At 61.3% G+C, this 115,343-nt stretch carries 100 protein-coding genes, 2 tRNA genes and 1 other RNA gene (1 of these 103 running past the window's edge); 52 read left to right on the forward strand and 51 right to left on the reverse strand.

The window, feature by feature from the left end; genetic code table 11:
* Positions 1 to 10 precede the first annotated feature (10 nt).
* Together O2N64_RS07365 and tilS are read left to right on the forward strand one after the other, a co-directional pair.
* Complete coding sequence (locus tag O2N64_RS07365; protein ID WP_271076975.1) at positions 11 to 958, forward strand: tetratricopeptide repeat protein; 948 nt, start codon at positions 11 to 13, stop codon at positions 956 to 958.
* Positions 936 to 1,916, forward strand: coding sequence for a tRNA lysidine(34) synthetase TilS (gene tilS, locus O2N64_RS07370; protein ID WP_271076976.1), 981 nt, complete (start codon positions 936 to 938; stop codon positions 1,914 to 1,916). The genes O2N64_RS07365 and tilS overlap by 23 nt, the downstream gene beginning before the upstream one ends.
* Before the next feature lie 3 nt (positions 1,917 to 1,919).
* Here tilS and O2N64_RS07375 read toward each other — a convergent pair whose 3' ends face one another.
* From O2N64_RS07375 to O2N64_RS07410, 8 genes are all read right to left on the reverse strand, one after another.
* Positions 1,920 to 2,714 (reverse strand): L,D-transpeptidase family protein, encoded by a 795-nt coding sequence (locus O2N64_RS07375; protein ID WP_271076977.1) that lies wholly within the window; start codon positions 2,712 to 2,714, stop codon positions 1,920 to 1,922.
* Between the two features lie 69 nt (positions 2,715 to 2,783).
* On the reverse strand, positions 2,784 to 5,558 hold the full coding sequence (locus tag O2N64_RS07380; RefSeq protein ID WP_271076978.1) for a phosphoenolpyruvate carboxylase: 2,775 nt from the start codon (positions 5,556 to 5,558) through the stop codon (positions 2,784 to 2,786).
* A complete protein-coding gene (gene eda, locus O2N64_RS07385) occupies positions 5,555 to 6,178 on the reverse strand; it encodes a bifunctional 4-hydroxy-2-oxoglutarate aldolase/2-dehydro-3-deoxy-phosphogluconate aldolase (protein ID WP_271076979.1) in 624 nt (207 codons plus the stop codon). Before eda ends, O2N64_RS07380 begins: the two co-directional genes overlap by 4 nt.
* Complete coding sequence (locus O2N64_RS07390) at positions 6,178 to 7,155, reverse strand: glucokinase (protein WP_271076980.1); 978 nt, start codon at positions 7,153 to 7,155, stop codon at positions 6,178 to 6,180. The genes eda and O2N64_RS07390 overlap by 1 nt, the downstream gene beginning before the upstream one ends.
* 30 nt (positions 7,156 to 7,185) lie before the next feature.
* Positions 7,186 to 9,015 carry a phosphogluconate dehydratase gene (gene edd, locus O2N64_RS07395; RefSeq protein ID WP_271076981.1) on the reverse strand — a complete coding sequence of 610 codons (1,830 nt, stop codon included), beginning with the start codon at positions 9,013 to 9,015 and terminating at the stop codon, positions 7,186 to 7,188.
* On the reverse strand, positions 9,008 to 10,450 hold the full coding sequence (zwf, locus tag O2N64_RS07400; RefSeq protein WP_271076982.1) for a glucose-6-phosphate dehydrogenase: 1,443 nt from the start codon (positions 10,448 to 10,450) through the stop codon (positions 9,008 to 9,010). Before zwf ends, edd begins: the two co-directional genes overlap by 8 nt.
* Positions 10,451 to 10,489: 39 nt before the next feature.
* Positions 10,490 to 11,293, reverse strand: coding sequence for a transglutaminase-like domain-containing protein (locus O2N64_RS07405; protein WP_271076983.1), 804 nt, complete (start codon positions 11,291 to 11,293; stop codon positions 10,490 to 10,492).
* Entirely contained in the window at positions 11,290 to 11,721 is a 432-nt protein-coding gene (locus O2N64_RS07410) for a secondary thiamine-phosphate synthase enzyme YjbQ (RefSeq protein WP_271079615.1), read from the reverse strand. The genes O2N64_RS07405 and O2N64_RS07410 overlap by 4 nt, the downstream gene beginning before the upstream one ends.
* A gap of 95 nt (positions 11,722 to 11,816) precedes the next feature.
* On the opposite strand from O2N64_RS07410, the gene O2N64_RS07415 reads away from it, so the two are divergent.
* The 3 genes from O2N64_RS07415 to O2N64_RS07425 are packed head-to-tail and all read left to right on the forward strand — an operon-like array spanning position 11,817 to position 18,012.
* The gene (locus O2N64_RS07415; protein ID WP_271076984.1) at positions 11,817 to 13,133 is read left to right on the forward strand and encodes an amidohydrolase family protein; all 1,317 of its coding nucleotides are present in this window, start codon (positions 11,817 to 11,819) and stop codon (positions 13,131 to 13,133) included.
* A complete protein-coding gene (locus O2N64_RS07420; RefSeq protein ID WP_271076985.1) occupies positions 13,130 to 14,374 on the forward strand; it encodes an amidohydrolase family protein in 1,245 nt (414 codons plus the stop codon). Before O2N64_RS07415 ends, O2N64_RS07420 begins: the two co-directional genes overlap by 4 nt.
* 53 nt (positions 14,375 to 14,427) lie before the next feature.
* The gene (locus tag O2N64_RS07425) at positions 14,428 to 18,012 is read left to right on the forward strand and encodes a class I SAM-dependent DNA methyltransferase (protein WP_271076986.1); all 3,585 of its coding nucleotides are present in this window, start codon (positions 14,428 to 14,430) and stop codon (positions 18,010 to 18,012) included.
* 267 nt (positions 18,013 to 18,279) lie between these two features.
* On the opposite strand, the gene rimO is transcribed toward O2N64_RS07425, so the two are convergent.
* Complete coding sequence (rimO, locus tag O2N64_RS07430) at positions 18,280 to 19,677, reverse strand: 30S ribosomal protein S12 methylthiotransferase RimO (protein WP_271076987.1); 1,398 nt, start codon at positions 19,675 to 19,677, stop codon at positions 18,280 to 18,282.
* Positions 19,678 to 19,751: 74 nt separating this feature from the next.
* Between rimO and O2N64_RS07435 the strand changes: the two genes are divergently transcribed.
* Positions 19,752 to 20,165: a DUF1761 domain-containing protein gene (locus O2N64_RS07435; protein ID WP_271076988.1), complete on the forward strand. Its 414-nt coding sequence runs from the start codon at positions 19,752 to 19,754 to the stop codon at positions 20,163 to 20,165.
* An 18-nt stretch (positions 20,166 to 20,183) separates the two neighbouring features.
* Here O2N64_RS07435 and O2N64_RS07440 read toward each other — a convergent pair whose 3' ends face one another.
* The 6 genes from O2N64_RS07440 to O2N64_RS07465 form a co-directional block, all read right to left on the reverse strand.
* Positions 20,184 to 21,266, reverse strand: coding sequence for a potassium channel family protein (locus tag O2N64_RS07440; protein WP_271076989.1), 1,083 nt, complete (start codon positions 21,264 to 21,266; stop codon positions 20,184 to 20,186).
* Positions 21,267 to 21,292: 26 nt separating this feature from the next.
* Positions 21,293 to 22,048 (reverse strand): 5'/3'-nucleotidase SurE, encoded by a 756-nt coding sequence (gene surE / locus O2N64_RS07445; RefSeq protein ID WP_271076990.1) that lies wholly within the window; start codon positions 22,046 to 22,048, stop codon positions 21,293 to 21,295.
* Between the two features lie 91 nt (positions 22,049 to 22,139).
* Entirely contained in the window at positions 22,140 to 23,543 is a 1,404-nt protein-coding gene (gene serS / locus O2N64_RS07450; RefSeq protein WP_271076991.1) for a serine--tRNA ligase, read from the reverse strand.
* 50 nt (positions 23,544 to 23,593) lie between these two features.
* The gene (locus O2N64_RS07455) at positions 23,594 to 24,313 is read right to left on the reverse strand and encodes a Crp/Fnr family transcriptional regulator (RefSeq protein ID WP_271076992.1); all 720 of its coding nucleotides are present in this window, start codon (positions 24,311 to 24,313) and stop codon (positions 23,594 to 23,596) included.
* A gap of 173 nt (positions 24,314 to 24,486) precedes the next feature.
* Positions 24,487 to 25,527: a LacI family DNA-binding transcriptional regulator gene (locus O2N64_RS07460; RefSeq protein WP_271076993.1), complete on the reverse strand. Its 1,041-nt coding sequence runs from the start codon at positions 25,525 to 25,527 to the stop codon at positions 24,487 to 24,489.
* A 12-nt stretch (positions 25,528 to 25,539) separates the two neighbouring features.
* On the reverse strand, positions 25,540 to 26,874 hold the full coding sequence (locus O2N64_RS07465; RefSeq protein WP_271076994.1) for an MFS transporter: 1,335 nt from the start codon (positions 26,872 to 26,874) through the stop codon (positions 25,540 to 25,542).
* 181 nt (positions 26,875 to 27,055) lie between these two features.
* Between O2N64_RS07465 and O2N64_RS07470 the strand changes: the two genes are divergently transcribed.
* The 3 genes from O2N64_RS07470 to O2N64_RS07480 all read left to right on the forward strand — a co-directional run bounded on the left by O2N64_RS07470 (position 27,056) and on the right by O2N64_RS07480 (position 31,690).
* Positions 27,056 to 29,521 (forward strand): TonB-dependent receptor domain-containing protein, encoded by a 2,466-nt coding sequence (locus tag O2N64_RS07470; RefSeq protein ID WP_271076995.1) that lies wholly within the window; start codon positions 27,056 to 27,058, stop codon positions 29,519 to 29,521.
* 148 nt (positions 29,522 to 29,669) lie between these two features.
* Positions 29,670 to 30,800 carry a glycoside hydrolase family 68 protein gene (locus tag O2N64_RS07475; RefSeq protein ID WP_271076996.1) on the forward strand — a complete coding sequence of 377 codons (1,131 nt, stop codon included), beginning with the start codon at positions 29,670 to 29,672 and terminating at the stop codon, positions 30,798 to 30,800.
* Positions 30,800 to 31,690, forward strand: a complete 891-nt coding sequence (locus O2N64_RS07480) for an ROK family protein (RefSeq protein ID WP_271076997.1) — start codon at positions 30,800 to 30,802, stop codon at positions 31,688 to 31,690. Before O2N64_RS07475 ends, O2N64_RS07480 begins: the two co-directional genes overlap by 1 nt.
* A 133-nt stretch (positions 31,691 to 31,823) precedes the next feature.
* On the opposite strand, the gene O2N64_RS07485 is transcribed toward O2N64_RS07480, so the two are convergent.
* Together O2N64_RS07485 and sppA are read right to left on the reverse strand one after the other, a co-directional pair.
* A tRNA-Val gene (locus tag O2N64_RS07485) sits at positions 31,824 to 31,898 on the reverse strand.
* Between the two features lie 91 nt (positions 31,899 to 31,989).
* Complete coding sequence (sppA, locus tag O2N64_RS07490) at positions 31,990 to 33,891, reverse strand: signal peptide peptidase SppA (RefSeq protein WP_271076998.1); 1,902 nt, start codon at positions 33,889 to 33,891, stop codon at positions 31,990 to 31,992.
* Between the two features lie 158 nt (positions 33,892 to 34,049).
* Here sppA and O2N64_RS07495 point away from each other — a divergent pair, with 158 nt between their 5' ends.
* The 3 genes from O2N64_RS07495 to O2N64_RS07505 are packed head-to-tail and all read left to right on the forward strand — an operon-like array spanning position 34,050 to position 37,058.
* Positions 34,050 to 35,081 (forward strand): aspartate carbamoyltransferase catalytic subunit, encoded by a 1,032-nt coding sequence (locus tag O2N64_RS07495; RefSeq protein ID WP_271076999.1) that lies wholly within the window; start codon positions 34,050 to 34,052, stop codon positions 35,079 to 35,081.
* Positions 35,078 to 36,307: a dihydroorotase gene (locus tag O2N64_RS07500; protein WP_271077000.1), complete on the forward strand. Its 1,230-nt coding sequence runs from the start codon at positions 35,078 to 35,080 to the stop codon at positions 36,305 to 36,307. The genes O2N64_RS07495 and O2N64_RS07500 overlap by 4 nt, the downstream gene beginning before the upstream one ends.
* Positions 36,297 to 37,058 carry an SDR family NAD(P)-dependent oxidoreductase gene (locus tag O2N64_RS07505; protein ID WP_333781555.1) on the forward strand — a complete coding sequence of 254 codons (762 nt, stop codon included), beginning with the start codon at positions 36,297 to 36,299 and terminating at the stop codon, positions 37,056 to 37,058. The genes O2N64_RS07500 and O2N64_RS07505 overlap by 11 nt, the downstream gene beginning before the upstream one ends.
* A 73-nt stretch (positions 37,059 to 37,131) precedes the next feature.
* On the opposite strand, the gene O2N64_RS07510 is transcribed toward O2N64_RS07505, so the two are convergent.
* From O2N64_RS07510 to O2N64_RS07520, 3 genes are read right to left on the reverse strand one after another with little or no spacing between them, the layout of a single operon-like run.
* Positions 37,132 to 38,613 carry an SPOR domain-containing protein gene (locus O2N64_RS07510; protein ID WP_271077001.1) on the reverse strand — a complete coding sequence of 494 codons (1,482 nt, stop codon included), beginning with the start codon at positions 38,611 to 38,613 and terminating at the stop codon, positions 37,132 to 37,134.
* A 15-nt stretch (positions 38,614 to 38,628) separates the two neighbouring features.
* Positions 38,629 to 39,099 (reverse strand): hypothetical protein, encoded by a 471-nt coding sequence (locus O2N64_RS07515; protein WP_271077002.1) that lies wholly within the window; start codon positions 39,097 to 39,099, stop codon positions 38,629 to 38,631.
* Entirely contained in the window at positions 39,099 to 39,809 is a 711-nt protein-coding gene (locus tag O2N64_RS07520; protein ID WP_271077003.1) for a ParA family protein, read from the reverse strand. Before O2N64_RS07520 ends, O2N64_RS07515 begins: the two co-directional genes overlap by 1 nt.
* Positions 39,810 to 40,086: 277 nt before the next feature.
* Between O2N64_RS07520 and O2N64_RS07525 the strand changes: the two genes are divergently transcribed.
* From O2N64_RS07525 to bfr, 4 genes are all read left to right on the forward strand, one after another.
* Positions 40,087 to 41,217 carry an SPOR domain-containing protein gene (locus O2N64_RS07525; RefSeq protein ID WP_271077004.1) on the forward strand — a complete coding sequence of 377 codons (1,131 nt, stop codon included), beginning with the start codon at positions 40,087 to 40,089 and terminating at the stop codon, positions 41,215 to 41,217.
* 75 nt (positions 41,218 to 41,292) lie between these two features.
* Positions 41,293 to 42,570: a DUF418 domain-containing protein gene (locus tag O2N64_RS07530; RefSeq protein WP_271077005.1), complete on the forward strand. Its 1,278-nt coding sequence runs from the start codon at positions 41,293 to 41,295 to the stop codon at positions 42,568 to 42,570.
* Positions 42,571 to 42,619: 49 nt separating this feature from the next.
* Complete coding sequence (locus O2N64_RS07535) at positions 42,620 to 42,838, forward strand: (2Fe-2S)-binding protein (protein ID WP_442866723.1); 219 nt, start codon at positions 42,620 to 42,622, stop codon at positions 42,836 to 42,838.
* Positions 42,839 to 42,984: 146 nt separating this feature from the next.
* On the forward strand, positions 42,985 to 43,437 hold the full coding sequence (gene bfr, locus O2N64_RS07540; protein ID WP_271077006.1) for a bacterioferritin: 453 nt from the start codon (positions 42,985 to 42,987) through the stop codon (positions 43,435 to 43,437).
* A 70-nt stretch (positions 43,438 to 43,507) separates the two neighbouring features.
* Here the strand turns inward: bfr and O2N64_RS07545 are convergent, their stop codons facing one another.
* From O2N64_RS07545 to O2N64_RS07560, 4 genes are all read right to left on the reverse strand, one after another.
* Complete coding sequence (locus O2N64_RS07545; protein WP_271077007.1) at positions 43,508 to 44,014, reverse strand: DUF2721 domain-containing protein; 507 nt, start codon at positions 44,012 to 44,014, stop codon at positions 43,508 to 43,510.
* Positions 44,011 to 45,507, reverse strand: a complete 1,497-nt coding sequence (gene der / locus O2N64_RS07550) for a ribosome biogenesis GTPase Der (RefSeq protein ID WP_271077008.1) — start codon at positions 45,505 to 45,507, stop codon at positions 44,011 to 44,013. Before der ends, O2N64_RS07545 begins: the two co-directional genes overlap by 4 nt.
* 58 nt (positions 45,508 to 45,565) lie before the next feature.
* Positions 45,566 to 46,003, reverse strand: a complete 438-nt coding sequence (locus O2N64_RS07555) for a VOC family protein (RefSeq protein WP_271077009.1) — start codon at positions 46,001 to 46,003, stop codon at positions 45,566 to 45,568.
* Between the two features lie 124 nt (positions 46,004 to 46,127).
* A complete protein-coding gene (locus O2N64_RS07560) occupies positions 46,128 to 46,877 on the reverse strand; it encodes a TorF family putative porin (RefSeq protein ID WP_271077010.1) in 750 nt (249 codons plus the stop codon).
* Between the two features lie 308 nt (positions 46,878 to 47,185).
* Between O2N64_RS07560 and O2N64_RS07565 the strand changes: the two genes are divergently transcribed.
* Positions 47,186 to 48,001 (forward strand): metallophosphoesterase family protein, encoded by an 816-nt coding sequence (locus tag O2N64_RS07565; RefSeq protein ID WP_271077011.1) that lies wholly within the window; start codon positions 47,186 to 47,188, stop codon positions 47,999 to 48,001.
* 41 nt (positions 48,002 to 48,042) lie between these two features.
* Here O2N64_RS07565 and rnpB read toward each other — a convergent pair.
* The 5 genes from rnpB to O2N64_RS07590 all read right to left on the reverse strand — a co-directional run bounded on the left by rnpB (position 48,043) and on the right by O2N64_RS07590 (position 51,156).
* Positions 48,043 to 48,440: RNase P RNA component class A (rnpB, locus tag O2N64_RS07570), an RNA gene on the reverse strand.
* A 30-nt stretch (positions 48,441 to 48,470) separates the two neighbouring features.
* Positions 48,471 to 48,968 (reverse strand): hypothetical protein, encoded by a 498-nt coding sequence (locus tag O2N64_RS07575; RefSeq protein ID WP_271077012.1) that lies wholly within the window; start codon positions 48,966 to 48,968, stop codon positions 48,471 to 48,473.
* Entirely contained in the window at positions 48,965 to 49,672 is a 708-nt protein-coding gene (locus O2N64_RS07580) for an N-acetylmuramoyl-L-alanine amidase (RefSeq protein ID WP_271077013.1), read from the reverse strand. Before O2N64_RS07580 ends, O2N64_RS07575 begins: the two co-directional genes overlap by 4 nt.
* Positions 49,672 to 50,325 carry a histidine phosphotransferase family protein gene (locus O2N64_RS07585; protein ID WP_271077014.1) on the reverse strand — a complete coding sequence of 218 codons (654 nt, stop codon included), beginning with the start codon at positions 50,323 to 50,325 and terminating at the stop codon, positions 49,672 to 49,674. Before O2N64_RS07585 ends, O2N64_RS07580 begins: the two co-directional genes overlap by 1 nt.
* A gap of 138 nt (positions 50,326 to 50,463) precedes the next feature.
* On the reverse strand, positions 50,464 to 51,156 hold the full coding sequence (locus O2N64_RS07590; protein WP_271077015.1) for a Mov34/MPN/PAD-1 family protein: 693 nt from the start codon (positions 51,154 to 51,156) through the stop codon (positions 50,464 to 50,466).
* A 64-nt stretch (positions 51,157 to 51,220) separates the two neighbouring features.
* On the opposite strand from O2N64_RS07590, the gene O2N64_RS07595 reads away from it, so the two are divergent.
* Positions 51,221 to 52,174 (forward strand): RluA family pseudouridine synthase, encoded by a 954-nt coding sequence (locus O2N64_RS07595; RefSeq protein ID WP_442866724.1) that lies wholly within the window; start codon positions 51,221 to 51,223, stop codon positions 52,172 to 52,174.
* A gap of 124 nt (positions 52,175 to 52,298) precedes the next feature.
* The gene (gene rpoH, locus O2N64_RS07600) at positions 52,299 to 53,201 is read left to right on the forward strand and encodes an RNA polymerase sigma factor RpoH (RefSeq protein WP_197922298.1); all 903 of its coding nucleotides are present in this window, start codon (positions 52,299 to 52,301) and stop codon (positions 53,199 to 53,201) included.
* A gap of 50 nt (positions 53,202 to 53,251) precedes the next feature.
* Here rpoH and O2N64_RS07605 read toward each other — a convergent pair whose 3' ends face one another.
* A complete protein-coding gene (locus O2N64_RS07605) occupies positions 53,252 to 53,965 on the reverse strand; it encodes a hypothetical protein (RefSeq protein WP_271077016.1) in 714 nt (237 codons plus the stop codon).
* A gap of 127 nt (positions 53,966 to 54,092) precedes the next feature.
* Here O2N64_RS07605 and mtgA point away from each other — a divergent pair, with 127 nt between their 5' ends.
* The 6 genes from mtgA (at position 54,093) to O2N64_RS07635 (ending at position 58,096) form a co-directional block, all read left to right on the forward strand.
* On the forward strand, positions 54,093 to 54,764 hold the full coding sequence (gene mtgA, locus O2N64_RS07610; protein ID WP_271077017.1) for a monofunctional biosynthetic peptidoglycan transglycosylase: 672 nt from the start codon (positions 54,093 to 54,095) through the stop codon (positions 54,762 to 54,764).
* Positions 54,765 to 54,769: 5 nt separating this feature from the next.
* Entirely contained in the window at positions 54,770 to 55,753 is a 984-nt protein-coding gene (locus tag O2N64_RS07615) for a cation diffusion facilitator family transporter (RefSeq protein WP_271077018.1), read from the forward strand.
* A complete protein-coding gene (locus O2N64_RS07620) occupies positions 55,750 to 56,088 on the forward strand; it encodes a hypothetical protein (protein ID WP_271077019.1) in 339 nt (112 codons plus the stop codon). Before O2N64_RS07615 ends, O2N64_RS07620 begins: the two co-directional genes overlap by 4 nt.
* 61 nt (positions 56,089 to 56,149) lie before the next feature.
* Positions 56,150 to 56,722: a sigma-70 family RNA polymerase sigma factor gene (locus O2N64_RS07625; protein WP_271077020.1), complete on the forward strand. Its 573-nt coding sequence runs from the start codon at positions 56,150 to 56,152 to the stop codon at positions 56,720 to 56,722.
* The gene (locus O2N64_RS07630) at positions 56,719 to 57,459 is read left to right on the forward strand and encodes an anti-sigma factor (RefSeq protein ID WP_271077021.1); all 741 of its coding nucleotides are present in this window, start codon (positions 56,719 to 56,721) and stop codon (positions 57,457 to 57,459) included. Before O2N64_RS07625 ends, O2N64_RS07630 begins: the two co-directional genes overlap by 4 nt.
* Positions 57,460 to 57,550: 91 nt before the next feature.
* Positions 57,551 to 58,096, forward strand: coding sequence for a fasciclin domain-containing protein (locus tag O2N64_RS07635; protein ID WP_271077022.1), 546 nt, complete (start codon positions 57,551 to 57,553; stop codon positions 58,094 to 58,096).
* Positions 58,097 to 58,199: 103 nt separating this feature from the next.
* Here the strand turns inward: O2N64_RS07635 and O2N64_RS07640 are convergent, their stop codons facing one another.
* The 5 genes from O2N64_RS07640 to O2N64_RS07660 all read right to left on the reverse strand — a co-directional run bounded on the left by O2N64_RS07640 (position 58,200) and on the right by O2N64_RS07660 (position 63,453).
* Positions 58,200 to 59,099 (reverse strand): hypothetical protein, encoded by a 900-nt coding sequence (locus O2N64_RS07640; protein WP_271077023.1) that lies wholly within the window; start codon positions 59,097 to 59,099, stop codon positions 58,200 to 58,202.
* A 4-nt stretch (positions 59,100 to 59,103) separates the two neighbouring features.
* Complete coding sequence (locus tag O2N64_RS07645; RefSeq protein ID WP_333781556.1) at positions 59,104 to 59,358, reverse strand: phosphotyrosine protein phosphatase; 255 nt, start codon at positions 59,356 to 59,358, stop codon at positions 59,104 to 59,106.
* A 95-nt stretch (positions 59,359 to 59,453) separates the two neighbouring features.
* Positions 59,454 to 60,722 carry an ATP-dependent Clp protease ATP-binding subunit ClpX gene (gene clpX, locus O2N64_RS07650; RefSeq protein ID WP_271077024.1) on the reverse strand — a complete coding sequence of 423 codons (1,269 nt, stop codon included), beginning with the start codon at positions 60,720 to 60,722 and terminating at the stop codon, positions 59,454 to 59,456.
* Between the two features lie 186 nt (positions 60,723 to 60,908).
* On the reverse strand, positions 60,909 to 61,604 hold the full coding sequence (locus O2N64_RS07655) for an ATP-dependent Clp protease proteolytic subunit (RefSeq protein ID WP_271077025.1): 696 nt from the start codon (positions 61,602 to 61,604) through the stop codon (positions 60,909 to 60,911).
* A 106-nt stretch (positions 61,605 to 61,710) separates the two neighbouring features.
* Complete coding sequence (locus tag O2N64_RS07660) at positions 61,711 to 63,453, reverse strand: methyl-accepting chemotaxis protein (protein WP_271077026.1); 1,743 nt, start codon at positions 63,451 to 63,453, stop codon at positions 61,711 to 61,713.
* Positions 63,454 to 63,678: 225 nt separating this feature from the next.
* Here O2N64_RS07660 and O2N64_RS07665 point away from each other — a divergent pair, with 225 nt between their 5' ends.
* The 3 genes from O2N64_RS07665 to O2N64_RS07675 all read left to right on the forward strand — a co-directional run bounded on the left by O2N64_RS07665 (position 63,679) and on the right by O2N64_RS07675 (position 69,512).
* Positions 63,679 to 65,769, forward strand: coding sequence for a TonB-dependent receptor plug domain-containing protein (locus O2N64_RS07665; RefSeq protein WP_271077027.1), 2,091 nt, complete (start codon positions 63,679 to 63,681; stop codon positions 65,767 to 65,769).
* A 40-nt stretch (positions 65,770 to 65,809) separates the two neighbouring features.
* Complete coding sequence (locus O2N64_RS07670) at positions 65,810 to 67,354, forward strand: amidase (RefSeq protein ID WP_271077028.1); 1,545 nt, start codon at positions 65,810 to 65,812, stop codon at positions 67,352 to 67,354.
* Positions 67,355 to 67,418: 64 nt separating this feature from the next.
* On the forward strand, positions 67,419 to 69,512 hold the full coding sequence (locus O2N64_RS07675; protein WP_271077029.1) for a TonB-dependent receptor plug domain-containing protein: 2,094 nt from the start codon (positions 67,419 to 67,421) through the stop codon (positions 69,510 to 69,512).
* 75 nt (positions 69,513 to 69,587) lie between these two features.
* Here O2N64_RS07675 and tig read toward each other — a convergent pair whose 3' ends face one another.
* Entirely contained in the window at positions 69,588 to 71,189 is a 1,602-nt protein-coding gene (tig, locus tag O2N64_RS07680) for a trigger factor (protein ID WP_271077030.1), read from the reverse strand.
* Between the two features lie 64 nt (positions 71,190 to 71,253).
* A tRNA-Leu gene (locus tag O2N64_RS07685) sits at positions 71,254 to 71,338 on the reverse strand.
* A 138-nt stretch (positions 71,339 to 71,476) separates the two neighbouring features.
* Here O2N64_RS07685 and O2N64_RS07690 point away from each other — a divergent pair.
* On the forward strand, positions 71,477 to 71,761 hold the full coding sequence (locus tag O2N64_RS07690; RefSeq protein ID WP_271077031.1) for a DUF3297 family protein: 285 nt from the start codon (positions 71,477 to 71,479) through the stop codon (positions 71,759 to 71,761).
* Positions 71,762 to 71,853: 92 nt separating this feature from the next.
* On the opposite strand, the gene nhaA is transcribed toward O2N64_RS07690, so the two are convergent.
* Positions 71,854 to 73,074, reverse strand: coding sequence for a Na+/H+ antiporter NhaA (gene nhaA, locus O2N64_RS07695; RefSeq protein ID WP_271077032.1), 1,221 nt, complete (start codon positions 73,072 to 73,074; stop codon positions 71,854 to 71,856).
* Positions 73,075 to 73,219: 145 nt separating this feature from the next.
* Here nhaA and O2N64_RS07700 point away from each other — a divergent pair, with 145 nt between their 5' ends.
* From O2N64_RS07700 to O2N64_RS07720, 5 genes are all read left to right on the forward strand, one after another.
* Positions 73,220 to 74,635 (forward strand): glycosyl transferase family protein, encoded by a 1,416-nt coding sequence (locus O2N64_RS07700; RefSeq protein WP_271077033.1) that lies wholly within the window; start codon positions 73,220 to 73,222, stop codon positions 74,633 to 74,635.
* Positions 74,632 to 75,813: a hypothetical protein gene (locus tag O2N64_RS07705; protein ID WP_271077034.1), complete on the forward strand. Its 1,182-nt coding sequence runs from the start codon at positions 74,632 to 74,634 to the stop codon at positions 75,811 to 75,813. Before O2N64_RS07700 ends, O2N64_RS07705 begins: the two co-directional genes overlap by 4 nt.
* 54 nt (positions 75,814 to 75,867) lie before the next feature.
* Positions 75,868 to 76,785, forward strand: coding sequence for a sulfite exporter TauE/SafE family protein (locus O2N64_RS07710; protein WP_271077035.1), 918 nt, complete (start codon positions 75,868 to 75,870; stop codon positions 76,783 to 76,785).
* Positions 76,785 to 77,555 carry a TIGR02186 family protein gene (locus O2N64_RS07715; RefSeq protein ID WP_271077036.1) on the forward strand — a complete coding sequence of 257 codons (771 nt, stop codon included), beginning with the start codon at positions 76,785 to 76,787 and terminating at the stop codon, positions 77,553 to 77,555. Before O2N64_RS07710 ends, O2N64_RS07715 begins: the two co-directional genes overlap by 1 nt.
* 98 nt (positions 77,556 to 77,653) lie before the next feature.
* Positions 77,654 to 79,372 carry an ATP-binding protein gene (locus O2N64_RS07720; protein WP_271079620.1) on the forward strand — a complete coding sequence of 573 codons (1,719 nt, stop codon included), beginning with the start codon at positions 77,654 to 77,656 and terminating at the stop codon, positions 79,370 to 79,372.
* 273 nt (positions 79,373 to 79,645) lie between these two features.
* On the opposite strand, the gene O2N64_RS07725 is transcribed toward O2N64_RS07720, so the two are convergent.
* The 3 genes from O2N64_RS07725 to O2N64_RS07735 form a co-directional block, all read right to left on the reverse strand.
* Complete coding sequence (locus O2N64_RS07725) at positions 79,646 to 80,377, reverse strand: 7-carboxy-7-deazaguanine synthase QueE (protein WP_271077037.1); 732 nt, start codon at positions 80,375 to 80,377, stop codon at positions 79,646 to 79,648.
* 192 nt (positions 80,378 to 80,569) lie between these two features.
* Complete coding sequence (locus O2N64_RS07730) at positions 80,570 to 81,388, reverse strand: DUF2262 domain-containing protein (RefSeq protein WP_271077038.1); 819 nt, start codon at positions 81,386 to 81,388, stop codon at positions 80,570 to 80,572.
* A gap of 4 nt (positions 81,389 to 81,392) precedes the next feature.
* Positions 81,393 to 84,092 carry a valine--tRNA ligase gene (locus tag O2N64_RS07735; RefSeq protein ID WP_271077039.1) on the reverse strand — a complete coding sequence of 900 codons (2,700 nt, stop codon included), beginning with the start codon at positions 84,090 to 84,092 and terminating at the stop codon, positions 81,393 to 81,395.
* A 101-nt stretch (positions 84,093 to 84,193) separates the two neighbouring features.
* On the opposite strand from O2N64_RS07735, the gene O2N64_RS07740 reads away from it, so the two are divergent.
* From O2N64_RS07740 to O2N64_RS07755, 4 genes are read left to right on the forward strand one after another with little or no spacing between them, the layout of a single operon-like run.
* A complete protein-coding gene (locus tag O2N64_RS07740) occupies positions 84,194 to 85,303 on the forward strand; it encodes an ABC transporter permease (protein WP_271079621.1) in 1,110 nt (369 codons plus the stop codon).
* Entirely contained in the window at positions 85,300 to 86,172 is an 873-nt protein-coding gene (locus tag O2N64_RS07745) for an ABC transporter ATP-binding protein (RefSeq protein ID WP_271077040.1), read from the forward strand. Before O2N64_RS07740 ends, O2N64_RS07745 begins: the two co-directional genes overlap by 4 nt.
* Before the next feature lie 10 nt (positions 86,173 to 86,182).
* Positions 86,183 to 87,130 carry an MlaD family protein gene (locus O2N64_RS07750; protein WP_271077041.1) on the forward strand — a complete coding sequence of 316 codons (948 nt, stop codon included), beginning with the start codon at positions 86,183 to 86,185 and terminating at the stop codon, positions 87,128 to 87,130.
* A 14-nt stretch (positions 87,131 to 87,144) separates the two neighbouring features.
* Positions 87,145 to 87,738 (forward strand): ABC-type transport auxiliary lipoprotein family protein, encoded by a 594-nt coding sequence (locus tag O2N64_RS07755; RefSeq protein WP_271077042.1) that lies wholly within the window; start codon positions 87,145 to 87,147, stop codon positions 87,736 to 87,738.
* A gap of 7 nt (positions 87,739 to 87,745) precedes the next feature.
* Here O2N64_RS07755 and O2N64_RS07760 read toward each other — a convergent pair whose 3' ends face one another.
* Genes O2N64_RS07760 through crcB form a run of 5 tightly spaced genes read right to left on the reverse strand, consistent with a single transcriptional unit; the run spans position 87,746 to position 90,869 of the window.
* Positions 87,746 to 88,441, reverse strand: a complete 696-nt coding sequence (locus O2N64_RS07760) for an ATP12 family chaperone protein (protein ID WP_271077043.1) — start codon at positions 88,439 to 88,441, stop codon at positions 87,746 to 87,748.
* Positions 88,438 to 88,665, reverse strand: a complete 228-nt coding sequence (locus O2N64_RS07765) for a hypothetical protein (RefSeq protein WP_271077044.1) — start codon at positions 88,663 to 88,665, stop codon at positions 88,438 to 88,440. Before O2N64_RS07765 ends, O2N64_RS07760 begins: the two co-directional genes overlap by 4 nt.
* Positions 88,658 to 89,317 (reverse strand): HAD-IA family hydrolase, encoded by a 660-nt coding sequence (locus tag O2N64_RS07770; RefSeq protein ID WP_271077045.1) that lies wholly within the window; start codon positions 89,315 to 89,317, stop codon positions 88,658 to 88,660. Before O2N64_RS07770 ends, O2N64_RS07765 begins: the two co-directional genes overlap by 8 nt.
* Positions 89,317 to 90,459: an RluA family pseudouridine synthase gene (locus O2N64_RS07775; protein WP_271077046.1), complete on the reverse strand. Its 1,143-nt coding sequence runs from the start codon at positions 90,457 to 90,459 to the stop codon at positions 89,317 to 89,319. The genes O2N64_RS07770 and O2N64_RS07775 overlap by 1 nt, the downstream gene beginning before the upstream one ends.
* The gene (crcB, locus tag O2N64_RS07780) at positions 90,456 to 90,869 is read right to left on the reverse strand and encodes a fluoride efflux transporter CrcB (protein ID WP_271077047.1); all 414 of its coding nucleotides are present in this window, start codon (positions 90,867 to 90,869) and stop codon (positions 90,456 to 90,458) included. Before crcB ends, O2N64_RS07775 begins: the two co-directional genes overlap by 4 nt.
* 221 nt (positions 90,870 to 91,090) lie before the next feature.
* Here crcB and rpsU point away from each other — a divergent pair, with 221 nt between their 5' ends.
* From rpsU to O2N64_RS07835, 11 genes are all read left to right on the forward strand, one after another.
* Positions 91,091 to 91,297 carry a 30S ribosomal protein S21 gene (gene rpsU / locus O2N64_RS07785; protein ID WP_176273015.1) on the forward strand — a complete coding sequence of 69 codons (207 nt, stop codon included), beginning with the start codon at positions 91,091 to 91,093 and terminating at the stop codon, positions 91,295 to 91,297.
* A gap of 120 nt (positions 91,298 to 91,417) precedes the next feature.
* On the forward strand, positions 91,418 to 91,990 hold the full coding sequence (locus tag O2N64_RS07790) for an FKBP-type peptidyl-prolyl cis-trans isomerase (RefSeq protein ID WP_271077048.1): 573 nt from the start codon (positions 91,418 to 91,420) through the stop codon (positions 91,988 to 91,990).
* A 23-nt stretch (positions 91,991 to 92,013) separates the two neighbouring features.
* Positions 92,014 to 93,789: a DUF4153 domain-containing protein gene (locus O2N64_RS07795; RefSeq protein ID WP_271077049.1), complete on the forward strand. Its 1,776-nt coding sequence runs from the start codon at positions 92,014 to 92,016 to the stop codon at positions 93,787 to 93,789.
* A gap of 39 nt (positions 93,790 to 93,828) precedes the next feature.
* On the forward strand, positions 93,829 to 94,131 hold the full coding sequence (gene gatC, locus O2N64_RS07800; protein ID WP_271077050.1) for an Asp-tRNA(Asn)/Glu-tRNA(Gln) amidotransferase subunit GatC: 303 nt from the start codon (positions 93,829 to 93,831) through the stop codon (positions 94,129 to 94,131).
* A 105-nt stretch (positions 94,132 to 94,236) separates the two neighbouring features.
* Complete coding sequence (gene gatA, locus O2N64_RS07805; protein ID WP_271077051.1) at positions 94,237 to 95,718, forward strand: Asp-tRNA(Asn)/Glu-tRNA(Gln) amidotransferase subunit GatA; 1,482 nt, start codon at positions 94,237 to 94,239, stop codon at positions 95,716 to 95,718.
* Complete coding sequence (locus O2N64_RS07810) at positions 95,718 to 95,864, forward strand: glutamyl-tRNA amidotransferase (RefSeq protein ID WP_271077052.1); 147 nt, start codon at positions 95,718 to 95,720, stop codon at positions 95,862 to 95,864. Before gatA ends, O2N64_RS07810 begins: the two co-directional genes overlap by 1 nt.
* Positions 95,865 to 96,062: 198 nt before the next feature.
* Positions 96,063 to 96,680: a hypothetical protein gene (locus O2N64_RS07815; protein ID WP_271077053.1), complete on the forward strand. Its 618-nt coding sequence runs from the start codon at positions 96,063 to 96,065 to the stop codon at positions 96,678 to 96,680.
* A 25-nt stretch (positions 96,681 to 96,705) separates the two neighbouring features.
* Positions 96,706 to 98,205, forward strand: a complete 1,500-nt coding sequence (gatB, locus tag O2N64_RS07820) for an Asp-tRNA(Asn)/Glu-tRNA(Gln) amidotransferase subunit GatB (RefSeq protein WP_271077054.1) — start codon at positions 96,706 to 96,708, stop codon at positions 98,203 to 98,205.
* A gap of 104 nt (positions 98,206 to 98,309) precedes the next feature.
* The gene (locus O2N64_RS07825) at positions 98,310 to 98,900 is read left to right on the forward strand and encodes a hypothetical protein (RefSeq protein WP_271077055.1); all 591 of its coding nucleotides are present in this window, start codon (positions 98,310 to 98,312) and stop codon (positions 98,898 to 98,900) included.
* 34 nt (positions 98,901 to 98,934) lie between these two features.
* A complete protein-coding gene (locus tag O2N64_RS07830; protein WP_271077056.1) occupies positions 98,935 to 99,807 on the forward strand; it encodes a hypothetical protein in 873 nt (290 codons plus the stop codon).
* Positions 99,808 to 99,810: 3 nt separating this feature from the next.
* Positions 99,811 to 100,272 (forward strand): tRNA (cytidine(34)-2'-O)-methyltransferase, encoded by a 462-nt coding sequence (locus O2N64_RS07835; protein WP_271077057.1) that lies wholly within the window; start codon positions 99,811 to 99,813, stop codon positions 100,270 to 100,272.
* Here the strand turns inward: O2N64_RS07835 and O2N64_RS07840 are convergent.
* The 4 genes from O2N64_RS07840 to O2N64_RS07855 form a co-directional block, all read right to left on the reverse strand.
* On the reverse strand, positions 100,242 to 101,588 hold the full coding sequence (locus O2N64_RS07840; RefSeq protein ID WP_271077058.1) for an ABC1 kinase family protein: 1,347 nt from the start codon (positions 101,586 to 101,588) through the stop codon (positions 100,242 to 100,244). The two genes, O2N64_RS07835 and O2N64_RS07840, sit on opposite strands and share 31 nt — an antisense overlap.
* A gap of 117 nt (positions 101,589 to 101,705) precedes the next feature.
* A complete protein-coding gene (locus O2N64_RS07845; protein ID WP_271077059.1) occupies positions 101,706 to 102,014 on the reverse strand; it encodes a hypothetical protein in 309 nt (102 codons plus the stop codon).
* Between the two features lie 40 nt (positions 102,015 to 102,054).
* Positions 102,055 to 104,952 carry a M16 family metallopeptidase gene (locus tag O2N64_RS07850; RefSeq protein WP_271077060.1) on the reverse strand — a complete coding sequence of 966 codons (2,898 nt, stop codon included), beginning with the start codon at positions 104,950 to 104,952 and terminating at the stop codon, positions 102,055 to 102,057.
* Positions 104,953 to 105,010: 58 nt separating this feature from the next.
* On the reverse strand, positions 105,011 to 107,161 hold the full coding sequence (locus tag O2N64_RS07855) for an acylase (RefSeq protein WP_271077061.1): 2,151 nt from the start codon (positions 107,159 to 107,161) through the stop codon (positions 105,011 to 105,013).
* Between the two features lie 114 nt (positions 107,162 to 107,275).
* On the opposite strand from O2N64_RS07855, the gene O2N64_RS07860 reads away from it, so the two are divergent.
* Together O2N64_RS07860 and clpB are read left to right on the forward strand one after the other, a co-directional pair.
* Positions 107,276 to 107,779, forward strand: a complete 504-nt coding sequence (locus O2N64_RS07860) for a hypothetical protein (protein ID WP_271077062.1) — start codon at positions 107,276 to 107,278, stop codon at positions 107,777 to 107,779.
* A gap of 147 nt (positions 107,780 to 107,926) precedes the next feature.
* Positions 107,927 to 110,506, forward strand: coding sequence for an ATP-dependent chaperone ClpB (gene clpB / locus O2N64_RS07865; protein WP_271077063.1), 2,580 nt, complete (start codon positions 107,927 to 107,929; stop codon positions 110,504 to 110,506).
* Positions 110,507 to 110,583: 77 nt separating this feature from the next.
* On the opposite strand, the gene O2N64_RS07870 is transcribed toward clpB, so the two are convergent.
* On the reverse strand, positions 110,584 to 113,934 hold the full coding sequence (locus O2N64_RS07870) for a TonB-dependent receptor domain-containing protein (RefSeq protein WP_271077064.1): 3,351 nt from the start codon (positions 113,932 to 113,934) through the stop codon (positions 110,584 to 110,586).
* A gap of 477 nt (positions 113,935 to 114,411) precedes the next feature.
* Here O2N64_RS07870 and O2N64_RS07875 point away from each other — a divergent pair, with 477 nt between their 5' ends.
* A protein-coding gene (locus O2N64_RS07875) for a TonB-dependent receptor domain-containing protein (RefSeq protein WP_271077065.1) crosses the window boundary here: on the forward strand, positions 114,412 to 115,343 show its start. Its footprint extends 2,653 nt past the window's final position; only the first 932 of its 3,585 coding nucleotides appear in the window; it begins with the start codon at positions 114,412 to 114,414; its stop codon lies beyond the right edge, outside the window.

Raw genomic sequence — 115,343 nt, forward strand, 5'->3', positions numbered from 1 at the left:
ATTCGCGGCGATGAAGTGGATTTCTGCACCCAAGGCAGCAACCAACGCCATTCTGGGCTCGCTCTCGGTTGCGCTGATCTTCGTGGCGACGCCTGCCTCTGCGCAGGTCGACAGCCGGCTCGACCGGATCGAGCGACAGCTGAGCGCCCTGCAACGCGCGGTGTTTCCTGGCGGCGACGACCGCTTCTTCGAGCCCGAAATCACGCCAGAGGCGAACACGCAGGGGCAAGTCACCACGCAGCCGCAGGCCACTACCAGTGCGCTGACCGATGTGCTGGTACGCCTCGATGCGATCGAGCAGCAGCTCGCGCGGCTGACCGCAGCGACCGAAGTCAATGAGAACGCGCTCGTCGCGCTCGAAACGCGCATCGCCGCGATAGAAGGCGGAACGCTGGCCGCCGCACCTGCGACCGGAACATCGAGCGCTCCGGCAGCCGAACGCCCCAGCGGTGTGATCCCCGTTCCGGAGGAAACCGCCGAAGTCGATCTCCCCGAACCTCCTGCGCAGACCGCGCCATCGCCCGAGCGCGTGGCGGCGGTGCAGGCTATCGCCAAGCCAGCGACCGGCGATCAGGGCGATGATGAATATACCTATGGCTTCCGCCTGTGGGATGCCGGCTTCTATCCCGAAGCGCAGCAGCAATTGGCGCTGTTCGTCGCGCAATATCCCGATCACTGGCGCACGACCTATGGCCGCAACCTGCTTGGCCGCGCTTTCCTCGACGCCGGCGATCCGCGCGCAGCGGCAACGCATTTCTTCGAGAACTATCAGTCGGATAGCGCCGCCGCCCGCGCGCCGGACAGCCTGCTCTATCTCGCCGAAAGCATGATCGCGCTGGAAGACACGCGTCGCGCCTGCATCGCGCTCGCGGAATTCGGCGACACCTATCCCGCGCTCGCCGTGGGACGCCTTTCCGGCATGTATGAAGGCTTGAGTGGTCGCGTCGACTGCGATTGATCCGGAGCTTGTGGCGCGGTTCAAAGCCGCGCTCGACCGGCTGAATCCCGATGGCGGGAAAATCGGCCTCGCGGTTAGCGGCGGACCAGACTCCATGGCGATGCTGCTGCTGGCTCAGGAAGCGATCCCCGGCCAGTTCGAAGTCGCAACAGTCGACCACGGTCTGCGCTCCGAAGCAACGGACGAATGCGCGCTGGTGGTGGCTGCCTGCAAAGAGCGCGGCGTGCCGTGCGAGGTGCTCACCGTGCAAGTAGGTGAGGGCAATGTGCAGGCCAATGCTAGGGGGAAACGGTATCGCGCTCTTGACGATTGGGCGGTGGATCGCTCGCTTTCCGTTTACGCCACGGCCCACCATGCCGACGATCAAGCCGAAACGCTTCTAATGCGCCTCAATCGCGGCAGCGGGGTCAGCGGCTTGGCTGGCGTGCGCGAGTGGGTGCATTTTTTCACGATGGATGTCCCCGTCATGCGGCCGCTGCTGACTTTCCGCAAGGCGGAGCTGGCTCAGATCGCGAGCGTTTCCGGCGTGCCTTTCTGCTCCGATCCCAGCAATGAGGATGAGTCCTTCGACAGGGTGCGTATCCGCCATGCCCTGCGCGATGCAGACTGGCTCGATCCCATTGCGCTCGCTCGCAGCGCAAGCCGCCTAGCAGAAGCGGAAGAGACGCTGGAAGCCGTGACGAACGATGCCATGGCGAAGCTCGTGACAAGGGAAGGCGAAATCGTCCGCTGCACCGCGCCGATGGATCGTGAAATCGGGTTCCGTCTGGTCGGCAGGATTATCAAGGGATTCGGGAAGGAAGCGCGCGGGCAGCAGATCGCAGACCTGCTGGACCGACTGGAAAATTGCCGCGGCGGCAATGTGGCGGGAGTCATGGCGACGGTCGAAGGTCGATGGGGAGGGTCGAACCGTCCCACCTGGATCTTTAGCCCCGAACCACCTCGGCGGACAGGCTAAGCCCTACCGCTCCCGGTAATCCAGCGAGCCGCCAACACCCGTCATCACGCCATCGGTGATGATCACAACATCGCCCAGCTCGGCGATGTCGAACAGGCGGCTGGCGAATTCGTCGGGCACGCCGATGCAGCCGTGGCTGGCGTAGCCGAGCTCCACGGTCGATCCGCCATGGACCGCGATGCCATCCCATGTCAGGCGCAGGGTCCAGGGCATGGGAGCGTTATTGTATTTCTCGGAGACGTTGTGGCGTTCCTTGGTCAGGATCGGGAATACGCCTGTGGGTGTGGGATGGTCCTCGGTGCCGAGCAGGGCGGCAGCAGCGCCGATTTCATAGCCATCGCGGAACACGCTGATCACGCGCGCCTGTAAGTCGACGGTCATCACCAGCGGGCCATCGGGAACGCCTTCATCGTCCCAATACCATTCGCCGTAGCGGATCGGGCCTTCGATCGGCAGCACGCGCTTAATGACGAAGGGATTGTCCGGATCGTAATCCGGCGTTTCCTGTACGACTTCGCGGCTGAGATAGGCGATCTCTTCCTCGCTCAGCGGGTCATTGCCGTAATATTGGTCATCCGCATGGGCGAGCACTTCGGCTTCGCTCACGTCCTCATCGGAGACGACAGCGTCGCCTTCCACCAGCACGTCTTCCGGGGTGAGCCAGCCGCTGGTGTGATCCTGCGCTTCGAGTGAATTGCCGGCAAACACCGCGCTGGCGACAAGCGCCACCACGCCGAGGCTGAGGCCAAGAATCCATTTCACGCCGCTATCCATGCGTGGCCGTATACGCGCAAACACGCGCAACTCCTACTGTCTCGCAGCGCGCGTCCCGCTTCGAGACGGACCGCAGCGCGCAGGTAACCGGCGTTAACCGTGCGCGCCGAAGATATTGGCGATGGCGGTGGAGAGGCGCAGCGAAAGCGAATAGGCGCGCTCTATCGGGTCGATATAGTCGCGGTGGATCGCTTCATAGCCTTCATCTGCACCGTCCGGCCAATCGGCTGCCTCGGTAAGATCGAAGCGCGAAATGCGCGGGAAAGTGCGCGGATAGGCGCGGCGCAATTGCGCCAGTGCATCGTCGATCCGCAGGGTGAAGACCATCTCCAGCACATCGTCGCGGCTGACATCATTGGCGCGGCTGAACACCGGCACGCTGACCGCGCGGATAAACATCGCCTGCATCAGCGCGAGCCGCAAAGATTGCGCGACACCGATCATCCGTCGCTTGTCCTCGCGGTTCTCGGTCGGCGCTTCATCGGGGATGTGATCGAGCAGGCGGTGCAGCTTCATCGCATCCACGCGCAAACGGCTCGCAAGGCGGCGGAAAACGCCGACACGGTCATCCTTCACGAGATATTCGGAGAGGTTCTCGCACGCCATGGACAGGTGCTGTTCGGTCCCGCGATAGGGGCGGCTCGCCCAATAGGCGGAATTGAACAGCTCACCATAGGCGGCGACAGTTTTCACGCTGGCGAGCGCATTGGCCGCGCGCACCAGCCGGATCAGCTCACGCCCGCGCGCGCTTTCCTGCAGAAGCTCACCGATTTCCTCGTAATTGCCTTCGGCGGCTTCGCCGATCCCGGCAATCACATTCACCGGATAGCCGAGTTGCTGGAGGATTGAGTTGTGCGGGATCGCGCGGATCTGTCGCAGGCTCATCTCGCGATCGGCAGAAATGTCACTCTGGCGGCGCGAGACGCGGCTGCCGGTGCTGTTGAGCAGGCCGAGCCCGAACGCCGTAATCGCGCGGCTGTAAATCCGGCTTTCGAGATGTTCGCGCTGGTGATCCTTGATCGCGCGATAGAAATCGAGGCTCAGATCGGTGCGGCGATAGAACACGTCCACCGGCGCATCGGTATCGGTTTCGGCAGGACGCAGGCACGCAATGCGGGTAAGCGTGGCGCGGGCGAGCTCGGGCGTCGCATACCACAGATAGCCATCGCCGCCCTGGAAGCTGACTTCGGGCTCCAGCGTGATGCCTGCACGGGCAAAGCGTCGCTTCGCCCAAGGGGACAGTGCCCAGTCCAGCCGGTCCGCCATCTTGGTGGGATGCGCGCCGCGACCCATGCTTTCGCCATGGGTGTTGAAAATGAGCGCGTTGACCTCCGTGAGGCCGTTTTCTTCCATTGCTTCCGAGAGACGGCCCTGAAGCCGTTCGATTGCGAGGCTGGCCGGTATCTGGCCGACGAAGCGACCCGCGTCGGAAAATCCGGTCTGGATGGCGATGCGTCCGCGCTTTTTGGCGTATTCCTGATAGACCTCCTCTGCCAGAAGCTCGTCGAGGAAGCGGCCGCCGTGTTCCAGCGCGGTTTCGGTTTCGAACAGCGGCGAAACATCGACCTTGTCCTCGATCCCGAACAGCTTGGCGAAATAGACCGCGGCGAGCACGGTGGCGGGCTCTTCGCATTCGGCGATCAGCATGCGGATCGGCGTGTCCGCGTCGATATGCTGGAGGATTTGCGCCATCGCGAGAAACTGGCGGATGGCCGTACTCGCCTCGATCGCGAGCGAACCGAAATTGCTGCGATGCGGCTTCACCTTGGCGATGGCGCGGCGCAGGTGGACGACTGCGCCCTTGCTCGCGAGATCGAGATTGCCTTCCGGATCGATCCGGCGGCGGATGGCATTGTGCAGCTGTTTGGCGTTCACGCGGAAGTGAATCCAGCCCATGCCAAGCCCATCGGCGCGCATGCACGCAGCCAGCGTTTTGAGCGCGACCGCGCGCTTGGCATCGTCGCTCCCGGCAGCTTCGCTATCGAGCGCGTCGATATACTTCGTGAGGCTGAGAAGCTTGCGCGGGTCGCTCGCGGTCAGGCGGTTGGCCGCTACGGACAGAGCTGCCGGATCGCTCAGATCGGATGTGAAGTCCTGCGCGCGCTCCATCGCGTAGACGGCCGCGGGGCGCAGCTCGCCGAGCAGCGCGTGATCGGCGTCGATCTCTTCCAGAGCGGCGACATAGCGTTGCAGGCGCTCAGCCTTTTCGGAGAGGCGGAAGCCGATCGAATTGGACCATGTGATGTCCGTGCGGCCATCCATGTCGTAACCGACCCAGCTGGCGAAGCGGAACGGCACTGGATTGAGCTTTGCCCATTCATCCGGCCATGTTTCGCGCGCATGGGCGAGGACCTGGCTGACGATGGCGCTGCGGGCATCCTGCGCATTGGCAATGGCCCGCATGGCGCGCTGGTGCTCGTAGGCGAGCGTCACTTGCGGGCGTTTGCTGCCGACGACATTGTCGCCGATCTCGCCTTTGCCCGATGCAGCGTCCGCCACGGCAGCCGATTGGTCCGGCGTCAGCAGAAAGGTCGGGTGCGCGGTGAAGACGGCGTGCAGGCTGGGGCTTTCCCAGCGCTTGCGGAACGCCGCGAAATCGACATCGCCGAAGCTGTCCGCCAGCGCGCTTTCATTCGCTTTCTCATCGAGCGGAGCGACCATGCATTCCAGCCGGGTCGCGCGCTCTTTCAGCGAAGCGACTTCCAGCTCGGCCACAATCGCTTCAAAATCGTCGAGCGACATTTCGCCCGCTTCCAGATCGCGCGACAGATCATGCGCCAGCTGGAACACGGGATTGAAGAGCGGGGTCTCCTCCGTACGGCGGTGGAGTTCCTGCAGGCGGTCGGAAAGGTCGTTTACGGAATTCATGCTGGTGCGAGCTCGCAGGCTTCCTTGGCTAGACGGGTGATTTCTTCAGGCGTTGCTCCGGCAGGCGCGACCCAGCTGCCGCCGACGCACAGGACTTGCTCCATGGCCAGCCACTCGGGCGCATTGCTCGCCGAAACGCCGCCGGTCGGGCAGAATTTGCACTGGAAGAAAGGTGCGGCGAGCGATTTCAGCGCGGGCACACCGCCATTCGCCATCGCGGGGAAGAATTTGAAGTGCTTCAGGCCCAGGTCCATGCCGCGCATGATGTCGCCCGAATTGGCGATACCGGGCAGGAAAGGCACCCGCGATTTGACCGCCGCCGTGCCCAGTTTCTCGGTCAGGCCGGGGGACACGATGAATTCGCTTCCCGCATCCACAGCAGCGTGAAGCTGGTCGGGATTGGTGACCGTGCCTGCCCCCACGATCGCTCCGGGGACGAGGTTCATCCGCTTGATTGCTTCGAGTGCATGTTCGGTGCGCAGCGTGACTTCGAGGACTTTGAGCCCGCCTTCGACAAGCGCCTCCGCTGTTTCGCGTGCGTGGCCGATATCGTCCACCACCAGCACTGGAATGACCGGAGCGGTGCGCATGATTGCTTCGATATTGTCGGGCGCGCTCATCAGGCGTCTCCATATTTCTGGGAAAAGGCAGCCGCCGCGCCGAACAGGCCGGGCTGCGGGTGAGTAATCAGTTTGACCGGCAGGTTCGCCATCAGGCCTTCGAACCGGCCCTTGGCGCGAAAACGCTCGGCAAAGCCCGATTGCGGCAAATGGTCGCGCAGCCGGTAGCCGAGCCCGCCCGCAATCACGACAGCCTTTGCGCCATGCGCCAACGCCATGTCACCCGCGACGGAACCGAGCGACAGGCAGAAACGGTCCACTGCGGCAGCGGCAAGGATATCCTCGCCCTTCATGCCCTTGGTCCAGATTTCGATATCGTCGAGTTCGGGGACGCTCTTGTTCTCCATCGCGGCGAGCGTGTGATAAATGTCGGAGATGGCCGGGCCGGAGACGACGCGCTCTACCGAAACGCGGTTGTGGCGCTTGCGCAGGCGGGCGAGGATCGCATCCTCGATCTGGTCGAGCGGGGCGAAATCGATATGCCCGCCTTCGGTCGCCGATACGCGGTAGGTGCCGTCGGGCTCGCGGTAGAGATGGGCGACGCCAAGGCCGGTGCCCGGACCCATGACTGTCAGCCGTCCGGTTGGAGGCAGCGCGCCTTCAGGGCCGGTCAGGTGAAGAAATTCGTCATCGCCCGCGCGCGCAACGGCATGCGCCACCGCTTCGAAATCATTGACAAGCACTTGGCGTTCGCAGCCGAGCTTGTCGCCGATCAGGGCAGGGCGGATGATCCAAGGATTGTTGGTAAAGCGGATGACATCGCCGCCCACAGGGCCCGCAATTGCCATCGCCACATCGGTCGGCAGGGTGCCGCCTTTGCGCGTGCGATAATCGTCCCATGCCGACTGGAAGCTGGCGTGATCATCGGTGTGCAGCGTGATCGGCTCATCCATCGTGATCGTGCCATCCTTGGCTAGCGTCGCGATGGCAAAGCGGGCGTGGGTGCCGCCAATATCTACGGTGACGATGTCGGTCATGTGGCTCTCTCCCCTGAAATTCGTCTGGCTTTACAGCCCGGCGGTGGCGAGCATTGCACTGCCGCCCTTTTCCGCTTCGTCCGCCAACTGGCGGAACATCGCAAACAGCTCTCGCCCCGTGCCCTGATCGGGTGCGGGATCGGCGGCAGGCGAGCGGCCTGACAGATCGGCGCTGGTCGAAAGCTCACCGGTTTCGGCGCAGACTTTCACCACATCGCCATCCTTGAGCAGGCTGAGCGGTCCGCCACCCAAGGCCTCGGGCGAACAATGAATGGCGGCGGGCACCTTGCCCGATGCGCCCGACATGCGGCCATCGGTGACGAGCGCGACCTTGTATCCGCGATCCTGCAGCACCGCGAGGGGCGGGGTCAGGCTGTGGAGTTCGGGCATGCCATTGGCTTTCGGCCCCTGGAAGCGCACGACCACAACGACATCGCGGTCCAGCTCGCCTGCCTTGAAGGCGGCGACAACGTCCTTTTGCGTCTGGAACACGCGGCACGGCGCTTCGACCGTCCAGCGCTCTTTCGCGACTGCGGAGCTTTTGAAACAGGCGCGGCCCAGATTGCCTTCGACCAGCCGCATCCCGCCATCAGGCTGGAACGGATCGGCAGCGCCTTTCAGCATGGTCTCATCGCCCGAAGGCCCGACATCGCGCCACACAAGCGCATCGCCCCCGTTTTCGTCTTTGGCCAATCCCGGCTCCTGACCGTATTCGTCCATGCCGCGTTTCTGGCCCACACCGATCACATCGCCATGGGCAAGGCCTGCATCGACGAGCTCGCGCACGACAAAGCCCATGCCGCCGGCATCGTGGAAATGGTTCACATCGCCCGATCCATTGGGATAGACGCGTGCCAGTAGCGGCACGGCGGAGGACAGCTCGGACAAGTCGGTCCAGTCCACCTGCACGCCAGCCGCACGGGCGAAAGCTGGGATGTGGATCGCATGATTGGTCGAGCCGCCCGTCGCAAGCAGGCCGACCATCGCGTTGACGATCGCCTTTTCATCGACGCAGTGGCCGAGCGGGCGATAATCATTGCCGTCCTGCGTCATGCTTGCGACGCGATGCACGGCCTCGCGGTCGAGCGCCTGCCGCAACTTCGTGCCCGGCTGGATGAAAGCGGCGCCCGGAATATGCAGGCCCATCAGTTCCATCATCATCTGGTTGGAATTGGCAGTGCCGTAAAATGTGCAGGTGCCCGGCGAGTGGTAGGAGCCCAGCTCTGAATCGAGCAGTTCCTGCCGCGTCGCCTTGCCTTCAGCATAAAGCTGGCGGGTCTTCTGCTTCTCGCTGTTGGAAATGCCGCTCGGCATCGGACCGCTGGGTACAAAAACGGCGGGCAGGTGGCCGAAGCGCAGCGCGCCGATCAGCAGGCCGGGGACGATCTTGTCGCAAATGCCGAGCAGCAGCATGCCGTCATACATGGCGTGGCTCAGCGCGACGCCCGTTGCCATCGCAATCGCATCGCGGGAGAAGAGCGAGAGCTCCATCCCCGTCTCGCCCTGCGTCACACCGTCGCACATGGCGGGCGTGCCGCCTGCGACCTGCGCCGTGGCGCCGACTTCGCGGGCGTAAATCTTCAGGCGCTCGGGATAGCGGCCATAGGGCTGGTGGGCGGACAGCATGTCATTATACGCCGTCACCACGCCGATATTCGGGCCCTTGTTGGTCTTGAGCGCTTCCTGATCCTCGAGCGCGCCGGCAAAGGCGTGCGCGAGATTGGAACAGCTCACCTGGCTACGGTCGGGGCGGTTGTCCGCCTCCCGCTGGATCAGGTCGAGATAGGCCTTCCGGCTATCCTTCGATTTCTCGATCACGCGCGCCGTGACGCGCTCGATGGTGGGGTGCAGCTTAGTCATGCCAGCTTACTCCGTCGCGTTCGACCAGCGCGATTGCCTTGGACGGGCCCCAGCTTCCTGCGGCGTAAGTCTTGGGCACGCGGTCTTCTTTCTCCCATATTTCGCGAATGGAATCGATCCAGCGCCACTGCGCCTCGACCTCATCGCGCCGCACGAACAGCGTCTGGCGACCTTCGACGAGATCGAGCAGCAGGCGTTCGTAGGCGATCCGCTTGAATTTGCCGGTGAAGGCATCGGGCATGGTGATATCGAGCGGCACCTGCCGCAGCGTCATGCCCTCATGCTCGATGCCCGGCACTTTCGCCATCATGGAGAGGTGAATATTCTCTTCGGGCTGGATGCCAATCACCAGGCGGTTCTGCTTCAGCTTCGCGCCGGGGAAGATGTTGTGCGGCACGCAGCGGAATTGCACCACGATTTCGGTCACGCGTTCGGGCATGCGCTTGCCGGTGCGCAGGTAGAAGGGCACGCCCTGCCAGCGCCAATTGTCGATATGGGCCTTCAATGCCACGAAAGTCTCGACACTGCTGTCCCGGCCCAGCTCTTCATCGTATCCGGCAACCGGCTGGCCATCGACTGCGCCCTTGCGATACTGCCCGGTGACGCTTTCGTCCGGCTCCATCTTGCGCAGCGAGCGCAGGACTTTGACCTTCTCGTCGCGCACCGCTCCGGCATCGAAGCTGACCGGCGGCTCCATCGCGACGAGTGCAAGCAATTGCAGCATGTGGTTCTGCACCATGTCGCGCAGCGCGCCTGCGCTTTCGTAGAAATCCGCGCGGCCTTCCAGACCCACGGTCTCGCCCACGGTGATCTGCACATGCTCGATATGCTGGCTGTTCCACAGCGGCTCGAAAAACATATTGGCAAATCGCAGCGCGATGAGGTTCTGCACCGTCTCCTTGCCGAGATAATGGTCGATGCGGAAAATGCGGTCTTCGCTGAAGGCCGATGCCACCGCATCATTGATCGCGCAGCTGCTTTCCAGATCGGTGCCGAGCGGCTTTTCAAGGCAGATGCGCGAGTTCTCGCCTGCCAGACCATGATCGGCAAGGCCCTTGATCGTTGGTTCGAACAGGCTGGGCGCGGTGGAGAGGAAGATCGCGACCTGGCGATCATCGCCTTCCTTCAAGCCCGCCTTTTCGGCCAGCGCCGCATAGCCTTCGGGCGTTGTGACATCGAGCTGGCTGTAGCTCAGCTTGTTGAGGAATTCGGCCATCGAACCGCGACGGTGAGCGGGCAGGTAAGTCTCGATCGCCTCACGCGCCATATTGCGGAAATCATTGTCGGACAATTCGGACCGCGCGGTTCCGATGATCCGCAGGTCCGCGTGCAGCAGATCCTCTGCATGCAGCGCGCACAGCGATGGTAGAAGCATCCGCTTGGACAGGTCACCTGTTGCACCAAACAGGATCAGCGTATCGGCCTTGATGTTCATTATTGGTCCGATCCTCTCAATACATTCAATTGCGCCGCATCACGCGGCTTCGCGCACATCGACCGAGCTGTTGCGGAACTGGGCAAAGCCGAATGTGGTCATAAAGCTAACATCCGCAGCGTCGCGGCCAATGCCGATTTTCACCGTCTTGGCAGGGTCTGCCATGCCGGTGGGATCGACGATCTGCCAGCTGCCACCGTCTTCGGATGCGTCATCGGCGATATAGAGCTCTGCCACGGCGTGGAAATCCTGCGGCTCTACATCGGGAGCATAGCAACTGGTGTAGCGCGCGGGGATGGCAGATGCGCGGGCAAAGGCGATCACCACATGGGCAAAGTCGCGGCAGATGCCGCGCCGGTCACCGAAAGTGTCGAAAGCTGTCGTCGCGGCACTCGAAACACCGGGTTCATAGGCAATATTCTGCGCAACCCAGTCGCTGATGGCTACGATCTTGTCGCCACCTGTGTATTTGCCGAAACGATCTGCCACGAAGTTTTGCATACGGTCCGCCTGACAATACCGCGAATCGAATACGTATTCCACTGCATGGCCGGGCAATTCATGCGGTTTGAGCAATCTCGCGCTGCCGATATCGAAGGCCTTGCGGGTGACTTCCACGCGGGCTTCATATTGCACTTTGCATTCGCCCTTCGCCCGCACCCAGATGCGCTCTCCCACTTCATCCTGCGCGGGAACGCGAGTGAAATGTTCAGGGTCGCTGACATGGGTTTTGGCGGACAGGACTTTTTGGTCGGAGAGCGCAGCGGCTTCAAATTGCAGGAGGTTATCGGTCGGCTGGTCACCGAGCTTGAAGGCGAAGCTGGAATTGATTTCGAGGATCATACCTCACTAACCCGCTCACCCAGCAAATGTGCCACGATTTCGCGGCGGTGCGGCATCGCGCGGTGTTCGGCGAGGTAAATGCCCTGCCACGTGCCCAATGCCATGCGGCCATCCGATACCGGAATGGAAAGCGAAGCGCCTGTCAGCATGGTGCGAATGTGCGCGGGCATATCGTCCGGCCCTTCATCGTCATGCTCGTAAGCATCGCTCTCGGGCGCGGCCTTGCTCAGCCATCGCAGCAAATCCCGCTGCACCGCAGGCGCGGCATTTTCATTGATCAGCAGGCTGGCACTGGTGTGGCGGCAGAACAGGGTGATGAGGCCCGTATCGATACCGGTGTCGCCGATCCAGTCCTCCACCTCGCGCGTGAATTCATACAGCGCCTGGCCTTCGGTGGAGATTGTGAAGCGGGTCTGGTGCTGGTGCATGCGGATAGCCATAGCGGCCGCGCCAATCGGGGCAAAGGTCCGCTTGCAATGCCAAGCGCGCGCGCTAGTCTCGCGGCCGACAGGAGAGGACTTTCATGACCATGTTCAAAACCGCGCTTGCCGCGACCGTTGGCCTTGCGGCCCTCGCTGCAATTCCCGCCGCCGCGCAGGAAACGCCTATCGCTTTCACAAATGCCACCATCCACACGATGGGCGGCAGCAGCGGCACTGGCACAATCGAGGGTGGTACGATGGTGATCCACCGCGGGATGATCGTGGCCGTGGGTGGCGCGGAGACGGATATCCCGTCGGGCGCGGAAATGCGCGATGCGACGGGTCTGGTGATCATGCCGGGCATCGTCGACACCCACTCGCATATCGGCCAGGTGTCGGGCGCGGACAGTTCTGCTGCGATCCAGCCCGATGTGCGCGCTCTCGATGCGATCAATATCCGCGACAGCTCTATCGCCCGCGCGCGCTCCGGCGGGGTGACCACCGCAAACATCATGCCCGGTTCGGGCCATCTGATGGGCGGGCAGACCTTCTACATGCACCTTACCGAAGGCAATTCGATCGAGGAGCTCGCATGGACCGATGATGACGGGGACATCATGGGCGGCATGAAAATGGCCAATGGCACCAACCCCATTCGCGAGAACCCGGCCTTTCCCTCCACGCGCGCGCGCTCAGCCGCGATGGTGCGCAGCCACTTCGTCGCGGCGCAGGAATATTGCGATGGCGAGCGTTCGCCGGTGAACCTCGGCATGGAGGCGATGTGCGAAATCCTCGACGGGGACCGCCTCGTCCACTTCCACACCCACCGCAGTGACGACATCATGACCGCGCTGCGGCTGCGCGAAGAATTCGGCTTCGAGATGCTGATTCAGCACGGGATCGAAAGCTATGTCGTGGCGGAGGAAATCGCCGCGGCTGGCGTGCCCGTGTCGGCGATCCTCGTCGATAGCCCCGGCGGCAAGCTGGAGGCGCGCAATGCCAATATCGAAACCGCCGCTACGCTGGAGCGGGCAGGCGTGTTCATCTCGCTCCATTCGGACGACAATATCATCGACAGCCGCCTGATGTTCCGCCACGCCGGCATCGCCGTGCGCGGGGGGATGAGCCGCGATGGGGCGCTGCGCGCGCTCACCATCAATGGCGCGGTGCAGCTGGGTCTGGAAGAGCATGTCGGCAGCCTTGAGGAAGGCAAGATGGCCGATTTCCTCGTGCTCGATGGCGATCCGCTGTCGGTCTACACCGATCTGCACGAAACATGGGTGATGGGCGAGCTGCTGTTCGACCGCGACGATCCCGACGATCTGATCCACGCCACCGGCGGCTATGGCGCGGGCAATCCGCAGATGAATACCCATGTCCTCGAACGCGAGGCTGTGATGCTGGAGAACGGCCAATGAACGCTCTTGTGAAGACCTTCGCCGCCGCTGCCACCGCAGCGCTCCTCAGCACAACGGCTCTCGCACAGGACATCGCCGTGCGCGGCGAGCAGGTGTGGACCATGGGCCCGCAAGGCGTGATTACGGACGGTGTCGTCGTGATCGAGGATGGCCGCATCACCGCGGTGGGCCCCGCCAGCGACGTGGCCATTCCGCAGGGTATGGAAGTGCTCACCGCGCCCATCGTCACGCCCGGCCTTGTCGATGCGCACTCCACCGTCGGCCTCACCGGCTATCTCAACCAGAGCGACGATCAGGACCAGCTCGATGACAGCGCTCCGGTCCAGCCGCACTTGCGCGCGATCGATGCCTACAACCCGCATGACCGGCTGGTGCAATGGGCGCGCGAGCTCGGCATCACCACCGTTCACACCGGCCACGGACCCGGCGCGCTGATTTCTGGCCAGACGATGATCGTGAAAACCACCGGCAACACGGTCGAAGCCGCGCTGGTGGAAGACGGCACGATGATCGTCGGCAATCTCGGCACATGGGCGCTCAACCGCAATGGCGGCGCTCCCGGCACCCGCGCCCGGCAGATGGCGATGCTCCGGCAGGCGCTGCTCGCCGCACAGGGCGGCGCCGATCCCGAAGAGGATCACCTCGGCCCGGGCGAGCGTGACGAGGACAATCCCGGTCGCCGCAACCTTGAAGAGGAAGCCTTCCGCTCCGTCCTGCGCGGAGAGACCCCGCTGCTCATCACCGCGCACCGCCAGCAGGATATCCAGACCGCCCTGCGCCTTGCCGATGAATTCGATATCGAAGTCATTATCGACGGCGCGGCGGACGCTCACCTGATGCTCGACGAGCTGCGCGAATGGGGCGGCATGGTCATCCTCCACCCGACCATGGCCCGCAATGAAGGCGAGCTCGAAAACGCCGCCTTCACCACCGCCGCGGTGCTGGCAGAGGCCGGCATCCCCTTCGCCCTGCAATCGGGATATGAGGCCTATGTGCCCAAGACCCGCGTCGTATTGTGGGAAGCAGGCTTTGCGGTCGCCAACGGCCTCTCGCCAGAAGACGGCCTCGCCAGCATCACCATAGACGCCGCCCGCATCATCGGCGCAGACGACCGCGTCGGCTCGCTCGAAGTCGGCAAGGACGGCGACGTGGCCATGTTCGACGGCGACCCCTTCGAATACACCAGCCACGTGACAGGCGTGGTAATCGAGGGCGAGGTGGTGAGTACTGCCGCGCGGTAGGGGGGAGTGGTAATCGCTTGCGATTGCAGCGCTTTCGCGTGATGTAGCCTCACATGGGGGAAGTCGATCAAACCAAGCTGGAAAAGCTCATCGCCGATTTCGGGGAATCCGGCGGCGGTGAGATGGCGAATGCGCAACTGTTCGTAGAGCGGCTGACGGGCGCGCTTGGCGTGGAGCAACCGTCACCTGCCAAGGAAGAGACCCGGCTGAACGACTACGTTTTTGAGCGCGGCGTTACTTTCCGCCATCCGGGTGGCTCCACCAGCACCGGCCGCATTGATTGCTACAAGCGGGATTGCTTCATTTGGGAGGCCAAGCAATCAGCCAAGCGCGAGAAAGCGCGCGCAACCGAGCAGTTGGAAATGGCTGGCATCGAAGCGCCGCAAAAGCTGGGTCATGCGAAGCGCGGCACGAAGACTTGGGACAAAGTGATGATCGCCGCCAAGAAGCAGGCGGAGGATTACGCCCGCGCCCTGCCGGATGATCATGCTTATCCGCCGTTTCTATTGGTGGCCGATATCGGCAATGTGATCGAAGTCTATGCCGATTTCAGCGGACAGGGGCGCAACTATTCTCAGTTTCCGGACAAGCTGAACTACCGTCTGTCGATGGACGATCTGCGCGATGAGGAAGTCCAGGATCGCCTCCGCGCCATCTGGACCGATCCTAACAGTCTTGATCCCACACGCATTTCTGCTGCGGTTACCGAAGACATTGCAGAACGCCTCGCCAAGATCGCCAAGAGCCTGGAGAAGCGGCACGATCCCAAGGACATTGCCGAATTCCTGATGCGGTGCCTCTTCACGATGTTCGCAGAGGATGTGGAGCTGATCCCCGATCACGGCTTCCAGAAACTGCTTCAACAGATGGTGGAAACGCCGGAGAATTTCCCGCCCGCTCTCGAAAGCCTGTGGCAGGTGATGGACAAGGGCGGTTATGCCCCGCATCTCAACGCCACGCTCAAGCGTTTCAACGGATCGCTGTTCAAGACGCATCGCGCTCTGCCGCTCGAAGCCGACGATATTCGCGAGCTGTGGCTCGCCAGCAAGAAGGACTGGCGCGATGTGGAGCCCGCCATCTTCGGTACGCTGCTCGAACGCGCGCTTAACACCAAAGAACGCGGCAAGCTGGGCGCACATTTCACCCCGCGCGTCTATGTCGAGCGGCTGGTGGTCCCCACCATTATCGAGCCGCTCCGAGAGGATTGGGAGGAAGTGCAGGCATTGGTGGAAGACCTGCGCCGTGCGGGCAAGCCCAATGCTGCGATAGAGGCGGTGCGCGCTTTCCATCACCAGCTCTGCACCACGCGGGTGCTCGACCCCGCCTGTGGAACGGGTAACTTTCTCTACGTGTCGCTGGAACTGATGAAGCGGCTGGAAGGCGAAATCCTCGAAACACTGGAAGCGCTGGGGGATGACGAGGCGCGGCTGCTGTTCGAAGGCGAAACGGTCAATCCGCGCCAGTTTTACGGGCTGGAAATCAATCCGCGTGCCGTGCCGATTGCCGATCTCGTGCTGTGGATCGGCTTCCTGAAATGGCAGCTGCGCACGGTGGAGGTGAAAGACCTGCCCGAACCGATCCTGCATGCCTACGGCACGATCAAGGAACAGGACGCTATCCTCGCTTACGACAAGCAGGAATTGCTGCGGAATGAGGATGGCACGCCGATGACCCGGTGGGATGGGGAGACGATGAAGCTCCACCCGATTACTGGCGAGAAGATTCCCGATCCCGATGCGCAGGTGGAGCTCTACTCATACGAGAACCCGCGTCGCGCCGATTGGCCGGAAGTGGAATTCATCGTCGGCAATCCGCCCTTTATCGGCGGCAAGGACATGCGCGCAGAGCTGGGCGATGGCTATGCCGAAGCCGCATGGAAAGCGCGCAAGGGCGTGCCCGGAGGAGCCGATTTCGTGATGCATTTCTGGGACGAGGCAGCAACGCGCCTGCTCGCCAAACCACCTGCAAAGGTGAAGGGCGAAAACCCGCTGCGCCGTTTCGGCTTCATCACAACCAATTCCATCACCCAGACTTTCAGCCGCCGCGTGGTGGAAAAACATATGAACGCGAAGCTGCCGTTATCGCTGGTCTATGCTGTACCCGATCATCCTTGGATGCAGGGCGTAGATAAAGCTGCGGTGCGAATTGCGTTAACGGTTGCGGTGCGGGGCGAACGGCAGGGCAAGCTGGCTGAGGTGGTGCATGAAAGCGCCTTGAATACGGACACTCCTGACGTGCGACTAGAGAGTGATGAAGGTAAGATCACGAGCAAGCTTAAGCTCGGTGCAGACTTGTCAAAATTGGCAATTCTTTATGCGAATGACGGAATCTCTAGCCGCGGCGTCTCACTGCATGGATCAGGCTTCATTGTTTCGCCGCAACAAGCGTCTGGACTGGGGCGCGAGCAGAACGCTGCGTTACGAAAGCATATAAGAGAATACTTCAACGGAAAGGATCTCACCGCGCGCCCTCGCGGGGTTTACGCAATCGATCTATTCGGCTTGTCAGCCAAACAAGTCCAAGAAAAGTACCCAAATCTTTTTCAGTATATCACCGACAATGTCCGGGCAGAGCGCGAAGGCAAGGTCGGTAAGTCGCCGGACTTGGCAGCCTATGCAAAAGAATGGTGGCTGTTTGGGAAGACGAGGCCCGAATTGAGAAGCGCATTGTTGAACTTGAGTCGATATGTCTCAACCGTTGAGACCTCAAAGCATCGTTTCTTCCAGTTTCTGGATGTAGAGATTCTGCCGGACAATATGCTCGTTAATTTCGCTTTCTCTGACGCAGAGAAACTCGCTTTAATGACGAGCCGCTTGCATACGCATTGGGCGCTCGAACTGGGGGGCACTCTTGGCCCAACCCCGCGATACAACAAAACAAAATGCTACAATCCCTTTCCCTTCGCCACCCTTGGCGACACCCAATCTGCCAAGCTCGATGAACTCGGCAGCCGGCTTGATGCCTTCCGCAAGGAGCGCCTCGCCGAGCACGACTTCCTCACCATGACCGATATGTACAATGTGCTCGAACGCCTGCGTGAGCTGGACGCGGGCGCAGAGGTTGCGCCGCTGTCGGACAAGGAGAAGGATATTCACGAGGCCGGGCTGATTTCCGTGCTCAAGGATATCCATGACGAAATCGACCGCGAGGTGTTCGCCGCATATGGCTGGGAAGACCTTGGAAAGCGGCTCGTCGGCAAGCCCGGCGCGACCACGCCCAGCCCGCACAAGAGCGAGGACCAGGAGGAAGCAGAGGAGGAATTGCTCACGCGCCTCGTCGCGCTCAATCAGGAACGCGCGGCAGAGGAAAAACGCGGACTCGTCCGCTGGCTGCGCCCCGATTTCCAGATCCCACGCCTTGGCCACAAGGTTTCCGGCAGCGAGCAGGTGGAGGCCGACCTTGGCGAAGCGGTGCTGATCGAAGAGCGCAAGTGGCCGAGTGATGGTCTTGAGCAAATCCGCACCGTGCGCGATGTGCTCGCCGAAGCCGAAGCGCCACTGCCCGCAGAAGCGCTCGCCACCCTGTTCAAGGGCCGCACCACCGCCAAGCGTAAAGCGCGCGTGTCCGAAGTTCTGGAAACTTTGGTGGCCACCGGCGCGGCGCGAGATGGCGATGGCGGATACTTCCTGCCGCGCTGATGCTCCCGAAGTCCATTCCCGCCGCTGGAGCTGGATTGCCGCGTCGCCTCCGGCTCCTCGCAATGACGGTGGGTCGGAACGCTTTCCTACAGCCTCACAGCCAGTGCAGACAGGGTGCATGGCCAAACTCCCCCGCCATACAAGCGCACGGGAAATCCAGCAGCCGAAGTCCACACTTTGCGCGCGGATTTCTCCGAAAAATCGCTGCTTTACAGAGCGATGCGCAGAGCTAGCAGCTGTCTTAGAACCGCATTCTGTGTCACACCCTCAGCGCTTTGCGGGCGCGATGACCCCATACAGATCATGCGCATCGGCGTCCTCGATCTCCACCTGCACGATGTCGCCGGCGGTGAGCGTATCGGGCACGTTGCGCAGGAACACCTCGCCGTCGATCTCCGGGGCGTCTGCTTGGCTGCGGCCGGTGGCGCCTATGTCGCCGTCCTCATCCGGCTCGCCGACTTCGTCCACGATCACGGGGAGCGTGCGGCCCACCTTGGCGGCGAGCTTGGCGGTGCTGATGCGTTCGGTGACTTCCATCAGCCGCGCGTATCGCTCATCCTTCACCTCTTCGGGCACCGGATCGGGCAGGGCGTTGGCCGCTGCGCCTTCGACCGGTTCGAAGCGGAAGCCGCCGACGCGGTCGAGCTGGGCTTCCTCTAGCCAGTCGAGCAGGTACTGGAAGTCCTCCTCGGTCTCTCCCGGGAAGCCGACCACGAAGCTGGAGCGGATGGTGAGATCGGGGCAGATTTCGCGCCACTTGCGCACGCGCTCGAGCACCTTGGCCTCGTTCGCCGGGCGGCGCATGCGCTTGAGCACGCTGGGTGCGGCGTGCTGGAAGGGGATGTCGAGATAGGGGGTGAGCAGCCCCTCCGCCATGAGCGGGATCACCGCGTCGACATGGGGGTAGGGGTAGACATAGTGCAGGCGCACCCAGGGCGGGGTGCCCTCTGCGGTGCGCAGCTGGCCAAGCTCGCGGGCGAGGTCGGTCATGTGGGCGCGGGGTTCGCGGCCCTTCCAGCTGCGGGTCTCGTGCCGGGTGTCGACACCGTAGGCACTGGTGTCCTGGCTGATGACGAGCAGCTCCTTCGTGCCTGCGGCGACGAGCTTCTCGGCCTCGCGCAGGACGGCATCGATCCGGCGGCTGGCGAGCTTGCCGCGCAGGTCGGGGATGATGCAGAAGGCGCAGGAGTGGTTACACCCCTCGCTGATCTTGAGGTAGGAGTAGTGGCGCGGGGTGAGCTTGACCATCTGGTCTGATGGCTGGGGCACGAGGTCGATGAAGGGACCTTGCGAGGGCGGTGCGGCTTCGTGCACGGCCTCGACCACGTCCTCATACTGGTGCGCGCCGGTGATCGCGAGGACCTTGGGGTAGCGGGCGCGGATCAGCTCTGCCTCGTCGCCCATACAGCCGGTCACGATAACGCGGCCGTTCTCGGCGATGGCTTCGCCGATGGCCTCAAGGCTCTCCTCCTTGGCGGAGTCGAGGAAGCCGCAGGTGTTGACGAGCACCACGTCGGCGCCGGCATAGTCGGGCGACATCGCATAGCCGTCTGCCCGGAGGCGCGTGAGGATGCGTTCGGAATCGACCAGCGCCTTGGGGCAGCCGAGCGAGACCATGCCGACACGCTTCTGGTCGGGAATTGGGGAGGCGGAGTTGGATGCCATAGTGCGCGCGCCTCTACACCCGATGGCGCGATTGGGCTAGAGGGCTTGGTGGGTCGAGGACAAAGGGGAGAGGGATGATGAACCTGTTCGATGTGAATTGGCTGGCGGTGGTGCTGGGTGCACTCGCCGGCTTCATGGTGGGCGGCATCTGGTACGGGCCGATCATGGGCAAGAAGTGGATGGGCGCGGTCGGCCTGTCGGAAGAGGAGATCAAGGAAGGCAATATGGCCGCGATCTATGGCGGGGCTTTCGCCTTCTCGCTGCTGGCAAGCTGGACGCTGGCACATACGTTCGCGACCTATACGGTCGAGTGGAGTGCGACCGTAAAGATACTGACCGCCTTCGGCGTGGCGCTCGGCTTCATCGTGCCTGCGATCGGGACGAACTACCTGTTCAGCCAGAAGTCGAAGACGCTGTTCCTCATCGATGCCGGATACTGGCTGCTGTTCTACATTGCGATGGGCGCAGTCCACGCCTGGCTGGGATAGAGGCGGCGGGCGCGCGGGCTAGGCCTTCTCGGTAGCCTTGTCCTCGTCCTCGCCATTGCCGTTCTCGGACGGCAGGATCTCGACGATGACATCGCCTGCTTGCAGCGCGTCCGCCTCATGCTCCCAGAAGCCGCAGGCGCCGCCGTTGCGATAGATGCGCAGGCCACGGCCGCCGGAGGCGAGGTCGGACAGCGGGCGGCCGATCTCTTCGGGCATGACCTCGCGCTCGACCAGCTGGACGCGGCCAGTGACAGAAGCGAGGTCGGACATGTACTCGGAGATATGCGCCCCTCGCGCCGAACCCGCGAGCAGGAGCCCGGTAAAGCGAACGGGGTTGATGACATTGTCCGCGCCTGCCTGCCGCGCCAGCAGCTCGTTATCCGCAGCCCGCACCACGACGCTTATCGGAACGTTGGGGGCAAGGTGGCGCACGGTGAGAACGATCAGGATCGAAGCATCATCGCGCCCGGCGGACACCAGCACGGTCTGCGCCTTGGATATGCGAACCGCCTCAAGGTTCTCATCGCGAGAGGCATCCGCAGCAATCACGTTGCACCCCATGCTCTCGGCGATGTCGAGCCGCTCTTCGCTCGAGTCCATCACAACGATCGTTGCCGGATCGGCCCCGCGTTCGATGAGTTCGCCAACCGCTTCCGCGCCGGAGACGCCGAAGCCGAGCACCACGACATGGTCTGTGAGCTGATCCTGGATGCGGGCCATCCGCCACTTCTCCCAACTGCGCTTGATAATGAAGTTATACGCCGTGCCGACAAAGATGAAGAGCACTGCAAAACGAACGGGTGTTACTATCACCGCTTCCACCAGTCTCGCACGGTCTGTGACGGGCGCGATATCGCCAAAGCCGGTGGTGGTGATGGAGATCATGGTGAAATAGACGACGTCGAGAAAGCTGACATCGCCATCGACATTGTCGACCAGGCCAGCGCGATCCCACCAGTGGATCATGATGACGAGGAAGATCAGCGAAAGCGCCGTTCCGATGCGTATGCCCAGATCGCCCCAGACAGGAATCTTCACGGCACGACGGATGGGCGTGAACCGGCGCTTGCCGATCCGCTGCTTCTCATATTTGTCGTGCATTTTGGCCAAGGGTCAGCGCCTCTCCGTCACGGTGCAAACCGCTCTGCCAAGGTTCCTATCGCGCCGTGATTGGTAAGATCAAGCTGCAATGGCGTGACCGCGATATAGCCATCTTCCACCGCTTCCAGATCGGTGCCGTGATCGAGCGTGTGCTCGGCATCCTGCAAGCCAAACCAATAGTATGGCCGTCCGCGCGGATCGGTGCCCTGCACCAGCGAACCGCGAGAGTAATCGTGGAAACCCTGCCGCACCACTCGGATGCCGCGGACCTTGTCTGCGGGAAGGGCGGGGAAGTTCACGTTGATAAGCGTGCGCTTGGCCATCGTCACGTCGGTCAGCGGTTCCAGGACGCGCTTGCCCCATTCGCGGGTCGCCGAAAAGCTCGGCCCGTTGTCGCGGAAAGCCTGGCTAAGGGCGATGGCCGGGACGCCAGCCAGCGCCGCTTCCATCGCGGCAGAGGCTGTGCCCGAATAGGTGATGTCATCGCCGAGGTTCTCGCCCGCATTCACGCCCGACAGGACGAGGTCGGGACGCTTGTCTTCGAAGAGCTTGCGCAGTGCGAGGTTCACGCTGTCAGTCGGCGTGCCGGTGACGGAGAAGCGCTTCTCGCCATGCTCGCGCAGGCGCACGGGGTGATGCAGTGTGAGCGAGTGGCCCGCGCCCGACTGCTCTTCTGCCGGGGCGCACACCCAAACATCGTCGGAAAGTTGCGCTGCCAGCTCTTCAAGCACAGCGAGGCCGGGGGCGTGGATGCCGTCGTCATTTGTCAGGAGAATGCGCATGAGCCGTCCCTATCCGTTCATCCTGAGCTTGTCGAAGGGCGAATTGGCGGCTGCTGCAAATTCATGGTTCGGCAGGCTCACCACGAACGGATCACTGCGTGCTCCGCAAAATATCAACACCGCCCATATAAGGCGCCAGCACGTCCGGCACGATGACCGAGCCATCTTCCTGCTGGTAGTTCTCCAGCACCGCCACCAGCGTGCGGCCGACCGCGAGCCCGGAGCCGTTCAGCGTATGGACGAAATCGGTCTTCTTCCCGCCTTCGGGCCGATAACGCGTATTCATCCGTCGCGCCTGGAAAGCCCCGGTATTCGAGCAGGACGAAATCTCACGATAGGCACCCTGGCCGGGCAGCCACACTTCGAGATCGTACGTCTTGCGCGCACCAAAACCCATGTCGCCGGTGCACAAGAGCACTTTGCGATACGGCAGGTTCAGCGCTTTCAGTATGCCTTCGGCGCATTCGGTCATGCGTTCATGCTCGGCCTCGCTATCTTCCGGCTTGCAGATGCTGACGAGCTCGACCTTCTCGAACTGGTGCTGTCGTATGAAGCCGCGCGTATCCTTGCCTGCCGCACCCGCTTCGCTGCGGAAACAGAGCGTGTGCGCGGTAAGGCGAATGGGCTCGGCCAGATCGTCGATAATCTCGCCCGCGACCGAGGCGGTGAGGCTGACTTCGGATGTGGGGATGAGCCAGCGTCTATTAGCAGGGTCTTCCCACTTCAAGGATTCGACAAGTTTCGAATAGTCGTCGAGAGTTGCGGGCCACCCCTTGGTCGACAGGTGACTCATTAGCTCGTTGTAAACCTCAGGATTGGGCTTTCTTATCGAAGTCTTGAAGCTATCCTCGGCAAACTTGGGCAGCTTGTCAGTTCCATACATCGCATCGTCATTCACCAGCACTGGTGGGTTGCATTCGGTGTAGCCATTCTCGCGGGTCTGCTGGTCCAGCATGAATTGCGCGATGGCGCGATGGAGGCGGGCCATGTCGCCGCGCAGGAAAGTGAAGCGCGCGCCGGAAAGCTTGGTGCCGGTTTCGAAATCCATGCCGAGCGGCGGGGCAAGATCGGCATGCTCCAGCGGAGTGAAAGCGAAGTCGCGCTTCTCGCCCCAGCTGCTGACTTCGACATTGTCGCTTTCATCTGCGCCCTGGGGCACGTCATCGGCAGGCAGGTTGGGGATGATGGCGAGCGCTGCGCTCAGTTCTTCGCCGAGAGCTTTCTCCTGCTCTTCCAGACCCGGCATCATCGCCTTGATCTCGGCCACTTCGGCTTTCAGCGCTTCGGCCTTGTCAGTGTCGCCCTGGCCCATCGCCTGACCGATCGCCTTGGAGGCTTCATTGCGGCGGCTCTGCGCCTCCTGCAGCTGCGTTGTCAGAAGGCGACGTTTTTCATCGAGCGTGTGCAATTTGCCGGCCAGCGGATCGAGCCCGCGGCGCGCCAATGCGGCGTCAAAATCGTCCGGGTTTTCGCGAATGAAACGGATATCGTGCATGGCCGCGGCCTATGCCCAATTGCGCCGTGCCTTGTCCAGCGCCGTTGCGCCTAGAGGCCCGCGATATCTTCGAGCGCAGTGCGATTGCTGAGTATCACTTCGCGGCGCGATGGCAGATCGATGAGGCCTTGTTTGCGGAATGTGCTGAGCTGGCGACTGACCGTCTCAATTGTCAGACCAAGAATATCGGCAATCTGCTGGCGGGTCAGCGGCAATTCGATGGCCATGGTGTCGTCGGCAGATTGCGGCGCAATTTGCTCGGACATTTCGAGAAGGAAGCTGGCGACCTTCTGCTCGGCATTCATCCGGCCCAGCAGCAGCATCCAGCGGCGTGTGCGGTCCAGTTCACGCAGGGTGCGTTCGAGCAGCTTGTGCTCCAGCTTCGGATGTTCCTTCGCAAACCGGTCAAAATCCGCGCGCGCAAATACGCACACTTGCGACGGGATAAGCGCCTGCGCGCCATGCGGCGTCGTCTCGCCAAACGGCCGTCCGAGAAAATCGGAAGGATAGGCAAGGCCCAGGATCTGCTCTTTCCCGTCAGCCGTATGCGTTGAGAGCTTGAGCATGCCGGTGATGACATTGGCGACCAGCAGCGCCTCATCGCCTTCCCACAGCAGGTCTTCGCCCGCTTCAAGCGTCCGGCGGCGACCGATGGCGTTGAGAACTTCAATCTCGCTATCGTCCAGATCCGCACAGATCGCCCGGTTGCGCACAGAGCAGGCCTGACAGAAATTCGTCGACCGCGAAGCAAGTGTATGTGTCTCGACCATGGCTCGGGGTTAGCCGTTTGTGCGCGCCGAAGAAAGTGCGAAGAATGGTGGGCGCGGCAAGGATTTGCTCTGGAGCGAAGGCAATCCGCTCTTACCCAGAACGCAAATCGGCCGTGGCAAGGGGGGATTGCGGGATTGGGGCTAACGCGAGAACACCCGAGCGGTGCGATAAACTATGCCGTGGCTCGGATGATGAGCTTGGGCGGCATCACGAGGCTTTCGGTTTCTTCTCCGTCCAATCTGCGCAGTAGAAGGTCGACGAGACCATGCGCACCCGCTGAAATATCTTGCCGGATAGTTGTCAGCGGTGGAAGCGTTTGGGCAGCGATGGGCAAGTCATCGAAGCCAACCAACTTCATTTGCCCGGGCACTTCAATCCCTAGTTTTTGCAATTCCCTGAGACATGAAAAGGCGATCGTGTCACTGGCGGCAAAAATACCATCGAAGTCGGCCCCGCGCTTGGCCAGAAATCCGGCAATCTCCTTGCCGGTCTGATCCGGAGACAGATGCGTAGGCACTGCTTCGATTGTAGCGCCCAACTGCTTCGAGACTTCGCATGCCCCCGCGAAACGAGCTGCAAATTCGAAAGGTGCGGTGTCGCCAAGAAAGGCAAGCTTTGTTGCGCCGCTCGCGATCAAACGCTCTGCAGCAAGCTTGCCGCCCAACCGATTGTCCGCACCGACTACGCAGTGGCGTTGCCCCTCTTGGTGGTTGCCCCATACAACCATCGGCAAATACCCGTCTGCGACATCCTCGATCCGTTCGAACTGGTTGGATTGCCCGATCACGATCACGCCATCGATCATTCCCGAACCGATAAACCGGTCGAGCCAGTCTTCGTCCCTCTCCGGAATCACCCGGCGCAGCATCAGGTCATATCCCTTATCGGTCAATTCATCGGCCAGGTGACCGAGCAGCGTCATGAAGAAGCTGTCGGAAACCTGCTGTTGCTTGTCGTGACCCAGCGGGATGATGACCCCGACGACGCCGGTTTTCTGCCTTCGCAGTTTGCTGGCCATCTGGTTGGGCTGGAAGCCATGTTCGCGCGCTAGAGCCTGAATACGTTCACGCGTTTTGGCGTTGATTACGCTTTTGCCTGCGAGGGCGCGCGAGACCGTGCCCGCCGAGACGCCGGCAATTTGCGCCAGATCGGTCAAGGTGCGAATTCGCTGCGGTGCGTCCTCGCCAGCCTTGGTCCCGTCCTTTTCACTCATGTGCCAGCCCTCCTAGGCTGCGATCGGCCTCTGCTTGCGCGGAACTCGATGGCCAGCGTCGACAAACAGCGTTGCCACCGCTCCCAATATCATCAAGGCGCCGCCAAGTAGCAAGACATTGCGCGGGTCGCCGCCAAGCCATGAATCATAGAACAGCGGCATTGTCAGAGTCTGGAAAAGCATGGGGAGAACAATGAACATGTTGAATATCCCCATGTAGATCCCGTTACGCTCAGCCGGAATGGAATCCGCCAGCATCACATAAGTATTACCCATCATTCCGGCCCAGCCGATACCAATTCCCAGCATCAGCATGAAAAGTGCAGCGGGTGTTTCGACACCCGGAATGAGCAGCATCGCGACCCCTGATGCAGACAGACAGAATGCATGCACAAGTCTTGCTCCGAGGCGCGCCACTATGGGAATGAGCAGCAGTGCGCCGAGGAAGGCAATGAAATTGTAGGTGGCACCGGCTTGCTGCGTCGTCAGTGTTGCTTCGCGGAAAGCCGCGCTGGATGGGTCAGACGTATCATACAGCGCGCGACCGACGGCGAAGGTAATATACTGCCAATAGGCGAACATCGCATACCACTGGCAGAGCATTGCCAGTGCCAGCTGCTTCATGGGTTTGGGCATGTCGCGAATGGCATCGGCGATTTCGCGGAATGTCGCACCGACCGTCATCGGTTTCGCGTCGATTGCGGCCTGCTCTTCCGGCTCGAGCGGCAGTTCCGGAACGCGCCATACAGACCAGACGATAGTGCTGATCGAAAGGATCGCGCCGATGATGAAGGCAATGCGCACGATGACTGGAATGCCGTTATCGTCCAGCACGTCCTGCGCCACGAATGCTGTCAGCAGCGTGGGTGCAAGATAGGACAGCGTCTGCGCAAGACCAGTGAATGCGCTTTGTGTCAGGAAGCCGATGGACCTTTGATCAGGCAGCAGTCTGTCGGCGACATAGGCGCGGTATGGCTCCATGGTGATGTTGTTGCCGGCATCGAGAATCCACAACAGGCTCGCCGCCATCCAGAGCGCACTGGAATAGGGCATGAGGAAAAGGCTGATCGTGCAGATAATCGCGCCGATGAGAAAGTAGGGCGTCCGCCGTCCGAAGCGCGAACTTGTGCGATCAGACATTGCTCCGACAATCGGTTGGATGATCAGGCCGGTCATAGGCCCGGCCAGCCACAGCAGGGGCATCGTCGCCTCGTCCGCGCCGAGAAAGCCATAGATTGGCCCCATATTGGCTTGCTGCAGCCCGAAGCTGAACTGCAGGCCGAAAAAGCCGATATTCATTTCTATGATTCGCAACAGCGAAAGGCGCGGTTTTCCGCTGATTGTCATGCCTTGCTTCCTCTCTGTGTGGGCGCTTCGAACGTCCCGTTAAGCAATCTAGTGACACAAATCGCACGCTCGTGCAAACGATTGCAAAACAGTCTTGCAATCGTTTGCAACAAGCGTATGCATTATTGCGAATCGCGGGCCGGAGAAGTCACGCGACGGATTGGATGAGGAGTAACTTGCTATGAAATTTCGTCACGCACTCGCCTTTGGCGTCGCGCTATCAGCACTCTCTGCACCAGCATTTGCTCAGGACACTGCAGCGGGTGAAGATGATGCCGCCGAAGAAAATACAATTTTTGTGACCGCCGTTGCGCGCGGCGGCAATGAGCTGGAAACGTCGGTTTCGCTCAGCGTCATCGACTCGGACGCAATTGCCAACCTTAACCCGCGTTCTGCTGCTGACCTGATGCGCCAGATTCCAGGCATCCGTGCAGAGGCTTCAGGCGGCGAGGGTAACGCCAACATTGCCGTTCGCGGTATTCCGGTTTCCACCGGTGGCGCTCGCTACATCCAGCTGCAGGAAGACGGTCTGCCGGTTCTCGAATTCGGTGACATCATCTTCGGTAACTCCGACAACTTTGTTCGCGCCGATCGCAATGTAGGCCGAGTGGAAACCGTTCGTGGTGGTTCGGCTTCGACATTCGCCTCCAATTCACCTGGCGGTGTCATCAACTTCATCTCCAATACCGGAGAGCGCGAAGGCGGAGCGATCGCCGGAACAGTCGGTCTGGACTATGAAACCTACCGGCTCGACTTCAACTACGGCGCCAGCCTGACCGACGATAGCTACTTCCATGTCGGTGGCTTCTATCGCACCGGCGAAGGCAATCGTGACATTGGCTACACTGGCAGCAATGGTGGTCAGATCCGCGCCAACTTCACGCAGGAATTCGATGGCGGCTATATCCGCATTTACGGCAAGTATCTGGACGACAGCACGCCGACAATCCTGCCCCAGCCGGTTTTCGTAGGCGGCACGAACAGCGATCCCGACTACCAGGCGATCGACAATTTCGATCCGCGTACCGACGCGCTCTACAGCCAGTTCATCACGACTGCAGCTACGCTCGATGGATCGAATAATCCCGCGACCTACGATCTGCATGACGGGCTCTCGGTGCAATCTGCATCGATCGGACTCGAAGCCGAAGTTGAGTTCGCAGAAGGTTGGGTTCTGACAAACCGCTTCCGTTTCGCCGGCAACTCCGGCAGCTTCGTCTCGCCGTTCCCGGCGAGTGCGGGCGACGCGCAGAGTATCGCAGACGGCATAGGCGGTGCAGGTTCGACCATCGAATTTGCCTCCGGCCCGAATGCCGGATCGGTTGCAAACCCTGCCAGTATCGGCGGAAATGGATTGCTCACCAATGTGGTGCTCTTCAACACCCGCCTGAACAGCCTTGACCACATTGCAAACGATCTGCGTATTTCGCGCGAATTCGATGTGGGCGCCGGCTCGCTCGTCTTCATGGGCGGCTTTTATGCCTCGCGACAGGAAGTCGATACCGACTGGTTGTGGACCTCTTTTGTCCAGACTGTGGAGGGTGATGGCGAAGCCGTGCTCGTCGATATTCGCGACAGCAATGGCGACCTTGTCACCCAGAACGGTGTGGTTGGATTCAGCGCCAGTTTCTTCGGTAACTGCTGTCGCCGAAACTACGATGTCAGCTACGACACCTATGCGCCATTTGCAGCTTTGTCGCTCGAGCTTAATCGACTGACGCTCGACGCCAGCGTTCGTTATGATTTCGGATCAGCAGATGGCACGATCACCGGAAGCGACACCGGATTTGGTAACGGCATCACCAGCTTCGATTTCGACAATGATGGCAACATCGATCCGGCCGAAGCAAATACGGCGGTACTTCCGCTCAACAATGCCCGTCCGGTCGGCTACGATTTTGATTATTTCTCATTCTCGCTCGGCGCAAACTACCTGTTGACCGATGATCTTTCGATCTTTGCGCGTTACAGTCAGGGTGGCCGCCACACGGCAGACCGCAGCCTGTTTTCGCCGGCCGTCAGCACGCTCGACGGCAGCCTTCCGGGCGGCGACAGCGGCGTAATCGCTGAAGTCAACCAGCTGGAAGGTGGTCTGAAGTATCAGGGTGGTGGGCTGCGTTTGTATGCAACTGCATTCTACGCTGAAACCGCTGAAACGAATGTCGAGATTGCACCGCTGCTGCTTACCGACAACGAGTATGAAGCTTTCGGTCTGGAGCTGGAGGGAAGCTATTCGGTTGGCCCATTCTCGCTCTCTGCCGGCGCAACCTGGACCGACTCCGAGATTGTCGATGCGAACAATGCCGCTGTTATCGGCAACACGCCGCGTCGTCAGGCTGACCTCGTCTACCAAGGCTCGGCGCAGTATGAAGACGACTTCTTCACGGCTGGAGTGAACCTGATCGGGACCACGGAAAGCTTCACGCAGGACAATAACGATCTGGTGCTGCCAGCATACACGCAAGTGAATGCATTTCTTGCGGTTCGACCGCTTGATCGGCTGGAAGTTGGTCTGAACGCCAACAACCTCTTCAACGCCTTTGGTTACACGGAGGCAGAGGAAGGTTCCATCCCGGGCAATGGTATCGTCCGTGCGCGCTCCATTGCGGGCCGCACGATCTCGGCAACGGTACGGGTCGAGTTCTAATCCTGACTTGATCAGGAAATTATGGTCGGCGGACGCCTCTCCCTCGTTCCGCCGACCATCTGTCCCTATTCGTAAACCCGTTCGACCCGGCGCCTGTCGGTGACTAAGGCGGACCTCAGATGAGAAGGCAAAGAATATGACTTCGAGCGTGGCAAAGGCAGATTTCGCAAGATTTGCGACAAGCGCCTGGTCCGTCGAAGCACTGCGGACACTCCGGCTTGATGGGACCAACCAGAGTGTGATCATTGGTGAGGCGGAAGCCGGTCCCATGTCTCCTGACCTTGATGTCTGGGATTCCTGGCCGCTTGCCGACCCTTCCGGCGCACCGATCGAGTGGCGCGGCGGCGAGCTATGGTTTGCGCTGGCAGTTGATCGCTCTGACGATCCTGAAACGCGCCATCATCTTGCGCGCATCCATCACTTTCACAGATTGGGGGACAGGTTTGAGCATCTAGATCAAACCCTGTCGCGGGAATTTGCCCCGGGTGCACGTCAATGGTCCGGCTCTGCGCGCTACGAAAAGGGAATAGTGACCCTGTTCTTCACGGCTGCAGGCCAGAAAGGTGATGTATCGCTAAGCTATCAGCAGCGTATCTTTGTGACAGAGGCATCGCTGACCGAAGGCACAATCTTTTCTGAATGGTCGACACCAGTAGAAATCATTGAGGCGGACGGCGAAATTTATCGCCCGGCCGATCAGAATGAGGGGGAGCCTGGGAAGATCAAGGCTTTTCGCGATCCGAGCCATTTCCGCGATCAAGACGGCAAGAACTACGTCCTGTTCACGGGTTCGTCAGCCAGCAACCCTAGCGCGCATGACGGCGTAATCGGCATCGCCGCACAGCAGAATGAAGGTGACTATCACCTGCTTCCACCTTTGATCGAAGCGACAGGTGTCAACAACGAGTTGGAGCGGCCGCACATCGTCGAACACGCCGGTGCCCTTTATTTGTTCTGGTCCACGCAACGCGGCGTATTCGCCCCGGGGATAGAAGCGCCCACTGGTCTGTACGGAGCCACTGCACCGAGCCTGGCTGGTCCCTGGAGGCTCCTAAACGGCCACGGATTGGTCGTGGCGAATCCAGCGGAGCGGCCCACTCAGGCGTATAGCTGGTGGGTCTTGCCTGACCTTCGCGTTGCGAGCTTTGTTGATTATTGGGGGCCGGAAGATCCGAGTGTGCCGGAAGGAGAATCCCGGCGAGCGCGCTTCGGTGGTACATTCGCACCTTTCATTCGCATTGCCCTCGATGGAGCGCGTTCAACTGTGGTGACCGGCTGATGGCGACAGTTTCAACAGACCGGCCGCTGCTCGGAGCGATCGAAGCAGGAGGTACCAAATTCGTCCTCGCTACTGGTACCGCCGACGGTGTAATCGTTTCGCGCCATACCATTCCAACGGCGGACCCTGTATCCACAATGGCTGCGGCAAGCGACTGGTTCGATGCGCAACCTGCGATCGCGGCTCTCGGTATCGCATCTTTTGGTCCGGTCGAACTAGACCGTCGTGCTCCTCTCTGGGGGCATATCCTTGAAACCCCGAAGCCCGGTTGGAGCAACTGCGACCTCGCAGGCCATTTCATGAGCGACTTGGGTGTGCCCGTCGGCTTCGATACCGATGTGAACGGTGCAGCCCTGGGCGAATTCCATCTGGGTGCCGGTCGCGGCACAAGCGGCATGGCCTATGTCACCGTCGGCACAGGTATCGGCGGTGGCGTGATCGTCAATGGACAGATCGTTCATGGAGCGGGTCATCCCGAGATGGGGCACATCTACCCGCGCCGCGCAGCCGACGATCACGAATTTGCTGGAGCATGCCCTTTTCATGGCGATTGTCTGGAGGGCCTTTCTAGCGGACCCGCCATTCTGTCGCGCTGGGGCAAGACCTTGTCTGACTTGCCGGCAGAGCACGAGGCCCATTGCCGCGTTGCAGGCTATCTCGCTCAGCTTTGCCACACGCTTTTCGCGAGCCTTGCTGTGGAGCGAGTCATCCTAGGTGGCGGCGTGATGAAGACGCCGGGTCTTCTTGCACGAATTCAAGAGGCGACGATGAATGCCGGCGCGAACTATCTCCCCGGAAGAAGCAGGCAGTCCGTCGTGATGCCGAAATTGGGCGAGAATGCTGGAATCACAGGCGCGTTTCTTCTGGCCGAAGAGGCGCGATCCATTTAATTTCCGCCAGTCAGTTTCTCCTGCTTTTTCATGCAAACACGAGCTATCTTTTCCAAGTCATTGAGAGGCCCATCGCTTCGCTCGGGAGTTTCGACGGCACATCATCCCCCGGATGATGTTCTCCAGTCGAAACTGGTGGGCGCGGCAAGGATTGAACTTGCGACCCCACCCGTGTGAAGGGTGTGCTCTACCACTGAGCTACGCGCCCGCCGGGCCTCTCGCTGAAGTCAGCGATTCACGGCAGGGGCGGGCCTTTGCCACGCCCGGGTGCGATTGACAAGACCGTGCGTGCGGCTGGTTCAGTCGCGCCAGAGCGCTCGCATGGCCGCGAGCCATCCGGCATCGGGCGCAGGGCTCGAGCTTACGCGGCTGACCGGCTGCAACACGGTGCATTCGACGCAGCGCGCCTGAATGCCCTGCGCACCGAACAACTGGTCGATATCGCTGGTCACCTGGGCAAATCGCGCCATTTCACGCTGGGCGAAAAGCGAGGCGATATCGCGGCCGCCCTCGGCCTGCCCGCTGTCGCTCGCCAGCAGCTGCGAAAGGATCGAGCCGTATTGCGGCGCATCGTCGCCTAGGTACACGACGTCGAACTCATCCGTTGGCAGCTCGGCACGCTCGGCAGCCCATGCGATGGCGGTCTCCAAATCGCCGAACTGGTCGACAAGGCCGAGCTGGCGGGCAGATCCGCCATCCCACACGCGGCCCTGGCCAAGCTCATCTGCACGCTCCAGCGAAATGCCGCGCGATTCTGCGACTAGGTTGAGGAAGCGGCCATAGGTCGTCTCGACGCCTGCCTGCAGCACCGTGTCCGCTTCTTCGCTGAAACCGCTGAAGATGTCCGGCTGGCCGGAAAGGCCCGTCGTGCGGACGCCATCGGTATTGACGCCGTATTCGGCAAGCAGCTCTTCAAAGCTGGGCACGACGAGGAAGACCCCGATAGAGCCGGTCAGCGTTTGCGGCTCGGCAAAGATCCGGTCCGCCGGCGTTGCCACCCAATAACCGCCACTGGCGGCGTAATTGCCCATGGAGACGGCGATCGGGATACCCTTGGCCTTGTGCCGCAGGATGGCGCGGCGGATGGTTTCCGATCCCGTCACCGTACCGCCCGGCGAATTCACGCGGACGACCAGCGCATCGAGATCATCATCCAGCGCATTGTCGAGCAGATTGGCGATCCGCTCCGCCCCGGCAGAGCCCGGTCCGGCGGTGCCATCGCTGATCGTCCCGGCGATAGTTACGACGCCGATCTTCGCATCGCTGCCAAGATCGATGCCTGAGTTCACTTCGGCAAGGAATGGGTCGTATTCAGTGGCAGCGAAGGAGCCGGGTTCTTCGCTCCAGCGATCCTCCCCCACTTCCTGCGCGATGCGCTCACCCCATTCGACGCGGGTGCCGATGCGGTCTGCAAGGCCTGCGGCAAGCGAAGCTTGAGCAATGTCATTGCCCGACCTAGCGAGCCAGCCTTCGACATCGCTGGTCACCAGTTCGATATCGGCATCGGGCCGCGCCTGACGCACGGTTGCGCGCCATTCTTCCCACAAAGTGGCGAGCAGCTGCGAGAGGTTCTCGCGCGCTTCGGGAGACATGCTGTCCTGCGTATAGGGCTCGACTGCGCTCTTGTACGTGCCGACGCGGTAGACATTGGCGGTGACGTTGAACCGCTCCAGCGCGTCTGCATAATAGAGGTTCTCGCCGCCCGGCCCGGAAATGGCGACGCCGCCAAGCGGGTCGACCCAGATTTCATCCGAATGCGCTGCCAGCAGCATGGCGGAATCGCCATAGGCCACTGCATGGGTGTAGATCGGCTTGCCCGCTGCCTTGAAACGCTGCAGCGCCGCGCTGACTTCCTGCAGGTTGACGCCGCCGCCGCCGAGGAAACCGGTCAGGTCCAGCGCCAGAACCTCGATCCGTTCATCGCTTGCCGCCGCATCGATAGTGCGCACCAGATCGCGTGCGGCATATTCGCGGGTGGGCACGGTGTTGCTGAGCAGCGCGGCAAAGGGATCGACCGGCGCGACTTCTTCAACCACCACGCCGTCAATATCCAGGAGCAGTGCGCCATCGCGCACGACGCCGGGATTGGGCCGCGCACTCAGCACGGCAAACAACGCCAGGAAGAACAGCAGGAGGAAGATCAAAGCGAGGCCGTCCTTGATGGCGACCAGCAGCTTCCAGACCTTGCGCGCGAATACCATGCGAAACCCTTTTGGTAAGATGTGTTGCCTGTCACGTAATGGCGCGCGTTGGTTTGTGCCAGTGCTAAACGGGCGCAGCGCCAATCCCGCTCGACAGAGGGCTTCGCAAAGGAAAGCCATTGCCAGCCTGCGCGCTGCGCCCTAATGGCCATGCTTTAATGACATCGCCGCCAAACACCTCCGCCAGCGCCCGCTTTCCAGCGGGCGGCCGCGCGTTTCCGCATCGTGATCTGATCGCCATCGGCGATCTGGAGCGCCACGAAATCCTCTACCTGCTGGCAGAGGCCGAGCAATATGTCGCGTTCAACCGGCAGGCGAGCAAGCACTCGGACCGGCTGGCGGGTCTCACCATCATCAACGCCTTTTTCGAAAACAGCACGCGCACGCTTTTAAGCTTCGAGATCGCGGGCAAGCGGCTCGGCGCAGATGTGGTCAATATGCATGCTGCGCAATCCAGCGTGAAGAAGGGCGAAACGCTCATCGATACGGCGGTGACGCTGAACGCGATGCGCGCCGATGCGATTGTGATCCGCCATGGGTCTTCGGGAGCCACAGGATTGATCGCAGGTAAGGTCGATTGCCCCGTGCTCAACGCTGGCGATGGCCAGCATGAGCATCCCACGCAAGCGCTTCTCGATGCGCTCGCCCTGCGCACAAAGCTGCGCGAGAATGGGCGCGATGTGGAGGACTTTACCGGCCTCACTGTGACGATTTGCGGCGATATCCTGCACAGTCGGGTGGCGCGCTCGAACATTCTTTGTCTGCAGGCGCTGGGTGCCACGGTTCGCGTCTGTGCGCCACCATCGCTCATGCCGCAGGGGATCGAGCGGATGGAAGTGGAGGTGCATCACCGCTTTGACGAGGCGCTGAAGGGCGCTGAAGTCGTCATGATGCTGCGGCTTCAGAATGAGCGGATGGACGGGCAATTCATTCCGAGCCCGCGTGAATATCGCCACCTCTATGGACTGACCACGGATCGGCTCGCGCTGGCCGCAGAGGATGCCATCGTAATGCATCCCGGCCCGATGAACCGCGGCGTTGAGATCGACAGTGATGTGGCTGACCTTGCGGGGCGTTCGCTTATTACAAGCCAGGTGGAAATGGGCGTCGCCATCCGCATGGCCTGCCTTGATGTGCTGACCCGCAGGGCTCGCGGCATAGCCGGTTGGGGCGAGGGAGAGTGGGTATGAGCCAGCAGCAGCCCATTGCCATTACCAATGGTCAGGTCGTGACTGCGGACGGCCTCGCGGCAAAGACCGTTCGCTGTGTGGACGGTGAGATTGCCGAGCTTACGGATGCACCGCTCGATGGTGACGAGGTGGTCGATGCAGGCGGCAAAATCGTCGCACCGGGTCTCGTCGATCTCGGTGTGTTCGCGATCGATAAGCCCGCGTTTCACTTCGGCGGGATCACCCGCGCCGCGCTGATGCCCGATCAGTCGCCGCCGCTCGATCACCCCGCGCGGGTCCGCTTCGCCGCGCAGAGCGGAAAGCCCGATTTCTGGGTACATCCGATTGCCGCCGCGAGCGTCGGTCTGGAGGGCGAGCAGCTCGCCGAAATCGCGCTGATGCAGGATGCGGGCGCAAAGGCGGTTGCAACGGGGCGGCAGTGGATCGGCGATAGCGGCCTGATGCTGCGGCTGCTGCAATATGCTGCGATGCTCGATCTGGTCGTGGTGACCCATGCGGAGGATGCAGCACTCGTGGGCAAGGCCTGCGCGACAGCGGGCGAAATGGCGACACGCCTTGGGCTGCCTAGCGCTCCCAAGGAAGCCGAGACACTGGCACTCGTACGCGATATCGCTCTCGCTGAAGTCAGCGGCGCCCGCATTCATGCGCGGCAGGTGACGACACGCGCCGGGCTCGATCTGGTGCGCCAATCAAAGGCGCGCGGCGTGCAGATCACGGCTGGCGTTACGCCGGCGCATTTCATGCTGTCCGATCTCGCGCTCGCCGATTTCCGCACTTTTGCCCGCCTGTCTCCTCCGCTGCGCAGCGAGGATGACCGGCAAGCCGTCATCGAGGCTATCGGCGATGGCACAGTGGATGTCATTTCCAGCGGTCATGATCCGCGCGGGCCGGAGGACAAGCGCCTGCCATTCGCCGATGCTGCGCCGGGAATGGCGGGTGCCGAAACGCTGCTCTCCATGACGCTCACACTGGTGCGCGACGGCGTGATCCACATGCCACGCGCTTTCGATCTGCTCGCCGCCAACCCTGCAAAATTGCTGGGCGTAGAAGCGGGCAGAATAGCCGAAGGCGCAGAAGCCGATATCGCGATCATCGATCCCGAAGCACCGTGGATTGTGGACTCGCGCGAGATGGAAGCACAGGCTGGCAACACGCCGTTCGATCGGCAGCCAGTGCAGGGGCGGGTTGTCGCCCTGTTGAAGGGAGGACATCGCATTGAACTTTGATTTTGCAGGCAAGACCGCGCTCGTCACAGGTGCCGCTTCGGGCATTGGCGCAGCCACCGCGAGGGCGCTGGATGCGGCAGGAGTGGCCAAGCTGATCCTCGTCGATCTGAATGCCGATGCGCTCGGCGCGCTCGATCTGTCTTGCGACACGTCGATTCACGCAGGCGATGTGGCCAACGAAAGCCTGTGGGATCTGATCGAGGCAGAGGGCGACACGATCGATCTCGCTGTCCTCAATGCAGGAATATCAGGTGTAGGCGCACCTATCGTCAAAATGCGCATGGATCAGTGGCGCCAAGTGATGAGTGTCAATCTCGATGGCGCGTTTCTCTCGCTACGCACGGCCATGCGCAAGGCGAGCCAAGGCGCATCTATCGTGCTGACTGCGTCGGTCACGGCAGTGAAAGCGGAAATCGGCATTGCGCATTACGCGTCGTCGAAAGCGGGCGTCATGCACATGGCGAAAGTCGCGGCGAAAGAGGGTGCGGAGCGTCGCATCCGCGTCAATGCCATCGCCCCCGGCGGCGTGGATACTGCGCTGTGGGACGGCGTCGGTTTCTTCGAAGATCTGGTCGCCAAGCATCAGGGTGACAGGGCAGGCGCGATCGCCACGATGGCGCAACAGGCAACGCCGCTCGGGCGCTTTGCTACGGCAGACGAAATTGCCGGGCAGATCATGTTCCTGCTGTCCGACACAGCGGGCACGATCACCGGTTCCACGCTGGTCACCGACGGCGGTTTCCGCCTCTGACAGCCAAAAAAAAACCCCTCCCGTTGGGGGAGGGGTTTCTAATCTTCTCAGCAGCTGAGAAGGGGTTCAATCGTTAGCGACGGGCGAGGCGGATGCCATTGTCGATGGCGCCGGGTAGCGGACGATTTGCCGCCCAGCTGATGCAACCTTCGCCATTCAACGCATCGACGCGGCTGCACATGGCGCGGCTGGTCGAGCGGTCGAAGCCGCCTGCCGATACGCGCCAGTAATTGCGGCCACGCACGACAGCCTGCGTGATCACCATTTCGCGGTCGGCCAGCTCGGGATAGCGGCTGACATAGATGTTCCATGCTCGCTGCGCGCCTGCTTCGCTGGAGAAGCTGCCGAGCTGCACGAGGTGCGTCGGGTCATCCACTGGAGCAGGAGCTGCGGCTACTGCCGGCGCAGCAGCGCGAGGTGCAGCAGAACGGGGTGCCGGAGCCGGAGCAGCGGCGCGCGGTGCAGCTGCAGGACGCGAAGTGGCGAGAGCCGGCTGCGCGATCGCAGGAATGCGCGGTGCGGCAGTCGGCGCAGCGGCAGGCGGCGGAGCGAACGCGCTCGGGGTGGAACCCGGCGTGGTCTGCACGACCGGCTCACTGGCATAGCGTGCATCAGGCGCGCGGACGGCGAGCGGCGAAGAGGTGCTGCCAAAAGCGCTGGCGAAGGATCCACCCTGCGGTGCAGGCGTGCCGACCGAAGGCAGTTCGCTGGTGGTGGCAGGAACGCTCATCGGCGCATTATCAAGTGCGGCAAGTTCACCCGTTTCGCTGTCCATCGCAGGAGCGGCAGCAGGCGCAGCAGCTTCGAATGCGAGCTGCGAAGCGCTTGGCGAATTGACGAGCGCCAGATGCACCGGCTGGCCATTGTCACGGACATTGGCAGGCACACCGAGCAGGCCGGCAACGCGGGCCGAGTAGGCATGCGGGCCCGAAAGCTGCGCCCATTCTTCCATGCGCGCGCCGACTTCATGCGCGGGCACATCCTGTGCGACCATCATGCGCGCTTCACGCCAGCGACCGGCAACAGCATAGGCATAGGCGAGGTTCTGACGGCTCTTGACGGTATTGTCGCCGCCGCGAATGGCATTGGTGAGGATATGGACACCGCGCTCCGGCTCTCCGGCCAGCGCAAAGGCAAGACCAAGATCGGATGCGGCAATAGCGGTTTCCCATTCGCCCAGAACGCCCGCGGCTTCGCGGTAACGTGCCTGACCGGTGAGAGCGAGAGCAAGGCTGAGCGCAGCACGCGGGCTGTTTTCGCCAAGAGCCATCGCATCTTCGAAACTGGTCGAAGCCGAAGCGAAACGGCCAGCTTCAAGATAGGCATTGCCCAGCGTCATGCGGTGGGACGCATTGCGCGGATCGGCAGCAACGGCAGCTTCAGCAGACTGGATGGCAGCGGTGGCTTCACCGCTGGCGATTGCCGCCTGCGCCTGCGCTGCAGAAACATTGGCACTGGGGGCAGCATTGCCCGCACAGCCAGTGAGCAGAACAGCAGCCATGGCTGTCGTCAGACCCAGGCCGAGCATCGGATTGCGCTTGTCCATTGAATACATGATTCAGGTTTCCCTTCAGGCCTTGCTTGTCTTGCCATGCACCTGCGCGGCGATGGCATCGAGTTCGGAGAATTCGCTGAGGAAGCGATCGAGCGCTTCGGTCACCAGCATCTGTGCGCTCATATTCTGCAGCGTCGATGCGAGCTTCAGCTTAAGGTGCCGCTCCGCATCGAGACGTAGAGTGAAAGCAGCGCGTTTGCCCTGCGAAACCGCGCTCTGGCGCGGCGTCTGGCTCGGCGCTTTGGGCATGATGCGCGGGCGATTGTCGACGACAGGGAAATCAATCACCTGATTGTCTTCGCCCATGTCGTTCCAACCGAGGTCCGACTGGCTATCTGCCAGGCTGTCGAAATCGTCACCCAGCTGCGCGGTGCGGTCTGACGTGGTCAGCTGTGCGCGCATGGCGGGCTTTGCCGTACCCTTGCGGGCCAGCAGCATCGGCCCGAGCGAGGCGAACTGGTTTTCGCTGGCGGCCGAGCTCGTCATTACTGTGCCACCCGGCGGCCAAAGCCACCTTGCTGCGAATTGCTTGCCTGCGTGCGCTGGCCGGGAGCGGCAAACACAGTGCGGCGGAAATTCTTTTCGAGGCGGTCAGCGACATAGTGCCACAGCGCGGTGACTTCCTGTGCCGAGCGGCCTTCCGGATCGACTTCCATCACCGTGCGGCCATCTATCATCGAGGCGGCGAAATCGGTGCGGTGGTGGATGGTGATCGGGGCAACGGTGCCGTGCTGCGACAGGGCGACAGCGGCTTCCGAAGTGATCTTCGCCTTGGGGGTAGCGGCGTTGACCACGAAGATCAGCGGCTTGCCTGCACGCTCACACAGGTCGACCGTGGCGCCAACAGCGCGCAGATCGTGCGGGCTGGGGCGAGTCGGCACAACCATCAGCTCGGCGACCGAAATCACGCTCTGGATCGCCATGGTGATGGCGGGCGGCGTGTCGATCACGGCAAGCTTGAAGCCCTGCTGACGAAGAATCGCGAGGTCGTTCGCAAGACGCGCAACGGTTGTCTGCGCGAAAGCTGGGAATTCCGCCTCACGCTCGTTCCACCAGTCGGCGAGCGAACCCTGCGGGTCGATATCGATAAGCACGACGGGCCCAGCGCCTGCACGCTGTGCCTGCACGGCGAGGTGGCCTGAGAGAGTGGTTTTTCCCGAACCACCCTTTTGCGATGCCAAAGCTAGAACGCGCAAGGCTGTTCCCCCTAAAGTCTCATACCCGCACCGGGATGGTTTGCGGGCTTTCCGGGGAATGGGATCGCAGGATACCGTTTATTTTGAGTTAATTTGCACAGAACCAAGTTGCAGAATGTTGGGCTGCGAATGTGTTTGCGGGCGTAAACCGCAAAGGCTCTTCCTCAGGGTCTTTGCGTCACAACACCTAATACATCGCCGGGCATAAACGCTTTGCTAATGGGCCGTTTACTATGGCAGTCTTAATTCGAGCAGTTTTGAATTGAGGATCGCCGTAATGTTGCGAAACACGACAATGCTGGGAGTGGCCATCGCCGCGATGACCGTTCTTGCCACGCCCGCGCCTGCACTTGCTCAGGTGCGGGAAGGTGTCGAGGCTTGGAGCAGGGGCGATTACGCAGCCGCCGTGGCTGAGTGGCAGGCCCCGGCTGAAGCTGGCGATGCGGACGCACTGTTCAATCTGGCGCAGGCTTACCGGCTTGGCCGCGGAGTGCCGCAGGATGAGGCGCGAGCAGAGGCGCTTTATGCGCAGGCTGCGCAGGCGGGCCATGTGCAGGCCGCCGATACCTATGGCCTCATGCTCTTCCAGGATGGCAGGCGTGAAGAGGCTTTGCCCTATGTTGAGGGTGCAGCCAGTCGCGGGGATCCGCGCGCACAATATCTTCTCGGCATCGCCCATTTCAACGGCGACATCGTCGGGCGCGACTGGACGCGGGCTTATGCGCTGCTCACGCTTGCGAATGCGGCAGGACTGCCTCAGGCGAGCGCGGCTATCACGCAGATGGATCAGCATATTCCGATCGAGCAACGACAAGCCGCCGCCGGATTGGCGCGCCAGATGGAAGCCGATGCTGAGCGCGCGCGTGCAGTCGAATTGGCGGCTGCCGATCTGGGCGCGCAGGCTCCAGCCCCTCAGGCACGCCCTGCCGCGAGCCCGCGCGTGCCACGTCCGATCCCGACAGTCGATGTTTCGCCTTCGATTGCCGCTGCGCGCGATGCCGTGCGGCAGGCGCGCGAGGCGACCGGAACGGAAAGCCCCGCTGATGCAGGCGCCACTTTCGCGAGGGGTGAGCCGCGCTCTGCCCCGCCGCCTGTCAGAGTGGCAGAGGCACGTCCGCCAGCCACAGCAACACCGGCGCCCGCGCCAGCAGCCGCGCCGCCGCCGCGCGATCGCACCAGCGGCCCCTGGCGCGTACAGCTCGGAGCATTCGGCGTGGCAGGCAATGCAGAGCGGCTGTGGAACCGCCTTGCATCGCGGCCAGAGATTGCCGGGCGCGAGCGTTTGCTCATCCCGACAGGTCGCGTCACGCGTCTGCAGGCTGGTGGCTATGCAACGCGTGATGAGGCACAGACGGCGTGCAATTCGCTCCGCAGCGCAGGCGTGGATTGCCTCGTCCGCAGCGACTGAGTTCTGCTGCATTTGCACGCTTCCCTAATCGCAATCCTCAGCTAAGAAGGGCGAGGACGAGAATGGGGATCATCGATGACCGAACAGGCAACGCCGGATGGCGAGCCCGCTGCGATTGCGCCAACCACCGGGGCTGAGCGCCTCGCCAGCCTCGACCTGATCCGCGGGATAGCGGTTCTCGGCATTCTGGCGGCGAACATCGTGTTTTTCGGGCATCCGCAGATGGCCTATATGTGGCCCGATGGCTTCGTATCCGATGCGGGCGATCCCGATCGCTGGATGTGGATCGCACAGTTCGTCCTCATCGATGGCAAAATGCGCGGGCTTTTCACCCTGTTGTTCGGCGCGGGCATCATCCTGTTCATGGAGAAGGCTTGGGAACGCGGCGGGGATGAAATGCTGCTGGTCAGGCGAATGGCCTTCCTGTTGCTGTTCGGCCTGATCCATTACTTCTTCATCTGGCGCGGGGACATTCTGACGCTCTACGCCATGGCCGGCATGGTGGGGCTCATATTCCTGCGGATGAAAGGCAAGGGGCTGATTATTCTGGGTGTGCTCGCCTATGTCATCGGCGGGCTGATCTATGCTTTCCTCAACGCCGTGCCGCATCTGATGATGCAGGTGGACACCGCCAACAATCCGATGATGGCGGATGCTATAGCGCAAATGAATGGCGAAAAAGAGCGTATCCTTGGCGATGATGCGGCGGAGACCGCGATCCTGACGACAGGCAATTATGTCGACTTCGTCCGCCACAATTTTGCCGAGCACCTGACCGAACCTTTCAGCAACGGCATCCTGCTGCTGATTTTTGAAACGGTTCCGCTGATGCTGATCGGCATGGGCCTTTACAAAGTTGGCCTGTTCGAGGGGAAACTCAATCCGACGAAGACGGCGATCTGGGGCTGGATCGGCGTGATTTCAGGCAGCGCAGTGACGCTGCTCATCGCGATAGCTATCGCGCGCGACGGGATCACGTTCTGGGAGTCGGTCGCCGCTTTCAGCAGCTATTCGGTCCACCCGCGCTTGCCGGTCATCATTGGGCTGATTTCCCTGCTGGCGCTGTATGGCGCAAATGCAAAGGGCTGGCTGGCAGAGCGCCTCTCTGCAGCGGGCCGTGCTGCCTTCACCAATTATCTCGGCACATCGGTGCTGATGATGCTAATCTTCCACCCATGGGCAGGCGGGCTGTGGGGCGAGCTTTCACGCCCTGAACTCTACCTGGTCGTGGCGCTGGGCTGGGCGGTGATGCTCGGCTGGTCGAAGCCTTGGCTGGAGAAATATCGCTACGGTCCGCTCGAATGGCTGTGGCGCTGCCTGACCTACGGAAAGCGGTTTCCGCTGAAACGTTGAGAATAATTCTCATTAGCCTTGCTATTGCAAGCGACTCGCATTAGCTGTGGTGGCGAACACGGAGAATCGCCGCCTCATGTACACCTGCATCTGTAACGCCATTCGCGAATGCGACCTGCGCAAGGCAGCGCGCCAGCATAATGGCAATGCGGAAAGCGTGTACGCAAAGCTCGGCAAGAAGCCTAACTGCGGCAATTGCCTGGAAGAGGCGGAGGACGTGATCCGTGAAGAGCGTGAAGCGCTGATCGATCCAGCCATCGCCGCCTGACCGGACACCGCGCCGCTAATCCTGATACGCATTCTCAATAGCGCGGTTTTCCGCGCTTTTTTGTGTGTCAGATACCCGGTTTCGCTTGCAAAGAAGCTGTGATCAGGGGTCTAAAGCTATCCAAAGCTACGCAATGGAGAGCACCCATGAAGGGCGACGAAAAGGTCATCGAATTTCTCAACAAGGCGCTCACCAATGAGCTGACCGCGATCAACCAGTACTGGCTGCATTACCGCGTGCTCGAAGATTGGGGTGTTTCCAAGCTTGCCGCGTATGAGCGCAAGGAATCGATCGAGGAAATGGAGCACGCCGACAAGCTCGCAGAGCGCGTCCTGTTCCTGAATGGCCTCCCCAATTTTCAGGCGATTCACAAACTCAAGGTCGGTGAAACGGTCGAGGAAATCCTCAAGGCCGATCTGGCGCTGGAGCACGATGCCATCCCGCTGCTGCGCGATGCCATTGAATATTGCGAAAGCGTGCGCGACTATGTCAGCCGCGATCTGTTTGCCCACATCCTCGACAATGAAGAAGAGCATCTCGATTTCCTCGAAACGCAATTCGACATGATCGAACGGATGGGACTGGAAAATTACGTCTAGCTGCAGAGCCAGGCCGCAGGCGAGGGCGACAAGGGCTAAGAATTGTTACCGGCAGGCGGCGCCTCCGAGCTTACTCAGGATCGTTTTCCTCACGCGCCTTGATCTCGCGGCTCAGCTTGCGCCGCTCTTTGGCAGTAGAAGTCGCCAGACGCGTCTCACGGAAGAAGAGCAGCAAGGCCGCCGAGAGCTGAGCCATCGTGGCGATCCAGAGCACGGCGACGAGCGTGCCAATGCGCGGCTCGATAAAGGCACTGATGAACAATAGGGCGACAACCAGACAGATCGTCAGCGCTGCAGCGGTTGAGAGATTGACCGCACGCTGGGCGTGTTTCTGGCGCAAGCGCAAGGCCGGCAATTCCTCGGCATCGCGCCCCGCCAAGCCTTTCTCGCGCCGCCGGTCGACGAACTCAATCCGGTCAACGAGCCAGGTGAGGCGCGCGTTCATCACGTTAAGCATGGCTCCGATACCGGCGAGAAGGAACACCGGCGCCAGGCTCAATTGCACCATCTGCTGCACGCGTGCGGTGCTTGAGGTCCGCTCGATCAGATCGCCGGTCAGCGAGAGATACTCGATCACGACTTGGGCCCGCTGAACTTGCCCCCGCCGCCCTGATTGTCATCATAGGGGTTCTTTGGGCTCTTGAGCGTCAGGCGCACAGGCACCGCGCCAAAGCCAAGCTGCTTGCGGATGCCGTTGAGCAGATAGCGCTCATAGCTGTTGGGCAGATCGAACAGGCGCGAGCCGAAAATGACGAAGCGCGGCGGACGGGTGCCGACCTGCGTAATGTAGCGCAGCTTGATCCGGCGGCCACCGGGCGCAGGTGGCGGATTGGCGGAGAGCGCATCGTCGAACCAGCGGTTGAGCGCCGATGTCGGAACGCGGCGGCTCCAGTCATCGCGCAGCTTGAAAGCGGCGCCCAGCATTGTGTCGAGTCCCTTGCCGGTCTTGGCCGACACAGCGAACAACGGCACCCCGCGCAATTGCGAGAGACCTTCTTCGAGCGCGCTGCGGATGCCGTTGAACAGGGCAGACGGATCATCCGCCACATCCCATTTGTTGATAGCGACCATCAACGCGCGGCCTTCCTCGATCACGCGGCTAGCGATCTTGAGATCCTGCACTTCCAGCCCGCGCGTTGCATCGAGCAGCAACACGACAACTTCGGCATAATCCACTGCGCGCAGGCCATCGGAAACAGACAGTTTTTCCAGCTTGTCGACAACCTTGGCGCGTTTGCGCATGCCAGCGGTGTCGATCAGCTTGATGATGCGTGTCTGGCCGGTCTTGGGATCATCCCATTCCCAGTCGACTGCAATGGAATCGCGCGTGATGCCGGCCTCGGGGCCGGTTAGCAGGCGGTCTTCATCGAGCAGGCGGTTGATCAGCGTGCTCTTACCGGCATTGGGGCGACCGACGATGGCGAGGCTCAACGGCGCCTCGGGATCGTGCTCTTCCAGCTCGAAGTCTTCACCCGCAGCGGCGGCAGCTTCGGCGCGTGCGGCAAGTTCATCTGCGGCGATGGCTTTGACCTGCTCGGCTTCGAGCTCCAATTGCTCAGCCTTGTCGGCGATGAGCGGCACCAGCGCAGAGTAGAGATCAGCCACGCCTTCGCCATGCTCTGCGCTGACGGGCACCGGATCGCCCAGTCCCAGCGAATAGCTTTCCAGAATGCCGCTTTCACCGGCATTGCCTTCCGCCTTGTTCGCGACCAGCACGACGGGCACTTCCTGCTCGCGCAGCCAGCGGCCGATTTCTTCGTCGAGCGGAGTTAGCCCGGCACGGCTGTCGATCACGAACAGCGCCGCATCTGCACCTTTCAGCGAAACCTGCGTCTGCACCCGCATGCGTCCGGGGAGCGAGGCATCCTCCTCATCTTCCCAACCGGCGGTATCGACAGCTTCGAATTCGAGGCCAAGCAAACCTGCTTCGCCCATGCGGCGATCGCGCGTGACACCGGGCTGGTCATCGACCAGCGCCAGGCGCTTGCCAATCAGCCGATTGAACAGTGTCGATTTACCGACATTAGGGCGGCCGATGATGACGACCTGGGGGAGTTTACGTGCGGGCATGATGCGCCGTCAGGTGGCGTTCTTACAGGCGAAAGGCAAGCGATTGCTCATCTGCACCTCACCAGCTGCCGGTGTTTTCCATGCTCGCCCATGGCTCCTGTGGGTCTAGATAGCCATCCTGCAGCAGCTCGATACTGATGCCATCGGGCGTGCGGACGAAGGCCATATGACCATCGCGGGGCGGCCTGTTGATGGTGACGCCTGCGTCCATCAGCTTCTGGCAGGTCTCGTAGATGTCCTCGACCCGGTAGGCGAGGTGGCCGAAGTTGCGGCCTCCGTCATAGCTCTCGGGGGCGCTGCCATCTTCGGGCGGCCAATTATAGGTGAGCTCCACTTCCGCAACGCCTTCCTGTCCGGGAGCGGCAAGGAAGATCAGCGTGAAGCGACCCTTTTCATTGTCCATCCGCCGCACCTCGTTGAGGCCGATGATCCTGAAGAAATCGACTGTGGCTTCCGGGTCGGCGACGCGGATCATGCTGTGGAGATATTTGGTCATAGGGCTTCCTGTTTGCGTTTGCTCCGCATGTAGCAGGGAAGGCCGGACAAGCGAAAGGGCCCGCGCCATTGCTGGCACGGGCCCTCCCGTTCCTCGCTTTATGCGATAGGTGGGTAAATCGTGATCAGAAGCTCGCGGAGAGCGTGAGCACAACCGAATCGTCAGTGAATGTGCCATCGGGATCGATCAGCACATCGCCTTCGACGCCGACAAAAGCGGCGCTGACGGAAACGACCGAACCGAGCGCTGCCTCAACGCCGATCGCGTAATCCAGAGCCTCACCGTCGTCGGTGAATGTCAGGAAGCCATCCGTGTAACCGGCGTGGGCGAAAACAGAGACCGGAGTACCAGGAAGTCCTGCGCTCAAATCGGTGTAGATGTAGAAATTGTCGGTGCCGCCAAGCGAATCCTGTTCGGGAGCGTAAGCGACGCCAAGCGTTGCTTCGACCGGGCCAAGCGCCGCGCCAACCGAGCCATAGACCTCGACATAGTCGAAATCGCCTGCCCCGGCATTCGGGTAGATGTACATGATGACGCCGACGTCGGTGGAGATGTTGCCGAATTCAGCGGCCCATCCGCCATAGATATCGAGCTCTGTATGGCCGTAGCCTACAGTGTCTTCGTCAATCGAAGAGGCCCAGGTGCCGATGTAAAAGCCTGCGGGCAGGCCGACATCGACGCCGCCTTGAACGGCAATATCGCCGTCGGAGAGGGAGACACCGCGGAATTTGTAATCGCTGGTGATTGCGACATTGGCCGAAACTTCGACACCGATGTCGTCTTCTTCCTCATCTTGCGCGACGGCGGGCATCGCGGCGAGCGTGGAGAGTGCAAAAATAGATGCAGCGCCAAGGCTGCGAACGGACGTAAGCATGGGCAATTTCCTCAATTGCTGTGGTGAACAATGCTTCGTCCCACCTGCGCTTTACCCGTTCGGCATCTTTATTGTGCCGATTTGTGCAAAAGCGAAATGATCATGCAGACAGTTTCTGCGCCGCACAAGGAAAATTACGTTTTTTGCTGCACTGCAAAATAATTGTGGCATTTGCGCATCACCTGCGCGTATCGGCATTCGCGCTTCCGCATTAAGGGGCCAGTCATTGGTCTGCTGTCAAAAAGGACTGATCGATGCCCGAATTGCGTCCCTGTGCGTAATTACTATGTGCAGCTAGCAGTTTGACCATGATCCAGTACGTTACCAATATGTTTGGCACCAAGAAGGCGAAGAAGAGCCTGCCCCGCATCCCCGCCGGGCAGAGGGTCTATGCCGTGGGCGACATACATGGCCGCGCGGACCTGTTCACCGCCCTTGCCGAAACGATCGATGCCGAGATCGAGGAATGCGAGGCCGATGGCATCGAATGCCACATCATCCTGCTTGGCGATCTGGTGGATCGCGGACCGGACAGTGCAGGCGTCATCGACTTCGCCAAGGCGTGGGGCAAGCGTCGCAGCGTCCGCACGCTGATCGGCAATCATGAGGAAATGTTCCTCGATGCGTTCGAAAGCAAGGACGTGCTGCGACACTTCCTGCGCCATGGCGGGCGCGAAACGCTGATGAGCTATGGCATCGAGCGCAAGGCCTTCTCCAAGCTTTCGTTGCCCGAAATCCAGGAGCTCATGGAAGAGACGGTTCCTGCCAAGCACCGCAAGTTCCTGCGTAAATGCGAGGATCTGGTGCAGCTTGGCGATTACATCTTCGTGCACGCTGGCATTTCTCCGGGTGTCCCGCTCGATCAGCAGAAGAAGCGCGCGCTGCGCTGGATTAGGGAGCCGTTCCTCAGCCACACCGGCTCGCACGGCGTTGTGGTGGTTCACGGCCATACGATCACCGATGAACCTGTGCAGACGGGCAACCGCATCGGTATCGATACTGGTGCCTATGCCAGCGGCAGGCTGACCGCGCTGGTGCTGGAGGACGATGCCCGCCGCTATCTCACCGCGCGTGAAACGAAGAAGGGCAATATCAAGGTCGATGGCGCGAAAGTGCCTGCCTGACAGCTCGCATGCGCGCCGATCAGGTCTGTAGGAAAGCGTAAAGTGCCGGGGAGCCTGTAAGCCGGGTTCTGTCCTGCAACCGGTATCCGAAGGACCAGCGCTGCAGGGGCAGCCATTCATCTAGGCGGTGGATTGCTCCACGCGCTCCAGCAACCAACCCGGGTCTCTCGGAGCGAAACGCTCCTGCCAGCAAGTGGCGCGAGACCCCTATGCGGTCTTGCTCCGGGTGGGGTTTGCCATGACGGAGACCGTTACCGGCCCCCCGGTGCGCTTTTACCGCACCCTTTCACCCTTGCCTGTGCCCTTTAGGGGCCATCGGCGGTATACTCTCTGTGGCACTTTCCCTGTGGTCACCCACGGCGGGCGTTACCCGCCACCCTCGTTTCGTGGAGCCCGGACTTTCCTCGAACCAAAGGCTCGCGGCTGCCCGGCTCCCCGGCACCATCGGGCATATAGTCGCCGCCCCGCTCTAATCCAAGGATTCTCGAACGCGGGCTGCATCTTCGCTGTCCACCGGGAAGAGGAGCGCCTGCGAGCACGGCTGTTGCGAGACGATAGCATGGTCTGGCTCGAACCATTCTCCGGCAAGGACGACGGGTGGCTCGGCTGATGGCAGATGTAGGGCTACCAGGTAGAGCCCGTCGGGCATCTCGGCAGGCTGCGCATAGGTCGAATTGCTCCAGGTTATCGTCAAAGAACCGCTGGCATCACCCGAAAGTACCTGCGTCGGCTCGAACCGAAAGCGCGAGTATGTCAGCGGAACCGACAGGCCTGGCCGCCTGACCTCGACCACTTCATAGTCGCTTAGATGGCCGATGAAGACGGCATCGGCCTCGTTTGCATAAGCCGGATCGAATGGCCTGTTGATGCGGCACGCCCATGCAGGCGAGGTCCAAAGCAAGGCAAGGAAGACCAGTGCGCAGATCGCCCAGCGCGAATGGCGGGTGATTTGCCAAGCCGAAGTCACCGCGCCAATCCTCTGTCGCGATCAAGCAGAAGCTGGAAGAGGATCGCGCGCACTTCTCCGCAGATCTGCCCGTCGATCCGCTCAGGCCGCCAGCGGCGTTGGAAGGCTTCGACCGCCTTGTACCCATCGGTGATGTCGTATCCGAAGCGCTCCAGCGCGAGGTAGAAGCTCGCATCATTGTCGAACACATCGCCCTGCTCCAGCTTTTCAGGGCGGGGCAGGCAGAGCTTGTATTCGGCAAGGCGATCCCATGGAAACAGCTCGCCCGGATCGATCTTGCGTGCCGGGGCTACGTCTGAATGACCGACCACGTTGGCGCGCGGGATGTCGTGCTCTTTCACGATGCGATGGAGCAGCGGCACCAGCGCCTCGATCTGCGCATCGGCAAAGCCGCGATAGCCGAGGCCATGTCCGGGATGATCGAGCTCGATCCCGATGCTGGCGGAGTTCACATCCTTATGCCCGCGCCAGTAGGATACCCCCGCGTGCCACGCGCGCTTTTCCTCCGGCACCAGGCGAATGACTTCGCCTTCCTCGGTGATGCAGTAGTGCGCGCTCACCTGCGCCTCAGGATCGCACATCCGCTCGATCGCGGTCTCGACCGGCTTCATCTCTGTGTAGTGCAGCACCACCATGAAAATGGGCAGCGCGCGGTCGTTGCAATTGGGCGAGAGCTGCTCGCGGTGGACCAGCTCGTCAGCCATCAGCCGATCATCCCTTCAGCATCGGGCAGTACCGCGCCGAGCACGAGCGCCTCCGGCGTATGCGCATATTGCACGCCGCCGCCCTGTTCGTCGCAGAGCAGCTTGATCATATGCGCAGGAGCCGTGCGGCCCGTGATCTGCCCAGCATCGAGCTTGCCCGAGAGAGCCTGGCCGATGGTATCGTCAAAGGCGACCTTGGGGCCTGACGCGCGGATGGCGATCTCGGTAGCGCCGTCCTGCCGTTCTGCACCGACAGCCAACGTCCCGCCGCGCACCAGCGATTCAAGGCCCATGGCCGCGAGGTTGAGGAGCACTTTTACAGCGGGTTTGGTTAGCGTCGCTTCGGACACCGCCCAATCGAATGTCAGCCGCTCGTTTTCGGCCGTCAGCGCTTCCAACAGATCGCGCGGTTCCTCGGACGGTACGGCTTCACCGAAGCCGCCAGCTGCACCGTAAGCGAGGCGGAAGAACTTGAGCTTGCTCGCCGAAGTACGCGCGCTTTGCTCCAGCAGCTCAAGGCAGCGCTGGCGCATGGCCGGATCGCTTTCGTCGGCCAGCAGCTCCAGACCGTTATTGAGCGCCCCGACAGGGCTCAGCATGTCGTGGCACAGGCGCGAACAGAGCAGGGCGGCAAGATCGGTGGAGGAAGTCATGGCTGGCGTTGGCTAAGCTCGCAAAGGGCAGGGGTGTGACAGGTGTGACAGTGTTCTAAACCAAAAATCCTGTCCTTGCACCCGCCGAGGTGAAGGCAGGTGATTGCAAGGGTTTGGATCGATAGCATGCAGCCGCGCTTAGCCTCTCACCTGTGTGTAGGGAAGCGGCAAAAAACCATCCGGCGTATCGCGCCACCACGTCGTCTCACCCGGAGCAACGATCGCCCAGATTGTGTTGTCACCCGCTGCCATCTGCGCGTCGGTTTCAGAGGGATAGGAGGGGCCATTCGGGTGGGAGTGATAGTAGCCGATGACCTGCGGGCCGCCCTCACGCTCGGCGCGGTGGGCGTTAATCAGGGTCTGCGGGTCGACTTCAAAATGCGTTGCGGGGGTTGGGTGGACGTTTTGGGCCGGGATAAGGCCAGTGACTTCGGTGCCGTTTCCGGTGAGAATGCCGCAGCACTCGCTAGGGTGGGCGTTTTGGGCCTCGAGGATAAGGCCAGCGTGAACTTTGTTAGGAACCACCACCGGTTGCCCTGAGCTTGTCGAAGGGCTGCCTTTGCTTTTTGCGTAGCGCGAAATCGCGTCCCAATCGCCACGGATCAGCGCCAGCTTCTTGCGGCGTGACCAGCCTTTAATCTGTCTCTCGGCCTTTTTCGCCTCTTCTCGCGTTACAAACTCTTCGGACCAAACCAATTTGACCGGCAGAAAATCGCGCGTGAAACCGGGAATTTGGCCGGTTTCGTGCTGCCATATGCGGCGCTCAAGATCATCAGTATGTCCGGTGTAAAGTTTGCCCGCACGGCAGTGGAGGATATAGGCCCAGAACATAGCACTGTTTGAGCTAAGAGAAGTGCAGCCCTTCGACAAGCTCAGGGCAACCGGAGTTTTTCGCTTGAAATCAGCCCAAACCCTCACCGGAGTTATCCACACCGCCACGCGGATGGACAAGGCGCTCGCCGAAGTCACCGATCTCTCTCGCGAGCGGATCAAGGCATTGATTGCCGAGGGTAAGGTCGAGGTGGGCGGACAAACCGCCACCAGTCCCTCTGCCAAAGCTCAAGTGGACCAGAGCTTTTTGATCCACATTCCGCCCCCAAGCGACCCACAGGCTTATCCACAGGACATCCCCCTGACGGTCGTCTTCGAGGATGAGCATCTGATCGTGGTCGACAAGCCCGCGGGCATGGTGGTGCATCCCGCTGCGGGTAATCCCGACGGGACGCTGGTGAACGCTTTGCTGCATCATTGCCGCGGCCAGCTTTCCGGGATCGGCGGTGTTGCGCGGCCCGGCATCGTGCATAGGATCGACAAGGATACCTCCGGCCTCCTCGTCGTCGCCAAGAGCGATGCCGCGCATGAGGGGCTGGCCAGGCAGTTCGCCGATCACTCGCTCGAACGAGCCTATTTCGCCGTCTGCGGCGGCCATCCCAATCCTTCCGCTGGCACGGTTTCGGGGCGGCTTGGCCGATCGGACACCAATCGCAAGAAAATGGCTGTGCTTCCGGACGACTCGAAGCGCGGGAAACATGCCGTCACGCACTACACGACGGTGCAGCGGCTGGACCACGCAGCGCTCGTCGAATGTCGTCTCGAAACAGGGCGCACCCACCAGGTGCGGGTTCACCTTGCGTCAATCGGTCATTCGCTATTAGGGGATCCAGTATATGGGCGCACACCAGCACCACTCAGGTCGACGATAAAAGCCTTGGATTTCAAGCGTCAGGCTCTGCACGCAGCGACTCTCGGCTTCGATCATCCCGTCACCGGTAACCAATGCCGTTTTTCGAGCGAAATACCTGCCGATATGACGGAACTAATCGACCAACTAGGTGGTTCTAATCGATGAAAAGCACCCTATATTGATGTCGTGCGTGCTATAACAAAATAAGCGCACTCAATGTGGCCGCAAAGGTCGGGTGCCCAGCAGGGGCTCGTAAGCAGCGGTCGACGCAAGAAAGGTTTGGGACGAAGTGAGTAATAATCGACCGAGCGTGCCAGCGCTCAGTGGTGAGGGAAGCCTCAACCGCTATCTGGCAGAAATCAAGAAATTTCCGGTGCTGACGCCCGAGCAGGAATATATGCTCGCCGTGCGTTACAAGGAACATGAAGATCCCGACGCGGCTGCGCAGCTGGTGACGAGCCACCTGCGCCTCGTGGCGAAGATCGCCATGGGCTATCGCGGCTATGGCCTGCCCGTTTCCGACCTGATTTCGGAAGGCAACGTCGGCCTGATGCAGGGCGTGAAGAAGTTTGAGCCGGAACGCGGTTTCCGCCTCGCGACTTACGCCATGTGGTGGATCAAGGCGAGCATACAGGAATTCATCCTCCGCTCGTGGAGCCTCGTGAAAATGGGGACCACGGCTGCGCAGAAGAAACTGTTCTTCAACCTGCGCCGGATGAAAAAGCAGCTGGAGGCTTACGAAGACTCCGATCTGCACCCCGACGATGTGGCCAAGATTGCAACCGACCTCGGCGTTCCCGAGCAGGAAGTGATCAACATGAACCGCCGCATGATGATGGGCGGTGACGGATCGCTCAACACGCCCATGCGCAATGGCGAAGAAGGTGCCGGCGAATGGATGGACTGGCTCACCGATGATCGCCCGCTTCAAGACACGGTTGTGGCCGACAATGAAGAGGCAGAGGTGCGCCGCGAAATGCTGATCGAAGCGATGGATGCGCTGAACGATCGCGAAAAGCATATCCTGACAGAGCGCCGCCTGACCGAAAACCCGCAAACGCTCGAAGAGCTCTCGCAGGTTTACGACGTGTCGCGCGAGCGTATTCGCCAGATCGAAGTGCGTGCTTTTGAAAAGCTTCAGAAGGCGATGCAGCGCATCGCCGGCGAAAGGCTGATGCCTCAGGCTGCGTGATTGCGCTCATGATCGAACAATTGAAGGCCGGGCGGAAACGTCCGGCCTTTTTATTGCGTCTTTGGTGCCAACGATTCCAAGAGAAATGAGCCATCTGCGGGCTCAGGCTGTTGCTCGACTGGCTCAGTCGCAGCCTCCCAATCGCTTTCACCTCTGCGCGCCATTACACCCAGCGGAGGAAGATCCAGCATTTCGATCGCCAAGGTGAGCAAATCTTCTCGAGTGTTGATCGCGCAATAGTCGGTACTAATGATATCAAGATCGCCTTCGTAAACGCGCATAGCGCCATCCGGGCAACGTTGTTGCAGGACTGAGAAATTCTCTGCGACACCATCAGAAGGCAGCCGCGATAAAAGGGTGTAATTGCTTCCGGACATCGCCCCGTTTTGAATTACCCACAGCTCGGTTATCGCGCCATCGCGATCAACCTCCCCAATCCGCGCAAAAAAGCCGATTTCGGTTTGCACTTCGTGGAGGAGTGCACGGTCATATTCTTTGCGGAAGATAGCCGTGCAGTGAAACGTTCCATAATTCACGACTCGCAACCACCAGACATCGCCAAACTCATTTGCGGGATTTGGGGTAAACTGCCAGTCACCAAATCTCACGCGAGTGGCGCAACCGGCGACGGCGTCTTCCGGGATGTAGCTGCGCGGCCAGAATTCGGGATGATCAAAGCCGTAAAGCGGTAAGTCTGAGCGGATTTCCACGGACCGAAACGTCTCATCCTCCGGCAGGCGTTCGTCGACAGTGGATTGAGCCATAGAGGCGGCTGGCAAAAGCAAGACAAGGCACTGGAGAAACCACGACACGGGCGGATGCTAGAACTGAGTGCATAACCCTGCAAGGAGGGATGTTGGCGAACCTTGCAAACGCAGCTAATTGATTCCCATGGCCCTGCGGATCCTTACCATCATCGCCAAGACGGTTCTTATTTTCGTGCTGTTCAGCGTGGTGCTGACGCTGGTGCTGCGCTTTCTGCCTGTCACCTACACCGCGACCATGCTGATGGACGAACGATCGGTCACACGCGACTGGGAGCCGCTCAGCCGCATCGATCGCAACATGGTCGCTGCCGTCATCGCGGCCGAGGACAGCAAGTTCTGTGAGCATGACGGTTTCGATGTCGAAGCGATCGAGCAGGCGCTGGAAGAGCGCGCGCGCGGCGAGCGGCAGCGTGGTGCCTCCACCATCAGCCAGCAGACCGCCAAGAATGTATTCTTGTGGCAGGGCGGCGGCTGGTTTCGCAAAGGGTTCGAGGCCTATTTCACTTTTCTGGTCGAGAATTTGTGGACCAAGCGGCGGATTATGGAAGTCTATCTCAATGTCGCGGAAACAGGACTCGGCACTTACGGCGTCGAAGCCGGATCGCAGCGTTATTTCGGCCATTCCGCCGCGCGGCTTTCTGCGGATGAGGCGAGCCGGATCGCGGCTGTCCTGCCATCGCCCAAAACGCGCGAGGCGGTGAACCCGGGCGGCTTTACCGCGCGCTATGGAAACACGATTGAGGCGCGCATCGGCGTTGTAAGGCGTGACGCGCTCGATGCTTGCGTCTACGAATAGGGCGGATGGGCGCAGCACACTCACATACGCATGACGACGATCATGGTCATGACCACGGGCATGGCCATTCGCATGGTCATTCCCACGGATTGGGCCACGGGCACAGCCATGCGCCCGCCGATTTCGGCAGGGCCTTCGCCATCGGCATCGTGCTCAACACGGCCTTCGTCATTGTCGAAGCGACGTACGGGTTTCTCTCCGGCTCCATGGCGCTGGTCGCCGATGCGGGGCACAATCTCTCCGATGTCCTTGGCCTGCTGATCGCTTGGGGCGCGAGCGTGGCCGCCAAGAAACCCGCGACCACGAAATTCACTTACGGGCTGAAAAGCTCCACCATCCTTGCCGCTTTTGCCAATGGGATATTGCTGCTGATCGCCATCGGCGCGATCCTGTTCGAGACGGTGCATCGCCTGATCGATCCAGCTGAGCCGCAGGGCTGGACGATGATCTGGGTCGCGGGCATCGGCATCGTCATCAACACCGCCACCGCGCTGATGTTCATGCGTGGGCGCAAGCATGATCTCAACATTCGCGGCGCATTCCTGCACATGGCGGCAGACGCGCTGGTCAGCGTTGGCGTGGTGATCGCCGGGGTCGCGATCCTGCTGACGGGATATGTCATCATCGATCCGCTGGTCAGCCTGCTGATCGTCGCGGTGATCGCATGGGGCACTTGGGGCCTGCTGAAAGACAGCATCCGCATGGGCCTGCTCGCCGTGCCCGACAGCGTCGATTGTGACGGGGTGCGCACCTATCTCGAAGGCCTGGATGGGGTCACCGAAGTGCACGATTTGCACATCTGGCCGATGAGCACGACGGAAACCGCGATGACCGCGCATCTGGTCATGCCCGGCGGCCATCCGGGCGATGCCTTCCTGCGCGACATTGCCGAGGAACTCGCGCATCACCACAAGATCGGTCATGCTACCGTTCAGGTTGAACGTGATAGGCATTGCGCTTCTCTTGGCGAAGAAGGGGACTGCGCATGAGAATATATGTCGTCGGAATAGCGGCCGCATCGCTGGCCGCCTGCGCCTCACCGGACCACCGGGTCGATGGGAACCGCGATTTGCTGGCTGAGCCGAATGTGCCGCAATCGCTCAATGAGCAGATATTGCACGAAGCGCAGGGCGATGGCTGCCTCGTTGCGGGAAATGCCGGACGCAATCGCGGTCGCGGGCTCCCGGGGACGACCAATGTTTGCGAAAGCCTGCGCGAGCTTATCGCTCCGCCGGAGCCACCGCCGGGCATCGAGCTGGCACCGCCTCCTGCACCCATGCCGCCGGCTCCACCCCCACAGCCTGCACCACGGCCACAAGACTAATTCCCAAGCGCTTTGTGTCCCGCTAGGGTGGCCCCATGCCACCTCGTGACAGCTGCCCTGCATGATTGATCCTGCCGCCAAGGCCGCGCGCGACGCGCTGAGCGCGGATATTGCTTCGCTGGCTCGCGGCGAGAGAGACGCGCTGCGCCGCATTTACGAGGCCACATCGGCGAAACTTTTCGGAATTTGCCTACGTATCTTGGGCGATGAGAAAGAAGCCGAAGATGCCCTACAGGATGTCTACATCGACCTGTGGAAGCGTGCCGATCGCTTCGATGCCGCGCGCGCGAGCCCGATCAGCTGGCTCGCCACCATGGCGCGCAACCGCGCCGTCGACAAAATGCGTGCTGGCGGCAAGGTGCGCAGCGGCGCGGTGTCCGAAGAAGCGGCCTTCGACGTACCTGACAAGGATATCGCGGCAGATGAAAAGCTGCTGCTCGATGAGCGCGACGCGCGGATTCACCATTGCCTAGGCAAGCTCGAGAAACGCCAGCAGAGCGCCATTCGCCGTGCCTTTCTGGGCGGAGCGACCTATGTCCAGCTTGCCGAGACGGACGATGTGCCTTTGAGTACGGTGAAATCACGGGTCCACCGCGGGCTCGCCAAATTGAAAAAGTGTATAGAGAAATCGTGACGACCGAAGCCGCCCCTGACATGACTCCGCGTGAGTTGCTTGCGACCGAATTTGTCCTCGGCTTGCTTGAGGGCGAAGAGCTGCTGCGTGCGCGGGCGATGCTGGCGCGCGATCCCGAGTTCGCGGAAGAGGTGGCGCGGTGGGAAGATCGCTGCGCGCCGCTGCTCGATAGCTTCCCCCCGGCAACCCCGCGCGAAGAGGTCTGGTCGCGCATTTTCTCCGCAACCTCTGGCGATGTGGAAGACCAGTCTGCGCAGATCGTCTCGCTCGCCAAGGCGCGCGATCGCTGGCGGATGATGACGGGGCTGGCGATGGCCGCGGCGGCCGCACTCGCCGCGGTCGTAATCGTCGGACCTGCTGCGGAAGAGAGCACGCCCATCGCGCCTGTCACCAATGATCAGCCGCTGCTTGCCGCGAATATTCCCATTGGTGATACGGCGCTGCGTCTAGCGCTGACCTATGTGCCGGGCCGCGACGAACTCAGCGTGTCTTCGGCAGGCCTGACCGCCGATGGAGTGCACGATCACGAGTTATGGCTCGTCGATCGACAGGGAGACCTGCATTCGCTCGGTGTTATCGTGCCGGGAGAGGAAGCGCGCTTCGCCGTGCCGGATGGGCTGGCCGATGAGTTTGTCGAGGGATCGCAGCTTGTCCTCACTCGCGAGCCGCTGGGCGGAAAGCCTGCCGATGCAGATGCCGGACCGGTAGTGGCTGAAGGCCAATTCCAGGCGATCTGACATTTCTCAAATTAATTTGCGACTTTCCTAAGCGGGCCGCCGTAGCTTGTGCAGCAAGAATGGACGGGACTTGCACAAAAGGAGAGTACTTATGTTCAAGAATACCGCACGTTTTGCCGCCGCACTGGCCGCTGCTTCCACCCTCGCGCTGGCTGCACCGGTAACCGCACACAATCACAACCATGACAGCCAGCCGAACATCGTTCAGGCCGCTGCCGCCAATGACGATTTCGAAACGCTGGTCGCCGCCGTACAGGCTGCTGACCTTGCCGGTACGCTGTCAGGCGATGGCCCGTTCACCGTTTTCGCGCCGACCGACACGGCCTTCAACGCGCTGCCCGCGGGCACTGTCGACACGCTGCTGCAGCCGGCGAACAAGGGCACGCTCACTAGCGTGCTGACCTATCATGTGGTCGCGGGCCGGGTGACGTCTGACGATCTCATCCACCTGATCCGCGATGGCGATGGCCATGCCCGTATCGAAACGCTTTCGGGCGAAACACTGATCGCGCGCCTCAACAATGGCAATATCGTGCTGACCGACAATGCCGATCGCCAGGTGCTGGTCACCAATGCCGATATCGGCACGTCGAACGGCGTGATCCACGTGCTCGATCGCGTGCTGCTGCCGGGCTGAACGCCCCAGATCTGAGCGCCGCGTTCCCCCCTCTGCGCGGCGCCGCGCTGACCCCGTCTGGCTTGGAAGCCGGGCGGGGTTTTGTGTTGCAGATTGTCGCGGCTTACTCAGCCGGAAGGACGGCAGACGGATCGTTGCATGGCAATTCGCGCGCATTGTGCGCCAGCGCCATGCCGACATAGGCGTTGCGGCTTTCAAACTGGTAGATCATGCCGATCGTCAGCGGGTCGGGATTTGATCGCACCCGGTAGCGCATGTCGCCATTCTCTTCGAAGCCGAGCACCTCGATCACATTGCCATAGACGTGGATGGTCACAGGCTCGCCCGCATAGAGCTCTCGAAGTGCGCAGGTGCCGATCACGTCGCCACCTGAGGAAATTTCGCTGATGCCGAACGTGAGGACGACCGGGTAGTCTTCGGGATCGACGCGATTGACATTGGCATGCCACCAGATGCGTGCTGGCCAGGTCGGAACATCCGCAGCTTCGACAGGCCGATAGGTGATCGCGGGGCGCAGCCGCTCCCGATCAACGAAAGTGCCACCGTACCAATCGCCGTCTTGGTTGAGCAAAACCACATCGGTGTCGAGGCTCGGCGCTTCCAGCTTCACGCCCTGTTCGAACGCGCCGTCATTGTCGAAATCGCGGAAGCACGTGCCGCCGGATGCAACCAGCCGATCATTGATGATGTGGCAAAATAGGCTGCGGCGATTGGAAGACCCGTAGAGCCGCGTTCCCTCTGTCAGTAGCGCATCGCGGGCCACCCCGATGTCGCGCTGCGTGCGCTCGTCCGGCACGGATGTGAGCTCCACCACCAGCTCGGGGCGGAGCGTCACATTCAAAATGGCATCGCCGCTATCGGCCACGCGCTCCTCATCGGCGGGCACCTGCTCGAACTCAGCAACGAAGAGCGTCGGCGTTTGCGACTGGGCGAGGCCGGGTGTTGCAAGTGCCAGCGAAAGTGCGGCGGCAGCCAATGAGCCGAGTGCCTTAATTACGACCACGACCTTATTCTCCCATTGGATAATGGCGCGGCAGCCAGCGCCGCATCTTGGCACGGAGCAATCGCACCAATGATTCCTCCATAAACTCGTAATCATCTGGAATGTCGAGACAAACCACGCGTGTCTTGCCCAGCCCGCTGCGGAATTTCTTCTGCAGTTTGTTGCGATGCGCGCGTTCCATCACGAAGATGTAGTCCGCCCATTCGACCAGCTCATCGCTCAACGGATTCTCAGCGTCGTTGTTGGTGCCCGCAGACATGGTCTCGAGCCCCGGCACATCGGCGAAGATCTGTTCAGCTGTCGGACTTCTCAGCCGATTTTGGCTGCAGACGAACAGGAACCGCTCTTACCGACTCAGGCGGCCTCTTCCTTCTTGCTGTTCTTGCCTTCGACGACGCGGACCGGCTCTTTCTTGCCGAGTACGACATCACCATCGACCACGACTTCGGTCACGCCTTCCATGGAGGGCAGATCGAACATCGTGTCGAGCAGGATCGCTTCGACAATCGAACGCAGGCCGCGTGCGCCGGTCTTGCGCTTGATCGCCTTCTTGGCGATTTCGCGCAGTGCGTCGTCAGTGAAGGTCAGCTCGACATCTTCGAGGTCGAAGAGCTTCGCATATTGCTTCACCAGCGCATTCTTCGGTTCCTGCAGGATGGTGACGAGTGCGTCCTCATCGAGGTCGTGCAGCGTTGCGATCACCGGCAGGCGGCCGACGAATTCGGGAATCAGGCCGAATTTCAGCAGGTCTTCTGGCTCGCACTTTTCGAGCAGCTCGCCAATCTTGCGCTTGTCCGGCTCGGCCACGTTGGCGCCAAAGCCGATCGAGCGCTTCTGCATCCGGTCGCCGATGATCTTGTCGAGACCCGCGAAGGCGCCGCCGACCACGAACAGGATGTTGGTGGTGTCGACCTGCAGGAATTCCTGCTGCGGATGCTTGCGGCCGCCCTGCGGCGGAACGCTGGCGGTGGTGCCTTCCATCAGCTTGAGCAGCGCCTGCTGCACGCCTTCACCCGATACATCGCGGGTGATGGAGGGGTTTTCCGCCTTGCGCGTGATCTTGTCGATCTCGTCGATGTAGACGATGCCCTGCTGCGCCTTCTCGACATTGTAGTCGGAGGACTGGAGCAGTTTCAGGATGATGTTCTCGACGTCCTCACCCACGTAACCGGCTTCGGTCAGCGTGGTGGCATCGGCCATGGTGAAAGGCACATCGAACGTGCGCGCCAGCGTCTGGGCGAGCAGCGTCTTGCCGCTGCCGGTCGGGCCGACGAGCAGGATGTTCGACTTTGCCAGTTCGACATCGTTGCCTTTGCCCGAGTGGGCGAGGCGCTTGTAATGGTTGTGCACCGCGACTGAGAGCACGCGCTTTGCGCGGTCCTGCCCGATCACATAGTCATTCAGCGTGGCGCAGATTTCATGCGGGGTGGCGATTTCGCCATCCTTCTTGCCGCCGAGGCCGCTTTTCGCTTCTTCACGAATGATGTCGTTGCACAGCTCCACGCATTCATCGCAGATGAATACGGTGGGCCCGGCAATGAGCTTGCGCACTTCATGCTGCGACTTGCCGCAGAAGCTGCAGTAAAGGGTGCTCTTGCTATCGGATCCGCTCAACTTGGTCATAATCCTTCAATCCTGTCCGCCCCGGCCGGGAATCGACGCGTGGCGGGACTCGACTGCCCATCCTAGGGCACCGAGATTCAATATCAATCATTGCGATACTTAACATCCCCGCCTTGCTCCAGACTGAAGAGGCAGGGTTGCCAAAATGCTACAATGTGGTTTCCCCGGTTACCGGGAGGTCGCGATTTACTCGCTATCCTTGGTCGGCGCGCCGCCGGTGCCGGAGACATCGCCCGCTTCATCATCCTTCGGACGGTGAGCGAAAACAGCATCGACGAGGCCGAATTTCTTGGCTTCCTCGGCTTCGAGGAAGGTGTCGCGGTCCATCGCCTTCTCGATATCTTCGAGGCTCTGGCCGGTATATTCGACGTAAAGATCGTTCATCCGCTTGCGGATGCGCAGGATCTCGCGCGCCTGAATTTCGATGTCGGAGGCCATACCGCGCGCACCGCCGGAGGGCTGGTGCACCATGATGCGGGCATTCGGCAGCGCGACGCGCATGCCCGGCTCACCGGCTGCAAGCAGGAAAGAGCCCATGGATGCCGCCTGGCCAATGCAAACGGTGCGGACCTTCGGCTTGATGTACTGCATCGTGTCATGGATCGCCATGCCTGCAGTCACCACGCCGCCCGGCGAGTTGATGTACATCGAGATGTCGTTCGAGTTCTCGGACTCGAGAAACAGCAGCTGCGCCACGATCAGCGAGGCCATGTTGTCTTCGACCTGGCCGGTGACAAAGACGATGCGTTCGCGCAGCAGGCGGCTGAAAATATCGAAGCTACGCTCGCCCCGGCTGGTCGATTCCACGACGACGGGCACAAGCGCGCCGGTCAGCGGATCGGTGGTGAACTGGTCTTTATTGTCATTGAACAGGTCGAGCATCACTATTCCTTGTCACTTTGATTGACCGCCTATTTCGGTTGCGGTTCGCCAATGTGCAAGGGGGTTAACCCTGGTCTGTCGATAAAGCCTTCAAAAAGGGCGCGTATCAGGCGGCGCGGACGTGTTGCAGAAATTCCGCAACCTGCTGGCGCAGGCGTTCCGACTGCTTGATGAGGTGGCCCGAACTGTCGCGCAATTGCGAGGCTGTGCCGCCGGTCGATACCGCCAGTTCGCTCACTTCGCGGAAAGAACTGCTGACGATTTCGGTATTACGTGCCGCCATATCGATGCTGCGAGCAAGGTCCTGCCCGGCAACCGCCTGCTGGTCGACCGCAGAGGCGATCATGATCGATGCCGACTGCAGCTGCATGACTTCATTGGCGATTGTGGTGAGGGCAGAGGCGCTTTTGCCGGTCGAATCCTGCACCAGCTGGATCAGCGCTTCAGCTTCGGACGTAGCGCGCGAAGTCTGCGCGGCGAGTTCCTTTACCTCGGCAGCGACCACGGCAAAGCCGCGCCCCGCGTCAGAGCCACGTGCAGCTTCGATCGAGGCGTTGAGGGCGAGCAGATTGGTGCGCTGGGCGATACCGGCGATCACTTCCACGATCTGGCCGATCTTGCTGGCGGAATCTGTCATGTCGCCGATGGTGGAATCAGCGTCGGTCGCAGCGCTGGCTGCGCGCTGGGCGCGGTCCGAACTGGTGGCGGCCTGCTTGCTGACCTCGGTGATCGAGAGCACGAATTCATCTGTAGCGGCTGCAGCGCCCGTCATGCCGGAGGAGACCTCCTGCAGATTGGTATCGGCGGTCACCACCCGGTCGGACGAATTCTCGACATTCTTGGCAAGTTCGTCTGCCGCATTGTGTAATTGGGCAGAAGCAGCGGCGACTTCGCTCGCCACGTCGCCAATGGTTTTCTCGAATTTGTCGGCCAGCGACTGAACCAGGGCAATGCGTTCTTCACGTTCGCGCTCGCGTTCCTTTTCGCTCTCGAATTTCTCTTCCAGCTCACGGGTGGCATGTTCGGCGGCCTTGCCCTGAACTTCGCGAAGAACGGTTAATGCCTTGGCCAGTGTGCCAATTTCGTCGTCCCGTTCCTGTCCGGGGATCGACACGTCGGTGCGACCTTCGGCAATGGCGTGGCTGGTTTCACTGATGGCGCTGATCGGATCGACGATTTGGCGTGCGACCAGGCGCTTTCCGACAAACACCAGGCCAACCGCGATGGCAGACAGCATAGCTAGCGAAACCAGCAACAGCTGGAGTTCTTCCATCCCATCACCGGCATAGCTTTCCACGCGTTCCGCTGCGCTTGCATTGAGGCTGTTGAGCGTCGCGATGGGCACGTCGATAGCGTCGTAGCGCGGGCCGAGGAAGGATTCCTGTTCGATGACGTCGGGCGATGCCGCACCCACTTCACTGATGACGCGCGACACATTGGCCAGCGCGGTATCGAGCTCTTGCGGATTGCTGACGAGGTCGCCGTCCACACGCGATGCGGCCGCCTGCAGTTCCACGTTCAGGTCGCGTGCGTTCTGGGCGTGATCGATGGCTTCCTGGAGAATAAGCGGGTCCCGTCCACGCGCGCGATACGCTCCCATGTCATCCTTGGCGTTGGAGACCTCGCGCGACATTTCCGATGACAGGAACGCAATCTGCGTCAGATCGGCAAGCGTGTGGGTCCGCTTGTCGATGTGATAAGTGCCCAGGAGGGCTGCTGCCGCGAGGACAAGCACCAGCACGGCGAACAGGTTGAAAACATTGCCAACCTGCTGAACCAGCGAACCGCGGCGGAGCCAAAGGCCTATCCGGCTGGCGATCCCGCTTGATCCGTCTTGAGCTACACCCACACCAAATCTCCAAGTGTCAAAACGGGTTCAATCGGACCCGGAAAATAGAAGTTCGGTGGATCGACTAGGGCAATCACGGTTAAATTAGCGTTAGCAAACAACGCTTCATCGCAAGGCAATGCGTTGGTCGGTCGATTAATGTCGCTGGTCGATGAGGACACCAAATCTGCTTCAGCCGAGTTCAAAGAGCCCACGATTACAACTGTGGTTGATGGGAGGAATGGTGTGAAGCGGCTTTTGTCAGGTGTGGCCCTGCTCGGGATTTTGACTGGCGCGCAAACTGCGTGGGCGCAGGAAGTGAGCGACGAGGCGGAACTGGAGCCTGCACCCGATCCGATCGAAGCTGCAGATGGGGCGCGCGTCTACACTCCTGTCGATTTTGAACGCTTTGCACCGCGCAACGCGCTCGACATGTTAAGCCAGGTCCCCGGCTTCACCTTGCGCGGAGAGGACGGGCAGCGCGGCTTCGGGCAAGCCAGCGCCAATGTCCTGATCAATGGCGAGCGGATCACCAACAAGTCAGACGGCGTCTTCACCCAGCTGCAACGCATCGCGACCGACCGGGTGGTCCGCATCGAAATCGTCGAAGGCGCGAGCCTAGGCATTGCAGGACTTTCCGGACAGGTGGCCAATGTCATCACCCGGCCCAGCGATATCTCGGGCCGCTTCAGCTACCGCGCGAGTGCACGTCCCCGCTATGCAGAGCCAAGCTTTATCGGCGGCGAGATTTCGCTCAGCGGCTCGGGCGACACGCTGGACTGGACGGTGGCGCTGGGCAATGGCGTCGGTCGCGGCGCAGCGGGCGGCGGCGAATCCTTCATCTTCGATCCCGATGGAAATGTTCTGGAAACACGCGATGTGCGCCAGCAATTCGTCGGCGATTTTCCGCGCCTGTCCGGCAATGTCACATGGCGCGCAGGCGGCAATACGGTGGTGAATGCCAACGCCGTTTACGGCCGCACCTATCGCAGTTTCCGCGACGACCAGTTTCGCGATCTGAGCAATGGCGTCGATCGTACGCGCAATTTCATCAATGTGGGGCGCGGCTACAATTACCAGTTCGGTGCGGACGTAGAGTTTGATCTGCTGGGAGGGCGGATGAAACTCATCGCGCTCGAACAATTCGCGGAAAGTCGCAACACGTCCGATAGCGTGCTCGTTTTCGTCGATGACACACCGGACGAGGGAAGCCGCTTTGCCTCGGTCAGCGACAGTGGTGAGCGGATCGGCCGGGCGGAATACAGCTGGTCCATGCTGGGCGGTGACTGGCAATGGGATGTGGAAGCCGCGTTCAATCGCCTCGACAGCACAGCGCATCTTTTCGAGCTCGACGGAAACGGTGAATTCGTCGAGATCGACTTTCCCAATGGCAGCGGCGGCGTGACCGAGGATCGCTACGAAAGCATTCTGACACACAGCCGGTCATTGGCTGACAATCTCTCACTGCAGATCGGTGCGGGCGGCGAATATTCGACCATTTCGCAAACCGGCGACATGGGCCTGACACGCAGCTTCTTCCGTCCGAAAGGCTCGGTCAATCTGGCGTGGCAGGTCGAGGAAGGCTTCGACATTTCGCTCGAACTGGCGCGGCGCGTCGGACAGCTGAGCTTCGGCGATTTTCTCGCCAGTGTCTCGCTCAACCAGGACCAGCAGAATGCCGGCAATGTAGAGCTCGTCCCGCAGCAAAGCTGGGAACTGGAACTCCAGGCAGCCAAGAGCCTGGGTGAATGGGGCAGCACCGAGATTGAATTCTATGTGCGCGAGATCGAGGATTTCATCGAGTTCATCCCGGTCGAGGGCGGTCTTGAGACGCGCGGCAATATCGATAGCGCCAGCGTTTGGGGCATTCGGTGGAACAGCACGTTCCAGCTTGAACCGATCGGCTTCACCGGCGCGCAGCTGGACCTGACGATTGATCTGGATCGGACCAGCCTGATCGATCCTCTCACGGGGAAAGAACGCCGCTGGAGCGGCAATCAGAATCACGAGTTGGACGCGACGCTGCGGCACGATATTCCGGGATCGGATTTCGCCTGGGGGGTGGGGTTCGAATACAATCACACGCTGCCGCAATATCGGCTGGGCGAAGAAGCGCTCAATTACGAAGGGCCTGTCTATACATTCGCCTTCGTCGAGCACAAAGACGTGTTCGGAATGACCGCCAGCCTGACGGTGTTCAACCTGACCGATGGGCGCGGACGGCAGGATCGCTACGTCTACGACGGGTACCGCGATCGTTCCCCACTGCTGTTCCGCGAAACGCAGGATTTGAGCGTACAGCCGATTTTCAATTTCCGTCTCAGCGGGGAATTTTAGGGGTATTGCGAAAGCGAGCGCTGCGGCGCACAAGGCGGGCATGAGACATGCTTTTTTGTTGTTGACCGCCGTCGGCGTTCTCGCCTCGGTTCCGGCTTCCTCCCAAGACGCCAGCACCATCGTGATGGAGGACGTACCAGAGAGTGCGGAAGTAATGCTGTCGCTCCCCGCGGATATCCAGGCGGGGGGGTTTGCCTTGCGGATCGAGCATTTTGACCGCCGCCTGAACTCTGTCATCGAGCATCTTGACCGAGAGCAGGCGCGGGGCACGGCACACCTTGTCGATGGCGCAAGCATGCTCGCCGGCCGTACCGTTCTTGTTAAAGACAATATCGAAACGCGGGAATTCCCAACGACCGCGGGATCATTGGCCCTTGCTGACAATGACACCGGGCGCGACGCGCCGCTGATTTCGCGCCTGCGCCAGAATGGCGGGGTGGTGCTTGGTAAGACAAACCTTTCCGAATGGGCGAACTTCCGTTCAACGGGATCGAGCAGCGGTTGGAGTGCCGTCGGTGGCATTACACGCAATCCGCATGCCGTGGATCGCAATTCCTGCGGATCGTCCTCGGGCAGCGGCGCGGCTGTTGCGGCGGGTCTGAGCTGGGGCGCGATCGGGACGGAGACCAACGGTTCGATCACTTGTCCTGCCAGCATCAATGGCGTGGTGGGGTTCAAGCCCACCGTCGGCCTCGTCAGCCAGACGCATATCGTGCCGATCAGCCACACGCAGGACACGGCCGGACCGATGACGCGCACTGTCTTTGACGCGGCGTTGCTCCTCAGCGCCATTGCCGGGCCGGACTATGGCGAGATTGGCGAGGGCGATTTGCTGTTCGATTTTACTGCCGGGCTGGAAACCGCATCGCTGGACGGCGTGCGCATCGGCGTGATCCGCAATCGGTCGGGTGGCTTTGCTCCGCTGGAGGCAGCCTACAATCAGGCGCTCGCCGATATGGAGGCGCAGGGCGCGGTTCTTGTCGATATCGACTACGATGCGAACAACGAAATGGGCAGCGCAAGCTTCACCGTGCTGCTCTACGAATTCCGCGAAGGGATCGATGCTTACCTGCAATCCTCCCCCGCCAATATCCCGGTGCGCAGCCTGGAAGAGCTCATCGCCTTTAACGAGGCCAATGCCGATGCAGAGATGCGCTGGTTCGATCAGGACCTGTTCCACATGGCGCTCGGCACCACCGACCGCGCCGAGTATGAAGAGGCCCGCGCCACCGCTTTGCGCCTCGCAGGGCCAGAAGGCCTCGACCGGATGCTGGCGGAAAACGATGTCGCCTTTATCGTCGCACCGACCCGTGGCCCCGCTTGGGTGACGGACCTTGTGAATGGCGACAATTTTCGCGGCAGTGTCGGAGCTGGGTCGCTCGCCGCTATTGCCGGCTACCCGCATCTGACTGTGCCGATGGGCCATATCGAAGGGCTGCCGGTCGGTATCTCCTTCATGGGCGCGGCCTGGGATGATCACGCCATTCTTCAGGCGGGCTCCGCCTATGAACGTGCGCGCACTGCGGAGTTGGCCGTTCCGGATATGGAGCGCTGGGAACCAACCCCCTTGCCAAGCACTGACTGACCAAGCCATGGCGCGCCTGCGCATGAAAGCGCGCGCTTGATTACTATCTGGGACTGGGATTTTCGTGACTTCACGTTTTGCGCACTGCGGATTGCTGGCGCTTGCCTCGGCACTTGCCGGGCAGGCGGCACCCGCGTTTGCGCAGGACAGCGAAGAGGTTGCTGAGAATGTCCAGAGCGGCTCAGCTGGCGAAGTCCGTGAAACCTATACACCAGAAGATTTTGCTCGTTTCGCTCCGCGCAATGCGCTGGATATCATCGAGCAATTACCAGGCTTCAACGTGGATCGCGGCGGTGGTGGTGGGCGCGGCTTCGGTCAGGCGTCAGAAAACCTGCTTATCAATGGCGAGCGCATTTCCAGCAAATCGACCAGCACCTCCGATCAGCTCGCGCGCATCGCGGTCGATCAGGTGGTACGCATTGAAATCGTCGATGGCGCGACACTCGACATCCCCGGCCTCTCAGGTCGCGTCGCCAATATCATTGTGCGGCAAGGCGGCGCTGCTGGCCAGTTCCGTTGGCGGCCCGAATGGAATTTCGGCAACGCCCCGGCGCAGTGGTTCGAAGGCGAGGTATCTCTGACAGGCCAGCTCGGCGGGGTCGAATACACGCTGGCCTTGGAAAATCGCGACTTCGCGCGCGGGAGGATTGGTCCATCTTTCATCACCCTTGCCGATGGCACTGTGGACGAGCGGCTCAATACGTCGACCAATCTGTTCAACCGGCCCAATCTCAACGCCTTCCTGTCGTTCGACGTCGCGCCGAAGGTGGCAGTCAATCTGAACCTCAGCGGCGGCATCGAAATCTTCGATGCGGATGAGACGGAAGAGCGGGTCGCGAACACCACGCTCGAGCCTTTCCTGGAGACGTTCAACACCGACAGCGACGAATGGTATTACGAGCTTGGCGGCGACATCACCTTCGCGCTGTTCGGCGGCGAGATGAAACTCATCGCGCTCGAAAGCTACGATTATCGCGATCGCACATCCAGCTCGCTGCTCGACACTGCCGGCCTGCCGCTCAGCGGTTCGCAATTCATCCGCGTCGCCGAAGAAGGCGAGCGAATCGGACGGGCCGAATATAGCTGGGGCCTTCTCGGTGCCGATTGGCAGCTGTCGGGCGAAGCCGCGTTTAACCGCCTCGATCAGGTGGGAGAACTCTTCGCCTATGATCCGGTGAACGCGGAATATGTCGAGGTCGATTTCGATGGTGGCGTGGGCGGCGTGCGGGAAGACCGCTACGAAGCCCTGCTGAGCGTCGGCTTTCCGATCACCGACAACCTCACCGTCCAGCTGATCGGCGGCGGCGAATATTCGCAGCTGTCGCAGACAGGCGACAATGCGCGCACCCGCTCTTTCCAGCGGCCAAAGGGTTCACTGGCCATCGCATGGACACCCACCGAAGGGCTCGACCTCAATCTTGAGATTGCCCGGCGCGTCGGCCAGCTCGACTTCGGCGATTTCCTCGCCAGCGTCGACCTCTCCGAAGAGCAGGAAAATGCGGGGAACGCCGAATTGCGCCCGCAGCAAAGCTGGGAAATCGAGCTGGAAGTCGCCAAGAACTTCGGCGACTGGGGCTCGGCGACGCTCACCCTGTTCGACCAGGAAATCGAGGACCTGCTGATCATCGTGCCTGTTGCGGGCGGCGGTGAAGCACGCGGCAATCTGGAAAGCGCCCGCAGGCGCGGTGTTCGCTTCGTCGGCACATTGCAGCTCGCGCCTGTCGGACTTGAAGGCGGTCAGCTGGACGTCGATTTTCAGTGGGAAGATTCCGAACTGATCGATCCCGTAACCAATATCGCGCGGCGATTTGACCGGTTCAACCCGTTGGAACTGCGGGTAAATTTCCGCCACGATGTCCCGCGGACCGATTGGGCATGGGGATGGTCTTTCGAAGAAGCGGATCCTGCGCCCAGCTTTCGGGTCACACAGGAAATCCTCGAATATGGCCCGCTTCAGCAGGCTGCGGTATTCGTCGAATATAAGGACCTGTTCGGGATGACCGCCAATGTGCGGCTTGCCGACCTGCTCGACAATGAGGACTACCTGCGCCGCACCGTTTTCGACGGTCCCCGCAATACCGCACCGATCCTGTTTACCGAAGAGCGCCGCCGCGATCTCGGCCAGCGTATTACCCTGACACTGACGGGCAGCTTTTAAGCCGGCCACGCAGACAAAGAAAAAGCCCTCTCCAGCACAGGCCGGAGAGGGCTTTTTACGTGGCGCTAAGAGCGCTTACTTCTTCTTGGCAGGCGCCTTCTTGGCGGCAGGTTTCTTGGCCGCAGCCTTTTTCGCCGGAGCCTTCTTTGCAGCAGGCTTGGCCTCACCCTTCTTGGCATCGTCCTTCTTGGCTGCCGCTTTCTTGGCAGGGGCCTTCTTTGCCGCAGGCTTCTTCTCGTCAGCCTTCTTGGCATCGGCTTTCTTCGGAGCTGCCTTCTTGGCGGTTTCCTTTTTCGCCGGAGCCTTCTTCTTGGCGGGTGCCTTCTTCTTGGCCGGAGCAGGAGCTGCTTCCTCGGCCTCAATCGCGGCTTCCAGTTCTTCGCGCGTCACTTCACGCTCGGTCACTTCAGCCTTGTCGAACAGGAAGTCGACGACCTTGTCTTCATACAGCGGAGCGCGCAGCTGGGCCTGGGCCATCGGTTCGTTGCGGACATATTCCACGAAACGTTCGCGATCTTCCGGGCGATACTGCTGGGCAGCCTGCTGGATCAGCATCTGCATTTCCTGCTGGCTGATTTCCACGCCATTGGCCTGGCCGATTTCGGAAAGCAGCAGGCCGAGACGCACGCGGCGCTCTGCAATGCGCTTGTAATCGTCCTTTTCGGCTTCCAGTTCCTTCATTGCCGCTTCAGTATCGTCTTCCTTGGCGGCTTCCTGGGTCAGCTGATTCCAGATCTGGTCGAATTCGGCTTCCACCATGGTCGGCGGAACATCGAAATCGTGGTCGGCTGCGAGCGTATCGAGCAGCTGGCGTTTCATCTGGGTGCGGGTGAGACCGGCGCTTTCCTGCTCGATCTGGCCCTTCACCAGTTCTTTCAGCTTATCGATCCCTTCAAGGCCGAGCTGCTTGGCGAAATCATCGTCGACCTTGGTTTCGGTCTCGGTCTTCACCTGCTGAACCGTGATGTCGAATTCGGCTTCCTTGCCGGCGAGGTGCTCTGCCGGGTAATCTTCCGGGAAGGTCACGGTGATGGTTTTCTCATCGCCCTTCTTGGCGCCTGTCAGCTGCTCTTCGAAGCCGGGGATGAACTGGCCTGAACCGATCACCAGCGGCGCGCCTTCGGCCTTGCCGCCTTCGAATTCTTCACCGTCCACGCGGCCGACGAAATCGATGATCAGCTGGTCGCCTTCGGCAGCCTTCTTGGTCTTGGCAGCGTCCTTATAGCTTTTCTGGCCCTCGGCAATCTTGCCCAGAGCTTCGTCAAGCTGCTCGTCGCTTACCGGGACATTCAGCTTTTCCAGCTTCAGACCTTCGATCGAAGGCGCCTCGATTTCGGGCAGCACTTCGACTTCGACTTTGACTTCGGCATCCTTGCCCTGCTCATAGCCTTCGGTCATTTCGACCTTCGGCTGCAGCGCCGGGCGCAGCTTCTTGTCCTTGATCAGGCCATCGACCGATTCGCGCACCGTGGTGTTCAGCACATCGGCATGCAGCGCTTCGCCGTGCATCTTGCGCACGAGGTTGGCGGGCACCTTACCCGGGCGGAAGCCGGGCATGCGCACCTGCGGAGCAACCTTCTTTACCTCGGCATCGATCTTGTCATCGATATCCTTGGCGGTGATGGTGATTGTGTAGGCGCGCTTGAGGCCTTCATTGGTGGTTTCGACGATCTGCATTGTCAGCCTTTACTCAAACTCTCTTTATCCGGTTCACGCCGTGCCATTTCCGGCACGGCGAGACTGGTGCGGGCGAAGGGACTCGAACCCCCACATCTTGCGATACTGGTACCTAAAACCAGCGCGTCTACCAGTTCCGCCACGCCCGCGGCCAAGCGAACCGTGCAGGCAAAGGCCTGCGCACGAAGCGCCGCCCTTAGAAGGCCCTGCGTAAAAGGGCAAGACGGGTTTGCGCCTGATCGGCAATTGGATTGCTTTTTGCGTCAATCGGGTTAGGGGCGAGCGCCATGAGTGACGAACAGACAACCGACCTTCCGCCCGATCACCTCTCGATCGATCCGCGCAGCGAGCATTTCGATGCCGAGAAACTGCAACGCGGCGTAGCCATCCGCTTCAAGGGGCGCGTGCGCACCGATATCGAGGAATATTCGATTCCCGAAAGCTGGGTGCGCGTGCAGGCGGGCAAGACGGTCGACCGCAAGGGACGCCCGCTGACGATCAAGCTGAATGGCCCGGTCGAAGCCTGGTACGAAGACCTGGGCGAGGACGCGCCGGTCAACAAGAAGGACTAAGACGCGCGGGCGCTCGCGCTTTCGACGCGAATCAAAAAGGCAGGCCGAGCATTTGCTCCGCCTGCCTTTTTTGTGGGTCCATTGCCTCGCGGTTACACGACCGGGCTGTTCGGGTCGTCCTTTTCCTCGGGGTGCGAGGTCGTCAGGCGCAGGATCACGTAGCCAAGTACGGCGGAGATGAGCGAGCCGGTGAGAACGCCGATCTTGGCTTCATCGCGCAGCAGCCGTGCTGCATCGCCAGAGCCGGGGAAGGCGAGTTCGCCGATGAAAAGGCTCATCGTGAAGCCGATACCGCACAGGATCGACACGCCCCAGACCTCGGTCCAGTTGCAGCCCGGAGGTTTCTGCACAATCCCGACTTTAACGGCAGCCCAGACGGTGGAGAAAATACCCACCTGCTTTCCGATCACAAGACCGGCAGCGATAGCGAGGGGGAGCGGCTCGATAAGCGCGCCCATGCCAAGGCCTGCAAGATTCACCCCGGCATTGGCAAAGCCGAAGATCGGTACGACGAGATAGGCGTTCCAGGGAACGAGCGCGTGCTCCATATCCTCCAACATGGTCGATCCGTCCTTGCACTGGAACGGGATCATCAGTGCTGCCAGCACGCCGGCGATGGTCGCGTGAACGCCTGAATAGAGCACCAGATACCAGAGCAGCAGGGTGAGCGCGATGAAGGGTATCTTCGAGCTGACACCGCGGCGGTTGAGGAAGAACATGACGCCGAGCACGAGCAGCGCGCCGACAAGATACATCACCTTGAGATTGGCGGTGTAGAAGATCGCGATGATCGTCACCGCGCCGATATCGTCCACAATGGCAACGGTCAGCAGGAACAGTCGCAGGGCGGAAGGCACGCGCGTGCCGAGCAGGCCGACGACGCCCATGGCAAAGGCAATGTCCGTGGCGGCGGGGATGGCCCAGCCATTGGCCAGTCCCGGCTCATTCCCTGCGATCAGGAAATACATGGCGGCAGGTGCAGCCATGCCCGCAATCGCGGCAAGGATCGGGAGGTTGCGCGCCTTGGGATCGGAGAGGTTGCCGGCGATGATCTCGCGCTTCACTTCGAGCCCGACCACGAAAAAGAAGATCACCATCAGGCCATCATTCACCCACAGGTGAATGGTGTTGAGATAGAAGACGTCTTTCGACCAGAGATAGCCGTTGAACAGCTCGAAATAAGCGCCCGAAACCCCCGAATTGGCGACCACCATGGCGACCACGGCAACGGCGATCAGCAGGATACCCGCAAAGGCATCAGCCTTGAACAGCGTGGAGAAGTTTCGAACGGCTCTGGAGATGATCGTTGGCATGGTGTGCCCCTTTTATGAATTGGGCATGGATTGCAAGTATCGAGAACCCGTCCGCAACAAAAACCTTGGCTTTGCAGCGCTAAGCATTTGCAAACTCGGTTGTAAAATGTAGACCCTTCGCGGACAGGATTCCTAGGGGGAATGTATGGACCTGGGGCAATGGTCTGCGTTGGAATGGCTGGCGCTGGCCGAATATGAATTGCTGCTGTTTGCAGGGGTCTTCTTCCTGCTCGGTGCGCTCGATGAAATCGGCATGGATTTCGCGTGGGCTTGGCTGCGCCTGCGGGGCAAGATTCGCACGCATAAGGTCTCGCGCGCCGATCTGCGTCACCGCGAACTGAGCGGGCGTATCGCCGTCTTTATCCCCGCGTGGGAAGAAGCCTCGGTCATCGGGCACATGCTCGGCCATACGCTGAGCGCATGGAAGCAGCGCGATCTGGTTTTCTACGTCGGTTGCTATCGCAACGATCCTGAAACACTGCAGGCCGCGATGGAGGCGGCATCGCGCGACAGCCGCGTCCGGCTGGTGGTGCATGACAAGGATGGCCCATCGACGAAAGCGGACTGCCTCAATCGCCTTTACCGGGCGATGCAGCAGGACGAAAACCGCCGCAACCAGCCGGTCAACAGCGTGCTGCTGCATGATGCGGAAGATCTGGTGGACCCCGCAGCGCTGGCCCTGATCGACCGCACGCTGGAAACGGCAGATTTCGTGCAATTGCCCGTTCTGCCGATACCGCATCCCTCCTCACGCTGGATTGGCAGCCATTATTGCGAGGAATTTGCCGAGGCCCATGGCAAGGCGATGATCGTACGCGATGCGCTGGGCACTGGACTGCCCGCGGCGGGCGTCGGTTGCGCTTTTTCGCGCAGCATACTCGATCTGATGGCGCAGGATCATGACGGCAAATCGCCGTTCTCCGACCAGTCACTGACCGAAGATTATGAAATGGGCTTGCGGATCGCCGAGTTCGGCGGTCGCTCACGCTTCATGCGGGTGCGCGGCGAAGACGGCCAGTTGATCGCCACGCGCAGCTATTTCCCATCGTCCATCGCCCGCGCCGTGCGGCAAAAGGCACGCTGGATTCATGGCATTGCCTTCCAGGGTTGGGACAGGCTCGGTTGGGAGCATTCGCTCGCTGAAAACTGGATGCGACTGCGCGATCGGCGTGGGCCATTTTCGGCCATCGTGCTGTTCGCGGGCTATTCCCTGCTTTTGCTGAGCGGGGGACTCGCTTTGCTCGATCTCGTCGGGTTTGACCGGCCTTGGGAATTGACACCGCTGCTGTATGGCCTGCTGCTCGCGAATATGCTCGCCTTCGCCTGGCGGATCGTCATGCGTTTCGCTTTCACCGCGCGCGAATATGGCCCCGTCGAAGGCCTGCGCGCCGTCCTGCGCATTCCGGTATCGAATATCATCGCGATCATGGCCGGGCGCCGCGCATTGGTGGCTTATTCGCGGACTTTGCGCGGGCAGCCGCCGCAATGGGAAGCGACCACGCACACGCACCATCCGGCGCAGGTGAACCGGAGCGATGAGATCATGGAGCAAGCACTGTGAGCGATCGCTCTCCTCCCGTAACCAGCCCGCGCGGCAAGGCGATCTTCGCACTGGTGGGAATGCTCGTCATCTGGTCGAGCGTGCGCGTGATTACGTGGGCACCGCCATTCGAGCCTGCCTCGCTGTCCGTGCTGCCGCTCGATTCGCCGCTCGGTATTTCAGCTCCGATCACCGAAGAGCCAGCTTCGCCCGCAGCGGAGACCACTGAGCCTGATCGAGCGCCTGACCGGATACTGCATGCGCCGCCGCAATGGACACCGCAACCGGTACCGGAGCGCGTTCTGCCACCGCAAGATATGCAACCGCAGGCGATCCAGCCTGTTTCCAGTTCAACCGGAGCCATGCGCGGATTCGCCGGTGCCGGCCGCCTGATCGGTCACGCGCTTCTGCTGCAAGCCGGCTATCGCAGCAGCGCGGTCGCTCCCGAGCCTGCCGGAGGACTTTATGCCGAAAGCACCTTGGCGCTCCGCAATGCGCGATCAGCCGACGCTCCCGCGTCGAGCGCCACGATGCGCGGCGGCGCTGACTTGCCGCGCTGGTCGCTCGATGCCTGGGCGCTTTGGCGTGATGACACGACTACGCCGATCCTTTCGGGCCGTCCGAGCTATGGCCGTAGCCAGGCAGGGGCCGTAATCCGCTATCACCTTGCCCCTTCCAGCGGCCACAATCCGCAGCTTCACCTTCGCGGTGTCCATGCGCTTGAAGGTCAGCGGGAGCGCGAAGTCGCCTTCGGCGCATCGGCGCGGCCCATTCCTGCGATCCCCGTCCGTCTGGCAGCAGAAGCGCGGGTAAGCGAGACCGACCGCGGCACTGAATTGCGCGGCGCGGCTTATGCTGTCAGCGAATTTCCGCCCGTAAGCCTTCCTGCCGGGCTGACCGGTGAAGCCTATGTCCAGGGTGGCTATGTAACAGGCGACTTCGCGACCGGCTTCGTCGATGGGCAAGCGCGCATCACGCGCCGCGTGGTTGGCACGGATGATTTCCGCCTTGAAGCAGGCGGCGGCGCGTGGGGCGGGGCACAGGAAGGTTCAGGCCGCCTGGATATCGGTCCGAGCGCTTCTGTCAGCTTCCGCCTCGGTGAAGCGCGTGGCCGGGTGTCAGCCGATTACCGGCTGAGAGTGGCGGGCGATGCAGAGCCTTCCAGTGGCCCTGCGCTCACACTGTCCGCCGGTTTTTAACTGGCAGCGCTCATTCGTCTTCATTCCTGCGCCGCCTTGGGTTAGGCGCGGGGGATGGATGTCTACCTCCCAATTGCCAATCTGTCGGTCAACGGGCTGTGGATCATCCTGCTCGGCGCACTGACGGGCATTCTCTCAGGCCTGTTCGGCGTGGGCGGAGGCTTCCTGACGACGCCGCTCCTTATCTTCTTCGGCATTCAGCCGACTGTCGCCGCTGCCTCTGCCGCCACGCAGGTGACAGGGGCCAGCGTATCGGGCGTGATCGCCCATGGTCGGAACAAGGGCGTCGACTATCACCTTGGCGGCGTGATCGTGGCAGGAGGCATGCTCGGCGCCTTGCTCGGCGCAGGCCTTTTCAATCTGCTGCGCGCGATTGGCCAGATCGATACGGTCATCAACATTCTCTATGTCCTGTTGCTCGGCACGATCGGTAGTCTGATGCTGCGAGAAGCGCTGCAATCGCTCGGCTATGTCAGCGTCGGAAGCGGAAAGCCGCGCGCGGCAAAGCGTCGCCACCACCCGTGGATCGCGGCTATGCCCTATCGCTGGCGCTTTTACCGTTCGGGGCTTTATATCTCGCCGATAGCGCCGCTTTTGCTCGGCATTATCGTCGGCACGCTAACGATGCTGATGGGCGTGGGTGGCGGCTTCATCATGGTTCCGGCCATGCTCTATATCCTCGGCATGAGCGCAAAGGTCGTCGTGGGTACGAGCCTGTTCAACATCCTCTTCATCACCATGCTGGTGACGATGGTGCACGCCTTCACGACGCGCGCAGTCGACATCGTGCTCGCGGGCCTGTTGCTTTTAGGATCGGTCATCGGTGCCCAGTTCGGCAGCAAGATCGCGCAATTGGTGAAGCCGGAATTCCTCCGCCTGATTCTTGCATCCATCGTTGTGGCGATAGCGCTGCGAATGCTCTGGGGTCTCGGCGTGCGTCCGGATGAAGTTTACACGGTGGTCCCGCTGTGATGCGCGCACTGTTCGCCTTCCTGCTGGCACTCATGCTGGCCGCACCCGCCGCCGCGCAAAGCCGCGATCCCATCCTGGTGCCCGATATCTCCGAGCATGAGATTGTCCTGCGCCAGGGCTTTACCGGCGCAGACCTGCTGCTGTTCGGCGCTATCCTCGACCCAAGGGGGGACCGCGCTGACGGGCAGTACGATGTCGTGGTCGTCCTCAAGGGTCCAAGCGAGCAAATCCGCCTGCGCGAAAAGGAGCGGTGGCTGGGCCTGATCTGGGTGAATGCCGAAAGCAGCGATTTCCGCTCCGTTCCTTCATATTACGCGCTGGCGAGTTCGCGTCCGATTGCCAACATCGTCGATGAACGCACCGCGCTGATTTTCGAGCTCGGCCTCGATTATTTGCAGCTTTCGCCATCGGGTTCGATCGATCCCGATGAGCAGGCGCGCTTCTCCGCTGGGCTCGTCGATTTGCGCCAGCGACAAGGATTGTATGCCGAATATGAAAGCGGCGTGGTGGTGTCTGAAGGCGTGCTCTACCGCGCGCGCTTGCCCATTCCATCAAATGTGATTGCCGGGCGGTACGTGGCAGAGACCTTTGCCATTGCCGATGGCCGCGTGATCACCTCTGCCACATCCGAAGTGCAGGTGTTCAAGGAGGGGTTCGAGCGCCGGGTGGAAGAAGAGGCCAACAATAATGCGTTGCTCTACGGGCTGATCGCGGTTGGCCTGTCCGTATTTATGGGCTGGGCGGCGGGGCGTCTGTTCGCTCTTGTCTGATACCGGTAACATAGACGGAGCCACGCGGCGTAATTGACGCGATTTTAACCTTGCCCGGTTTAGGGCGGCTGCAGTTGAACCCATTTGTGAGCCGCCAGATGAACGACATGCAGTCCGATCAATTTGCCAATGCAACTCCGGTAGATGGTGGCAATTCCTTGCCCGAAGGCTCCGGCCAGCAGGAGGATGCGCGTGAGGCGCAGAGCGTTGAATGTGCGCGCCAGCCGATCGGCGTGGTGCTTGAAATCGCCGGCTCAGGCTCTGCCATCGCGCTCGACCTGCAACGCCTCAATGAATGTATGGCCGATGCGGACCCCTCGATTGCGCTGGCTGGCCAGGTCGGCTCGCAGATTAAGATCAAGACAAACGATGGCTGGCTTCTCGCGAGCGTTAGAAACCAGCGGCAGGATCGCCGCGGGGACGGCAATTCCATCGTCGCCAATATCGACTTTCTCGGCGAAGGGATGGAAGAAAAGCTGACCGGCAAAATCCACAGCTTCCGCCGCGGTGTGACGCGCTATCCGATTCCGGGCGCGATGATTTTCCCCGCCACAAGCGAGGATCTCCGCCAGATTTACGCTTCCGACGGTCGCAGCGCGATCCAGATCGGCACCGTCTATCCTACCAGCGACATCCGCGCCGGCATGTATATCGATGCGATGCTGGGCAAGCACTTTGCGCTGCTTGGCTCGACCGGTACCGGGAAATCGACGAGCGCGGCGCTTATCCTGCACCGGATCTGTCAGGCCGCGCCGCAGGGCCACATCCTGATGATCGACCCGCACGGTGAATATTCCGCCGCATTCCGCAACACCGGTATGATCTTCGACGTCTCGAACCTGCAAATGCCGTATTGGCTGATGAATTTTGAAGAGCACTGCGAAGTGCTGCTCAAATCCAGTGGCAACGATCTGCAGAACGATCGCGATATTCTCGCCAAGTGCCTGCTCGCCGCACGCTCCAAGAATCGCCTCGCGGAAAGCATGGGCAAGATCACCGTGGATTCGCCCATCCCCTACCTTCTCAGCGACCTGACCGGCATGATCCAGGACGAGATGGGCAAGCTCGACAAGGCCACCAACACCGCGCCTTACATGCGCATCAAAACCAAGATTGACGAACTGAAGGCCGACCCGCGCTACCAGTTCATGTTCTCCGGCATGCTGGTGGGCGACACCATGGCGGACTTCATCGGCAAGATCTTCCGCATGCCGTCCGAAGGCAAGCCGATCTCCATCATCGATGTGTCGGGTGTCCCGTCAGACATCACCAGCACGGTGGTTGCCGTGCTCAGCCGCCTCACCTTCGACTTCGCCATCTGGAGCCGCAGCGAAAGCACGTCGCCAATCCTTCTGGTCTGCGAAGAGGCGCACCGATACGTCCCCAACGAGCGCAACGCCGATGGCAACTCTGTCGGCACGATCCTCAGCCGCATCGCCAAGGAGGGCCGTAAGTACGGCATCAGCCTCGGCCTCATCACGCAGCGCCCGTCCGACCTGGCCGAAGGCGTGCTCTCGCAATGCGGTACGATCATCTCGATGCGCCTCAACAACGACCGCGACCAGGACTTCGTCCGCGCGGCCATGCCCGAAGGCGCGCGCGGCTTCCTCGACTCGATCCCCGCTTTGCGCAACCGCGAATGCATCATCTGCGGCGAGGGTGTCTCGATCCCGATCCGCGTGAGCTTCGACAATCTCGAAGAGAGCAAGCGCCCGGCATCCGAAGACCCGAGCTTCGTCGACCTATGGAACCAGTCCGGCGGCGAGGAAGACAAGGTCTACCGCACCGTCCAGCGCTGGAGATCTCAAGGCAGCTAAAGCTGCCTTGATTGTTTGTCTCGTGAACCTGCATCCGCAGGTTCGTCCTCGGCGCTATTCGCTCCGGCGGGCTTCGTCCGCCTGCGCGGCACCTGCGGGCTTCGCGGTTGCTCGCTGTCGCTGACCTGCGGCCAGCGATCCTTGCGCTTCAGCCGATCAGCGTCGCGGAGCACGGGCGACCAGCCCGCAAGGCCGAACGGCCGCCCGCAGCGAGCGCAGCTTGCCTGCGCGTCTAGCGAGGACGAAGCCGCGGATGCGGCTTCGGAAAGCCAATCACGTCCCCCGCGTATCGCCATACAGGTGGATATGCAGCCGGTCGGTCATTCTAAAGCCATACTTCAAGGCGAGGGGCGCAAGCCATTTCTCGCGCGCTCTTAGCGTTTCGCTGTCGGTTCCTTCGGGCATCAGATAGACGCGGCTGCGGTCGAAGCCATGGCGCTCTGCCAGCGCCAGCACTTCATCCATATCGCACGGTTCGGCGATGACGAATTTGAGGAAGGCGCGGGGCTCGCTCGCCCAGTGATCGAGCATGTCGGGTCTTAGCGCGAGGTCCGCCGGATTGCCGCTATGCGCCAGCTTGAGGCTGACATTGTACTGATCGACCCGCACATCTAGCCGCGCGGGCGGCATCACTGTGCCATTGGTCTCGATCTCAACCGTGATGTCGGGAAGGTGCTCGAGCATCTCGGCGAGCTTGCCTGCCTGCATCAGCGGCTCACCACCAGTAATCACGAGGCGATCCTGACCCATAGCCACCACCCGCTCAGCGGCCTCTTGAGCCGACAGCTTCACCTGATTGGCTGCCCGGTCAAAGGTCTCTCCAGAGCGGTGCGGGCGATTGTCGCCGTCGAAATGCCATGTGTAGGCCGTGTCGCACCACACGCAGGCAAGGTTACAGCGCGACAGGCGGATGAAGGCTACCGGCTTGCCCACACTCGGCCCTTCGCCCTGAAGCGAGGCGAAGATCTCCGGCCCGCCGGAGTCGTCCGTGGCGAGCGTCAGCATGGGCCAAGTCCTAAAGGGTGTGACAGGTGTGACAGTGTCCTGAAGCAAAAATCCATTCGATCACAGCGCGCATCATTGATCGATTGGCTCGATGGAAAATCAGAGGCGAGGCGGGCGACGACAATCACTCCGAGCGCCATGCCATGTCGCCGCGCTGTAGGAAAGATCAGCTTTCGCCGGGAAACGCGCCGATCAACCAAACAGTGATGCATTCTCGAACTGGCCGCTCTCGTCGGCATGGAGGACGATCGCATGCCCCGCGAACAGGTCGCCATCCTCGAACACGAGATCGAAGCTGCCTTCGGGGTCGAGGTCGATGGCACATAAGGATAGCCGCGCTTTCCAATCGTCGAGGTCGAGTACGCGCCCATCGCCATACCATCCGTTGTCGTGCCAGACGGGATATAGCTCTTCGGCGGCCTTCAATCGTGCCCGGCCGAGGATTTCAGCAGCACGCGATCGCATGTCGCACAGCTGGGTGGCCTGCCGCTGAAGCGTCGCTTCCGAAAAATCCGCGCCTCGCTGGATCGACACATTGATCGTTGTTCCGTGCCAATCCATTTCGCCCTGAAAATCTCTCGGAAAGCCGGTTCGAGATTGGAAAGTGCCAACTTGCGGATCGCCGAAGGTGAATGGCGAGACCAGAGGCGCGCTTGCCTCGGCAAATCCGGCGTCTTCGCCCCGGCCAAGAAAGGCCAACAGCGGTGCGGTGGGGTAAAAATAGGGGCGCTTTTCAATTGGCCCGATGGCGACCCGGCACAGCGACTTTGCGGGCATCGCCTGTGCCCATAGGCTTACTGAGGGCGGCAGGAATACATCCCGCTTCAACACAATCGGATCGGCGTGACGCGTGCCGTCCTCCTCTTGCCAGGCAGCGATACGGACCTGGAAGTTGCGGCCGCGTGTCGATGCGAAGGGCTTCCCCGCATCCACGCGACATGTGATGATCCGGTCGGCTTTCGCGGTGGGCAAGGCGCTGCTCAGCAGGCGGAGCAAAGTGCGCGCCGCCACGACCTTATCCCAACCGCGCCAGCGCGCCTTCAAGCCGCGCGATCTCCGCCGTGTGATGCGCCAGATCCTCGCGCGCCTTTTCGACCGCTTCGGGCTTCGCACGTTCGACGAAGTTCGCATTGCCGAGGCGGCCTTCGAGGCTCTTTGCTTCCTTCTGCGAGGCGGCCAAGGCCTTTTCCAGTCGCGCGCGTTCGGCGTCGATATCGATTACGCCTTCGAGCGGGATGACCAAGACGTCGTCGCCAGCCGTTACCTGCATCGCCGCCCCTGCGGGTGCCTCGCCCACAGTGACGGGCGTCAGGCGCGCGAGGCGCTCGATGGCGGCAGAGCTGCGGTCGAGCACGCGTTGCGCGACATCCGAAGGATTCGCAACAAAGGCCGCCAGCTTCTCGCCCGGTGAAATGCCGAGTTCGTTGCGCGCGCCGCGCGTGGCGGTGGTGAGGGCGATGGTCCAGTCGATGGCGTCGGTCGCTTCCTTCGAGACCTCTGCGCGCGGGTTGGGCCATTTGGCGAGGATCAAATCGTAGCTGCGCTCACCTTGGGCATGCCACAACTCTTCGGTCACGAAGGGCATGAAGGGGTGCAGCATGACCAAAATCTGGTCGAGCGCCCATCCGGCGACTTCGCGGGTTTCCAAGGCGGCGGGGCTGTCCGCATCGCCTTGCAACACCGGCTTGATCAATTCGAGATACCAGTCACAGAAACGGCTCCACGTGAATTGGTAGATCGTGTTGGCGGCGGCATCGAAGCGCAGGTCGGCCATGGCGGCATCGAGCGCTTCGACCGTCTGTTGCACTTCGCCGATGATCCATTGGTTCGCCGCGAGGCGTGCTGCCGGAGCCTTGATCGTGGAGGACGCGCCGATGCCGTTCGACTGGCAGAACCGCGTCGCATTCCACAGCTTGGTGGCGAAGTTACGATAGCCCTCGACCCGGCGCTCATCCATCTTGATGTCGCGGCCCTGGCTTTCCATCGCCGCCATGAAAAAGCGCAGCGCGTCCGCGCCGTACTGGTCGATGAGGCCGAGCGGATCGACGACATTGCCTTTGGACTTGCTCATCTTGGAGCCATCCGCCGCGCGCACGAGGCCGTGGAGATAGAGCCTTTCCCACGGGCGCTCGCCCATGTTGAAATAGCCCGACATCAGCATGCGCGCATCCCAGAAGAACAGGATGTCGAAGCCGCTGATCAGCAGGCTGTTGGGATAATGCTTTTCGAGCAGGTCGGTCCGGTCCGGCCAGCCGAGCGTGGCGAAAGGCCAGAGCGCGGAGGAGAACCAAGTGTCGAGAACGTCCTCGTCGCGCGTCAGGGCAACGCCTTCACCGGCCTGCGCCTGCGCTTCATCCTCGGTCATCGCGACATAGGCGTTTCCGTCCGCGTCATACCAGGCCGGAATCCGGTGACCCCACCACAATTGGCGGCTGACGCACCACGGCTGGATGTTCTCCATCCAGTTGAAGAAGGTCTTTTCCCAAGTCTTGGGGACGATCTCGACTTCGCCAGACTTCACCGCCTCGATCGGCTTCACCGCCAGCTTTTCGGCATCGACATACCACTGGTCTGTCAGCCACGGTTCGATCGGCACGCCGCCACGGTCGCCGAACGGGGTGGGGATGGTGCGCGGCTCTGCGTCGAGCTCCTGCTCCTCGCCTTTCTTGGTCTTGGTGATGTGCGGGACGAGGTGGCCCTGTTCCTTCATCATTTCGACCACGTGCTTGCGCGCGTCGAACCGGTCCATGCCGATCAGCTCTTCGGGCACCAGCTCGTCCGCCGTCTGGCAGACACGCGCCTCTGCATCGAGCATGTTGAGCATGTCGGCTGGCGCGATGCCGGCGCGCTTGCCCACGTCGAAATCGTTGAAGTCATGCCCCGGCGTGATCTTCACTGCGCCTGAGCCGAGCTCCGGATCGGCGTGTTCGTCCGCCACAATGGGAATCTCGCGGCCGGTGATCGGCAGCTTCACCTTCGCTCCGCGTGCGAGCAGGTCCTTATAGCGATCATCGTCCGGATGTACCGCCACGGCCATATCGGCGAGCATGGTTTCTGGCCGCGTGGTCGAGACGCGGATGTCGCCCGATCCATCGGCCAGCGGATAGATAAAAGTCCAGAAATGGCCCGCGACATTCTCGGTCTCGACTTCGAGATCGGAGATGGCGGTCTTCAGCTTGGGGTCCCAGTTTACCAGCCGCTTGTCGCGGTAGATCAGGCCCTTTTCGTGCAGGTCCACGAAGACCTTGAGCACGGCCTTGGTGAAATGGTCGTCCATCGTGAACTGCTCGCGGCTCCAGTCCATCGAGCAGCCGAGGCGGCGCAGCTGTTTGGTGATCTGGCCGCCGCTTTCGGCTTTCCATTGCCAGACCTTGTCGATGAAATCTTCTCGGCTGTAATTGGTCCGCTTGTCCTGCCGTTCCTCCAGCTGGCGCTCGACCACCATCTGCGTGGCGATCCCGGCGTGATCCATGCCGACCACCCACAGCGCATCCTTGCCGCGCAGGCGCTCGTATCGAACGACAATGTCCTGCAGCGTATTGTCGAGCGCGTGGCCGATGTGGAGCGAGCCGGTGACGTTGGGCGGCGGGTTGACCAGCGTGAAGGCTTCGGCATCGGGGCGCTCGGGCCGGAACGCGCCGGTTTCCTCCCAATGGGAATACCATTTCGCCTCAATCGCGGCGGGATCGAATGTCTTGTCGAGTTCACGGGTCATAATGATTGGCCACTGCCACCCTCTTTCACCGAGGGCAACATGGTAAAGTGTCATCCTAAAGTGTTGCGGGCGCTTCCGTTTGCCCGCATAGCGTGGCGAATATGCGCGAATGGGCCGATTTCAGTGTTGAAGAGCGGGGTGGCCGGGTGACAGTGTCGATCACCGGTCCGCTTACGGTATCGGGCATCGGGCGGCTCGATCCGGCGCTGCGCGACTTCGACGATTCGGTGCAGACGGTCGATATTTCCGCCGTGGAGCGGATCGACACGGTCGGTGCATGGATCGTCCACCGTTTTGCCGAGGAAAAAGGCGCGGAGATCAACGGCGCGAGCGAGGCTGCGCTGGTGCTGATCGATGCAGTGGAAGAATGCGCGTTTGAAGGCGACATCACGCCGGAGCGTGACACGTCGCTCAAGAATTTCGCCGCCGATGTGGGTGAAAAGGTCGTCGATTTCGGCAACGGCCTGAAACACAATGTCAGCTTCCTTGGCGCCATTGTTGCGGCATTGGGTGGGACAATTGCACACCCGCGTCGCCTGCGCATACGCGCGCTTGTGCGGCAGATGGAGCTGGTCGGCGTTTCGGCTTTGCCCATCGTCGGGCTGATGAGTTTCCTGATCGGCATCGTGATTGCGCAGCAGGGTGCGGTGCAATTGCAGCAGTTCGGGGCAGAGGCCTTCACCGTCAATCTGGTCGGCCGAATCACTCTGCGCGAACTGGGCGTGCTGATGACGGCGATCATGGTGGCGGGCCGGTCAGGCTCTGCCTTTGCCGCGCAGATCGGCACCATGCAACTGACCGAGGAAGTCGATGCGATGCGCACGATCGGCGTCTCGCCGACCGAAGCGCTAGTGCTGCCTCGTATCCTTGCAGCAGTGCTGATGATGCCGCTGCTGGGCTTTTATGCGTCGATCATGGCGATTATCGGCGGCGCGATGATCGGCGATCTGATGCTCGGCATTCCGTTCTGGACGTTCATCGCCCGCGTACAGGAAGTGGTGCCGATCCACGATTTCTGGGTTGGCATGATCAAGGCGCCGGTGTTCGGCCTCATCATCGCTTTGTCAGGCTGTTATCAGGGCATGCAGGTCAAAGGAAACGCCGAAGAGGTCGGTCTGCGCACCACCATGGCCGTCGTGCAGGCGATCTTCATGGTGATCGTGCTTGATGCGTTCTTTGCCGTGTTTTTCACGGAGATTGGCCTCGGATGAGCGATCAGGAAACCCATGATCACGTGGCAGAGACCGCAGAGGATATCCCCGAAATCGAGGATAGCGAATACCCGATCCGCATCCACTCCCTGACCAATGCCTTTGGCGACTTTGTGGTGCACGAAGACCTCGATCTCGACGTTCGCAGGGGCGAAATCCTCGGCGTTGTCGGTGGATCGGGCACGGGGAAATCTGTCCTGATGCGCTCCATCATCGGCCTTCAGCGCCCGGCAGAGGGCGATGTCGAGGTTTTCGGGAAAAACATCACAGAGGCCGAACCGGACGAGGAAATCGGCGTCCGCTCGCGCTGGGGCGTTTTGTTTCAGGGCGGGGCGCTGTTTTCGACGCTGACGGTGGCGGAAAATGTGCAAGTGCCGCTCAAGCAATTTTATCCCGAGCTGGACCAGGAATTACTCAACGAAATCGCCCGTTACAAGGTGGTGCTTACAGGCCTGCCGGAAAATGCTGCGGCAAAATTTCCCAGCGAGCTCTCGGGCGGGATGAAAAAGCGCGCAGGCCTTGCCCGTGCTCTCGCGCTCGATCCCGAATTGCTGTTCTTGGACGAGCCGACTGCGGGCCTCGATCCCGTGGGTGCGGCAAAATTCGACGAGCTGCTGCGCGAACTTACCGATACGCTTGGCCTCACCGTGTTCCTGATCACCCACGATCTCGACACGCTCTATGCGATTTGCGACCGGGTGGCGGTGCTGGCCGACAAGAAGGTCATCGCGATCGGCTCGATCCCCGAACTGCTCGAAACCGATCATCCGTGGATCCAGGAATATTTCAACGGACCGCGCAGCCGCGCCGCAGCAGAATCGCATGATCGCGGGAAAGCATTAGACAAGGCAACGGGCGAAGGTTCATAGGACGAAGCATATGGAAACCAGAGCAAACCATGTCTGGGTCGGGGTAGTCACATTGGTGCTACTCGCCGCCGCAGCTTTTTTCTTCATCTGGCTTGCGGGCCTGAGCGACCGTGACAACAAGGAGTATGACATCTTCTTCGAGCAGTCGGTCGGCGGCGTCGCAGAAGGGTCTGTCGTTACCTATTCGGGCGTGCCCGTCGGGCAGGTTCTCGATATCAGCATCTGGGAACGCGATCCGGAATTCGTGAAAGTACGCCTGCGCATCGATGATCGCACACCTATCCATGTCGGCACCGAAGCCAGCGTTTCTGCGAGTTTCACAGGCGTATCCAACATCTCGCTTGCCGGCGGGCGCAGTAATCTGCCGCTGATCAGCTGCGATACAACGGATTGTCCCGAAGGTGTGCCGGTGATCCCGCCAGCGCCGGGTGCCATCGGTGAAATCCTTGCCAGCGCGCCGCTGCTGCTGGAGCGCCTCGCCACGCTGACCGATCGGCTCACCCGCGTGCTCGATGATGACAACCAGGATTCGATTTCGGGTATCCTGCGCAACACCGATGCGATCAGCGGAGAGCTGGCGCGCACCTCGCCGGAAATCGAGCGGACCTTGCAGGAACTGCAGGGCACGCTGAACCAGTCCACGGCAACGCTGGCAGCTTTCGAGGATACGCTGACTTCCGTCGATGCGCTTGTCGAGAATGACGGGGCACAGCTGAGCGATGATCTGCGCGCAACGCTCGCTTCGGCACGTCAAGCCGCGGCAGCGCTGGAAGCGACGCTCGCCAATGTCGAGCCGCTAACTGAGCAGCTTTCGCAAGACACGCTGCCTGCCGCGACGGCTACGATGCGCGATTTGCGTGAGACCAGCGAAAACCTGCGCAGCCTCACTGAACGTATTGAAACCGAAGGCGCCGGTTCGATTTTGAGCGGGCCGTCGCTGCCCGATTACGAACCTTGAGCGGGAGATTGATTGTGACGAATTTTGCCAAACCCGTTCTCGCCAGCCTTGCGGCGATCACCCTGCTGGGCGGCTGTGTAAGCATCGGCGGCGCGGAAGCGCCTGACCAATTGCTGACCCTGACCCCTGCCACCAACGCACCCGAAGGCAGCGGAACCGAAGGCGAGGCGAGTAACGCGCTCGCGGTGCAAGTGCCGAGCGTCAACCAGCGGCTCAACGTCAATCGTATCCCGGTGATCACGAGCGACAGCTCGCTCGCCTATCTTGTCGATGCGTGGTGGGTGGAAAAGCCCGCGCGCCTGTTCCGCAATGTGCTGGCCGAAACGATCCGCGCGCGCGGCAATCGCCTGGTGGCGAGCGGCCCGGAAATGGAATTCGTCGCACGGACGCAGCTTTCCGGCCAGCTGACGGCAATGGATTATGACGCGCAGACCGGCAGCGTGTTCATTCGCTATGACGCGGTGCTCGAAGCGCCCGGAGCGCAAGTCCGCACGCGCCGTTTTGAAGAGCGGATTTCCGGCATTCCCGCAGAAGCGACGGCGGTTGGCGCGGCGATGAACGATGCGGCGAACCAGATCGCTGCGGATGTCGCCGACTGGGTTGATTGATCAGGTTTTAGCCGCGAACAGCTTTCGCAAAGCGCGCGGCGCAGGCAAAGGCTTCCAGCCGTGCCTTGCGCGCGGCTTCCGCCTGCGCATCCCAGCCCCATAGCTCGGCCTGCCAGTCCTCTTCGGCATTGGCGGCTGCGAACATCGCTTCGCTGTCTGCCTCGTCGTCGATAACCGCCAGCGGCACGACAATCGATGCGGCGAGCGAGGCGAGCGTCATCAGCGCTGCGAGGGTGAAGTCGTCTTCCTGTTCCAGCCGCTTGCGCACGCTTTGCATCGTCTTTTCCGGCTGCTGCGCGTGCATGATCCCGCTCACGCGCTGCACGGAGACATCGTGGCGCTTTTCAAATGCAGTCACCAGCGGCTCCCACATCTGTTCCTGCCGCTCATACAGCGGCTCATCAGGATTGGCGCGATAGGTCAGCGTATCGGTGTCGGCATAGCTGAGCAGCTTGGTGATCGTGCCGTCACGGTCGGGCCGCACAATGTCGATGGCGAAATCTGCCATGTCGCGGAAAATGAAGCTTTTGGGATCGACCTCGTCGCCCTGCGCGGCCCATTCCTTGGCCAGCATCTGCGCGCAGGCTTCGGTCGGCACCACCTGCTGCCCGCCGCGCTGCGTCTTGATCCCGCGACCATCCAGCGTCACCTGCCAGCCCGCATCGGACTGCTGAACCGAAACCTCTTTCCAGAATTTCTTCATTTTATCTTGTTGGTGCTCCAGCGGCGCGAAAGGATGATCGGGAACAGGAAGACATCGAACATGCCGATCCCGATCAGCAGATAGGCAGTCCAATCGGGCCAATCCAGTGCACCATTGGCTATGGCAAGGCCGAGCGCGACCAGAATGGCGCCCGATACGCGCAGCATTTGAATTGCCATCCAGCGCTTCTTCGCCAGCGCTTCCTCACTTGCCTTGTCAGCCATTGATCAGCGCCTCCAGCTCTTCCATCGTGGTCGCCACGCCGATGGCGCCCGCGTCGCGCAGCTCTTCCGGCTCGTGATAGCCCCAGTCGACCCCGATAGCGCGGCAGCCAGCGGCAGCGGCCATCTGGATATCGTAGACGGTATCGCCAATCATCACCGTATCGCCGCGGTCTGCGAGCACATCCGCCATCGCCGCTTCCAGCATGGCCGGATGCGGTTTTGACGGGTGCCTGTCTGCCGTGTGCAGAGTGGAGAACAAATCGGTGAGATCATTCGCTGAAAGCGTGCTGGCCAGCCCGCGATCCGATTTGCCGGTGGCGACGCCCAGCGTCCAGCCGGTACCGTGAAGGCGGCGCAGCAGGTCGGGAATGCCATCGTACAGCGGCTCTCGCAGGGAACCGTCCTCGCGCGATTGGCGGAAGGCGGACTTGTAGGCCTCGACGGCCGCGAGCAGCTGATCGTCGTCCGCTTCCGGTGCCAGCTGGCGGATGGCTTGCGGCAGGCTCAGCCCGACGATCCGCCGCACGAAATGCCTGTCCGGCGTGCCAAGCCCGGCCGTCTCGAATGCGACATCCATCGCATTGCACACGCCCGCCTGCCCATCCGAGAGCGTACCATCGCAATCGAACACGGCGAGGCGGACGGCGCTCACTAGCGTTTGCCCTTTGGCTTGGGCTTTGCTCCGCGTTTCTTGCCGCCCGGCTGGCCGCGACCCTTGCGTTCGCCGCGGCGGTTCTTGCGGTATTGCTTGGCGTGCTGGCGCGCGGCCTGCTTTTTCTCTTCCTTGCTGCGCTCGGGCGGCGGCGTGGCGACGGGGCCAGCATCGCTCAGCGTTTCATCGAAGCCCAGTTGCTCCATGCTCTGCGCGAAATGTTCGGGCAGGGGAGCGGTCACATCGAGCTGTTCGCCCTTCGGCCCGTCGATAATCAGGCGTCGAGCGTGGAGGTGCATCTTGCGGCTGACGCTGCCGGTCAGGAAAGCATCCTGCCCGCCATATTTGCCGTCTCCTACGATCGGGTGACCGATCGCTGCCATATGCACGCGCAGCTGGTGGGTGCGCCCGGTGAAAGGCTGCAATTCGACCCAGGCGGCTGCGTTGCCAGCGCGTTCGACCACGCGGTAGACCGTCCTGGCTGGCTGGCCGCCTTCCATATCGACATGCATCTTCTCGCCGCCGGTGCCCGGCTGCTTGGCGAGCGGCGCTTCGATTGTGCCTTCGTGAATATCGGGCACGCCGACCACCAGCGCCCAGTAAATCTTCTTCGCGGTCCGACCGGAAAAGCGCTTGGAATAGAAAGCCGCGCTGCCCGATGTGCGCGCCACCAGCAGGACGCCGGAGGTATCCTTGTCCAGCCGGTGGACGAGTTTGGGGCGCTGCTCGTCCTCGCCTGCAAAGGCATCGAGCAACCCGTCGACATGCTTGGTCGTCTTGGTGCCGCCCTGTGTGGCGAGGCCCGGAGGCTTGTTGAGGACCAGCGCCGATCGGGTGCGGGTGATCAGCATTTCCTCGGCCTCTGCAATCTCTGCTTCGGTCAGCTCGCGGCGCTGGCGCTTCGTGCGCGCGCCGTCTTCACCGCCCGGCGGAACCCGCAGGACCTGCCCTTCGGAAAGGCGATCATCCACCTTGGCGCGGCTGCCATCCACGCGCAGCTGACCGGTGCGCGCCCAGCGGCTGACGGTTCCAAAGCCGACTTGCGGCAAATGCCGCTTGAACCAGCGGTCCAGCCGCACGCCATCATCATCGGCATCGACGGTGAACTGGCGAACCTGATCTGCGTCTTGCTTGTTGCTCATGAGAACAACCGCGTGACCATGAGGCCAAAGACAAAGCCGGTTACGCCGAGCCCGATGGACAGCATCAGGTAAATCGCCGCCATCCCGATCTGTCCGCGCTCGATCAGCAATGACAGCTCGAGGCTGAAGGCGCTGAATGTGGTGAACCCGCCGAGCAGGCCGACACCCAGCAAGAGGCGCAGGCTCTCTGCATTTTCGGGTGCGCTGCGGAACAGCCATCCGGCGAGCAGGCCCATCAGCAGGCTGCCGATCGTGTTGACTGCAAGCGTGGCAAAGGGAAAGACGCTGATGACAGGCGCGCCGAGCCATGAGGTCATAAAGCGGCCGAGCTGGTATCGCGCGAGCGAACCCAGGCCGCCGCCCAATGCCACATAGGCAGAGGCGAGAAGGGGAGAAGTCGTTTGGGACATGGCTCACGCTCTAGCCGCTGGCCAGCCTTGGCGGAACCCAAAACTTGCCGCAAATACCGCGAGCGCCTTGCCTTTTGCCGATGATTCGCTTATCTGCCGCCCCAGAAAGCCGGTTCCGGAACGGATTCGGCGCGTTTTTCGTTGATAAATCATACGGTGCACCCCGCGCCTGATCCGCGGGCTCTCATCGGTTTTGAATTAGATAAGGTGGCAAGAGTTTTATGCAGATCATCGTCCGCGATAACAATGTCGAGCAGGCCCTCCGCGCGCTCAAGAAGAAGCTGCAGCGGGAAGGTGTGTATCGCGAGATGAAGCTGCGTCGTCACTACGAAAAGCCCAGCGAAAAGCGCGCCCGCGAAAAGGCCGCTGCCGTGCGCCGCGCCCGCAAGCTGGAGCGCAAGCGTATGGAGCGTGACGGCATCAAGTAAGCCGCTTTCCCCGACTATGGGGCAAGATCGCTTGAAAGCTCATCGCAGCTAAGCCAAAGGGGCGTGGAGAGAATCCGCGCCCTTTTGTTTGCGCGGTGGAAATTGGCAGGATCGTATCGAATGGCTGAAGTAACCCGTGTTCCTCTGCAACCCATCGCCAAGGGTTCGCTGCTGAAGCTGTGGCTGGGCGTGCTGGCCGCTGTCGTGATTGCCGCAGCGATTGCCTGGGCCGCCATGCCAAAGGGCGTGACCGTGGATACGATCACTGCGGGCGAAGGCGAAAGCCCCTCGGTCGAGGATGTGATCTTCGTGCGCTACACCGGTCGTCTGGAAGACGGCACGGTGTTCGACCAGTCGACCGATGGCGAATGGCCGGTGCCGGGCATCCTGCCCGAGGGCGCAGCCCTGCCGCTTGGCCAGATGATCCCCGGTTTCCAGGAAGCCGTGCTGCAAATGCAGAAGGGCGGCACCTACGAAGTCTTTATCCCGTCAGAGCTTGGCTATGGCGACGAAGCGCAGGAGGGCTCGCCCATCCCGCCCGGATCGGATCTCTATTTCAACATTACACTCGTCGATTTCATGGCCGAGGAAGAGGCGCAACAGCGTTACATGACCATGATCCAGATGATGCAGCAGATGGAAGCCGAAGGCGCTGAGGGCGGTGAGGGTGGCGAGGCAAGCACTGCCGAATAAGCCCATCGGGTAAGGGGGATAACATGACCGCCGGTTCTGAAATGGAGCGGGCGCTCCCCGTCGAAGCGAACTTCCTCGAAGACTGGCCGCAGCGACCGTGGGTATTGGCGGGGCTGGGCCTGCTTGCCGGCCTTGCGGTCAATCTGATCCTTGAAGCCGATGGCGAGAGCGCATTGGGCGCAGCCGCCGCGGCGTTCTGCTTCTTCGCTTTTATCGCGGCGACGTTCGTCCTTCGCCCCTCGCGGCTGGCGGAGTCGGCCGTTTTCGCGATTGGGCTTGGCCTGGTCATGGGCGGCATCGCCTATTTCGCCGCCGACTGGTCGGACACGCGGGCGGGCACGGAATTTGCGTTCGCTGCGGGAGTTTTCTTTTCGCTGCTCGCCATTCCGCTGTTTCAGGCGAACTTCCATCGCAAGCGGTGGCAGACCAATTACGCCGAAACGCATTTCCACGTCTGGACCGATGCCGTCAGCGCGGGCGGCGCTTTCGCTTTTGTCCTTCTAAGCTGGCTGGTGCTGTGGCTGCTGCAAGCTTTGTTCAGCATTGTCGGTATAGAATTTATCGAAGCGCTCATCGATACGGAGGGCTTCCCCGGCGCATTCATGGGCGCAGCATTCGGCGGCGCGATGGGCGTGCTGCGCAACCAGCTTGGCGTATTGGGGACGTTGCAGCGCGTCGTCATGCTGGTGTTTGCCCTGCTGGCGGTGCCTTTCGCCTTTGCGCTTGCCATCTTCCTTTTCATCCTGCTGACATCGGGCGGAGGCGCGCTTTGGGAAGCGACCGATAGCGCAACGCCCGTGCTGCTGACCTGCGCTGTCGCGGCCTTCATTCTGACCAACGCCATCATCCGCGATGACGACGAGGCGCGCAGCTCCAGCAAGGTGATGCAGACCGCCGCGCTGGTGCTCGCCGCGTGCATCTTCCCGCTGACGGTGTTCGCCGCGATAAGCATGGGCATCCGCATCGACCAGCATGGGCTGTCGCCCGAACGCATCTGGGCGCTCGTCGCCATCGTGATCGCCACTGCCTATGGCCTTGCATACTGGGTCGGGCTCGCTCGCGGGCGTATGGCGGGCTGGAGCGCGCATCTGCGCACCGCCAACATGCGGCTGGCCGTGGCGAGCTGTGCGGTGGCGTTCGTACTGGCGTTCCCACTATTCGATTTCGGGGCAATCTCCACCCGAGACCAGATTGCCCGGCTCGAAAGCGGCGAGGTGAGCGTCGAAGAATTCGATTACTCCGCCTTGCGCTGGGATTTCGGCGATGCGGGCCGCGATGCGCTGGCAGTGCTGGCAGAGGGCGAAAGCGAGCTTGCCCGGTTGGCGCAGGCCGCGCGGGAGCAGCAGAGCAGGCCATACGACTGGTTGGACGAGCCCCCTGACAGAGGCGTCGGCACATTCGTCGTCTATCCGTCCGGATCGGATTTACCGCCGGGGCTTGCCGATACGATACGGTCCGATGGAGTCTGCCGTGACAGTGCAGCATGCCGCGTTTACCTTCAAGACGATGGCGCATCGGCGGTAGCCTTGGGCGATGGATGCGCGGACCTGGACGAGCCTGCAAGCCCGGACGTCCAGTGTGGCATCGACAACGAGGTATTCCTGCGGGTCGATGGAGGATGGCGTGCCGCTCCGCGCTCGCAACCGGATGTCTCGATGTCGACGGAGGAAGAGCGCGAGGCTCTCCAGCGTGAACGCGATGCAATCGAGCGAGGAGATGTGCGTATAGATCGATCGCAGCGCCGTTCGATTTATATCGGCGGCGAAGAGGTTGGACCCACGTTCGAACCGCCCTCGTAACTGCTTGAAGTGCGTCACCGGCACGGCTAGTGCGAGGCCATGTCCGTTACCCGAGAAGAAGTGGCGAAAATCGCCCAATTGGCGCGCATCAAGATGGGCGAGGAAGATCTCGACCACCTTGTGCCTGAATTCAACAATATCCTCACCTGGGTCGAGCAGCTGGGCGAAGTCGACACGTCCGGTGTCGAGCCCATGACTGCCGTCATCCCGCAAGCCCTGCGCCTGCGTGACGATGTGGTCGATGCCGATCCCAAGACCGGCGGCGGGCGGCAGGATGATGTGCTGGCCAATGCTCCGGTCGCGGAACATGGCTTCTACGGCGTGCCCAAGGTGATCGAGTGAGCCTTACACTTCATCCGCGTCATCCCAGCGAAAGCTGGGATCTCTCGCTGCCTCGCGCGACTTTCAACCAGATCCCAGCTTTCGCTGGGATGACGGATAATTCACATGACTGACATTACCAATCTCGGCGTCCGCGAAATTCGCGATGGCGTAGCTGCGGGCGATTTCTCCGCGCGCGAAGTGGCGGAAAGCTTCAATGCCGCCGTCGAAGCGGCGAGCGAGCTCAACGCTTTCATCGTCACCACACCGGAAAAGGCTCTGGAAGCCGCTGATGCGGTGGACGCTGCACGCGCCAAGGGCGAAACGCTCGGCTCCATGGCCGGCGTGCCGATCGGCATGAAGGATCTGTTCGCGACCGACGGTGTGCAGACCACTGCCGCGAGCCATATCCTCGAAGGCTTTACGCCGCGCTATGAAAGCACGGTTTCGGCCAAGCTGTGGGAAGCGGGCTGCGGCATGCTCGGCAAGCTCAACTTAGACCAGTTCGCGATGGGCTCCTCCAACGAGACGAGCTATTTCGGCAATGTCTCCTCACCCTGGCGCAAGAAGGGCAGCAATGCCGCGATGAGCCCGGGCGGTTCCTCGGGCGGCTCTTCCGCCGCCGTCGCCGCGCGTATCGCACCTGCCGCGACCGGTACCGACACCGGCGGTTCGATCCGCCAGCCCGCCGCTTTCACCGGTATTTGCGGGATCAAGCCGACCTATGGCCGTTGCTCGCGCTGGGGCGTCGTCGCCTTCGCAAGCTCTCTCGATCAGGCAGGGCCGATGGCGCGCTCGGTGGAAGATTGCGCGATCATGCTCGGCGCGATGGCAGGGTTCGATCCCAAGGATTCGACCAGCCTCGATGCGCCGGTGCCGAACTGGTTCGGTGGTCTCAATGCAGACCTGCACGGCAAGAAAGTCGGCATTCCCAAGGAATACCGGATGGAAGGCACCGACCAGGCGATCCTCGATAGCTGGGACAAGGGTGCCGAATGGCTGCGCGATGCCGGAGCAGAGATCGTCGAAGTCTCACTGCCGCACACCAAATATGCGCTGCCCGCCTATTATATCGTCGCTCCCGCCGAGGCATCGAGCAATCTCGCCCGCTATGACGGCGTGCGCTACGGCCTCCGCGACCTGCCCGAGGGTGCCGGCCTGCAGGACATGTACGCCGCCACCCGCGCCGAAGGCTTCGGGGACGAAGTAAAGCGCCGCGTGATGCTCGGCACCTATGTGCTCTCCGCAGGGTTCTACGATGCCTATTACACCCAGGCGATGAAAGTGCGCACGCTGGTGCAGCGCGATTTCGACGCGGCATTCGAGCAGTGCGACGTGATCCTCGCGCCGACAACGCCTACGCCGAGCTTCCCGCTCAACTCGCTCAACGACGATCCGCTGACGATGTATCTGAACGACGTGTTCGCGGTGCCTGCCTCGCTCGCGGGGCTTCCAGCGATGAGCGTTCCGGCGACGGTGACCGAAGACGGCCTGCCGCTGGGCTTGCAGATCGTGGGCCGCGCGATGGACGAGCAGGGCGTGCTGAACGCAGGCCTCGCAATCGAACAGCGCGCCGGGTTCACGGCAAAGCCGGAGAAGTGGTGGTAGTGAACGATAGTTCGATAACCTTCGTCGGCATTGCACTGATACTCGCCGTGCCTGCTACATTCATGGTGGCGGATTGGGTGCGGAAGAATGTTGATCACGGCGAAGCGCGGTTCGACGAAAACGGGAAGATGATCGACGATGACTAATTACCGCATTGAGGTCGCAACGGCCGAGTGGCACGTTGTGATCGGCTTGAAGGTCCATGCGCAGGTCACCACAAACACCAAGCCTCATAAGTGGTGGTGACGCTGGCACCCGGCGCTGTCCATCCGGCCTGACGCCAGCAGATGGTGCCGATAAAACTTCGATTGCGAGCTCTGCTCGGCCGCTTCCCGCGCCTCTACATGGTCATCCAGATACTGCGGGGGAGCGGGGATCGGTTTAACAGCCTGCTGGCTGACGACACCGATATCCTTATCGACGGCTTTCCGCGATCGGCCAACAGCTGGACGGTCCGGGTCTTCCGGTTCTGGCAGCGGATGGACCGCGTTCGCGTGGCACATCACCAGCATTCCGAAGCGCATATTGTGGCAGCCACCACGCGCGGCGTGCCGGTACTGGTACTGGTACGCGATCCCGCCGATGCCATCCGCAGCTGGTGCCTCCACGATTCAAGCATCGAAAGCGCATGGGCACTGTCCCGGTGGCTGCGATTTTACGAGGCGGTGGAGCGGATTGCGGATAGGGCGGTGATCGCCACGTTCGAGCAGGCGACCGGCGACCCCGGCGCGGTGTTCGCGCGGGTCAATGCGCGATTTGGGACACGATTCCGGCATTTTCCGATGACCCCTGCGCTGCGCGAACGGGTGCTCGGTGCGATGAATCCGCGCTCGCGTCCACACGCTGGGCGGGATGAACTGCTGGAGCGGGCGGCGCCGGTTCTCGATCCTGCAAAACTGGCCGAGGCGCGCGAACTGTTCAAGCGACTGGCCGCGCACGCAAGCACGACGTCTTGCACTTGACGACAGAGCCGTTATCGGGTGGATCATGAGCAATTACAGAATTCAGGGCGCAACGGGCGAGTGGGAGGTCCTGATCGGCCTTGAAGTCCATGCGCAGGTCACTTCCAACGCCAAGCTGTTTTCCGGCGCGAGCACTCAGTTCGGCGCGGAGCCGAATTCGCAGGTGTCCCTCGTCGATGCTGCGATGCCGGGGATGCTTCCCGTACCCAATCGCGAATGCGTGCGGCAGGCGGTGCGCACCGGCATGGCGATTGAGGCGGAAATTCACAAATGGAGCCGTTTCGACCGCAAGAATTACTTCTATGCCGATCTTCCCCAGGGCTACCAGATCAGCCAGCTCTACCATCCCATCGTGGGCGAAGGCGCGCTGACGATCCTCGCTGATGAGAAGGCGGGAATTCCCGAAGACAAGGTCATTGGGATCGAGCGCATTCATATCGAGCAGGATGCGGGCAAGCTGATGCACGATCAGCACCCGACCATGTCCTACGTCGATCTCAACCGCACCGGTGTCGCGCTGATGGAAATCGTCAGCCGTCCGGACATGACTTCGCCCGCAGAAGCCGGCGCCTATGTCCGCAAGCTGCGTTCGATCCTGCGCTATGTCGGATCGTGCGATGGCAACATGGAAGAGGGTTCGATGCGCGCGGACGTGAACGTCTCGGTGCGCAAGGTCGGCTCGACCGAGCTTGGTACGCGGACCGAAACGAAGAACGTCAATTCGGTGCGTTTCGTGATGCAGGTCATCGAATTCGAAGCGAACCGCCAGGTCGATGTGCTCGAAGAAGGTGGCACGGTCGATCAGGAAACGCGCCTGTTCGATCCGGGCACTGGCACGACGCGCACGATGCGGAGCAAGGAAGACGCGCACGATTATCGCTACTTCCCCGATCCCGACTTGCTGCCGCTGGAACTGGACGATGCCTTCCTTGAGGAATGCCGCGCCAGCCTTCCCGAATTGCCCGATGCCAAGCGCCAGCGCTACGAAAACGAGCTGGGCCTGACACCGTACAACGCGCGCGAGTTGACGGCAGAGGTCGAAACCTACGCCCGCTTTGAAACGCTGCTTGCCGAGACCGCCAAGGCGCTGGGCAAGCCAGAGGCAGACGTCGCCACACCGGTTGCCAACTGGGCGCTCTCTGTCGCGCCGGGCGTGATGAAATCGCTCGGGGACGAGGGCGATGCCAGCAACGCTACCGCCGCGCGGCAGGCCGCTATCCTCAAGATGCAGGATGCGGGCGAGATTTCGGGCGGGCAGGCGAAGGAAATTTTCGAGATCGTTCTGAGAGAGGGCCGCGAGCCGGACGAAATCGCCGATACCGAAGGCCTGAAGCAGGTCAGCGATACGGGCGCCATCGAAAGTGCGATCGACGACATCCTCGCCAACAACCAGGACAAGGTCGAGCAGTACAAGGGTGGCAAGGACAAGCTCTTCGGCTTCTTCGTCGGCCAGACGATGAAGGCGATGCAGGGCAAGGCCAATCCGGCAGTCGTCAACCAGATCCTGAAAGACAAGCTCGGCTGATCTTCGCCCCCTTTACGCTGCGCGCAGAAACGGCCACTTTCGCGCGCAGAGAACAACCGGACGGATTCGCATGCGCGCCGCCGGTATGGTGAAGGGGACTGGCTATGGATTTGACTGTGTTGTTTATCGTGTTGGTGATCGTGCTGCTGGCGGTCACCGCGTGGCTGATCTTTGGTTCCTCATCAAAGGCGCAGCACGACATCGACGGCTTCCGCAAGCGCGAGACCAATGCGCTGGGCGTTTCGGACGGACCGCGCGGTGGCAAGGCCACATCTTCCGCACAGAAACCGGCACCAGCGCCCGCCGCCACGGAAGAGCTTGTGCGCGATCCCGCGCCAACTCCTGCTGACCCCATTCCGACCGAAAAGCCGGTTGTCGCGTCGGCCGTCGCGCCAGTTTCAGACAGCACGGCAACGACTGCGACCCCCAATATTGCGGCCGCCGAAGGTGAGAGTCAGGATCTCACCAAGATCAACGGTATCGGTCCAAAGCTGGCCGCTTTGCTCAATGACCTGGGCGTGCGCCGTTACGATCAGATCGCCGCCTGGGGCGCGCGCGATGTCGCCGAAGTAGACGCACATCTCGGCAATTTCCGCGGCCGGATCGACCGTGACAAATGGATCGAACAGGCCAGCCTCCTGGCGGGCGGCAACCATGCCGAGTGGAAAGAACGCTTTGGCTCAAAGCGGAAGTAATCGCGCTCTTCGTCTGCAGGAAAATTGAACGCCAATGCTGCTCGCTCTGAAGAATGCTTTCTCGCGCCTGCGCGCATCGCAGACCTTGCGGCTGCTCGTGCTGGAGTTCGTCGTCATCCTGGGCGGCGTGCTGGCGGCGCAATTGTTGCAGGATCGCTTTGCCCGCAATGCGGAGCGTGAAGCGGCCGAAGCGCAATTCGAAAGCATTGCCGCCGCCCTGCATAATTCGGCAGAGCTGGCGATCATCCGCCCACGGATGAACCTGTGCATGCTCGATGCCATTGAGCGGGTGCGCGATGTTCTGGCTGTTCCGGGTGCGGATCGTAGCGAGCTTGGCTGGCTGGAAACGCCCGAACAGATGGTGCTGGACGAAACCGGCATCGATGCCGCACGACCGCTGCTTGCTCGCCATTTGCAGGGCGACTGGATGATGCGGCTGAGCAGCGCGGAATATATGAACGCCTATATGCGGCAGGGGCAGGATGATGAGCTGGAGGCGTGGTCCACGCTGAAACTGCTTCGGCCGGAAAATGGCCCCATCGACGAGGCAACACGCGGCGTATTGCTGCGCGCATTGGGAGAGGCACAGCGGTCCAATCGCCTGCTGGTGGAAGTCAGCGGCGTGATGGCATCGCGCGCGCGCGAGCTCGATACGCCGACACATGACACGACGATCAACGGCATGGCCTATTCGCCAAAGCTCTGCATGGCGATGGTTGGCTATGAGGATGACGCGCACCGCGAGGCTGCGCAGCGCGGTGAATTGCCCGATGGCAGGCCGATCCATCCCCGCGTGCTGCAGCAGCTTGCCGAGCGCGCCGAGTGGATCGCAGCGGCACGTGCCCGATACGAGGCCGAACAGGCCGCGCAAGCACCGCAGTCTGATCAGACGCAAACCGCTGATTGACCCGTGTCTTCAATTGTCCTCGTCCATCCGGAAATTCCCGGCAATACCGGCGCTGTCGGCCGGACCTGCGTCGCGCTCGATATCGAGCTGATACTGATCCATCCGCTCGGCTTTGTGCTTTCCGATGCGCGGGTGAAGCGCTCGGGCCTCGATTACTGGCAACATGTCAGGCTGGCGGAATTTTCGAGCTGGGAGACGTTCCTGGCTGACCGAGCCCCGCGCGATGACCAGCTGTTCCTGTTCGAGGATGATGGCGAGCGCAGCTTTTACGAACCCGACTATCCCGACGATGCCTATCTGGTGTTCGGCTGCGAGACCAAGGGCTTGCCCGCCGCCATCAGGGACGCACACAAGGCGCGCGAGTTTTTTCTGCCGATGCGCTCGCAGCACATCCGCTCGCTCAATCTCGCCAATACGGTGAGCGCGGTCGCCTATCAGGCCTTGAGAGGCTCGCTTTCGACATAGGGGCGCACCAGTGCGCGCACGTCGACCTTTGCTTTCAACCGCGCGCCGAGCAGGGCGGTGCCGCTTATCTTGCGCTGGACGAACAGTGTTTCGACTGGCGGAATATGCCATGCGCGCTTGTCGGCGGCGATCTCGAAACCCTCATCACGGATCACGGACACAAAGGCCCGGTCGCCGAAGTCGAAGGGGCCGTCGCGATTGAGTTCCGTGATGATGATATCGATGATCGTATCGAGCCGATCGCCCTGCGATGTGATTACGCCTTCGCTGACGAAGCCCGCTTCCAGCGCTGCCTTGCGCACCGCGTCGCGATTCTGATCGAGCCCTGCCGCGAGAAGTTTGCGATAGCTTGCCGCCACATCGGGATCGACCGCACGGGTTGCACCGAAATCGAGTAGCACCAATTTTCCGGAATCGGGTTGGTAGCGATAATTGGCGAAATTCGGATCGGTTTGCATCACGCCGAATTCGAACAATTCGCGCAGCACCAGCGCGATAATATCGGCTGCCGCCTCATCTCGCTCGTCCTGCGGCGCGCTTTCCATTTCCTCGATCGGGCGGCCGGGGATGAAGTCCATCGCCAGTACGCGCTCGGTCGAGAATTCTTCGGCAATCGCAGGCACAAGGAACCGTTCGCTGCCTTCCATCCGCTGGCGGTAAAGCATCATCTGCTCGCCTTCGCGAATATAGTCGGCTTCCTCGTGAAGCTGGCGCTTTGCTTCGGCGAGCAGGGGCTTGATGTCGAGTTCGGGCGGCAACAGGCCGGAGAGCTTCAGCAACGAGGCGACATTGTCGACATCGGCGTCGATGCTTTCCTTCACGCCCGGATATTGCACCTTGATCGCGATTTCCCGGCCATCTTTGGTCACCGCGCGGTGGACCTGGCCGATGCTGGCAGCGGCGATGGGACGGGGATTGAATTTCTCGAAGCGGCCGAGCCAGCCTTTGCCCCATTCCTTGTCCAGCACATCGCGCAGCTGGTTTGGCGGCATTCGATCGGCCTGTTCGCGCACGCGGGCGAGGATCTGCGCGAGTTCGGGCGGCAGCATATCGCCTGCATCCATGCTGATCATCTGACCCATCTTCATCGCCGCACCGCGAAGGTGAGAGAGGCGATCGGCCAGCCGCATGGCATTGGCAGGAGTCATCACCGCATCGCGCAGCCGGGGTCGTTCACCGCGTGCGAGCCGCTTGGCTCCTTCGGCAAGTACGCCGCCTGCAACGCCCGTCGCCAGCCGCCCGAACGCGCCCATCCGCGCAGCACGGCTGCTCGGCACCTTGCGGCTGCGGTGGTTGTCGGTCTCGTCGTCGGCCATGCGGTCTTTCAGGTTGCGTTCGTTGGATAAGCGAAGGGGGCACCCGGTCGTTCCCGGATGCCCCCTTTGTCGCAGAGAGACCGCCCGGGTGTCAGCGGTCCTTAGGTCTGCACCTGATCAGGACTTGCGCGTGGCCTTCATCGCCATCTTGCCCATCATGCCAGCATCGATGGAACCGGCCACATTGTCGCCGTCAACGATAGCTTCGCAGTTGAGAATCATTGGCAGCGGCATGTTCATCTTCATCTGCCAGTTCAGCGTGTTGCCGTTGATGGTTCCATCCTTGATTTCCATCGTGCCGAGCGTGCCGTTCAATTCGCCATCAAAACCCGTGCCATCGGCATTGGGCGTGACAACCATTGTGCCGGATTGTTCACCCATCGGGGTGCTGACGGTGAAATCGTAAGTGCCAGCAACTTCGCTCATAAAACTACTCCTTGGTATTCGTGTGTGGAGCGCCGCGAGCTTACAGCTCGTCCACGCTCAGATATTCGATTGGCATGCCGAGGCGTTCCAGCTGCGGATCGATGATGTCTCGGTCGCCTACAACGACAATGACGAGATCATTGGGCTGGAGGTATTCGCCAGCGGCCGCATCGATATCCTGGCGCGAAACGCCGCGCCAAAGATCGGGCAGGCTCGCCTGATAGCGCAGATCGCGGCCCAGCAATTGGTTGGACAGCAGCGCGCCGAGCACCTGTCCGTTGGTCTCGAAACGGTTGGGCAAGTTGCGAATATTGCCGTCCGTCACGCGCTGGTATTCGACATCATCCACCGGGCGGACCGAGGGGAAGGCCGACATTTGCGCGAGGATCACCTCGATTGAATCCGCCGTTCGATCCGCCTGCACCTGGGTGCTGATCTGCAGGCGGCGCGGGCCTTCGGCGCTCGGGATCGAAGAGCCGATGCCATAGGTCCAGCCGCGGGTTTCGCGCAGATCATTGTTCAGTCTGGACAGGAAGCCGCTGCCGATCACTTCATTGGCCAGCTCAACCGCTTCAAAGCCATCGCTATGCCCCTCGAACGGCGTGATACGTCCGATTGAGAGGAAGCTGGAGGGCGAGTTTGGCCGATCCACCACGACGAGGCGCGTGCCTGGCGCAGGGATCTGAGCATCGACGGATTTTTCAGGCGCGGGCGTTGCCGGTGCCCGCCAATCGCCAAAGCTCGCCTCGAGCGCGGCCACCAACTCGTCCATCGACACATCGCCGACGGCAGTGATGGTGGCGAGATCGGGGCGGAACCATTCGGCATGCTCGGCCACAAGGTCGCTTGCAGTCAGGCCGGATACGACATCCGCATCGCCTGCCGAGGAGGCATAGGCATAGGGATGGTCGGCACCATAGATGAGCGGCATCAGCGCGCGGCTGGCCATACCTGAAGGCGAGGCGAGCTGCTGCTGAATGGCGGCAACACGCTGGCTGCGAACGCGGGCCACGTCTTCTTCGGCAAAGGCCGGATTGCGTACGATATCAGCCATCAGGTCCAGCGAAGGCTGGAGGTTGGCGGACAGCGCAGTGAGCGAGACGGTGCTGCGCTCCACCCCGGCATTCGCGTTGATAGAGGCGCCAAGCGTCTCCTGCGCAATGGCGATATCGAGCGTGCTACGCGAGGTCGTGCCCTGCGTCATCGCGTCGATCATCGTTTCATGGACACCGGCCATGCCGATCGGATCGACCGCGCTGCCGGCATCGAACACCATGGCCAGATTGATCTGCGGCACCGCATCGCGGCGTGCGAGAACGACTTCGATGCCGTTCGAAAGCGTCGCGCGTTCGACATCGGCGAAGGTGAGTGCGCCGACCGGTTCTGGTTCGGGCAAGGCGCGTTCAGGGCCGGTGCGGGTCACTTCGACATCGCTGCCGGTATCGGGTTCGGGTGCGGGATTCTGGTCCTCATCGCCCCAGCCGCCGAGCGCGCCGCCGTCGAGCGTGCGTTCGCCCGGAACCACGACCAGCGTCGTCTCGGGGCGCGAGAGCCAGCGTTCCATCGCCGCGCGCACCATCTCCGGCGTCAGCGCGGCCATCTGTTCCAGCTGCGTGCGGTAGAATCCGGCATCGCCTGCATACATCAGCCCTTCGGCAAGGATCATGCCCTTGCCGCCAAAGCCGCCGACGCTCTGCTGCCCGCCGATGAAGCCGGAAGCGAACTGGGTGACCGCGCGATTGATTTCGTCCTGTGTCGGGCCTTCCGCGTTCATGCGCGCGATTTCCGCTTCGAGATCGGCCTGCGCATCGGCATGCGGCACGCCGTCTTTCACCGTAACGATGGCTTGCAGGAAGCTCAGCTGCTCATGCTGCTGCGAATAGGCGTAGACGCTCGTCGCGCTTTCCTCTCCGCGCACCAGCTCATTGTCGAGCCGCGAGGAACTGAGGCCGCCAAGGATCTGCATGCCGACCTGCAGCGGAATGGCATCAGGATGTGTGAGGCCGGGGCCGGTCCACGCCTGATAAATGCGGGTGGATGGCACCTGATCGGTGATTTCCTGATAGACCGGCTCTGCCAGAGTGACCGGGCCAGCTTCAAGCTGCTCCACATCGGGCCCTGCCGGAATATCGCCGAACCAGCGCTCAACCATGGGGCGAGCGGTTTCCGCGTCGATATCGCCGGTCAGCGCCAGCACGACGTTGTTGGGGCCATAATTGTCGCGGAACCAGTTCTGCACATCGACGAGGCTTGCCGCGGAAAGGTCCGCCATCGAGCCGATGGTCGAGTGGCGATAGGGGTGGCCGACCGGCAGCAGCGCATCGTTCATCACATAATTGACGAGGCCATAGGGGCTGTTGTCCCCCTGACGCTTTTCGTTCTGCACGACCATGCGCTGGTTATCGAGCTTTTCCTGGCTCACCGCGCCGAGCAGATAGCCCATGCGGTCGCTTTCCATCATCAGCGCGAGGTCAAGCGCGCCGGTAGGCACGGTCTCGACGTAGTTGGTGCGATCATACCACGTCGAACCATTGGTACTGGTCGAGCCTGCGGCTTCCAGCGGAATGTCGAAATTCTCGACATTCTCCGATCCGCCGAACATCAGATGCTCGAACAAATGGGCAAAGCCCGTGCGGCCGCGCGGTTCATGCTTGGAGCCGACACGGTAGTAGGTGGTGACGCCCACCAGCGGGCTCTTGCGATCGGTGTGAATGATCACCTGCAGGCCGTTATCCAGCGTGAACGTCTCGTGCGGGATGTCGATCGAGGCGAGCAGATCGTCCAGCGAGGCTGCCTGTGGCGTCGCCACGCTCGCTTCGGCTTCGACATACTCCGCTCGCGTCTCGGCGACGGGCGCAGTGTCGGTGGTGGAACATCCCAGCAGCGCCAGTGTGGCGGTGGCCGGAAGGAGCGAGCGGAGTGCTGTGCGCAGATTCATGGCGCATCTGTTAGCACGCTCTGCCACATTGGGAAGGGCGTTTGCTGCGCACGCTCGACTATCTCTGTCGGTTAGACACGACCTGCCGACTTGCTGCGTTTTCCAGCACGTCTTCCCGCCAGAAGCGCACCGGTTTCAGCTCATGATCGACATAGAGCTGCATCTGGTCGGTGTAGTGCGGACTGTCGGGTCGCGTGGTAGCCGCGCCGAAGGGCTGGATCGATTGCGATCGCACCCGCTCACCCGCCTCCCATTCGACGAACTGGATAAAGCTGTCTCCATGGCGGAGCGAGAGCCGCCCGTCGTCATCGATGTCCCACAGAGTGGAGGCGCGCAGCGTGTCCGATCCGCCGTCGAGCGGCAGGTCGACCTCGCCCTGACGCAATCGCAACAGATCGCTCATCGGCACATCCAGCCGTCCGAAGTGCTCCATCAGATGATTGGCAGAGCGTTCCAGCTCCTCGCGAAAATCCGGGATGTCGCCATTGTTGTAATCGGCGCCCATGAAGGGACGGATCATCAGCAGAGCGAGCGCATCGGCGTCGCCGACATTGTCCGCTGACAGGTCCCATTGGCCGAGCAGCGCCTGCGCGCGCGCAAGCCCGGGATCATCCGACAGGTCGAGCGCAGCAACGCCATCGAGCATCATCGCCACATAGCCTTCACGGTTGTAGCCGGTGTCGTATTTGATCGCTTCCAGCCGCGCGCGGTCTATGGGGCCGGGCTCGCTCAACAATTGCGCAGCGCGCCGCGCGCGATTTGTGGAGCGGATCTCGATACCGAGCACGGGACTGAAGTCGGCGGGGTCCAGATCGCTGCCTTCGCCGGCTGCGCTAAACGGCGTGTTGTTGGCATTGAAAAGCCAACCGCTTTCCGGGTTCACTAGCTGCGGGATTTCGCCGAAGTCGACAGGGCCACCCCAGATCAGGTCGCCCCGATCGCCCGGCAATACGCCCCGCCAGTCCGGACCTTCCATGCGATCGGGAATGGCTGCGTTATAGAAATAGCCGATATTGCCCGCTTCATCGGCATAGATGAAGTTGGTGGACGGAATATCCATCCGGGCGAGGATGGAGCGAAATTCGTCGAGATCGCTCGCCTTGTTCAGGCGGTAATAGGCATCGAGATTGTCCAGATTGTCGATCCCGCCATAGCGGACTGCGAAATAGCCTTCATCGTTCTTGATCACCGGGCCATGTGCGCTGCGATATACGGTTTGCGGCACGGGGAGGGTAAACGGACCGAATTTGACGCCGAGCCATACGGTGCGCGTTTCGAGCGGGAGCCATTCCCCGTCGAGCCGATATTTCTCGCCCGCATCGTCCATGACCAGTTGGTACACGTCGATCATGTCGGGGCGATTGACGGTATTGGTCCAGCCGAGATGTTCGTTGTGCCCGAGGAATGGATAAGGGCTGCCGGGAAAGTTCGCGCCGGTGAAGTGCCAGCCTTCCTCGCTCTGCACAGTCATTTCGTACCAGGCGACGCCACCGCGCAGTGGCTGGTGGCTGTTGGAAACGAGCCGCGTTACGCCGTCGCCCGATTTTTCAGGAGCGATGGCAAAAGCGTTTGAGCCGGCAAAATTGCCTGCCTCGCCCATGTGAACAGGCAGGGCGGCAAGCGGCGGACCAGGTTCGGGGTTGCGCTCCTCCCCGGAAACAAGCGGACCGATGACTTTGTCGAGGCCGAAAAAGAATGGCTGGCGCAAAGCGAAGCCTGCGGCCACATCTTCTCCGTTGACCGGGAAAAGATTGCGCAGTTTTACTTCGCCGGGATTTTCGTCCGCGAATTGGTTGAGGCCGCTCGCATAGGCATTGAACAGCGCCTGCGTATCTTCGGGCAAGCTCGTAAACTGCCGCTGCGCAGTGCCGCGCGCATCGAGCAGATGATAGGCATAATCGACCGCTGCACCGTCCTGACCGGCAATCGCTCCATAGCGCCCGCGCGCCATGGCCAGCACGTCCTGCAGAGTATCGAAATCATCCTGCGCGTGGGCAATTGCGACGCCATAGGAGACATCGGCATCGGTCTCGCCATAGATATGCGGAACGCCATATTCGCTGCGGATGATCTCTGCCTGATACACGCGGTCGCTTTCCGGTGGAGTGCCGCGCTCCGCAGCGATCGGCTCCCACACCAGCAGGCCAATCGATATGGCTATGAGTATCGCGATAACGCTTAAACCGGCCCACCGTAATGGTATTCTCATATAAACTCGAGCTTTGTTGGGAGGGGATTGGATGGTCCTAGACAACCGTTGGGGAAAGGTAAAATCGAGATGCGTTTCATCATCGGTGACGCTTGACTCGATGGTGGCGTTAGAGTGTCTGCTGAGGTTCGCAATCGTAATGGGGAAATAGTGAGGAGGGCAGCAGTTTTGGTGGGTGTTGTGCTTTTGGCAGCGTGCGGGAGTGCGGATGGTGATTCAGTAGGAGAGACGACAGGCGTCGAGACAGCGACATCACCGGTAACCTATGGTCTTGCTGCAAGCTGTGCCGGACGAGCGAATGCCCTTATTTATGCGCTGAATGGTGATGAAGATGCATCGGCTGCTGGTGAAGTGCGACCAGCGATTGTGGGTGTGACGCGCGAGAGATTGATGTTCATCGCTCAGTCTGCAGAACAAACCGCCATAACTCTCGGCCTCGATTTGGCGGAAAAGATGACTGGGGATGAAGTTTCCAGCGAAATTAGTGGAATTACGCGTCGCACGAATATGCGGAGACACAGCGCAGAGAGGCGAGGCGATGAGGCGCGCTACCTCGAAGTGCAGAGCTTAGCAGACTCACTTTTGGATGAGTGTGCTGCTTTTGATCCTCAAGACTAGGATTTACTCCTCGGCTGGAGCACAGCCTGTCACCTTATCAAATCCAATCGTCTCGACAGGCGCATGAAATTTACCGACCGGCGCACTTGTGTGACGAAAATGCAACACTATGTGTCACAGGTAATCAGATAAGGGACGAGACAGGGAATGAATCTCGATAAATTCACCGATCGCGCGCGCGGCTTCCTGCAAAGCGCGCTGACCATTGCCATTCGCAACGAACACCAGCGGATTTCGCCCGAGCACATCCTGAAAGCTCTGCTGGAGGATGAAGAGGGCATGGCCGCAGGCCTGCTCCAGCGCGCGGGTGCCAATCCGGGTCGCGCGGTGCAGGAAGTGGACGCGCTTCTGGCGAAGATCCCTGCCGTCAGCGGAGGCGGAGCGCAGCAGCAGCCGGGCCTCGATAATGACAGCGTGCGCCTGCTCGATCAGGCCGAGCAAGTCGCCGAAAAGGCGGGAGACAGCTATGTCACCGTCGAGCGGCTTTTGCTGGCGCTGGCTCTGCAAAAGGACAGCCGTGCAGGCAAAGCGCTCGCCGCAGCGGGGCTCGACCCGCAGGCGCTCAACACCGCCATCAATGAGCTGCGGAAGGGCAAGACGGCGGACAGTGCCAATGCCGAAGCGGCCTATGATGCGATGAAGAAATACGCGCAGGATCTTACGCAGAGGGCGAAGGACGGCAAGCTCGATCCCGTCATCGGGCGTGACGAGGAAATCCGCCGCGTCGTGCAGATCCTTGCCCGCCGCACAAAGAACAATCCGGTTGTCATCGGTGAGCCCGGAACGGGTAAGACGGCGATTGCCGAAGGCCTCGCGCTGCGCATTGCCAATGGCGATGTGCCGGACAGCCTGAAGGACCGCACGTTAATGGCGCTCGACATGGGTAGCCTGATTGCAGGCGCAAAATATCGTGGCGAATTCGAAGAGCGTCTGAAGACCGTGCTCGACGAAGTGAAGGGTGCGGATGGGCAGATCATCCTCTTCATCGACGAGATGCATACGCTGATCGGCGCCGGCGCGAGCGAAGGCAGCATGGATGCGTCCAACCTTCTGAAGCCCGCACTTGCACGCGGCGAACTGCATTGCATCGGCGCGACGACACTCGACGAATATCAGAAATATGTCGAGAAGGACGCGGCGCTCCAGCGGCGTTTCCAGCCCGTCTTCGTGGATGAGCCGAGCGTGGAGGACACGATTTCTATCCTGCGCGGCATCAAGGAGAAATACGAGCTGCACCACGGCGTGCGCATCACCGATGGCGCGATTGTGGCCGCAGCGCAGCTTTCCGAACGCTACATTTCCGATCGCTTCCTGCCGGACAAGGCCATCGACCTGATGGACGAGGCCGCGAGCCGCATCCGCATGGAAGTGGAGAGTAAGCCCGAAGAGATCGAGAACCTCGACAGGCGCATCATCCAGTTGAAGATTGAAGAGCAGGCGCTCGGCAAGGAAAGCGACACTGCGTCTCAAGACCGCCTTGCTGCTTTGCGCGAGGAGCTCGCCAATCTCGAGCAGCAATCATCCGAGCTGACGACCCGCTGGCAGAACGAGCGCGACAAGATCCATGCCGAGGCGCGGATCAAGGAAGAGCTTGATGCGGCACGGATCGAGCTGGAGCAGGCTCAGCGCAATGGCGATCTCGCCGCTGCGGGTGAGCTGCAATACGGCACGATCCCGAAGCTGGAGACGCAGCTTGCCGAAGCCGCCGATCACACCGAGAACGCGCTTCTCAAAGAGGAAGTGACCGAGGATGACATCGCCTCCGTCGTCGCCCGCTGGACGGGTATCCCGATGGAGAAAATGCTCGAAGGCGAGCGCGACAAGCTTCTCAAGATGGAGGAAGTGCTCGGCAAGCGGGTGATCGGTCAGGAGAAGGCGATTACCGCCGTTTCCAAGGCGGTGCGCCGCGCACGGGCTGGCCTGCAGGATCCGGGCCGTCCGCTTGGCAGCTTCCTGTTCCTCGGCCCCACCGGCGTCGGCAAGACCGAGCTCACTAAGGCGCTCGCCGCCTTCCTGTTCGATGACGATCAGGCGATGGTGCGCATCGACATGAGTGAGTTCATGGAGAAGCACTCGGTCGCCCGGCTGATCGGCGCGCCTCCGGGCTATGTCGGCTATGACGAGGGCGGCGTGCTGACCGAAGCGGTCCGGCGTCGGCCCTATCAGGTGGTGCTCTTCGACGAGGTCGAGAAGGCCCATGGCGATGTGTTCAACGTGCTGTTGCAGGTACTTGACGATGGTCGCCTGACAGACGGGCAGGGCCGCCAGGTTGATTTCAGCAATACGCTGATCATCCTGACATCGAACCTCGGCAGCCAGTTCCTTTCCAATCTGGGCGATGACCAGAAGGTGGAGGACGTGGAAGATCAGGTAATGGATGTGGTGCGCGGACACTTCCGCCCCGAATTCCTCAACCGGCTGGACGAGATCGTGCTGTTTCACCGCCTGGCGATGGAGCACATGGCACCTATCGTCGATATCCAGGTGGCGCGCGTGCAGAAGCTGCTGAAGGATCGCAAGATCGTGCTCGACCTGACCGAAGGTGCGCGCAAATGGCTTGGCCGGGTGGGATACGATCCCGTGTACGGTGCGCGGCCACTCAAGCGCGCGGTGCAGCGCTATCTCCAGGATCCGCTGGCGGAGAAACTGCTCGGCGGAGAGATCCCCGATGGTTCGACTGTCAAAGTCGATGAAGGCGACGGAGAACTGCAGATGGTCGTATCCTGACCACGCTCAAACGGTTTCGGTACAAACAAAAAGGGCGGGGAAATCCCCGCCCTTTTTTTATGGCTATATAATGGGTCTTAGAGGCCCGGCACCTGATCCCCGCGCAGCGTGATGCCGAGGAAGAACGACGTCCCATAGGGCGAGACCGGGTAGGAGAAGTTCGTCGGATACGGCTGCTCATCGGTCAGATTGTTCACGCCGGCGTAGATCGTGAAATCGTCATTCGCTTCATAGCTGACGCTGATGTCGTGAATGAAGTATTCGTCGGCCAGACCGGCAGGGCCAACCTGCGCGTCCAGCGTCTCGATCTCGATGCCCGCAAAGGCGGTGCTGCCGACATACTGCAGGCCATAGCGGAAGGTGAACGGTCCGTAGCCGACGCTCAGCGAACCGACGCCAGCCCACTCCGGACGCTGCTCTTCACGCAGGCCGGGGTTGTTGTTGGTCGGATCGGTCGGATCGAAGAAACGGTCGATATAATCGACCCAGTTGACCGATGCCCTCGCACCGATATCGAATTCACCCACGTCGAAGCGATAGGCGATCGTGCCGTCTATACCTGCAGTTTCGATCCGGCCGAAGTTCAGCTGCGTCTGCGACAGGAAGTCGAAGCCGAGGAACGTCGGGCTGGTGGGATCATCGTTACGCGTGAACTGGCCGCAGAACTGGTTCGGGAAGGCTGTCGAGTCGTAACAGCTGTTCACGATGTCCTGCGAACCCACCGCCGAAATCGCGTCTTCGATCTCGATGTTATAATAGTCGACCGAAAGCACGAGGCCGGGCACGAAGCGCGGCGTAACGACGGCGCCGAATGTGTAGGTCGTCGCCGTTTCCTCTAGCAGGTTTGGATTGCCCCCCGTCGTGCCGGAGAAGCGCGCGGTCAGCGGGTCTGCATAATCGTAGACGCCATTGGTCGAGTAGTCGCTCGCGACCGCACCCAGTGCCTGGAAATCGGCAACGCAGTTGGCTTGGCGGTTTGCTGCGTCTGCGGCATCGAGTACCGCGATCTGCGAAGCGTCACACGGATCGGAGGGGCGGAACACCGTACCCTGCTGCGGATCGAACAGTTCGGAGATATTCGGCGCACGAACAGCGCGGGAATAGGTACCGCGGAAACGCAGGTCTTCCACCGGCGCCCAGATACCGCTCACGCTCCAGGTGAACGTGCCACCCACGGTCGAGTAATCCGAATAGCGCGCTGCACCCGTGACTTCGAGAATATCGAAGAAGGGCACGGCTTCTAGGATCGGAATGTTTATCTCGGCAAAAACTTCCGCGACATCGAACTGGCCACCGGTATTGAAGCTGCGCGTTTGCGCATCGAATACCAACTGCTGGTTGCCAGAGACATCGCCGATGAACTGACCCGCGTTGATATCGGGCGTATCGATCTGAGCGATACCCAACGTCAGCGGATCGAAGTTAAAGCTGCTCTGCTCGTCGCGATATTCCGCACCGACGGCGAAGCGGACGGGTCCGCCGGGAAGCTGGAAGAAGCTGCTCGTGTCACCTGCAAGGCTGGCACTCAGCACGAATTGTTCGAGCACGGCCTCATTAACCGTCGTCACCGTGATAAAGTCGACAGCTTCTTGGGAAACCGACTGTTCGCCGTTGAACAGCGAAGCAGGGCGGCAGCTGCCATCACCCGGATTGAAGGTGAAGAAACCGCCGTCGATAACCGGGAAGAACTGGCTTCCCGGGTGGCGCGCATCGGGATCCAGGTCTGAACGGCAGACGATATTGCCATTGGGGGTGCCGTTGAGGAACTGACCTTCATCCACCGCGTCGATCGCAGCGAACAGGCGGTCTGGTAAAACGGTGTTCTCGTTTTCGATCTCGGATTCAAAGCGGCCGTAATTGGCGCTCAGCTGCCAGCTGAATTCACTTGCTCCGCCAAATTCACCGCGCAAGCCGCCAACGATGCGATAGGTCTCACGGCTGGCGAGTTGGCGCGCCAGTCCAAGGTCGGTGAAGTCACGGCTGACCCGCAGGCCGCCCGCATCATCGGCATCGGCTTGAAGCACGTCGGGGATGTAGGGGTTGTCTGCATAGATCAGCAGCGAATCGTAGAACGTGTTGTAGGGGTTCTGCGATTCCGTGTAGGAATTCACATACTTCGCATCGACGAAGAGATTGACCCCGTCCGTCACGTCATAATTGGCGAGCAATGCTGCATAGACGCGTTCATTGCCCGGAATGAGGCTTGCGCCGCTCAGGCGCTCGGGCGCGCCATCGCCTCCGAACTGGTTGCTCGAGCTGGCAACAATGCCGTCTTCGAAAATCTTGACGCCGCCACCGGGCGTGGAGACGTAGCAGCCGCCGCCACCAAAGCCGGTGAGGCCGATGAAGCTTTCCTGGCAGTCATTGATGCCATTGTTGTTGATGTCGGCATCGAAGAAGCCGAAATCGCGGCGGAAGATCAGGCCGGCGCCCGATGAAATCGCGAAGCGCGGATCGGATTGATAGGCGAGGGCAGGCGCATTGAGCGCCTGGTCGATCAACGCCTGCTCCGCAGCAGTCGGTGTCGCGCCGCCACCAAAGATATCATCATAATCAGACGTGCCGGGCAGCGGGATGCGGAAACCGATCGGGAATGAGAAATTCGCGATGCTGTAGTAATCGCGGAAATTCGGCGTTGAATCGGTGATATCACCGCGCTGGAAACGCAGCAGCGGGCTGGGATAGGTCGTCCCGGTGTTGAAACGGCCGTTATTGGCGAAGAAGTCACGATCCCCCTGGAGCAATTGCTCGGTGTAGGAATAGCCTGCCGCCAGCGTTACGTTGCCGCGCCGGTTGGGCGCGTTGAACCCGACGACGCCGTCGACCGCGCCGATCCAGCCATCGCCTTCAGCAGATACGCCGCCGGTGGCATCGATCTGGAAGCCGTCGAAATCATCGCGAAGCACATAGTTCACCACGCCGGTCACCGCGTCGGCACCGTAAACCGCCGATGCGCCGCCGGTCAGCACATCGACGCGTTCGATGAGGCCGGTGGGAATGCTCGACACGTCAACGATCTGGCTACCGGCAACGCCCGAAACGTGACGCTGCCCGTTCACCAATACCAGCGTGCGGACCGAACCAAGACCGCGAAGGTTCAGCGTGGCCTGGCCGATCCCGCCGGCGCCGTTTTGCAACGAATCCGAGATGGTGCCTGAATTCGAAAGCGCGGGAATCTCGCGCAGAGCTTCCGTTGCGTCGATGACGCCGGTCTCGCGAATATCGTCGATCGACACGCTTGAGACGGGGGAGGGTGCCGCATCATTCGGGTCACGTTGAATGCGCGAACCGAGGACAACGATACTGCCCTCTTGCTCGTCAGCCCCCTGTTCGTCGCCCGAATCCTGCGCCAGCGCCGGATTCGCCAGGCAAGCAATGGAAAGAGCGATGGGGGCGGAAGCGTAATGCAGTGCAGTTCGGAGTCTCATGATCGTTCACTTTCCCTAAAGTGGTCTCAAAGTCGCAAGAAGTGAGTGAACATTGCGCCAGAAAGCCTTCGTTCGCAATCTTGATACGCATACAAGAGAAAGAGGGCAGATTTATGTTGCAGTGCAACAACACTACGGTCGCGTAGATTCCATCGAGCGCGGAAGCAAACCGACCGAGAATCAGAGATTTGTGGGGGTGAGCGTTCAGGGTCTGACGCCGATTTGTGACGACGAAATGAAAGCCTGATGCGCCGAAGTGTGTGCTTTTGGTAACAGGAGCGGCCAAAACATGGCGTTTCCCGCGCTTGCTGCGCATGTCGTTTTGACATGCGGCAAGCGCTATTGCAGTCATCCATCCGCAGCGTATTGGAATTCGCAGCTTACCCTGCAAGCCGTTCACGCCAAGAGAGGCAGTGCAATTGCCCGGTCTGGAATGAATGGCTTGTGAATTTCGAAATTGAAGTGGACGCGACAAAAATGAAAAAGTTTCAGAAGAATACCCTGACCGGGTTGGCGCTTACGGTATCCGCCGTGGCGCTTCTCGCAGGTGCTCCTGCTTATGCGCAGGATCAGGACGAGGACCAGGCGGACGGCATCGTTGATGTCGATCCCGAAGAGGAAGTCCTCGATACGGCCGAGATCCCTGAGGGGGAGCGGATCGTCGTTACCGGTTCGCGTGTCCGTACCGACACCTACACCAGCATCTCGCCCCTGCAGACGCTGAGCACCGAAGCCCAGCGCGACGTTGGTAACTTCGATGCCGCTCAGATCCTTCAGCAGTCCGAAGCTGCTGCCGGTCAGCAGATCGACGCCACTTTCCAGGGCTTCGTTCTCGACAACGGCCCGGGTTCGCAGACGCTGAACCTGCGCGGTCTCGGTGCAAACCGCACCCTGCTTCTGATCAACGGCCGCCGCCTGGCACCGGCTGGTGTGGAAGGCGCGCCGACGAGCCCGTCGATCAACCTTCTTCCGGCCTCGCTGATCCAGCGCTACGACCTTCTGCTTGATGGTGCGTCGTCGGTTTACGGTTCGGACGCTGTCGCCGGTGTAGGTAACGTTATCCTGCGCACCGACCTTGACGGCTTCGAAATGTTCTTCAGCGGGAACAAGAACGAGCAGAGCAATGGCGGTGACGACTACACGATCAGTGGTTCGTGGGGCCGTCAGTTCAGCAATGGTTTTATCGGCATCGGTGCAGAATACTCGCATCGTGACGAAATCAGGCTGAGCGATCGCGACTTCTTCAATGGCTGCCGCACCGATTACGAAATCGACCAGAATGGGAATATTCTGACCATCGGCCAGGCTGATCGCGCGGCTCTGGAAGAAGAGACGGGTGGCGCTCTAAGCATTCCGAACAACGAATGTGTGCTGACAGGCTTTACGGGTCGTATCTTCCAGACCAACAG

It is taken from the genome of Aurantiacibacter sp. MUD61, from assembly GCF_027912455.1.
Lineage (GTDB): Bacteria > Pseudomonadota > Alphaproteobacteria > Sphingomonadales > Sphingomonadaceae > Alteraurantiacibacter.

Coding starts and splice junctions, on each gene's coding strand:
- O2N64_RS07365 (WP_271076975.1), top strand. CDS start 11: ATGAAGTGGATTTCTGCACCCAAGGCAGCAACCAACGCCATTCTGGGC.
- O2N64_RS07380 (WP_271076978.1), bottom strand. CDS start 5,558: ATGAATTCCGTAAACGACCTTTCCGACCGCCTGCAGGAACTCCACCGC.
- eda (WP_271076979.1), bottom strand. CDS start 6,178: ATGAGCGCGCCCGACAATATCGAAGCAATCATGCGCACCGCTCCGGTC.
- O2N64_RS07390 (WP_271076980.1), bottom strand. CDS start 7,155: ATGACCGACATCGTCACCGTAGATATTGGCGGCACCCACGCCCGCTTT.
- edd (WP_271076981.1), bottom strand. CDS start 9,015: ATGACTAAGCTGCACCCCACCATCGAGCGCGTCACGGCGCGCGTGATC.
- zwf (WP_271076982.1), bottom strand. CDS start 10,450: ATGAACATCAAGGCCGATACGCTGATCCTGTTTGGTGCAACAGGTGAC.
- O2N64_RS07405 (WP_271076983.1), bottom strand. CDS start 11,293: ATGATCCTCGAAATCAATTCCAGCTTCGCCTTCAAGCTCGGTGACCAG.
- O2N64_RS07410 (WP_271079615.1), bottom strand. CDS start 11,721: ATGCACCAGCACCAGACCCGCTTCACAATCTCCACCGAAGGCCAGGCG.
- O2N64_RS07415 (WP_271076984.1), top strand. CDS start 11,817: ATGACCATGTTCAAAACCGCGCTTGCCGCGACCGTTGGCCTTGCGGCC.
- O2N64_RS07420 (WP_271076985.1), top strand. CDS start 13,130: ATGAACGCTCTTGTGAAGACCTTCGCCGCCGCTGCCACCGCAGCGCTC.
- O2N64_RS07425 (WP_271076986.1), top strand. CDS start 14,428: ATGGGGGAAGTCGATCAAACCAAGCTGGAAAAGCTCATCGCCGATTTC.
- rimO (WP_271076987.1), bottom strand. CDS start 19,677: ATGGCATCCAACTCCGCCTCCCCAATTCCCGACCAGAAGCGTGTCGGC.
- O2N64_RS07435 (WP_271076988.1), top strand. CDS start 19,752: ATGATGAACCTGTTCGATGTGAATTGGCTGGCGGTGGTGCTGGGTGCA.
- O2N64_RS07440 (WP_271076989.1), bottom strand. CDS start 21,266: ATGCACGACAAATATGAGAAGCAGCGGATCGGCAAGCGCCGGTTCACG.
- surE (WP_271076990.1), bottom strand. CDS start 22,048: ATGCGCATTCTCCTGACAAATGACGACGGCATCCACGCCCCCGGCCTC.
- serS (WP_271076991.1), bottom strand. CDS start 23,543: ATGCACGATATCCGTTTCATTCGCGAAAACCCGGACGATTTTGACGCC.
- O2N64_RS07455 (WP_271076992.1), bottom strand. CDS start 24,313: ATGGTCGAGACACATACACTTGCTTCGCGGTCGACGAATTTCTGTCAG.
- O2N64_RS07460 (WP_271076993.1), bottom strand. CDS start 25,527: ATGAGTGAAAAGGACGGGACCAAGGCTGGCGAGGACGCACCGCAGCGA.
- O2N64_RS07465 (WP_271076994.1), bottom strand. CDS start 26,874: ATGACAATCAGCGGAAAACCGCGCCTTTCGCTGTTGCGAATCATAGAA.
- O2N64_RS07470 (WP_271076995.1), top strand. CDS start 27,056: ATGAAATTTCGTCACGCACTCGCCTTTGGCGTCGCGCTATCAGCACTC.
- O2N64_RS07480 (WP_271076997.1), top strand. CDS start 30,800: ATGGCGACAGTTTCAACAGACCGGCCGCTGCTCGGAGCGATCGAAGCA.
- sppA (WP_271076998.1), bottom strand. CDS start 33,891: ATGGTATTCGCGCGCAAGGTCTGGAAGCTGCTGGTCGCCATCAAGGAC.
- O2N64_RS07495 (WP_271076999.1), top strand. CDS start 34,050: ATGACATCGCCGCCAAACACCTCCGCCAGCGCCCGCTTTCCAGCGGGC.
- O2N64_RS07500 (WP_271077000.1), top strand. CDS start 35,078: ATGAGCCAGCAGCAGCCCATTGCCATTACCAATGGTCAGGTCGTGACT.
- O2N64_RS07510 (WP_271077001.1), bottom strand. CDS start 38,613: ATGTATTCAATGGACAAGCGCAATCCGATGCTCGGCCTGGGTCTGACG.
- O2N64_RS07515 (WP_271077002.1), bottom strand. CDS start 39,099: ATGACGAGCTCGGCCGCCAGCGAAAACCAGTTCGCCTCGCTCGGGCCG.
- O2N64_RS07525 (WP_271077004.1), top strand. CDS start 40,087: ATGTTGCGAAACACGACAATGCTGGGAGTGGCCATCGCCGCGATGACC.
- O2N64_RS07530 (WP_271077005.1), top strand. CDS start 41,293: ATGACCGAACAGGCAACGCCGGATGGCGAGCCCGCTGCGATTGCGCCA.
- bfr (WP_271077006.1), top strand. CDS start 42,985: ATGAAGGGCGACGAAAAGGTCATCGAATTTCTCAACAAGGCGCTCACC.
- der (WP_271077008.1), bottom strand. CDS start 45,507: ATGCCCGCACGTAAACTCCCCCAGGTCGTCATCATCGGCCGCCCTAAT.
- O2N64_RS07555 (WP_271077009.1), bottom strand. CDS start 46,003: ATGACCAAATATCTCCACAGCATGATCCGCGTCGCCGACCCGGAAGCC.
- O2N64_RS07560 (WP_271077010.1), bottom strand. CDS start 46,877: ATGCTTACGTCCGTTCGCAGCCTTGGCGCTGCATCTATTTTTGCACTC.
- O2N64_RS07565 (WP_271077011.1), top strand. CDS start 47,186: ATGATCCAGTACGTTACCAATATGTTTGGCACCAAGAAGGCGAAGAAG.
- O2N64_RS07580 (WP_271077013.1), bottom strand. CDS start 49,672: ATGGCTGACGAGCTGGTCCACCGCGAGCAGCTCTCGCCCAATTGCAAC.
- O2N64_RS07585 (WP_271077014.1), bottom strand. CDS start 50,325: ATGACTTCCTCCACCGATCTTGCCGCCCTGCTCTGTTCGCGCCTGTGC.
- O2N64_RS07590 (WP_271077015.1), bottom strand. CDS start 51,156: ATGTTCTGGGCCTATATCCTCCACTGCCGTGCGGGCAAACTTTACACC.
- O2N64_RS07605 (WP_271077016.1), bottom strand. CDS start 53,965: ATGGCTCAATCCACTGTCGACGAACGCCTGCCGGAGGATGAGACGTTT.
- mtgA (WP_271077017.1), top strand. CDS start 54,093: ATGGCCCTGCGGATCCTTACCATCATCGCCAAGACGGTTCTTATTTTC.
- O2N64_RS07615 (WP_271077018.1), top strand. CDS start 54,770: ATGGGCGCAGCACACTCACATACGCATGACGACGATCATGGTCATGAC.
- O2N64_RS07620 (WP_271077019.1), top strand. CDS start 55,750: ATGAGAATATATGTCGTCGGAATAGCGGCCGCATCGCTGGCCGCCTGC.
- O2N64_RS07625 (WP_271077020.1), top strand. CDS start 56,150: ATGATTGATCCTGCCGCCAAGGCCGCGCGCGACGCGCTGAGCGCGGAT.
- O2N64_RS07635 (WP_271077022.1), top strand. CDS start 57,551: ATGTTCAAGAATACCGCACGTTTTGCCGCCGCACTGGCCGCTGCTTCC.
- O2N64_RS07645 (WP_333781556.1), bottom strand. CDS start 59,358: ATGTCTGCGGGCACCAACAACGACGCTGAGAATCCGTTGAGCGATGAG.
- clpX (WP_271077024.1), bottom strand. CDS start 60,722: ATGACCAAGTTGAGCGGATCCGATAGCAAGAGCACCCTTTACTGCAGC.
- O2N64_RS07655 (WP_271077025.1), bottom strand. CDS start 61,604: ATGCTCGACCTGTTCAATGACAATAAAGACCAGTTCACCACCGATCCG.
- O2N64_RS07670 (WP_271077028.1), top strand. CDS start 65,810: ATGAGACATGCTTTTTTGTTGTTGACCGCCGTCGGCGTTCTCGCCTCG.
- tig (WP_271077030.1), bottom strand. CDS start 71,189: ATGCAGATCGTCGAAACCACCAATGAAGGCCTCAAGCGCGCCTACACA.
- O2N64_RS07690 (WP_271077031.1), top strand. CDS start 71,477: ATGAGTGACGAACAGACAACCGACCTTCCGCCCGATCACCTCTCGATC.
- nhaA (WP_271077032.1), bottom strand. CDS start 73,074: ATGCCAACGATCATCTCCAGAGCCGTTCGAAACTTCTCCACGCTGTTC.
- O2N64_RS07700 (WP_271077033.1), top strand. CDS start 73,220: ATGGACCTGGGGCAATGGTCTGCGTTGGAATGGCTGGCGCTGGCCGAA.
- O2N64_RS07710 (WP_271077035.1), top strand. CDS start 75,868: ATGGATGTCTACCTCCCAATTGCCAATCTGTCGGTCAACGGGCTGTGG.
- O2N64_RS07715 (WP_271077036.1), top strand. CDS start 76,785: ATGCGCGCACTGTTCGCCTTCCTGCTGGCACTCATGCTGGCCGCACCC.
- O2N64_RS07720 (WP_271079620.1), top strand. CDS start 77,654: ATGAACGACATGCAGTCCGATCAATTTGCCAATGCAACTCCGGTAGAT.
- O2N64_RS07725 (WP_271077037.1), bottom strand. CDS start 80,377: ATGCTGACGCTCGCCACGGACGACTCCGGCGGGCCGGAGATCTTCGCC.
- O2N64_RS07735 (WP_271077039.1), bottom strand. CDS start 84,092: ATGACCCGTGAACTCGACAAGACATTCGATCCCGCCGCGATTGAGGCG.
- O2N64_RS07740 (WP_271079621.1), top strand. CDS start 84,194: ATGCGCGAATGGGCCGATTTCAGTGTTGAAGAGCGGGGTGGCCGGGTG.
- O2N64_RS07745 (WP_271077040.1), top strand. CDS start 85,300: ATGAGCGATCAGGAAACCCATGATCACGTGGCAGAGACCGCAGAGGAT.
- O2N64_RS07750 (WP_271077041.1), top strand. CDS start 86,183: ATGGAAACCAGAGCAAACCATGTCTGGGTCGGGGTAGTCACATTGGTG.
- O2N64_RS07760 (WP_271077043.1), bottom strand. CDS start 88,441: ATGAAGAAATTCTGGAAAGAGGTTTCGGTTCAGCAGTCCGATGCGGGC.
- O2N64_RS07765 (WP_271077044.1), bottom strand. CDS start 88,665: ATGGCTGACAAGGCAAGTGAGGAAGCGCTGGCGAAGAAGCGCTGGATG.
- O2N64_RS07775 (WP_271077046.1), bottom strand. CDS start 90,459: ATGAGCAACAAGCAAGACGCAGATCAGGTTCGCCAGTTCACCGTCGAT.
- crcB (WP_271077047.1), bottom strand. CDS start 90,869: ATGTCCCAAACGACTTCTCCCCTTCTCGCCTCTGCCTATGTGGCATTG.
- rpsU (WP_176273015.1), top strand. CDS start 91,091: ATGCAGATCATCGTCCGCGATAACAATGTCGAGCAGGCCCTCCGCGCG.
- O2N64_RS07790 (WP_271077048.1), top strand. CDS start 91,418: ATGGCTGAAGTAACCCGTGTTCCTCTGCAACCCATCGCCAAGGGTTCG.
- O2N64_RS07795 (WP_271077049.1), top strand. CDS start 92,014: ATGACCGCCGGTTCTGAAATGGAGCGGGCGCTCCCCGTCGAAGCGAAC.
- gatC (WP_271077050.1), top strand. CDS start 93,829: ATGTCCGTTACCCGAGAAGAAGTGGCGAAAATCGCCCAATTGGCGCGC.
- gatA (WP_271077051.1), top strand. CDS start 94,237: ATGACTGACATTACCAATCTCGGCGTCCGCGAAATTCGCGATGGCGTA.
- O2N64_RS07815 (WP_271077053.1), top strand. CDS start 96,063: ATGGTCATCCAGATACTGCGGGGGAGCGGGGATCGGTTTAACAGCCTG.
- gatB (WP_271077054.1), top strand. CDS start 96,706: ATGAGCAATTACAGAATTCAGGGCGCAACGGGCGAGTGGGAGGTCCTG.
- O2N64_RS07825 (WP_271077055.1), top strand. CDS start 98,310: ATGGATTTGACTGTGTTGTTTATCGTGTTGGTGATCGTGCTGCTGGCG.
- O2N64_RS07830 (WP_271077056.1), top strand. CDS start 98,935: ATGCTGCTCGCTCTGAAGAATGCTTTCTCGCGCCTGCGCGCATCGCAG.
- O2N64_RS07840 (WP_271077058.1), bottom strand. CDS start 101,588: ATGGCCGACGACGAGACCGACAACCACCGCAGCCGCAAGGTGCCGAGC.
- O2N64_RS07845 (WP_271077059.1), bottom strand. CDS start 102,014: ATGAGCGAAGTTGCTGGCACTTACGATTTCACCGTCAGCACCCCGATG.
- O2N64_RS07850 (WP_271077060.1), bottom strand. CDS start 104,952: ATGAATCTGCGCACAGCACTCCGCTCGCTCCTTCCGGCCACCGCCACA.
- O2N64_RS07855 (WP_271077061.1), bottom strand. CDS start 107,161: ATGAGAATACCATTACGGTGGGCCGGTTTAAGCGTTATCGCGATACTC.
- clpB (WP_271077063.1), top strand. CDS start 107,927: ATGAATCTCGATAAATTCACCGATCGCGCGCGCGGCTTCCTGCAAAGC.
- O2N64_RS07870 (WP_271077064.1), bottom strand. CDS start 113,934: ATGAGACTCCGAACTGCACTGCATTACGCTTCCGCCCCCATCGCTCTT.